The sequence below is a fragment of the Streptomyces sp. NPDC107562 genome, from assembly GCF_055657325.1.
This window is the reverse complement of the sequence record NZ_JBVKBE010000016.1, coordinates 1-113,159: the sequence shown is the minus strand read 5'-3', so window position 1 is coordinate 113,159 and position 113,159 is coordinate 1. Positions and strand designations below refer to the sequence as shown.

General features: G+C 72.0%; 99 protein-coding genes, 1 tRNA gene, 1 pseudogene and 1 riboswitch (1 of these 102 running past the window's edge). Of the genes and pseudogenes, 60 read left to right on the top strand and 41 right to left on the bottom strand.

Annotated elements, in window-relative coordinates; translation table 11 throughout:
- Positions 1–560 carry the beginning of a tyrosine-type recombinase/integrase gene (locus ACZ7LV_RS32905; RefSeq protein WP_471944795.1) on the bottom strand. 580 nt of this gene lie to the left of the window's left edge, so the window shows 560 of its 1,140 coding nt (coding positions 1–560); its start codon is at positions 558–560; its stop codon lies beyond the left edge, outside the window.
- 123 nt (positions 561–683) lie between these two features.
- On the opposite strand from ACZ7LV_RS32905, the pseudogene ACZ7LV_RS32900 reads away from it, so the two are divergent.
- The 13 genes and pseudogenes from ACZ7LV_RS32900 to ACZ7LV_RS32840 form a co-directional block, all read left to right on the top strand.
- A pseudogene (locus ACZ7LV_RS32900) lies at positions 684–1,169 on the top strand (HNH endonuclease family protein); the annotation flags it as partial.
- A 65-nt stretch (positions 1,170–1,234) separates the two neighbouring features.
- Positions 1,235–1,978: a GNAT family N-acetyltransferase gene (locus ACZ7LV_RS32895; RefSeq protein ID WP_471944793.1), complete on the top strand. Its 744-nt coding sequence runs from the start codon at positions 1,235–1,237 to the stop codon at positions 1,976–1,978.
- Positions 1,979–2,155: 177 nt separating this feature from the next.
- Positions 2,156–2,785, top strand: a complete 630-nt coding sequence (locus tag ACZ7LV_RS32890; RefSeq protein ID WP_471944791.1) for a hypothetical protein — start codon at positions 2,156–2,158, stop codon at positions 2,783–2,785.
- A 38-nt stretch (positions 2,786–2,823) separates the two neighbouring features.
- Positions 2,824–4,308, top strand: a complete 1,485-nt coding sequence (locus ACZ7LV_RS32885) for a serine/threonine-protein kinase (RefSeq protein WP_471944931.1) — start codon at positions 2,824–2,826, stop codon at positions 4,306–4,308.
- Between the two features lie 143 nt (positions 4,309–4,451).
- The gene (locus tag ACZ7LV_RS32880; protein WP_471944789.1) at positions 4,452–5,093 is read left to right on the top strand and encodes a SurA N-terminal domain-containing protein; all 642 of its coding nucleotides are present in this window, start codon (positions 4,452–4,454) and stop codon (positions 5,091–5,093) included.
- Between the two features lie 63 nt (positions 5,094–5,156).
- Positions 5,157–6,140, top strand: coding sequence for a nucleoside triphosphate pyrophosphohydrolase (locus tag ACZ7LV_RS32875; protein WP_471944787.1), 984 nt, complete (start codon positions 5,157–5,159; stop codon positions 6,138–6,140).
- A gap of 484 nt (positions 6,141–6,624) precedes the next feature.
- Positions 6,625–7,914: a cytochrome P450 family protein gene (locus tag ACZ7LV_RS32870; RefSeq protein ID WP_471944785.1), complete on the top strand. Its 1,290-nt coding sequence runs from the start codon at positions 6,625–6,627 to the stop codon at positions 7,912–7,914.
- Positions 7,915–8,059: 145 nt separating this feature from the next.
- A complete protein-coding gene (locus ACZ7LV_RS32865; RefSeq protein WP_471944783.1) occupies positions 8,060–9,136 on the top strand; it encodes a transglycosylase family protein in 1,077 nt (358 codons plus the stop codon).
- Positions 9,137–9,341: 205 nt separating this feature from the next.
- A riboswitch (cyclic di-AMP (ydaO/yuaA leader) is annotated at positions 9,342–9,521 on the top strand.
- Between the two features lie 3 nt (positions 9,522–9,524).
- A complete protein-coding gene (locus ACZ7LV_RS32860; RefSeq protein WP_471944782.1) occupies positions 9,525–10,208 on the top strand; it encodes a transglycosylase family protein in 684 nt (227 codons plus the stop codon).
- A 294-nt stretch (positions 10,209–10,502) separates the two neighbouring features.
- On the top strand, positions 10,503–11,783 hold the full coding sequence (eno, locus tag ACZ7LV_RS32855; protein WP_401681480.1) for a phosphopyruvate hydratase: 1,281 nt from the start codon (positions 10,503–10,505) through the stop codon (positions 11,781–11,783).
- A 110-nt stretch (positions 11,784–11,893) separates the two neighbouring features.
- Entirely contained in the window at positions 11,894–12,391 is a 498-nt protein-coding gene (locus ACZ7LV_RS32850) for an FtsB family cell division protein (protein ID WP_471944780.1), read from the top strand.
- Positions 12,392–12,409: 18 nt separating this feature from the next.
- A complete protein-coding gene (locus ACZ7LV_RS32845) occupies positions 12,410–12,943 on the top strand; it encodes a DUF501 domain-containing protein (protein WP_471944779.1) in 534 nt (177 codons plus the stop codon).
- Positions 12,940–13,893, top strand: a complete 954-nt coding sequence (locus tag ACZ7LV_RS32840) for a Ppx/GppA phosphatase family protein (protein ID WP_471944777.1) — start codon at positions 12,940–12,942, stop codon at positions 13,891–13,893. Before ACZ7LV_RS32845 ends, ACZ7LV_RS32840 begins: the two co-directional genes overlap by 4 nt.
- 84 nt (positions 13,894–13,977) lie before the next feature.
- Here ACZ7LV_RS32840 and ACZ7LV_RS32835 read toward each other — a convergent pair whose 3' ends face one another.
- Entirely contained in the window at positions 13,978–14,208 is a 231-nt protein-coding gene (locus ACZ7LV_RS32835) for a hypothetical protein (protein WP_401681469.1), read from the bottom strand.
- A gap of 524 nt (positions 14,209–14,732) precedes the next feature.
- On the opposite strand from ACZ7LV_RS32835, the gene ACZ7LV_RS32830 reads away from it, so the two are divergent.
- The gene (locus tag ACZ7LV_RS32830) at positions 14,733–16,115 is read left to right on the top strand and encodes an NAD(P)/FAD-dependent oxidoreductase (protein ID WP_471944775.1); all 1,383 of its coding nucleotides are present in this window, start codon (positions 14,733–14,735) and stop codon (positions 16,113–16,115) included.
- A gap of 182 nt (positions 16,116–16,297) precedes the next feature.
- Positions 16,298–17,590, top strand: coding sequence for a class I SAM-dependent methyltransferase (locus ACZ7LV_RS32825; RefSeq protein ID WP_471944773.1), 1,293 nt, complete (start codon positions 16,298–16,300; stop codon positions 17,588–17,590).
- A gap of 69 nt (positions 17,591–17,659) precedes the next feature.
- Here the strand turns inward: ACZ7LV_RS32825 and ACZ7LV_RS32820 are convergent, their stop codons facing one another.
- Both ACZ7LV_RS32820 and ACZ7LV_RS32815 read right to left on the bottom strand, forming a co-directional pair.
- The gene (locus ACZ7LV_RS32820) at positions 17,660–20,194 is read right to left on the bottom strand and encodes an ABC transporter permease (RefSeq protein ID WP_471944772.1); all 2,535 of its coding nucleotides are present in this window, start codon (positions 20,192–20,194) and stop codon (positions 17,660–17,662) included.
- Positions 20,194–20,964 (bottom strand): ABC transporter ATP-binding protein, encoded by a 771-nt coding sequence (locus ACZ7LV_RS32815; protein WP_471944770.1) that lies wholly within the window; start codon positions 20,962–20,964, stop codon positions 20,194–20,196. The genes ACZ7LV_RS32820 and ACZ7LV_RS32815 overlap by 1 nt, the downstream gene beginning before the upstream one ends.
- 406 nt (positions 20,965–21,370) lie before the next feature.
- Between ACZ7LV_RS32815 and ACZ7LV_RS32810 the strand changes: the two genes are divergently transcribed.
- The 4 genes from ACZ7LV_RS32810 (at position 21,371) to ACZ7LV_RS32795 (ending at position 25,323) form a co-directional block, all read left to right on the top strand.
- Positions 21,371–21,456 (top strand) — tRNA-Leu (locus ACZ7LV_RS32810).
- A 220-nt stretch (positions 21,457–21,676) separates the two neighbouring features.
- On the top strand, positions 21,677–22,882 hold the full coding sequence (locus ACZ7LV_RS32805) for a hypothetical protein (RefSeq protein ID WP_471944768.1): 1,206 nt from the start codon (positions 21,677–21,679) through the stop codon (positions 22,880–22,882).
- 165 nt (positions 22,883–23,047) lie between these two features.
- Positions 23,048–24,223, top strand: coding sequence for a 4-hydroxybenzoate 3-monooxygenase (locus tag ACZ7LV_RS32800; RefSeq protein WP_471944766.1), 1,176 nt, complete (start codon positions 23,048–23,050; stop codon positions 24,221–24,223).
- A gap of 215 nt (positions 24,224–24,438) precedes the next feature.
- On the top strand, positions 24,439–25,323 hold the full coding sequence (locus ACZ7LV_RS32795) for a Bax inhibitor-1/YccA family protein (RefSeq protein WP_471944764.1): 885 nt from the start codon (positions 24,439–24,441) through the stop codon (positions 25,321–25,323).
- A gap of 96 nt (positions 25,324–25,419) precedes the next feature.
- Here the strand turns inward: ACZ7LV_RS32795 and ACZ7LV_RS32790 are convergent, their stop codons facing one another.
- On the bottom strand, positions 25,420–25,647 hold the full coding sequence (locus ACZ7LV_RS32790; RefSeq protein WP_401681447.1) for a DUF4287 domain-containing protein: 228 nt from the start codon (positions 25,645–25,647) through the stop codon (positions 25,420–25,422).
- A gap of 94 nt (positions 25,648–25,741) precedes the next feature.
- Here ACZ7LV_RS32790 and ACZ7LV_RS32785 point away from each other — a divergent pair, with 94 nt between their 5' ends.
- Complete coding sequence (locus ACZ7LV_RS32785) at positions 25,742–26,053, top strand: hypothetical protein (RefSeq protein WP_471944762.1); 312 nt, start codon at positions 25,742–25,744, stop codon at positions 26,051–26,053.
- A gap of 60 nt (positions 26,054–26,113) precedes the next feature.
- Here the strand turns inward: ACZ7LV_RS32785 and ACZ7LV_RS32780 are convergent, their stop codons facing one another.
- From ACZ7LV_RS32780 to ACZ7LV_RS32765, 4 genes are all read right to left on the bottom strand, one after another.
- Positions 26,114–26,902, bottom strand: coding sequence for a hypothetical protein (locus ACZ7LV_RS32780; protein ID WP_471944760.1), 789 nt, complete (start codon positions 26,900–26,902; stop codon positions 26,114–26,116).
- Positions 26,903–27,181: 279 nt separating this feature from the next.
- The gene (locus ACZ7LV_RS32775) at positions 27,182–28,402 is read right to left on the bottom strand and encodes an acetyl-CoA C-acetyltransferase (protein ID WP_471944758.1); all 1,221 of its coding nucleotides are present in this window, start codon (positions 28,400–28,402) and stop codon (positions 27,182–27,184) included.
- A gap of 38 nt (positions 28,403–28,440) precedes the next feature.
- Positions 28,441–29,577, bottom strand: a complete 1,137-nt coding sequence (locus ACZ7LV_RS32770; protein ID WP_471944756.1) for an acyltransferase family protein — start codon at positions 29,575–29,577, stop codon at positions 28,441–28,443.
- A 159-nt stretch (positions 29,578–29,736) separates the two neighbouring features.
- Entirely contained in the window at positions 29,737–30,768 is a 1,032-nt protein-coding gene (locus ACZ7LV_RS32765) for an SGNH/GDSL hydrolase family protein (protein ID WP_471944754.1), read from the bottom strand.
- Positions 30,769–31,032: 264 nt separating this feature from the next.
- On the opposite strand from ACZ7LV_RS32765, the gene ACZ7LV_RS32760 reads away from it, so the two are divergent.
- Positions 31,033–32,421, top strand: a complete 1,389-nt coding sequence (locus tag ACZ7LV_RS32760) for a cystathionine beta-synthase (RefSeq protein ID WP_401681430.1) — start codon at positions 31,033–31,035, stop codon at positions 32,419–32,421.
- Positions 32,422–32,758: 337 nt separating this feature from the next.
- On the opposite strand, the gene ACZ7LV_RS32755 is transcribed toward ACZ7LV_RS32760, so the two are convergent.
- The 5 genes from ACZ7LV_RS32755 to ACZ7LV_RS32735 form a co-directional block, all read right to left on the bottom strand.
- Positions 32,759–33,196, bottom strand: a complete 438-nt coding sequence (locus ACZ7LV_RS32755) for a hypothetical protein (protein ID WP_471944752.1) — start codon at positions 33,194–33,196, stop codon at positions 32,759–32,761.
- Positions 33,197–33,261: 65 nt separating this feature from the next.
- Positions 33,262–34,203 (bottom strand): ABC transporter substrate-binding protein, encoded by a 942-nt coding sequence (locus tag ACZ7LV_RS32750; RefSeq protein ID WP_471944750.1) that lies wholly within the window; start codon positions 34,201–34,203, stop codon positions 33,262–33,264.
- A gap of 11 nt (positions 34,204–34,214) precedes the next feature.
- Entirely contained in the window at positions 34,215–34,877 is a 663-nt protein-coding gene (locus ACZ7LV_RS32745) for an ABC transporter permease (protein ID WP_471944929.1), read from the bottom strand.
- Positions 34,878–34,879: 2 nt separating this feature from the next.
- Positions 34,880–35,521 (bottom strand): ABC transporter permease, encoded by a 642-nt coding sequence (locus ACZ7LV_RS32740; protein WP_471944748.1) that lies wholly within the window; start codon positions 35,519–35,521, stop codon positions 34,880–34,882.
- Positions 35,518–36,549, bottom strand: a complete 1,032-nt coding sequence (locus tag ACZ7LV_RS32735) for an ABC transporter ATP-binding protein (RefSeq protein WP_471944746.1) — start codon at positions 36,547–36,549, stop codon at positions 35,518–35,520. The genes ACZ7LV_RS32740 and ACZ7LV_RS32735 overlap by 4 nt, the downstream gene beginning before the upstream one ends.
- A 142-nt stretch (positions 36,550–36,691) precedes the next feature.
- Between ACZ7LV_RS32735 and ACZ7LV_RS32730 the strand changes: the two genes are divergently transcribed.
- From ACZ7LV_RS32730 to ACZ7LV_RS32720, 3 genes are all read left to right on the top strand, one after another.
- Positions 36,692–38,203, top strand: coding sequence for an aromatic amino acid ammonia-lyase (locus tag ACZ7LV_RS32730; protein WP_471944744.1), 1,512 nt, complete (start codon positions 36,692–36,694; stop codon positions 38,201–38,203).
- Positions 38,200–39,060: a MurR/RpiR family transcriptional regulator gene (locus ACZ7LV_RS32725; protein WP_471944742.1), complete on the top strand. Its 861-nt coding sequence runs from the start codon at positions 38,200–38,202 to the stop codon at positions 39,058–39,060. Before ACZ7LV_RS32730 ends, ACZ7LV_RS32725 begins: the two co-directional genes overlap by 4 nt.
- A 118-nt stretch (positions 39,061–39,178) precedes the next feature.
- On the top strand, positions 39,179–39,796 hold the full coding sequence (locus ACZ7LV_RS32720; RefSeq protein ID WP_471944740.1) for a hypothetical protein: 618 nt from the start codon (positions 39,179–39,181) through the stop codon (positions 39,794–39,796).
- An 8-nt stretch (positions 39,797–39,804) separates the two neighbouring features.
- On the opposite strand, the gene ACZ7LV_RS32715 is transcribed toward ACZ7LV_RS32720, so the two are convergent.
- From ACZ7LV_RS32715 to ACZ7LV_RS32695, 5 genes are all read right to left on the bottom strand, one after another.
- Entirely contained in the window at positions 39,805–40,179 is a 375-nt protein-coding gene (locus tag ACZ7LV_RS32715; protein WP_365450446.1) for a roadblock/LC7 domain-containing protein, read from the bottom strand.
- Positions 40,180–40,196: 17 nt separating this feature from the next.
- Entirely contained in the window at positions 40,197–40,682 is a 486-nt protein-coding gene (locus ACZ7LV_RS32710) for a roadblock/LC7 domain-containing protein (RefSeq protein ID WP_471944738.1), read from the bottom strand.
- A 127-nt stretch (positions 40,683–40,809) separates the two neighbouring features.
- Positions 40,810–41,820, bottom strand: coding sequence for a transcriptional regulator (locus ACZ7LV_RS32705; protein ID WP_471944736.1), 1,011 nt, complete (start codon positions 41,818–41,820; stop codon positions 40,810–40,812).
- Positions 41,817–42,227, bottom strand: coding sequence for a hypothetical protein (locus ACZ7LV_RS32700; RefSeq protein ID WP_471944735.1), 411 nt, complete (start codon positions 42,225–42,227; stop codon positions 41,817–41,819). The genes ACZ7LV_RS32705 and ACZ7LV_RS32700 overlap by 4 nt, the downstream gene beginning before the upstream one ends.
- A gap of 147 nt (positions 42,228–42,374) precedes the next feature.
- On the bottom strand, positions 42,375–43,751 hold the full coding sequence (locus ACZ7LV_RS32695) for a type III PLP-dependent enzyme domain-containing protein (RefSeq protein ID WP_471944927.1): 1,377 nt from the start codon (positions 43,749–43,751) through the stop codon (positions 42,375–42,377).
- Positions 43,752–43,944: 193 nt separating this feature from the next.
- Between ACZ7LV_RS32695 and hutU the strand changes: the two genes are divergently transcribed.
- The 4 genes from hutU (at position 43,945) to hutI (ending at position 49,488) form a co-directional block, all read left to right on the top strand.
- Positions 43,945–45,609, top strand: a complete 1,665-nt coding sequence (hutU, locus tag ACZ7LV_RS32690; RefSeq protein WP_471944733.1) for a urocanate hydratase — start codon at positions 43,945–43,947, stop codon at positions 45,607–45,609.
- A gap of 65 nt (positions 45,610–45,674) precedes the next feature.
- The gene (locus tag ACZ7LV_RS32685) at positions 45,675–46,877 is read left to right on the top strand and encodes an allantoate amidohydrolase (protein WP_471944925.1); all 1,203 of its coding nucleotides are present in this window, start codon (positions 45,675–45,677) and stop codon (positions 46,875–46,877) included.
- Complete coding sequence (locus tag ACZ7LV_RS32680) at positions 46,874–48,208, top strand: formimidoylglutamate deiminase (RefSeq protein ID WP_471944731.1); 1,335 nt, start codon at positions 46,874–46,876, stop codon at positions 48,206–48,208. The genes ACZ7LV_RS32685 and ACZ7LV_RS32680 overlap by 4 nt, the downstream gene beginning before the upstream one ends.
- 32 nt (positions 48,209–48,240) lie before the next feature.
- Positions 48,241–49,488 carry an imidazolonepropionase gene (gene hutI, locus ACZ7LV_RS32675; protein ID WP_471944729.1) on the top strand — a complete coding sequence of 416 codons (1,248 nt, stop codon included), beginning with the start codon at positions 48,241–48,243 and terminating at the stop codon, positions 49,486–49,488.
- Between the two features lie 7 nt (positions 49,489–49,495).
- On the opposite strand, the gene ACZ7LV_RS32670 is transcribed toward hutI, so the two are convergent.
- Together ACZ7LV_RS32670 and ACZ7LV_RS32665 are read right to left on the bottom strand one after the other, a co-directional pair.
- On the bottom strand, positions 49,496–51,103 hold the full coding sequence (locus tag ACZ7LV_RS32670; protein WP_471944727.1) for a ricin-type beta-trefoil lectin domain protein: 1,608 nt from the start codon (positions 51,101–51,103) through the stop codon (positions 49,496–49,498).
- Between the two features lie 199 nt (positions 51,104–51,302).
- Positions 51,303–52,241 carry an RNA polymerase sigma factor SigF gene (locus ACZ7LV_RS32665; protein ID WP_471944725.1) on the bottom strand — a complete coding sequence of 313 codons (939 nt, stop codon included), beginning with the start codon at positions 52,239–52,241 and terminating at the stop codon, positions 51,303–51,305.
- Positions 52,242–52,494: 253 nt separating this feature from the next.
- Here ACZ7LV_RS32665 and ACZ7LV_RS32660 point away from each other — a divergent pair, with 253 nt between their 5' ends.
- The 6 genes from ACZ7LV_RS32660 to ACZ7LV_RS32635 all read left to right on the top strand — a co-directional run bounded on the left by ACZ7LV_RS32660 (position 52,495) and on the right by ACZ7LV_RS32635 (position 57,688).
- Complete coding sequence (locus ACZ7LV_RS32660) at positions 52,495–52,878, top strand: STAS domain-containing protein (protein WP_471944723.1); 384 nt, start codon at positions 52,495–52,497, stop codon at positions 52,876–52,878.
- A 176-nt stretch (positions 52,879–53,054) separates the two neighbouring features.
- Complete coding sequence (locus ACZ7LV_RS32655) at positions 53,055–53,591, top strand: ATP-binding protein (protein WP_471944721.1); 537 nt, start codon at positions 53,055–53,057, stop codon at positions 53,589–53,591.
- A gap of 120 nt (positions 53,592–53,711) precedes the next feature.
- Entirely contained in the window at positions 53,712–54,401 is a 690-nt protein-coding gene (locus ACZ7LV_RS32650) for an LPXTG cell wall anchor domain-containing protein (RefSeq protein ID WP_471944923.1), read from the top strand.
- Positions 54,402–54,459: 58 nt separating this feature from the next.
- Positions 54,460–55,317 (top strand): COG1470 family protein, encoded by an 858-nt coding sequence (locus ACZ7LV_RS32645; RefSeq protein ID WP_471944719.1) that lies wholly within the window; start codon positions 54,460–54,462, stop codon positions 55,315–55,317.
- Positions 55,314–56,369, top strand: coding sequence for a hypothetical protein (locus ACZ7LV_RS32640; protein WP_471944717.1), 1,056 nt, complete (start codon positions 55,314–55,316; stop codon positions 56,367–56,369). Before ACZ7LV_RS32645 ends, ACZ7LV_RS32640 begins: the two co-directional genes overlap by 4 nt.
- Before the next feature lie 35 nt (positions 56,370–56,404).
- Complete coding sequence (locus ACZ7LV_RS32635) at positions 56,405–57,688, top strand: hypothetical protein (protein WP_471944921.1); 1,284 nt, start codon at positions 56,405–56,407, stop codon at positions 57,686–57,688.
- 56 nt (positions 57,689–57,744) lie between these two features.
- Here ACZ7LV_RS32635 and ACZ7LV_RS32630 read toward each other — a convergent pair whose 3' ends face one another.
- Complete coding sequence (locus tag ACZ7LV_RS32630; protein ID WP_471944715.1) at positions 57,745–59,256, bottom strand: peptide MFS transporter; 1,512 nt, start codon at positions 59,254–59,256, stop codon at positions 57,745–57,747.
- A gap of 489 nt (positions 59,257–59,745) precedes the next feature.
- Here ACZ7LV_RS32630 and ACZ7LV_RS32625 point away from each other — a divergent pair, with 489 nt between their 5' ends.
- Complete coding sequence (locus ACZ7LV_RS32625) at positions 59,746–60,423, top strand: response regulator transcription factor (protein ID WP_141311399.1); 678 nt, start codon at positions 59,746–59,748, stop codon at positions 60,421–60,423.
- Positions 60,424–60,477: 54 nt separating this feature from the next.
- On the top strand, positions 60,478–61,746 hold the full coding sequence (locus tag ACZ7LV_RS32620) for an ATP-binding protein (RefSeq protein WP_471944713.1): 1,269 nt from the start codon (positions 60,478–60,480) through the stop codon (positions 61,744–61,746).
- 27 nt (positions 61,747–61,773) lie between these two features.
- Here the strand turns inward: ACZ7LV_RS32620 and ACZ7LV_RS32615 are convergent, their stop codons facing one another.
- Positions 61,774–62,286: a GtrA family protein gene (locus tag ACZ7LV_RS32615; protein ID WP_471944711.1), complete on the bottom strand. Its 513-nt coding sequence runs from the start codon at positions 62,284–62,286 to the stop codon at positions 61,774–61,776.
- 140 nt (positions 62,287–62,426) lie between these two features.
- On the opposite strand from ACZ7LV_RS32615, the gene ACZ7LV_RS32610 reads away from it, so the two are divergent.
- From ACZ7LV_RS32610 to ACZ7LV_RS32595, 4 genes are all read left to right on the top strand, one after another.
- On the top strand, positions 62,427–63,566 hold the full coding sequence (locus ACZ7LV_RS32610) for a 5-(carboxyamino)imidazole ribonucleotide synthase (protein WP_471944709.1): 1,140 nt from the start codon (positions 62,427–62,429) through the stop codon (positions 63,564–63,566).
- On the top strand, positions 63,563–64,087 hold the full coding sequence (gene purE, locus ACZ7LV_RS32605) for a 5-(carboxyamino)imidazole ribonucleotide mutase (protein WP_471944707.1): 525 nt from the start codon (positions 63,563–63,565) through the stop codon (positions 64,085–64,087). The genes ACZ7LV_RS32610 and purE overlap by 4 nt, the downstream gene beginning before the upstream one ends.
- A gap of 75 nt (positions 64,088–64,162) precedes the next feature.
- Positions 64,163–65,341, top strand: coding sequence for a dipeptidase (locus ACZ7LV_RS32600; protein ID WP_471944705.1), 1,179 nt, complete (start codon positions 64,163–64,165; stop codon positions 65,339–65,341).
- A gap of 160 nt (positions 65,342–65,501) precedes the next feature.
- Positions 65,502–66,623, top strand: coding sequence for a dipeptidase (locus ACZ7LV_RS32595; protein WP_471944703.1), 1,122 nt, complete (start codon positions 65,502–65,504; stop codon positions 66,621–66,623).
- Between the two features lie 59 nt (positions 66,624–66,682).
- On the opposite strand, the gene ACZ7LV_RS32590 is transcribed toward ACZ7LV_RS32595, so the two are convergent.
- Together ACZ7LV_RS32590 and ACZ7LV_RS32585 are read right to left on the bottom strand one after the other, a co-directional pair.
- Complete coding sequence (locus ACZ7LV_RS32590; RefSeq protein WP_471944702.1) at positions 66,683–67,075, bottom strand: VOC family protein; 393 nt, start codon at positions 67,073–67,075, stop codon at positions 66,683–66,685.
- A gap of 16 nt (positions 67,076–67,091) precedes the next feature.
- The gene (locus ACZ7LV_RS32585) at positions 67,092–67,451 is read right to left on the bottom strand and encodes a VOC family protein (RefSeq protein ID WP_471944700.1); all 360 of its coding nucleotides are present in this window, start codon (positions 67,449–67,451) and stop codon (positions 67,092–67,094) included.
- Positions 67,452–67,535: 84 nt separating this feature from the next.
- Between ACZ7LV_RS32585 and ACZ7LV_RS32580 the strand changes: the two genes are divergently transcribed.
- Positions 67,536–68,042: a CGNR zinc finger domain-containing protein gene (locus ACZ7LV_RS32580; protein WP_471944698.1), complete on the top strand. Its 507-nt coding sequence runs from the start codon at positions 67,536–67,538 to the stop codon at positions 68,040–68,042.
- Between the two features lie 323 nt (positions 68,043–68,365).
- Here the strand turns inward: ACZ7LV_RS32580 and ACZ7LV_RS32575 are convergent, their stop codons facing one another.
- Positions 68,366–69,709 carry a UDP-glucose dehydrogenase family protein gene (locus tag ACZ7LV_RS32575; RefSeq protein WP_471944696.1) on the bottom strand — a complete coding sequence of 448 codons (1,344 nt, stop codon included), beginning with the start codon at positions 69,707–69,709 and terminating at the stop codon, positions 68,366–68,368.
- A 185-nt stretch (positions 69,710–69,894) separates the two neighbouring features.
- Here ACZ7LV_RS32575 and ACZ7LV_RS32570 point away from each other — a divergent pair, with 185 nt between their 5' ends.
- The gene (locus ACZ7LV_RS32570; protein ID WP_471944694.1) at positions 69,895–71,052 is read left to right on the top strand and encodes an acyl-CoA dehydrogenase; all 1,158 of its coding nucleotides are present in this window, start codon (positions 69,895–69,897) and stop codon (positions 71,050–71,052) included.
- Positions 71,053–71,283: 231 nt separating this feature from the next.
- Positions 71,284–71,634, top strand: coding sequence for a four-helix bundle copper-binding protein (locus tag ACZ7LV_RS32565; RefSeq protein WP_471944692.1), 351 nt, complete (start codon positions 71,284–71,286; stop codon positions 71,632–71,634).
- Positions 71,635–71,660: 26 nt separating this feature from the next.
- Here ACZ7LV_RS32565 and ACZ7LV_RS32560 read toward each other — a convergent pair whose 3' ends face one another.
- Positions 71,661–72,284: an HAD family hydrolase gene (locus ACZ7LV_RS32560; RefSeq protein WP_471944690.1), complete on the bottom strand. Its 624-nt coding sequence runs from the start codon at positions 72,282–72,284 to the stop codon at positions 71,661–71,663.
- On the bottom strand, positions 72,277–73,575 hold the full coding sequence (locus tag ACZ7LV_RS32555; RefSeq protein ID WP_471944688.1) for an LCP family protein: 1,299 nt from the start codon (positions 73,573–73,575) through the stop codon (positions 72,277–72,279). Before ACZ7LV_RS32555 ends, ACZ7LV_RS32560 begins: the two co-directional genes overlap by 8 nt.
- A 119-nt stretch (positions 73,576–73,694) precedes the next feature.
- On the opposite strand from ACZ7LV_RS32555, the gene ACZ7LV_RS32550 reads away from it, so the two are divergent.
- Positions 73,695–74,261 (top strand): acyl-CoA thioesterase, encoded by a 567-nt coding sequence (locus tag ACZ7LV_RS32550; RefSeq protein WP_471944687.1) that lies wholly within the window; start codon positions 73,695–73,697, stop codon positions 74,259–74,261.
- A 238-nt stretch (positions 74,262–74,499) separates the two neighbouring features.
- Here the strand turns inward: ACZ7LV_RS32550 and ACZ7LV_RS32545 are convergent, their stop codons facing one another.
- Complete coding sequence (locus ACZ7LV_RS32545) at positions 74,500–75,963, bottom strand: LCP family protein (RefSeq protein ID WP_471944685.1); 1,464 nt, start codon at positions 75,961–75,963, stop codon at positions 74,500–74,502.
- A 138-nt stretch (positions 75,964–76,101) separates the two neighbouring features.
- Between ACZ7LV_RS32545 and ACZ7LV_RS32540 the strand changes: the two genes are divergently transcribed.
- The gene (locus tag ACZ7LV_RS32540) at positions 76,102–77,136 is read left to right on the top strand and encodes a glycosyltransferase family 2 protein (RefSeq protein WP_471944683.1); all 1,035 of its coding nucleotides are present in this window, start codon (positions 76,102–76,104) and stop codon (positions 77,134–77,136) included.
- Between the two features lie 42 nt (positions 77,137–77,178).
- On the opposite strand, the gene ACZ7LV_RS32535 is transcribed toward ACZ7LV_RS32540, so the two are convergent.
- From ACZ7LV_RS32535 to ACZ7LV_RS32520, 4 genes are all read right to left on the bottom strand, one after another.
- On the bottom strand, positions 77,179–78,855 hold the full coding sequence (locus ACZ7LV_RS32535; protein ID WP_471944681.1) for an LCP family protein: 1,677 nt from the start codon (positions 78,853–78,855) through the stop codon (positions 77,179–77,181).
- A 94-nt stretch (positions 78,856–78,949) separates the two neighbouring features.
- Entirely contained in the window at positions 78,950–80,719 is a 1,770-nt protein-coding gene (locus ACZ7LV_RS32530; protein WP_471944679.1) for an LCP family protein, read from the bottom strand.
- Positions 80,720–80,963: 244 nt separating this feature from the next.
- Positions 80,964–82,211: an LCP family protein gene (locus ACZ7LV_RS32525; RefSeq protein ID WP_471944920.1), complete on the bottom strand. Its 1,248-nt coding sequence runs from the start codon at positions 82,209–82,211 to the stop codon at positions 80,964–80,966.
- Between the two features lie 231 nt (positions 82,212–82,442).
- On the bottom strand, positions 82,443–83,210 hold the full coding sequence (locus tag ACZ7LV_RS32520; protein WP_471944677.1) for a TIGR03089 family protein: 768 nt from the start codon (positions 83,208–83,210) through the stop codon (positions 82,443–82,445).
- A 129-nt stretch (positions 83,211–83,339) separates the two neighbouring features.
- On the opposite strand from ACZ7LV_RS32520, the gene ACZ7LV_RS32515 reads away from it, so the two are divergent.
- A complete protein-coding gene (locus ACZ7LV_RS32515; protein WP_471944675.1) occupies positions 83,340–84,716 on the top strand; it encodes a peptidoglycan recognition protein family protein in 1,377 nt (458 codons plus the stop codon).
- 198 nt (positions 84,717–84,914) lie between these two features.
- Positions 84,915–85,997, top strand: a complete 1,083-nt coding sequence (gene manB, locus ACZ7LV_RS32510; protein WP_401681317.1) for a mannose-1-phosphate guanylyltransferase — start codon at positions 84,915–84,917, stop codon at positions 85,995–85,997.
- A 157-nt stretch (positions 85,998–86,154) separates the two neighbouring features.
- Here the strand turns inward: manB and ACZ7LV_RS32505 are convergent, their stop codons facing one another.
- From ACZ7LV_RS32505 to ACZ7LV_RS32490, 4 genes are all read right to left on the bottom strand, one after another.
- Positions 86,155–87,159, bottom strand: coding sequence for a DNA-3-methyladenine glycosylase family protein (locus ACZ7LV_RS32505; protein ID WP_471944673.1), 1,005 nt, complete (start codon positions 87,157–87,159; stop codon positions 86,155–86,157).
- A 61-nt stretch (positions 87,160–87,220) separates the two neighbouring features.
- Positions 87,221–88,516: a coenzyme F420-0:L-glutamate ligase gene (locus tag ACZ7LV_RS32500; RefSeq protein WP_471944671.1), complete on the bottom strand. Its 1,296-nt coding sequence runs from the start codon at positions 88,514–88,516 to the stop codon at positions 87,221–87,223.
- Positions 88,513–89,472 (bottom strand): 2-phospho-L-lactate transferase, encoded by a 960-nt coding sequence (gene cofD / locus ACZ7LV_RS32495; protein WP_471944669.1) that lies wholly within the window; start codon positions 89,470–89,472, stop codon positions 88,513–88,515. The genes ACZ7LV_RS32500 and cofD overlap by 4 nt, the downstream gene beginning before the upstream one ends.
- 41 nt (positions 89,473–89,513) lie before the next feature.
- On the bottom strand, positions 89,514–90,005 hold the full coding sequence (locus tag ACZ7LV_RS32490; protein WP_471944668.1) for a cysteine dioxygenase: 492 nt from the start codon (positions 90,003–90,005) through the stop codon (positions 89,514–89,516).
- A 714-nt stretch (positions 90,006–90,719) separates the two neighbouring features.
- On the opposite strand from ACZ7LV_RS32490, the gene ACZ7LV_RS32485 reads away from it, so the two are divergent.
- The 3 genes from ACZ7LV_RS32485 to ACZ7LV_RS32475 all read left to right on the top strand — a co-directional run bounded on the left by ACZ7LV_RS32485 (position 90,720) and on the right by ACZ7LV_RS32475 (position 96,371).
- On the top strand, positions 90,720–90,983 hold the full coding sequence (locus tag ACZ7LV_RS32485) for a WhiB family transcriptional regulator (protein ID WP_003975777.1): 264 nt from the start codon (positions 90,720–90,722) through the stop codon (positions 90,981–90,983).
- 181 nt (positions 90,984–91,164) lie between these two features.
- Positions 91,165–94,914, top strand: a complete 3,750-nt coding sequence (locus tag ACZ7LV_RS32480; protein WP_471944666.1) for a glycosyltransferase family 2 protein — start codon at positions 91,165–91,167, stop codon at positions 94,912–94,914.
- Entirely contained in the window at positions 94,911–96,371 is a 1,461-nt protein-coding gene (locus ACZ7LV_RS32475) for a DUF5719 family protein (RefSeq protein WP_471944664.1), read from the top strand. Before ACZ7LV_RS32480 ends, ACZ7LV_RS32475 begins: the two co-directional genes overlap by 4 nt.
- Positions 96,372–96,419: 48 nt before the next feature.
- Here the strand turns inward: ACZ7LV_RS32475 and ACZ7LV_RS32470 are convergent, their stop codons facing one another.
- Positions 96,420–96,869 carry a metallopeptidase family protein gene (locus tag ACZ7LV_RS32470; RefSeq protein ID WP_401681298.1) on the bottom strand — a complete coding sequence of 150 codons (450 nt, stop codon included), beginning with the start codon at positions 96,867–96,869 and terminating at the stop codon, positions 96,420–96,422.
- A 294-nt stretch (positions 96,870–97,163) separates the two neighbouring features.
- Between ACZ7LV_RS32470 and ACZ7LV_RS32465 the strand changes: the two genes are divergently transcribed.
- The 7 genes from ACZ7LV_RS32465 to ACZ7LV_RS32435 all read left to right on the top strand — a co-directional run bounded on the left by ACZ7LV_RS32465 (position 97,164) and on the right by ACZ7LV_RS32435 (position 105,605).
- The gene (locus ACZ7LV_RS32465; RefSeq protein WP_053760356.1) at positions 97,164–97,586 is read left to right on the top strand and encodes a DUF3499 domain-containing protein; all 423 of its coding nucleotides are present in this window, start codon (positions 97,164–97,166) and stop codon (positions 97,584–97,586) included.
- Positions 97,587–97,751: 165 nt separating this feature from the next.
- On the top strand, positions 97,752–99,368 hold the full coding sequence (locus ACZ7LV_RS32460) for an L-lactate permease (RefSeq protein ID WP_471944662.1): 1,617 nt from the start codon (positions 97,752–97,754) through the stop codon (positions 99,366–99,368).
- 102 nt (positions 99,369–99,470) lie between these two features.
- Positions 99,471–100,835 carry a phosphomannomutase/phosphoglucomutase gene (locus ACZ7LV_RS32455; RefSeq protein ID WP_401681290.1) on the top strand — a complete coding sequence of 455 codons (1,365 nt, stop codon included), beginning with the start codon at positions 99,471–99,473 and terminating at the stop codon, positions 100,833–100,835.
- Between the two features lie 960 nt (positions 100,836–101,795).
- Positions 101,796–101,966: a Trm112 family protein gene (locus ACZ7LV_RS32450; RefSeq protein WP_401681287.1), complete on the top strand. Its 171-nt coding sequence runs from the start codon at positions 101,796–101,798 to the stop codon at positions 101,964–101,966.
- Positions 101,967–102,056: 90 nt separating this feature from the next.
- Positions 102,057–103,187: an SIS domain-containing protein gene (locus tag ACZ7LV_RS32445; RefSeq protein WP_471944660.1), complete on the top strand. Its 1,131-nt coding sequence runs from the start codon at positions 102,057–102,059 to the stop codon at positions 103,185–103,187.
- Positions 103,188–103,343: 156 nt separating this feature from the next.
- Complete coding sequence (manA, locus tag ACZ7LV_RS32440; RefSeq protein ID WP_471944658.1) at positions 103,344–104,495, top strand: mannose-6-phosphate isomerase, class I; 1,152 nt, start codon at positions 103,344–103,346, stop codon at positions 104,493–104,495.
- Between the two features lie 132 nt (positions 104,496–104,627).
- Positions 104,628–105,605, top strand: coding sequence for a cation diffusion facilitator family transporter (locus ACZ7LV_RS32435; protein WP_471944656.1), 978 nt, complete (start codon positions 104,628–104,630; stop codon positions 105,603–105,605).
- A 90-nt stretch (positions 105,606–105,695) separates the two neighbouring features.
- On the opposite strand, the gene ACZ7LV_RS32430 is transcribed toward ACZ7LV_RS32435, so the two are convergent.
- A complete protein-coding gene (locus ACZ7LV_RS32430; protein WP_471944654.1) occupies positions 105,696–107,894 on the bottom strand; it encodes a fructose-specific PTS transporter subunit EIIC in 2,199 nt (732 codons plus the stop codon).
- Between the two features lie 483 nt (positions 107,895–108,377).
- Here ACZ7LV_RS32430 and ahcY point away from each other — a divergent pair, with 483 nt between their 5' ends.
- Together ahcY and ACZ7LV_RS32420 are read left to right on the top strand one after the other, a co-directional pair.
- Positions 108,378–109,835, top strand: a complete 1,458-nt coding sequence (gene ahcY / locus ACZ7LV_RS32425; protein ID WP_471944652.1) for an adenosylhomocysteinase — start codon at positions 108,378–108,380, stop codon at positions 109,833–109,835.
- 174 nt (positions 109,836–110,009) lie between these two features.
- Positions 110,010–110,624 carry a hypothetical protein gene (locus ACZ7LV_RS32420; protein WP_471944650.1) on the top strand — a complete coding sequence of 205 codons (615 nt, stop codon included), beginning with the start codon at positions 110,010–110,012 and terminating at the stop codon, positions 110,622–110,624.
- Between the two features lie 50 nt (positions 110,625–110,674).
- Here ACZ7LV_RS32420 and ACZ7LV_RS32415 read toward each other — a convergent pair whose 3' ends face one another.
- Positions 110,675–111,637: an RDD family protein gene (locus ACZ7LV_RS32415; protein WP_471944648.1), complete on the bottom strand. Its 963-nt coding sequence runs from the start codon at positions 111,635–111,637 to the stop codon at positions 110,675–110,677.
- Between the two features lie 131 nt (positions 111,638–111,768).
- Between ACZ7LV_RS32415 and ACZ7LV_RS32410 the strand changes: the two genes are divergently transcribed.
- Entirely contained in the window at positions 111,769–112,776 is a 1,008-nt protein-coding gene (locus tag ACZ7LV_RS32410; protein WP_471944646.1) for a stage II sporulation protein M, read from the top strand.
- Positions 112,777–112,905: 129 nt separating this feature from the next.
- On the opposite strand, the gene ACZ7LV_RS32405 is transcribed toward ACZ7LV_RS32410, so the two are convergent.
- The coding region (locus ACZ7LV_RS32405; protein WP_471944644.1) for a hypothetical protein at positions 112,906–113,159 on the bottom strand (254 nt) is incomplete at its 5' end.

Genomic DNA, 113,159 nt, shown 5'->3' with positions numbered 1-113,159 from the left:
TCACGCGCGGTGCGAGCGGCGTCGAGGATCCGATCCGTCTGGGTGCGGGTGAGCGTCTGTGGTGCCCGCTCGATCTCCGGCGCCTTCAGGACGCGGGCTTTGACCATCAGGTGCTGGCCGCCCTCACCGGGGTCGAAACCGGCTGGGGCGTGGGTGAGGAAGCGCGGTTCGCTGAGACGCGCCGCGACCTCGTGATCCACATGGCCCTGGACTGCGCAGAAGCGGAGGAACTCACACACCGCGGTAAGGGTGGCGTTGACCGTCTTGCCGACCGGAAGCCGTCCGTACCGGGTCGGTGTCCGCTCGATGTGGAACTTGAACAAGCTCACGTCCCCGAGTCGGACGGCCTTCCAGTCGGCGCCCCGCTCTGTGCACCAGTTGAGGAAGCGGCCGATCCGGGGGATGTATGCCCGCTGTGTCTGCGGTGACCGCCCGGCTCCGCGCAGGTACAGGGAGAACTCCCGAGCCTCAGGGTGAGGGGCGTAAGTCTCCTCGTCGACCAGGAGCCAGGTGATCTCGCCGGTAGCAGGCGACACGGCCTTCTCTGCACGTAACGTCACGGGATCTGCTTCCTGTCTCCTATGTCACTCATGTGCCTCATGGCATGACTGATAACTGCAAGGGACAAGAAGGGGTCACGGCTGTGCCTCATGTGCATCGAGGTCAGGAGGGAGATAGAGATAACCCGCGACGACATACTCAAACGCGACCTCGACGACGTGGAGTTCGGTGACGGCGGTTGCGAGGTGTCCTCCGGGACGCTGGACCCCGACCCCTACACCGGCGAGGACGTCGCCTTCGTACGCGGCCGCAGCCAGGTGGACATCGACCATGTGGTCGCCCTCTCGGACGCCTGGCAGAAGGGCGCCCAGCAGTGGGAGCCCGGCAAGCGCATCGCCTTCGCCAACGACCCGCTGAACCTGGTCGCGGTCGACGCCGGCACCAACCGCGCCAAGGGCGACGGTGACACGGCGACCTGGCTGCCGCCCAACCGGTCCTACCGCTGCGCCTACGTCGCCGCGCAGGTCGCGGTGAAGAGGAAGTACGGGCTGTGGGTGACGACCGCCGAGAAGGCGGCGATGACCGGCGTCCTCGACGACTGCCCCGGGCAGCGGCTGCCCACCGGGGGCAATCCCACCGAGGCGCCGGCCCGCTTCCACGCCGACTGAGGGAGGGGAGCGAGGTCCCGGAAAACCCGTACCGCCCGGCGGGGCCCGCCGCCTAGCGTGACCCCATGGAGCTGAAGACATGGAGCCTCGCCGACCGGCCCGACAGGGCAAAAGGGGTGCTCGCCATGGCCGACAGCTGGCCCGAGTTCGTCGTCAACGACCTCGTCGGCAACGCCCACTACCCGCGGATCGCCGCCGAACTGCCGCAGTTCGTGCAGTTCGCCGAGGACGAGCACGGTGAGATCCTCGCGCACGCCCACAGCGTGCCGTTCGCGCTGCACACCGAAGGCCGGGGCGAACTGCCGGCCCGCGGCTGGGACGAGATGCTCGGGTGGGCCTTCTCCGACCTGCGCCACGGAGTCGACCCCGACACGGTCGGCGCCGTCTCCGTGGTGGTCGCCCCGCACGCCCAGGGCCACGGTCTGTCCGGCCTGATGCTCGCGGCGATGCGCGCGAACGCCGGCCGCCTTGGCTTCCGTGAGGTCGTCGCCCCCGTCCGCCCCAGCGCCAAGCACCTCGAACCCCGTACGCCCATGGCGCAGTACGCCCGTCGGCTCCGCCCCGACGGGCTGCCGCACGACCCCTGGTTGCGCGTGCACGCGCGCGCGGGAGCCACGTTCCACTCCGTGGCCCCGGCCTCGATGACGGTGGTGGCCCCGCCGGCGGACTGGCGCCGCTGGACCGGACTGCCCTTCGACACGGCGGGCGAGATCGAGGTTCCCGGAGCACTGGTACCGGTGCGGTGCGAGCCGGAGCGCGGCTACGCGGTGTACGTCGAGCCCAACGTGTGGATGCGGCACTCCCTTTGAGCCACGCGCGCCCGCGGAGGCGTGCGTGGCCCGCGAAGTGATCAGTGTGACAACGGTTCGGTACAACCCGTGACGGGTTGTCGGTCTCGGGCTATACGCTCGAAGCGACCCTCGAACGACCGGTGTCGCCCGACGCCGGCCGACTCCGTCACCGCACTTCAGGCACCAGGAGCAGCCATGCATGGCCACGGCTACACGCAGCCGGTGAAGCAACCGCCCCCGACGGCGTGGCTCGTGCTCGTGCGTGTGCTGTTCGTCGCGATCTCCGTCCTCAGTCTCGGCTTCCTGACCTGGACGATGCTGCTGCGCCTGGCCATCGTCACCCGCAGGTCGCTGGACTGGGGTCTGTTCGTGGCCGTGCTGGCCGTCGACATCCTCGCGGTGGTCCTCCTCGGTACCGAACCCGGCGACGAGATCCACACGCCGGGCGGCTGGACCGGCCTCTTCCTGCTCCTGGGCACGCTGGTGGCGGTGCTGGCGTACTACCTCGCCGCCGAGGCACGCCACTTCCAGCAGCTCCGCCTCGGCGGCGGGCACACACCCCCGCCCGGCTACGGCTACCCGCAGCCGCCGTACACCCATGCGACGACGGTGCCGCAGACGCAGGGCCGGACCACGCCGCCCCGCCCCTCGCACGGCCCGAACCCCTCGCACACCCCGCCCACCCCGCCTCCGATACCCACCACGCCCCCGCAGCGCCCGGCGCCCGCGCGCATCGACCAGGTCCGGGCCGAGCTGGACGAGCTCAGCGACTACCTCCGCAAGCAGGACGGCCGGCGCGACGGTGAGCACGAGGGCGGCAGGTGACCGTGACGACAGGACGTGTCGTCGCCGACCGCTACGAACTGGCCACGCTCATCGGTCAGGGCGGCATGGGCCAGGTCTGGACGGCGTACGACCGGCGGCTGGACCGGCGCGTGGCGGTGAAGCTGCTGCGCCCCGACAAGGTGGCCGGACAGGAGGCCGACGAGCTGCGCCGGCGGTTCGTGCGGGAGTGCCGGGTGACCGCGCAGGTCGACCACCCCGGCCTGGTCACGGTGCACGACGCGGGCAGCGAGGCCGAGGAGCTGTTCCTCGTCATGCAGTACGTCGACGGCGTCGACCTCTCCGGCCACCTCGCCGGACGCGACCCGTACCCCTGGCAGTGGGCGGTGGCGGTCGCCGCGCAACTGTGCGCGGTGCTGAGCGCCGTGCACGCGGTGCCGATCGTGCACCGCGACCTCAAGCCGCGCAACGTGATGGTGAAGCAGGACGGCACCGTCACGGTCCTCGACCTGGGCGTCGCCTCGGTCATGGACACCGACACCACCCGCCTGACGCACACCGGCTCGCCGATCGGCTCGCCCGCCTACATGGCGCCCGAACAGGCGATGAGCGGCGCGGTCGGGCCGTACACGGACCTGTACGCGCTCGGCGTGGTGCTGCACGAACTCCTCAGCGGCGAGGTCCCCTTCGCGGGCTCCACGGCGCTCGGGGTGCTCCACCGCCACCTGTACGAGCCCCCGGTGCCCGTGCGCCGGCTCCGCCCCGAGGTCCCCGAGGCCCTCGAAGCCCTGGTGCTGCGCCTGCTCGCCAAGGACCCGCAGCACCGGCCGGACTCCGCGCAGGAGGTGTACGAGGACCTGTCCCCGCTGCTGCCCGCGCGCGGCACCCCCAGCGGGGCGGCCCTCGACCCGACGCGCCCCTTCGTCCGCCCGCACGCCCCGTGGCCGGACCGCGCCCGCACGCCCGCCCCGCAGCCCGCCCCCGTGCCGCCGGCCACCGGGAGAACGGACGTCGCGCGCGCCGTCGACGAGGTCAAGCAGCTGCTCGGCGAGGGCCGCATCACCCAGGCCGTCGACATCCTCGGGGCGATCCTGCCGACCGCGGCCGAGCAGCACGGCGAGCACTCGCCGGTGGTGCGCACCCTGCGCAAGCAGTACGCGGCGACGCTCATGGACGACGGCCAGTACCGGCGCGCCCTGCCCGAGCTGCGCCGCCTCGCCGACGAACGCGCCGCCGAGGCCGGCCAGGCCGACCCGCAGTCCCTGCGGTTCCGCTACGAGGCCGCCCAGTGCCTCGAACAGCTCGGTGACCCGGCGGCGGCGCTCGCCGCGTACCGGGCCCTGCTGCCGTACTACGAGAACCAGTACGTCTCCGGCGACCCCCAGCTCGCGCACGACGTCCGCCGCCGCATCGGCCACCTGCTGCTGGCCCTCGGCGACCGCGCGGCCGCGCACGACACCCTGGCGCGGCTGCTGCACGACGTCGAACGGACGAGCGGAGTCGGACACCCGTTGGCGGCGGAGGTGCGCCGGACGCTGCAGTGGCTGGGACAGGTGCGCGGATAGTCCCCCGGGAGCCGGATGGCGCGGCGGTGCCCGAAGTCCTGGTGAATCGTTGGTCGAATGGGTTGGCCAAAGCCGGACTGCTGCCTACCATCGATCACCGCAAGACTTTGTGCACCGCCGCACAATCTCCTCGGGAGGTTTCCTTGCACCGCCGTCGTCGCCGCACCGCGCTTCTCCTCTCCGTCGCGATCGCCTCGGCGCCCGCCCTCACCGCCTGCGGGAACGACGCGCATCCCGGCGCGGCCGCCGTCGTCGGCGGTCAGCGGATCACCGTGTCCCAGCTGGAGACCCGGGTCCACGAGGTGCGCGAGGCGCAGCGGGCGGCGGTGAGCGACGAGGCGCAGTACGCGCAGGTGATCGCCAAGACCGGCACCCTGACCCGCGACACCCTGCACGGGATGGTCCTCGACCGGGTGCTGCACCGCGCCGCCCAGGACGCCGGCATCTCCGTCAGCCGCAAGGAGGTCCAGGAGATGCGGGGCGGCCTGCAGGAGCAGGTCGGCGGCGCGAAGGCGCTGGAGACGACCTGGCTGCAGCAGTACGGGGTGGCGCCGGAGCGCCTGGAGGAGAACCTCCGCCTCCAGCTGGAGGCCCAGAAACTCGCCGCGAAGCTCGGCACCGACACCAGCCAGCCCGCCTTCTGGAAGGCCCTCTCGGACGCCTCCGAGAAGCTGAACGTCGACCTCAACCCGCGCTACGGCGACTGGGACGTCCAGAAGAGCAGCCGGGTGGACGCGAAGACGCCGTGGGTACGGGAGATCACCACCGGGCAGCAGCCCGCCTAGGGCCTGTCGCCGGGGGGGGCGGCGGACGGCCGCCCTCGGGCGGCCCACGGGCCTGTCGGTGAGGTGGGTTACGTTCGGATCGTGAACGCAACCAGCTCCGGCCGCATCGTCCTGCTCACCACCAGCCACCGCGTGGCCCCGGGTCTGCTCTCCTGGCCCGCGTGGCAGGCGCTGCACGCCGCGGACCGCGTGCTGTGCGCCGACGGGGCGCATCCGCAGCTGCCGTATCTGCGGGAGGCGGGCATACCGGTGGAGGAGGCGGCCCCGACCGCCGAGGAACTGGTCGACGCGTGCGCCGGCGGGCGGACCGTGGTCGTCGTCGCCACCGGCGAGGGCGAGCCGGCCCTCACGGACGGTCTGGCGCGGCTCGCCGGCAGCGGACGCTTCCACATGCCCGAGCTGGAACTGCTCCCCGCCTCCTACGACCTGCCGGGCGCCCGCCTGCTCGACCTCGTCCAGGTCATGGACCGGATCCGCGGCGAGTGCCCCTGGTCGTCGCGGCAGACCCACAAGGGCCTGGTGAAGTACGGCATCGAGGAGGCGTACGAACTCGTCGAGGCGATCGAGGAGGGCGACCGCGACGAGCTGCGGGAGGAGCTCGGCGACGTGCTTCTGCAGGTGGTCTTCCACGCCCGGATCGCGGAGGAGGACCCCGAGGCCCCGTTCTCCGTCGACGACGTCGCGGGCACCCTCGTGGACAAGCTGGTCCACCGCCACCCGCACGTCTTCGGCGAGGAGAGCGCGGCCACTCCCGAGGAGGTCAAGGCGCACTGGCTGCGCACCAAGGCCGAGGAGAAGCGGCGGACCTCGGTGACCGAGGGCATCCCGCTGCACCAGCCCGGCCTGGCCCTCGCGGCGAAGCTGGCGTCCCGGGTGCGCACGGCAAGGCTGGACGTGCCCCCGCCGGCGGGCGAGGGCGTCGGGTACGAGCTGCTGGCGCTTGCGATCCGCGCCGAGGCCGAGGGCACGGACCCGGAGACGGCCCTGCGCGCGGCGGCCCGCGCCTACCGCGACGCGGTACGCGCCACCGAAGGCGCCGACGCGTAGAGCCTGTCCGGGACCCCTGCCCGTGGCGCGACGCCGTGTCCGCCGTGCGACGCCGTGTCCGCCGTGTCCGCCGCGCGACGCCGTGTCCGCCGCGCGACGCCGTGTCCGCCGCGCGACGCCGTGCTCGCCGTGCCCCCCGCGTGACGCCGTGCTCGCCGCGCGACGCCGTGCCCGCGGTGCGACGCCGTGTCCGCCGCGCGTCGCCGTGTCCGCCGTGCGACGCCGTGTCCGCCGCGCGACGCCGTGTCCGCCGTGCGACGCCGTGTCCGCCGCGCGACGCCGTGCTCGCCGTGCCCCCCCCCCCGCGCGACGCCGCTCGCCGTGCCCCCCGCGCGACGCCGTGCCCCCCGTGCGACGCCGTGCCCGTGGCGCGACGCCGTGCCCGCCGCGCGACGCCGTGCGACGTGCTCGCCGGGGCTGCTGGGGGCGGGCGCGGCGGACGCCTGTGCGGTGTGTGGTCCGGTGGGGCGGATACCGTCGGGGAGTGACCGACCAGCACCACCCCGACGCGCCCGCGCCCGCCCCGGCGCCCGAACTCTTCACCTGGGAGTTCGCGACCGACCCCTACCCCGCGTACGCCTGGCTGCGGGAGCACGCCCCCGTGCACCGCACGACGTTGCCCAGCGGGGTGGAGGCGTGGCTGGTCACCCGGTACGCGGACGCCAAGCAGGCCCTCGCCGACCAGCGGCTGTCCAAGAACCCGGCGCACCACGACGAGCCCGCGCACGCCAAGGGGAAGACCGGTATCCCCGGTGAGCGCAAGGCCGAGCTGATGACACATCTGCTCAACATCGACCCGCCGGACCACACCCGGCTGCGGCGGCTCGTCGCGAAGGCGTTCACCCCGCGCCGCGTCGCCGAGTTCGCCCCGCGCGTGCAGCGGCTCACCGACGACCTCATCGACCGGTTCGCCGGCAACGGCTCCGCCGACCTCATCCACGAGTTCGCCTTCCCGCTCCCCATCTACGCCATCTGCGACCTGCTCGGCGTCCCGCCCGAGGACCAGGACGACTTCCGGGACTGGGCGGGCATGATGATCCGGCACGGCAAGGGCCCCCGCGGCGGGGTGGCGCGGTCGGTGAAGAGGATGCGCGGCTACCTCGCCGAGCTGATCCACCGCAAGCGCGAGTCCCTCCCCGCCGAGCCCGCCCCCGGCGAGGACCTCATCTCGGGCCTCATCCGCGCCTCCGACCACGGCGAGCACCTCACCGAGAACGAGGCCGCGGCGATGGCCTTCATCCTCCTGTTCGCCGGCTTCGAGACCACCGTGAACCTCATCGGCAACGGCACCTTCGCCCTCCTCACCCACCCCGCCCAACGCGCCCTGCTCCAGGAGTCGTTGGCCCGTGGTGAACAGGCCCTGCTGGAGACCGGTGTCGAGGAACTCCTGCGCTACGACGGCCCCGTCGAACTCGCCACCTGGCGGTTCGCCACCCAGCCGCTCACCCTCGGCGGCCAGGACATCGCACCCGGCGACCCGGTGCTCGTCGTCCTCGCCGCCGCCGACCGGGATCCGGAGCGGTTCGCGAACCCGGACACGCTCGATCTCTCCCGCCGTGACAACCAGCACCTCGGTTACGGCCACGGCCTCCACTACTGCCTCGGGGCGCCGCTGGCCCGTCTGGAGGGCCGGACCGCGCTGGCCACCCTCCTGACCCGCCTCCCTGACCTGCGGCTCGCCGCGGATCCCGCCGAACTGCGCTGGCGGGGCGGGCTCATCATGCGAGGTCTGCGGACGCTGCCGGTGGAGTTCACGCCTGTGCGGGAAAAGTGACGGGCTTTCAACTATGTGATCTTCACGTGATCTGCGCGGCATGAACTTGTGACAAGTGATCGTCTGCCTATACCTTCACCCCTCAGCACGGCCTTTCGGTTTCACCGGCCGCGCAGGTCCCCGCTGTCACGCGAAAGGTCCCCGCATGCTCTCCGGGAACGGTCGTCACCGTCGCCCCCGTCAGGCGCCCGCACTCGTCGTCGCGGCCGGCGTGACCGGCTCCGCCATCGCCCTCCCCCTCCTCGCCGCCACCGGCGCGAGCGCGGCCAGTGGGACGACCTGGGACCGGGTCGCCGAGTGCGAGACCGGCGGCTCCTGGAGCGCCGACACGGGCAACGGCTCCTACGGCGGACTCCAACTCTCCCAGCGGGACTGGGAGAAGCACGGCGGCCTCACCTATGCCGCGAGCGCGGACCTGGCCAGCCGTTCGCAGCAGATCGCCGTCGCCGAGAAGGTCCTCGCGGACCAGGGCGTCGGCGCCTGGGCGACCTGCGGCCCGCTGGTGGGGCTGGAAGCGGACTCCGAGTCGGCCACGGTCGACACGGGTGTGGTCGGTGACGCGTCCAGTACGCCGCTCTACACGAGAAGCGGCGATACGGGCGGTCTGTCCAACTCGCTCGGATTGTCCCACTCGTCCGGTCGCGCCTCCTCCGGCGCCTCCGACCGGGACGGCGATGCCAAGGGGTCCGGCAGCTCCCGCGGTGCCGGGGAGTCCCGCACACCCGCGAACTCCGCGAACCCTTCGGAATCCGGCGAATCCACCCCGTCCGGCGGCTCCAGCTCCCCGGGTGCCGAGGGCTCGACCTCGCCCGGCTCCGGCGAGTCCACCGGTTCCAGCGAATCCCCCGAATCGGGCGAATCTCCCTCAAGTTCCTCGCCCTCGGGCGTGCCTTCGAGCACCCCGAGCGCCTCGAACCTCACCGGCACGGGCCTCCTCGGCTCCGGCAAGCACCGGGGAGGCAGTGCGGACGAGGACGGCGAGCGCGCCGGCGGCTCCTCGGGGCGGCACGCCTCGCGGGACGGTGCCGCCGGGCGTCCGGGCCTCGACGACGCGTACACGGTCCAGGACGGCGACACCCTCTGGGGCATCGCCGACTCCCTTGGCGTGCAGGGTGGATGGGCCTCGCTGTACGTCGTCAACCAGGACGCCCTCGGTGGCGACCCGGACCACATCGTCCCCGGTCAGTCGCTGGATGTCGGCGCGGAGTCGGTCGGCAGGTAGGGCGGGAAACGGCCCGGGAACAGCGGGAGTTCACGTCACACTTCGAGCCGAATGTCCGATTTGGTGAAAGTGTGGGATGAGTCTCAGAAGCCCTGATCGTCTTTGAAATTCCGTCGATCGCCTGTCTACGGTCGTGACCGCTCGTCACCACGAGCCCCGGGTGCCGCAACGCCGAATCCTGCCAGCGGCCCTCCGGGAACAGTCGTCGCGTCAAGCGCCGTAGGCAGGAGCGGGGGACCCAAGGTAGGTGCCGGACCCGGCAGTTGAGGAGACTCAGCGCCGGAACCGGCTTGGGGTGAAGCCACGCCTCCCAGGGAGGTGTGGCCGGGCAACTCAACCGGCCCGAACCCGACAGCTCACCTCGCAGGCGTCGGTGAGGGGATCAACCATGCTGTTTTCCAGCAAGGGCAAGCACCGTCGTGCGTCCAAGACCGTTCGCGCCATCGCCGCCGTCGGCGTCACCGGCGCCGCCGCCGTCGCCGCCCCGCTGATGGCGGCCGGCAGCGCCTCCGCCGCCACGGCCTCCGAGTGGGACGCCGTCGCCCAGTGCGAGTCCGGTGGCAACTGGTCCATCAACACCGGCAACGGTTACTACGGCGGTCTGCAGTTCTCCGCCTCCACCTGGGCCGCGTACGGCGGCACGCAGTTCGCCGGCACGGCCGACCAGGCCTCCAAGGAGCAGCAGATCCAGATCGCCGAGAAGGTGCTCGCGGGTCAGGGCAAGGGCGCCTGGCCGGTCTGCGGCACCGGCCTGTCGAACGCCACCTACACCGGCGGCGGAGCCGCCGCCGACGAGTCGCAGAGCACCGGCACCGAGACGCGCGCGACCGAGGAGCAGCCGGCTTCGCGTTCCGCGGAGCGTCCGGCCGCGAAGGAGACCGTCACCACGCCGACCGGCGACAAGGTGAAGAAGGGCGACGGCGAGTACAAGGTCGTCGAGGGTGACACCCTCAGCACCATCGCCGCCGACCACGACGTCAAGGGTGGCTGGGAGAAGCTGTTCCAGCTGAACAAGGACATCGTCGAGGACGCCGACCTCATCTTCCCGGGTCAGCAGCTGCACCTGAAGTAGAACGGTCCGCCGCCGACCCGCCGGAGGCCCCCCGGGCTCCCGTGAGGGTCACCCCCCGTCCCCACGGGCTCCCCGCCCCGGTGCGTCTTCCCCCGTACGCACCGGGGCGGGGCTTTTTCGTGCGCCGCTCGCCGTGCGGTGCACCCCCGTCTTTGTTTCGTTCGGAAACAATTTACTCTCGGTTCGGTCCTCTAGAGGGGCGACCGGCTGGCCGATCGCACGGAGCCGGTTAGGCTCGTCTCGCAGAGCCGCCGCGGTCCTGCCCATCGCGTCACATCCACGAAGGAGATGCTCGTGCCGTCCATCGACGTCGTCGTAGCCCGGGAAATCCTGGACTCCCGAGGCAACCCCACGGTCGAGGTCGAGGTCGGCCTCGACGACGGCAGCACGGGTCGTGCCGCCGTTCCGTCCGGCGCTTCCACCGGCGCCTTCGAGGCCATCGAACTCCGCGACGGCGACCCCAACCGCTACCTCGGCAAGGGCGTCGAGAAGGCCGTCCTGGCCGTCATCGAGCAGATCGGCCCGGAGCTCGTCGGCTACGACGCCACCGAGCAGCGCCTGATCGACCAGGCGATGTTCGACCTGGACGCCACCGACAACAAGGGCTCCCTCGGCGCCAACGCCATCCTCGGCGTCTCGCTCGCCGTCGCGCACGCCGCCTCCGAGGCCAGCGACCTGCCGCTCTTCCGCTACCTGGGCGGCCCCAACGCGCACCTGCTGCCGGTGCCGATGATGAACATCCTGAACGGCGGCTCGCACGCCGACTCCAACGTGGACATCCAGGAGTTCATGATCGCCCCGATCGGCGCGGAGTCCTTCTCCGAGGCCCTGCGCTGGGGCACCGAGGTCTACCACACCCTCAAGAAGGTGCTGAAGGGCAAGGGCCTGGCCACCGGCCTCGGCGACGAGGGCGGCTTCGCCCCGAACCTCGGCTCCAACCGTGAGGCCCTCGACCTCATCCTCGAGGCCATCAAGGAGGCCGGCTACACCCCCGGCGAGCAGATCGCCCTCGCCCTCGACGTCGCCGCCTCCGAGTTCTACAAGGACGGCGTCTACACCTTCGAGGGCAAGGACCGCTCGGCCGCCGAGATGACCGAGTACTACGCGGAGCTCGTCGACGCGTACCCGCTGGTCTCCATCGAGGACCCGCTGTTCGAGGACGACTGGGAGGGCTGGAAGACCATCACCGAGAAGCTCGGTGACAAGGTCCAGCTCGTCGGCGACGACCTGTTCGTCACCAACCCGGAGCGCCTGGCCCGCGGCATCGAGGACGGGGCCGCCAACGCCCTGCTCGTCAAGGTCAACCAGATCGGCTCCCTGACCGAGACCCTGGACGCCGTCGAGCTGGCCCAGCGCAGCGGCTTCAAGTGCATGATGTCCCACCGCTCCGGCGAGACCGAGGACGTCACCATCGCCGACCTCGCCGTCGCCACCAACTGCGGCCAGATCAAGACCGGCGCCCCGGCCCGCTCCGAGCGCGTGGCCAAGTACAACCAGCTGCTGCGCATCGAGGAGATCCTCGACGACGCCGCGGTGTACGCCGGCCGCAGCGCCTTCCCCCGCTTCAAGGGCTGAGCGACGCCCTCGTAGGAAGCGTCGTCCGTACGTCCCCGCACCCGGTCCCGTACCGTGTGCGGGGACGTACGCGCGTGTGCACCACGCAGGCATGGGGAGGCGAGAGCCAGATGGCCGTGAAGGAACGGGACCGTTTCTCCACCGCGACCAGGCTCAGGTTGCTGGGCGAGCAGACCGCGGCCCGTGTCTACCGGTCGCAGACCCGCCGCCAGGCCCGCCGCTCCCGGCTCACCGGCCGCGCCGCCCTGCTCGCCCTCGTCGTCTGCTCCCTCGTCGTCGCGCTCGCCTACCCGATAAGGCAGTACGTCGCCCAGCGGGCCGAGATCGCCGACCTGCGGGAGCAGCGGCAGCAGGCCGAGGCGCGGGTCGAGGAACTGCGCGACCTCAAGGCACGCTGGCAGGACGACGCGTACGCGGAGCAGCAGATCCGGCAGCGGCTGCACTACGTGATGCCGGGCGAGACCGGCTACGTCGTGATCGACCCGGACGCCGCCCGGCAGTCGCGCACCGACCAGGGCACGACCGACCGCCCCTGGTACGCGAACGTCTGGGACGGGGTCGACAAGGCCGACGCCGCCCACCACCGGCCGGACGCCTCCGGCCGGTGAACGCACAGAGAGACAGGTATGGAAACGCCCCCGCCGCCCACCCCGCGCACCGAGCCCACCGACGCCGACGTCGAGGCCTTCAAGCAGCAGCTCGGGCGGCCGCCGCGCGGACTGCGCGCGATCGCGCACCGGTGCCCGTGCGGGCAGCCGGACGTCGTGGAGACGGCCCCCCGGCTGCCCGACGGCACGCCCTTCCCGACGCTGTACTACCTGACGTGCCCGCGGGCCTCGTCGGCCATCGGCACGCTGGAGGCCGAGGGCGTGATGAAGAAGATGACGGCCCGGCTGGAGACCGACCCGGAGCTGGCCGCCGCGTACCGTGCCGCGCACGAGGACTACGTCCGGCGCCGGGACGAGATCGAGGAGCTGAGGAACTTCCCGAGCGCGGGCGGCATGCCTGACCGGGTGAAGTGCCTGCACGTGCTCGTCGCGCACAGCCTGGCCGCCGGGCCGGGCGTCAACCCGCTCGGTGACGAGGCCCTGGCGCTGCTGCCGCAGTGGTGGCGCAAGGGCGCGTGCGTGACCCCGGCGCACGAGGAGGACGTCAAGTGACGCGCGTGGCCGCCGTGGACTGCGGTACGAACTCGATCCGGCTCCTCGTGGCCGACGTGGACGCGGCGAGCGGTGAACTGGCCGAGCTGGACCGGCGGATGACCATCGTGCGGCTCGGCCAGGGCGTCGACCGCACCGGACGGCTGGCCCCCGAGGCGCTGGAGCGCACCTTCGCGGCCTGCCGTGACTACGCCCGGATCATCAAGGAGCACGGCGCCGAGCGGGTCCGTTTCGTCGCCACCTCCGCCACCCGGGACGCCGAGAACCGGGACGACTTCGTGCGCGGGGTGGTGGACATCCTCGGCGTCGAGCCCGAGGTCGTCACCGGCGACGAGGAGGCCGAGTTCTCCTTCGTCGGGGCGACGAGGGAACTGGCGGGGCGCACGGATGTGCGCCGGCCCTACCTCGTGGTGGACATCGGCGGCGGCTCGACCGAGTTCGTGGTCGGCGAGGACCACGTCCGCGCGGCCCGCTCGGTCGACGTCGGCTGCGTCCGGATGACGGAGCGGCACCTGGTCGTCGACGGGGTCGTCTCCGACCCGCCGGCCGAGGAGCAGATCGCGGCGATGCGGGCGGACATCGAGGCCGCCCTCGACCTGGCCGAGGAGACGGTGCCGCTGCGCGAGGCCAGGACGCTGGTGGGGCTGGCGGGGTCGGTCACCACGGTGGCGGCGATCGCCCTCGACCTGCCCGAGTACGACTCGGCGCGCATCCACCACGCCAGGATCGCCCGGGACCGGGTCCGCGAGATCACCGCGTGGCTGCTGCGCTCCACCCACGCCGAGCGCGCGGCCGTCGCGTCCATGCACCCCGGGCGTGTCGACGTGATCGCCGCGGGCGCCCTCGTACTGTTGTCGATCATGGAGCGGTCCGGCGCCGAGGAGGTCGTGGTCAGCGAGCACGACATCCTCGACGGCATCGCCTTCCACACGGCGGGCGAGAAGTTCTAGGCGGCGGCAGCGACGTGGAACGGCCCCGGTTCCTCTTGGCCAGGAACCGGGGCCGTTCGTGTGCGGCCCGCGGGGGCCGGGTGTTCAGTTGCAGAGCAGGACGATGACTCCGCTGCACTCCTCGTCGCCGCCCCCGCCGTAGCGGTGGTGGGCCGAGGCCGGCTGGACGGCCGAGGCCTCGGTGGCGACGTGGTGGGCGGGCGTGGCGGCCGCGGCGGAGCCGGCCGTCACCGCCCCCAGGGCGATACCCAGGGCAGCGCCGACCGGGATTATGCGCGAGGCGGCCCGCATGAGGGCCCTCTGTGAAGTGATCATGCTTGCACGCTATGTGCAGTTCCAGGCGATTTCTCTTGGAGTGTGGCCGACCGGGTGACGGGCTTCCGGGCACCCGCGCACTACCGTCCGGTAGTCGCCGCTTGAGCAGGTCGACCGGCGTTTGAGCGGGGTGTGAGGGGTCCCTCGCCCCCGTGCCGACGCCTGCGGGGCACCCGCCCGGGAAAGTTCGTGAAGTTCTTCACAAGGAATTCGGCCCGGTGGGGGTGCGGACGGGGGCCGACTGAGCCTTCCGAGGGGTGGACAGGGTCTTGAACACGTTCAGACGGGCCGTGTAAGGAGGGGCGTGAAGGCTCTCCGCACAGGGGTTCCGGGTCGCCTCGTGAAGGGCTCCAGCGGGAAGAGAGGCAGCTCACGCGGCATTGACAACGGGAGGTAAGGCCGACCGGTTCCCGATCGTGACCATGATCTGGCTCACGTGGGCCGGGGAGTGTAGCACGGGCCCTGTTAGTGCTTGTGAAGGGGCGCACGAGCTCCCCCTCCGGACTGGGTGGATACTCGATGGCATGAGCACCACGGAGCGTCCCAGGATCCTCGTAGTAGGCGGTGGGTACGTAGGCCTGTACGCGGCTCGGCGCATCCTCAAGAAGATGCGCTACGGCGAGGCGACCGTCACGGTCGTCGACCCCCGGTCGTACATGACCTACCAGCCCTTCCTCCCCGAAACCGCCGCCGGCAACATCTCCCCGCGCCATGTCGTCGTCCCGCTGCGACGCGTGCTGCCCAAGGCGGAGGTCCTCACCGGCCGGGTCACCACCATCGACCAGGACCGCAAGGTCGCCACGATCGCGCCGCTGGTCGGCGAGGCGTACGAGCTGCCGTTCGACTACCTGGTCGTCGCGCTCGGCGCGGTCTCCCGCACCTTCCCGATCCCCGGCCTCGCCGAGCAGGGCATCGGCATGAAGGGCGTCGAGGAGGCCATCGGCCTGCGCAACCACGTCCTGGAGCAGCTCGACAAGGCCGACTCCACCACCGACGAGGAGATCCGCCGCAAGGCGCTCACCTTCGTCTTCGTCGGCGGCGGCTTCGCCGGCGCCGAGACCATCGGTGAGGTCGAGGACATGGCCCGGGACGCGGCCAAGTACTACAACAACGTGTCCCGTGAGGACATGCGCTTCATCCTCGTCGACGCCGCCGACAAGATCCTTCCCGAGGTCGGGCCGAAGCTCGGCACGTACGGCAAGGAGCACCTGGAGAGCCGTGGCGTGGAGGTCTACCTCTCGACGTCCATGGACTCCTGCGTCGACGGTCACGTGGTGCTGAAGAACGGCCTCGAGGTCGACGCCAACACCATCGTCTGGACGGCCGGCGTCAAGCCCAACCCGGCCCTGGCCCGCTACGGCCTCCCGCTCGGCCCGCGCGGTCACATCGACTGCGAGCCCTCCCTCCAGGTCAAGGGCACCGACTACATCTGGGCCGCGGGCGACAACGCCCAGGTGCCCGACCTCGCCGCCCGCAAGGCCGGCGTGGAGAACGCCTGGTGCCCGCCGAACGCCCAGCACGCGCTGCGCCAGGCCAAGGTCCTCGGCGACAACGTGGTCTCCGGCATGCGGGGCTTCCCGCAGCAGGACTACAGCCACGCCAACAAGGGCGCGGTGGCGGGTCTCGGCCTGCACAAGGGCGTGGCCATGATCGTCATGGGCAAGATGAAGATCAAGGTCAAGGGCCGCCTCGCCTGGTACATGCACCGTGGCTACCACGGCATGGCGATGCCGACCTGGAACCGCAAGATCCGCGTCTTCGCCGACTGGACGCTCGGCATGTTCCTCAAGCGTGAGGTCGTCGCCCTCGGCGCGCTGGAGTCCCCGCGCGAGGAGTTCTACGAGGCCGCGAAGCCCGCGCCGGTCGCCGCGGCCCCCAAGACCGAGGAAAAGGCCAAGGCTTCCTGACGCCTGAGCCCGGCCGAATCCGCTGAGGACCCCCTGCCATCCGTGGTGCAGGGGGTCCTTCGCCGTTCCCGCACGACGGGACCGGGCGAGGGTTTTGCCCAGACATAACGCGAACAGGGGACTGCGTTCCAGGCCCTCAGGTGTTTACGTGGTGTTGGATCACCGTCACGGAGGTGTGCGCCATGGCTGACGCCGCGTCGCGGCTGAAGGGGCTGCTCGAGCAGGTGGTGGGGAGTCCGCTCCCGGTGCGAATTCGCGCCTGGGACGGTTCGCAGGCGGGTCCGCCGGACACGCCGATCGTCGTCGTACGCAATCGGCGTGCCCTGCGCCGGCTGCTGTGGAAGCCCGGCGAACTGGGCCTCGCCCGCGCCTGGGTGGCCGGGGACCTGGAGATCGAGGGCGATCTGTACGCGGTCCTCGGTCTGCTCGCCGGCCTGATCTGGGAGCGCGGCGAGGACGCCCGCGGCCTCACCGAGGCACTGCGCGACCCCGAGGTACGCGCCGGCGTCCGCGGTCTGGTGAGGCTCGCCGGTCTCGCGCCGCCGCCCGCCCCGCCCCGCGAGGAGGTGCGCAGGCCCCGCCGGAACCTGCACACCAGGCGCAGCGACAAGCGCGCCATCAGCCACCACTACGACGTCGGCAACGACTTCTACGCGCTCGTCCTCGGGCCGTCCATGGTGTACTCCTGCGCCTACTGGCCCAGCCCGGACAGCACCCTGGAGACCGCCCAGCACGACAAGCTCGAACTCATCTGCCGCAAGCTCGCCCTGACTCCCGGTCAGCGGCTCCTGGACGTGGGCTGCGGCTGGGGGTCCATGGCGATCCACGCCGCCCGGGAGCACGGCGTGAGCGTCGTGGGGATCACGCTCTCCCAGGAACAGGCCGCCCATGCCCGTAAGCGCGTCGCGGACGAGGGTCTGACCGACCGGGTCGAGATCAGGGTGCAGGACTACCGCGACGTCACCGACGGGCCGTACGACGCGATCTCGTCGATCGGGATGGCCGAGCACGTGGGCGCCGAGCGCTACCGCGAGTACGCCGAGGACCTGCACGCCCTGCTGCGACCGGGCGGGCGGCTGCTCAACCACCAGATCGCCCGGCGACCGCAGCGGGACGAGTCCGCCTACCAGGTGGACGGCTTCATCGACGCCTACGTCTTCCCCGACGGCGAGCTCGCCCCCCTCGGCACCACCGTCACCCAGCTGGAGCGGGCCGGCTTCGAGGTGCGGGACGTGGAGTCGATCCGTGAGCACTACGCCCTCACCCTGCGCCGCTGGGTCGCCAACCTGGAGGCCGACTGGACCGAGGCGGTCAAGCTGACCGGTCCCGGCAGGGCCCGTGTCTGGCGGCTGTACATGGCCGCCTCGGCGCTGGCCTTCGAGCGCAACCGCATCGGCGTCAACCAGGTACTGGCGGTGCGGACCCCCGACTCCGGCGCCTCCGGTGTGCCGCTGCGCGCCCGTACCTGGGGCTGAGAGGCCGAGCCGCCGCAGCACGACGGGCCCCGCTCCCTCCCGGGAACGGGGCCCGCCTGCTCGTTACGGCTACTCCGCCTTGATCGCGTTCAGCATGTTCAGCCTCGCGGCGTTGCGGGCCGGCCACAGCGCGGCCAGCACGCCCACCAGTCCGGCCAGGACCAGGAAGATGCCGATCCGGTCCCAGGGGATGACCAGCACGTAGCCCGGGATCTGCTCCGCGACGGTCTCGCCGATCGCCCAGCCGAGGAACGAGCCGAGGCCGATGCCGACCACCGCGCCGAACACCGAGATGACCACGGCCTCCAGCCGGACCATCCGCTTCACCCGGCGCCGGTCGAGACCGATCGCCCGCAGCATGCCGATCTCCTGCTGCCGCTCGAAGACCGACATCGCGAGGGTGTTGACGACGCCCAGCACCGCGATGATCAGGGCCATCGCCAGCAGGCCGTACATGATGTTCAGCAGGGTGTTGATGGCGCCGCCGAACTCGTCGCGGATGTCCTGCCGGTCCATGACGGTGATGGCGGGGTTGTCGCCCAGCGCGTCGATGAGGACCTTCTCGTTCGCCGCGGACTGGCCGCCGTCCACCTTCACGAAGATCTGCCGGATGGACGGATTCACCTCGTGCGCGTCCACGATCTTCTTGTCGACGAGGACGGGCGAGAGGAACTCGCTGTCCTTGTAGACCGCGCCGACCGTCAGCGTGGCCTTCTTCTCGTCGGCGAAGGTGACCGGGACGGTGTCGCCGGGCTTCCAGCCCTTGCTCCTGGCCGTCTTGTCGGCGACCGCGATCCGGCCCTGGGCGAGCGAGCCGATGTCGCCGCTGACGACGTCGACGTCGAGGACCTTCTCGATGGCGCCCGGGGTGACCGCCGAGGCCGACACGTAGTCGTCCTTGCCGGTCATGAAGTAGGCGTCCTGCTGCGGGGAGACGGCCGACACACCCTTGGCCTTCTCCAGCGCGGTGAGCGCCGACTGGTCGAGATCCCCGCCGTTCGCCATCGAGACCATGTAGTCGGCCTTGATGTTGTCCGTGGTCATCTTGTCGATCGCCGTGCCGACCGTGATGCCGAGCACCGACAGGCCGGTCACCAGCGTCAGTCCGATGGCCAGTGCCGAGGCGGTGGCTCCGGTACGGCGCGGGTTGCGGACCGCGTTCTGGCCGGCCAGCTTGCCGGCCACCCCGAACGGGCCGACGAGCAGCGGACGGACGAGCGCGATCACCGGCCGGGACAGCAGCGGGATCAGGATGATCACGCCGATCAGCGCGAAGAACGCGCCCGCCCCGATGTACATCCGGCCGTCGTCGCCGCCGGTCGAGGCGCCGGCGACGATGCCGGCCGCGCCGATGGCGGTGATGGCCGCGCCGATGGAGTTGCGTACCACCAGCGACTTGGTGGTCGCCGCCGCGTGGACGCTGTTCATGGCGGCCACCGGCGGGATCTTCGCGGCCCGGCGGCCGGGCAGCCAGGCGGCGAACATCGTGATCAGCACACCGACGCCGACCGCGGCGAGTACCGGGGTGGCGGACAGCACCAGCGGGCCGTCCGGGATCTTCATCTCGAACGCGGCCATGCCGGAGCGCAGTCCGACCGCGAGACCGATGCCGAGGACGAAGCCGATCACCGAGGCGACCAGGCCCACCACCGCGGCTTCGGCGAGCACCGAGCGGGTGATCTGCTTGCGCGACGCACCGACGGCCCGCATCAGGGCGATCTCCTTGGTGCGCTGGGCGACCAGCATGGTGAAGGTGTTGGAGATCAGGAAGATGCCGACGAACAGCGCGATGCCCGCGAAGCCGAGCAGGACCTGCTTGAGGTTGCCCATGCCCTGCTCGATCTGCTTGGCCTGCTCGTCCGCGAGCGCCTTGCCCGTCTGGGCCTCCGCGGACTTCGGCAGCAGCGGCTTGACCGCGTCCAGGATCTTCGCGTCGTCCGCGCCGGAGGCGGCGGTGACGGTGGCGCTTTCGAAGTAGCCCGGCTTGAGGTACTGCTTCTGGGCGACCGCGGTGTCGAAGAGGACGAGGCTGCCGCCGGCGTTGACGGCGCCGTCCTCGGTGGTGAAGACGCCGCTGAGGGTGAACTCCTTCACCGGTCCGTTCGTCGCGACCCGGACCCGGTCGCCGACCCGGTACTCGCCCTTGGCCGCGGACTCCTCGTCCAGGGCGATCTGATCGCCCTTCAGCGGGCCGGCGCCGTCGGTGAACGTGTAGGCGGGGTCCTTGCCGTCCTCGCCGGGGGCGAAGTTGGAGCCCTTGTTGGACCAGCCGACGCCGATCAGCTTCCCGTCGGGGTCGGCGACCCCGGCGAAGCCGTTGACGCGGCCGTGGACGGCGGCGACGCCGTCCACCGCGGAGATCTTGTCGAGGGTCTTCCCGGTGAGACCGGGCTCCTCCTTCGGGTCGTCCGGGTCGGCGTAGGAGGTGACCGAGACGGCGACGTCGTCGTAGCTCTTCGCCGACTGGTTGCGGAAGGCGTTGGAGAGGGTGTCGGCGAAGACCAGGGTGCCGGAGACGAACGCGACGCCGAGCATCACGGCGAGCACGGTCATCAGCAGCCGGGCCTTGTGCGCGAGTACGTTGCGCAGGGCGGTGCGGAACATCAGCTGGTGCGGCCCTTCGCGTCGAACTGCTTCATGAAGTCGAGCACGTTGTCCGCGGTCGGGCCGTACATCTCGTCGACGATCCGGCCGTCCGCCAGGAACACCACGCGGTCCGCGTAGGCCGCGGCCACCGGGTCGTGGGTCACCATCACCACGGTCTGCCCCAACTCCCGTACGGAGTTGCGCAGGAAGCCCAGCACCTCGGCGCCGGAGCGCGAGTCGAGGTTTCCGGTCGGCTCGTCGCCGAAGATGATCTCGGGCTTGGAGGCCAGCGCGCGGGCCACGGCGACGCGCTGCTGCTGGCCGCCGGAGAGCTGGGCGGGGCGGTGGCCGAGCCGGTCGGCGAGGCCGACCATCCCAATGACCGAATCCACCCACTGCTTGTCGGCCTTGCGGCCCGCGATGTCCATCGGGAGCGTGATGTTCTCCAGGGCGGTCAGGGTCGGCAGCAGGTTGAACGCCTGGAAGATGAAGCCGATCTTGTCGCGGCGCAACTTGGTGAGCTGCTTGTCCTTCAGGGAGCCCAGCTCGGTCTCGCCGATGCGCACCGAGCCGGAGGAGAAGGTGTCCAGGCCGGCGACGCAGTGCATCAGTGTGGACTTGCCGGAGCCGGAGGGACCCATGATCGCGGTGAACTCGGCCTGCCGGAACTCGACGGAGACCCGGTCCAGGGCGACCACCTGGGTCTCGCCCTGTCCGTAGATCTTCGACAGATCCGTGGCGCGCGCGGCCACGGCGGTGGTCCGGCCGGCGACGGGTGTGGTGGTCACGGGGTGGCGCTCCTGTGGGACGACGGGGGTGGTTCTCGGGACGTGCTCCATCGTCCCGGCCGAACGGCGCCGTGTAGTCAGCCGCTGTTCCGGTTCCTGGGGCAGTCTCCAGTCGCACTACGGGTGCCCGTCTCATACCTGGGGATGACGGCCGGGCCCTACGGGATCCGTCGGGGGGACCATCTGTCAGGAACAGGTGGGGCGCCCTCGTCCGGGCGGTGAAATTCCGTCATTCCGCATACGCGGCCGAGACTCGCACGCAAGGCTGTTGGCAAGTGCGGACGGCCTGTTCCGAGTGCTGATGCACCCTCAGACATCAATAAAATAAGACAACATGGGGCCGACCTGCCGCTGTCCGGGGGACGCGTCCCGATAGGCTCGGGCCTCGACGCGGAGCCCACGGCCTGCCCGGATGGTGGAATGCAGACACGGCGAGCTTAAACCTCGCTGCCCCTCGCGGGCGTACCGGTTCAAGTCCGGTTCCGGGCACCACCCCGCCCGCCCGACCCCCGTCCCCTCCGCTGGGGAGCCGGGGGTCCGTTCATTTACCTCTGCTGCGCGGCGCTGTCAAGCCCCGAATTCCCGGAACGTGACCCCACGGGGCGATTCCGGCGTACTTGAAGTGCGGGCCTCACCGGGACCACCCGGAATTACGGCCGACATTCCCCACCGATATCTCCCACCGATATCCCGATCGCGCAGGAGCAGAGAAATGACTCGGAACACCAGCAGCCACGAGAAGGCGACCCGCAAGCGCCGGATGATCATCGGCACGACGGTCGTGTCGGCCGCGGCGGTCGCCGGGGGCGTCTTCCTGCCCGCCGCGGCGGCGTCGGCCGCGCCCCTGCACGAGACCGCGGCGGTGTCCCTGGTGGACGGCGACCACAGGGACAAGCACAAGGGCAAGCACAAGAAGAAGGGCAAGAACAAGGTCAAGGTGTACTGCTGGAAGAAGAAGAGCAAGCGCGCCTGGGACAAGAAGCACAAGCAGTGGTACTGCTGGGGCAAGTACAAGGTCAAGTTCTATTGGGACGAGCGTTTCGAGGTCTATTACGTCTGGAAGGAGCACAAGCGGTACTTCTGCTGGGAGACGCGTAACGACTACTACTTCTGGGAGCGCCACCGCGTGTCGGACAAGGTCTGGCACCCCGACAACCACGACCACTGGAAGCCGGGCAAGCACGAGTGGCCGGAGCACCCGGACGACCCGAAGCACCCGGACGAGGACAAGCACGAGGGCAAGCACCCGGAGGAGGGCAAGCCCGAGGAGGGCAAGACCGAGGAGGGCAAGACCGAGGAGGGCAAGACCGAGGAGGGCAAGCAGGAGGAAGGCAAGGCCGAGGAGGGCAAGCAGGAGGAAGGCAAGGCCGAGGAGGGCAAGCAGGAGGAAGGCAAGGCTGAGGAAGGCAAGCAGGAGGAAGGCAAGGCCGAGGAGGGCAAGCAGGAGGAAGGCAAGGCTGAGGAAGGCAAGCAGGAGGAAGGCAAGCAGGAGGAAGGCCAGCAGGAGGAAGGCAAGGCTGAGGAGGGCAAGCAGGAGGAAGGCAAGGCCGAGGATGAGCCGGCGGGCGGAGGCAAGCTCGCTGAGGAGGAGCCCGCTGACGAGGCCCCGGACAAGGAGGCCCGGCCGCAGGAGGAGCCCGCGCAGGAGGCGCCGGCCGAGGAGGCCCCCGCCGAAGAGGCTCCGGCCGAGGAGACCGAGCCGCAAGGTGTCCAGCCTGAGGAGGGCCCGGCGCAGGAGGCTCCCGCCGAGGAAGCCCCCGCCGAGGAGACCCAGCCTGAGGAAGCCCCGGCCGAAGAGGCGCAGCCGGAGGAGGCTCCCGCTGAGGAGGCCCAGCCTGAAGAGGTCCAGCCCGAGGAGGTCCAGCCGCAGGAGGCCCCCGCCGACGAGGCGGCGTCGGACGAGGCCATGGTCGAATGAGGGACCTGCGAGGCCCCGCCACCGAGAGGTGGCGGGGCCTCGTGCCGGGCGTGCACGGCCGTTGACACCGCCGACTCCGCGGAAGCAGACTGACGGTCGGTCGATATGTGAAAGAATCTTCACCTGGCGAACGACCTCGTGCCGCCCACCCGAAGGGACCGCCCGATGCGTACCACCGTCGGCATCATCGGAGCCGGCCCTGCCGGCCTGCTCCTCGCGCGACTGCTGCACCGGGCCGGCATCGAATCGGTCGTCCTGGAGAGCCGCGACCGGGCCTACGTCGAACGCCGGCAGCGGGCCGGGATCCTGGAGCAGGGGACGGTGGACGTGCTGCGCGCGGCCGGGGCCGGCGAGCGGATGGACCGGGAGGGGCTGCGGCACGACGGCGTCGAGCTGCGCTTCGACCGGCGCCGTCACCGGGTCGACTTCCCCGCCCTGACCGGTGGCCGCTCCGTGATGGTGTACGCGCAGACCGAGGTGTGCAAGGACCTCATCGCACTCCAGTTGAAGGACGGCGGCCCCCTGCTGTTCGAGGCCGAGGCGCTCGCGGTCGAGGACCCCGCGGGCGCGCGTCCCCGGGTGCGCTTCCGGCACGAGGGGGACGAGGCCGTGCTGGAGTGCGACTACGTCGTCGGCTGCGACGGCTACTGGGGCGTGGCCCGCACGGCGGTGCCGGCGTCCCTCTCCCGCACGTTCGAGCGGACGTACCCGTTCGGGTGGCTCGGCATCCTCGCCGACGTGCCGCCCTCGCACGACGAGCTGGTCTACGCCCGGCACGACCGCGGCTTCGCCCTGCTGTCCATGCGGTCGCGGTCGGTCTCGCGCCTCTACCTCCAGGTGCCGGACGGCACGGACGCCGACGCGTGGGACGACGAGGAGATCTGGGCGGAGCTGGAACGCCGCACGGAGACCGCCGACGGCCGGCGGCTGCGCCGCGGGCCCGTCACCCAGAAGTCGGTGACGCCGATGCGTTCCTTCGTGCACGAGCCGATGCGCCACGGGCGGCTCTTCCTGGCCGGTGACGCCGCGCACATCGTGCCGCCGACCGGCGCCAAGGGCCTCAACCTCGCCGTCGGCGACGTCGTGACCTTCGCGCGGGCCCTGGTGCACCAGCGGGAGTCGGGCTCCGCACACCTGCTCGACACCTACTCGCAGACCTGCCTGCGCCGCGTCTGGCAGGCCGAGCGGTTCTCGTACGACATGACGACGCTGCTGCACCGGGCCCCCGGCGCCACGCCCTTCGAGGACCGGCTCCAGCTGGCCCGGCTGGAACGCATCGCCTCCTCGCGGTCCGCGGAGACCGACCTCGCCGAGGCGTACACGGGCCTCCCCTTCGCGTGACCGTGCGCACCACCCGGCCGGGCGTATCACCGGCCGGTCCCGGCGAGGTACCGAGTTCGTCAGGAACACCGCCCCGCGCGGACGGGAATCACGCACCCGGATAGCGTGTTGCGCAGCACGTGGGGGGAAAGATCCTCCCCAAGCACTAGGGTCATTCCTTTGCCTGTCTATTACCCTTGAGCCAAGGCTGCGCAGGGTGGCCATGGAGGAGTGAAATGAGGAGCAGCAACCCGGTCTTCTCGCGACGGGGGTTCAGCCGCGACAACGGCTACGCGGGCTTCAACACCGCGCCGCAGGCCGGGGGCGCACCTGTGGGCACCCAGGGCAACCCGTACGCCCAGCCCGGCGCCGGTAACCCGTACGCCCAGAACCCGTACGCGCAGCAGGACCTTCAGTACGGCGCGCCGCCGCAGGCCCCCGCCGGCACCGGCCGGATGACGATGGACGACGTCGTCATGCGCTCGGCGATGACGCTCGGCACGGTCGTCGTCGGCGCCGTCCTCGCCTGGGCGCTGCTGCCGGTGTCGTCCAGCAGCTACGGCCTGGCCATCGGCGCGGCGCTCATCGCCTTCGTCCTGGCGATGGTCCAGTCGTTCAAGCGCAAGGCCTCGCCCGCACTGATCCTTTCGTACGCGGCGTTCGAGGGTGTCTTCCTCGGCGTGTTCAGCGAGATGTTCAACGCCCGGTGGTCCGGCGCGCCCTTCCAGGCGGTGCTCGGCACGATGGCGGTCGCGGGCGCGACGCTGCTCATCTACAAGGCCGGCTGGATCCGTGTCACGGCCCGCTACGCCCGGATCGGCATGGCGATCGCCATCGCCTTCGTCCTGGTCATGGCGGTCAACCTGCTGCTGGTCGCCTTCGGTGTCGCCGAGGACGGCGGTCTGCGCAGCATGGGTCCGCTCGGTGCGATCGTCGGCATCTTCGCGATCGTGCTCGGCGCGTTCTTCCTGACCCTCGACTTCAAGCAGATCCAGGACGGCATCGCCTACGGCGCGCCGCGCGAGGAGTCGTGGCTGGCCGCGTTCGGCCTGACCATGACGCTGGTGTGGATCTACGTCGAGATGCTGCGTCTGGTCGCCATCTTCAGCGGCGACGACTAGTCGCCGCGCGGCACCGCGCGGCTGACGCCGACGGGTGACGACGCATGAAGGGGCCCCGGGTTCTCCCGGGGCCCCTTTCGCTGTCCTCGTGCGCGCTCACACCAGTTTGCGCGCGGCCCTCCTCAGGTCGTACTCATGGATGATCGCTTTGGCGTGGCCGTACGCGAGGTCGTATTCGTGACGCAGCCAGCTGACCTTCTCCTCGAAGCGGAGAGCAGGGCCTTCTTCGACGGTCCGCAGCCAGTCGGCGACTTCACGACCGGTGCAATGGGGGATGCGGGCGAGCAGATTGCGATGGGTCTCCTCGGAGAAGACTTGGGACATCGGCGCCTCCGGGTGCAATCGGGTGTAAGCCGGTCCTTCAGGTCACCGTGCCTGAGCGTTCGTCTGTTGGCAACAGTGCGGGTAGCCTGCCGCCGTGGTGGATACGACGTGTCTGATCAGTGCGGTTGATCAATTTGCCGATCGATTGAGGGCGGCACCGCAGAGCCGGTTGCAGCGTGGGGCCGCGGCCGAGGCGTTGGCGCTGGCCAGGGAGCTGGCCCGCTGGACGCAGTCGGTGGAGGAGCCGGGCAGCGAGCCTCGGGAGATGCCGGACGCCGGGATGTTCGCGGCGGCCGATCAGATCAGCGTCGCGGCGCGCGATCTGGCCGTCGTACTGACGACCGAGGCCGAGGTCGAGGAGGCCGTACGGGTGGTGGGGGAGGCGCAGAAACGGGCCGGGGTGTGACCCGGAGGACAGCGCACCCCTCGACCCGGCACCGTCCCGCGGAGCCGGGTCGCCGTGCGTCTAGAGCGACGCGATGACCCGGTCCGCCAGGATGTACACCGTCTCCTCGCCGCAGGTGAACGTCAGCGTGTAGGCGCCCGAGATGCCCGAGCCGCCGAGGAGGGTCGGGGTCTCGCCGGAGCGCAGCGCGGCGGCGAGGCGCTCGGCCGTCTCGCGGTGACCGGGGGTCATGCACAGCGTGGTGCCGTCGGCGAAGACGTAGACGTCGAGGGTGCCCAGGGGGCCGGGGCGGACGTCGGTCAGCTCCACGTGGGAGTCGGCCAGCTCCTCCAGCACGGACACCGTGCGCTCGTGGTCGCCGACGACCGGAGACGGGTTCGGGGTGAAGTCCGGGTGGGACGGGTGACGGCGGCGGGCGGCGGCCAGTTCGGGCGAGTCGCCGGCGAACTCCTCGGGCTCCGCGCCGGGCTCGGACACCGGTTCCAGCGGCTCCAGGCCCGCGAAATCGGCCTGCCGCGGCAGGAACAGGTCGTTCTCGGTCAGGCCCAGCAGCGACGGCGCGTCGGAGACGTCACGGGCTTCCTGGGCGGCCCAGAAGGCGCGCGCCTCGGCCAGCTCCCGCTCCCGCTCCTCGGCCAGCGCCTCGGCGACGGCGCTCCGTATCTCCTCGGCGTCGGCCGCGGTGCGGGCCGCCGGCACCAGGGCAGGGGCGGCGGTGCGGCCTGCGGCAAGCTCGCGGTGCAGGGCCGCGACCTGGCGGCGCAACTGCATCAGGGTGCGCAGGACGGCGACGCCCACGGCGCCTGTGGCGGCCGTGGTGACCAGCAGGGCGATCGGCATGGCGCTCACTGACGTACTCCCGGTTCAAGGTCGACCCCCGACTTCCTACATCAGCTTGATGGGTGAACTAACCAGCTGTCAGTGCGTAACGTCACGAAACGGACAGGTCTTTGGGTCAAATGTTTCGCCTGGAACTGCCCTGACCTGCGGTTCTCCCTGTGGCGAGGGAGATAGGTCACATCCTGGGGGAGATTGGGTCACAAAACGGCCCAGAACCCCGCTGGTCGCGGGGTTCTGGGCCAATGCATGACGCCGGGTGCCGTGCCCGTCACGCAGGGGGTTCGAGGATCAGCTGAGGCGCTCGATCACCATCGCCATGCCCTGGCCGCCGCCGACGCACATCGTCTCCAGGCCGAACTGCTTGTCGTGCCACTGGAGGGAGTTGATCAGCGTGCCGGTGATCCGGGCGCCGGTCATGCCGAAGGGGTGGCCGACGGCGATGGCGCCACCGTTGACGTTCAGCTTCTCCAGCGGGATGTCCAGGTCGCGGTAGGAGGGGATCACCTGGGCGGCGAACGCCTCGTTGATCTCGACCAGGTCGATGTCGCCGATCGTCAGGCCGGCACGGGACAGGGCCTGCCGCGACGCCTCGACGGGGCCGTATCCCATGATCTCGGGGGACAGGCCCGAGACCCCCGTGGAGACGATGCGGGCCAGCGGGGTCAGGCCGAGCTCGCGGGCCTTGGTGTCCGACATGATGACCAGGGCCGCGGCGCCGTCGTTGAGCGGGCAGCAGTTGCCGGCGGTGATCATGCCGTCGGGGCGGAAGACCGGCTTCAGGCCGGCGACGCCCTCCATGGTGACGCCGGCGCGCGGGCCGTCGTCCTTGCTGACGACCGTGCCGTCGGGGAGCGTCACGGGCGTGATCTCGCGCTCCCAGAAGCCGTTCTTGATGGCTTCCTCGGCGAGGTTCTGCGAGCGGACGCCGAACTCGTCCATGTCCTGGCGGGTCACGCCCCACTGCCGGGCGAGGTTCTCGGCGGTCTGGCCCATCGCGATGTACGGGTCGGGGACCAGGCCGTCCTCGCGCGGGTCGTGCCAGGTCGAGCCCTCGCTCTGGGCGACGGCGGCGGTGCGGGCCTCGGCCTCGGCGAACAGCGGGTTGTGCGTGTCGGGCAGGCTGTCGGAGTTGCCCTTGGTGAAGCGGGAGACCATCTCGACGCCGGCCGAGATGAAGACGTCGCCCTCGCCGGCCTTGATGGCGTGCAGGGCCATGCGGGAGGTCTGCAGCGACGAGGAGCAGTAGCGGGTGATCGTGCAGCCGGGCAGATGGTCCATGCCCATCTGCACGGCGACGATCCGGCCGAGGTTGTTGCCCTGCTCGCCGCCGGGCAGACCGCAGCCGAGCATCAGGTCGTCGATGTCCTTCGGGTCCAGCTCGGGGACCTTGGCGAGGGCGGCCTGGATGATCGTGGCGGTGAGGTCGTCGGGGCGCAGGTCCTTGAGGGAGCCCTTGAAGGCGCGGCCGATGGGGGAGCGGGCGGCAGAGACGATCACGGCTTCGGGCATCACGGCTCCAGACGACGAGGGAAGGGCTACGGGGGAAGTTACCCGTACGTAGGCTGCCGGTCACCGGCATCGTCGTGTGACGCGGACCTCTTTTCCAAGCGCTTGCTTAGCGTAGCGGACGCGTCAGTCGCCGTCTGCTGGGCGGGCTGCCGGGCGAAGAGCCACTTCACCGGCGGCCGGGTCAGCGGCTGCGCCAGCCGCCGTACGAACGGGGAACCCAGTACCGCCGCGAGCAGCACGCCGCCCAGCATCAGGGCGGCCAGCTCGAGGCGGGTGTCGGCGCGCTGGATCCAGCCCATCTCCCGCACCGGCAGGATGACCAGCGGGTGCAGCAGGTAGATGGTGAAGCCGCCGGCGCCGAGCGCGGAGATCAGGGGGAGCCGCTTCCTCGGCATGATGCGCAGCAGGCACAGGGCGAGACCCAGGGCGGTGGCCAGGATCGCCAGCCGGATCAGCCAGGCGCCTTCGAGGCCCAGCCGGGTGTCGGCGACGTAGGGGTGGCGCATCGACGTCCAGTTGCCCTTGACGTCGGCGTGCCACAGCCAGGACACCACGCCCCAGGTGAGAATTCCGGCGACGGCCACCGGCAGGCTCCAGCGGCTGTCGAACCACTCCCGCAGCGCGCCCTGGCCGAGCCGCCAGCCGACGTAGAACAGCGGCATGTACACGAGGGTCCGGCTGGCCGAGTACATCAGGCCGAACTCCTCCAGGTACCCCACCCCCAGCGACACGAGCGTGGTGATCAGCAGCGGGTGGCGCAGCTGGACCACCAGGGGCAGGAGCAGCCGCCAGAAGAACAGTGACATCAGGAACCACAGCGTCCACGGCAGCTGGGCGATGTGCAGCTTGAAGGGGCTGCCGAGCGCGTACGCCTCCAGGGAGAACAGCAGACTGCACAGGAGGGCGGGTATCGCGATGTTGCGTATGAGCGTGCGCAGATGGCGTGAGCCGAGCGGCCCCGCGCTGCTGAAGACGCCGGCCAGCACGACGAACATCGGCACGCGGAAGGCCCAGGTCGCCACGTTGAAGACGTGCAGCGAGTCATGACGGCTCATGATGCTGCCGATGGTGTGCAGGACCACGATCAGGGCGGCGGAGACGAACCGGGTGTTGTCCCACCAGGGGTCTCGGGACCGGCTCTGGGAGCCTTCGGTTCTCGGAAGCGGCTTTTCCATCGCGGCGTTGTGCTCCTGACAGGCGCATGACGGTGAAGGGGGAGTGAAAACGTCACCTTCGCCCCGTCCGGAAGTGCTGAGGTTACGTCAGGAGACTCGTGTGGTGAACGCTGCGTGTACGGAAGGGGGTGCGGCCGCGGGTGGCCGCACCCCCTTCCGTCAGGGCCCTGAGGTGTGGCTCGTCGGGGCCGTCTCCGGCTCCTGCACCCGGCGCCGGCGGCGGCGCTTCAGCAGGGCCCACGGTCCCCGGGGTCCCGTCGGCAGCGCCGCCGTGACCTCCGTGCCCGCCTCGGAGGCCGCTTCGGCGGCGGCCCGGGCCACGGGCAGGAAGCCCTCGCGGCGGGAGACGTCCGGGCGCTCCTCCTCCTCCGGCCACAGGCCGAGCGCCGCGCAGAGCGTGGGCAGCACGGCCATCGCGGCCGTGGCGTAACCCTCGGCGGAGGGGTGGTAGTTGTCGGGCCCGAACAGCTCACGCGGGTTGGCCGCGAACTCGGGGCCCAGCAGGTCGCCCAGCGACACGGTGCGGCCGCCCTGCTCGACGACTCCGATCGTCTGGGCGGCCGCCAGCTGGCGGGAGGCGCGTCTGGCCAGCCAGCGCAGCGGCTGCTGCACCGGCTCGATCGTGCCGAGGTCCGGGCAGGTGCCGACGACCACCTCGGCGCCGGCGGTGCGCAGGCGCCGTACCGCCGACGAGAGGTGGCGCACCGAGCGGGTGGCCGGGATGCGGTGGGTGACGTCGTTCGCGCCGACCATGATCACGCAGATGTCCGGGATCCGGCCGTGGTCCGCGAGGGCCAGCGTCACCTGGCGGTCCAGGTCGTCGGACATCGCGCCGGGCAGCGCGACGTTGCGCAGGTCGACCGGGCGTTCGGCGACCGCCGCGAGGCCCGAGGCGAGCAGCGCGCCCGGGGTCTGGCCGGCCCGGTGGACGCCCTGGCCGGCGGCGGTGGAGTCGCCCAGTATCGTCAGCCGCACGGGCGGGCCGCCCGGGTTGTCGTACGTCTGTCCGTACCGCCCTTCCGCGTTCGGCACGTACGGCGTGGAGCCGTTGCCCACCTGGCGCCGGGCCAACTGCACCTCCGCCAGCACCAGGCCGACGGCCGCCGCGCCGGCCAGGCCGATGCCACCACCGCCGTATGCCGCACCGGCCGCGATGCGCCGGGCCACCCTCGCCCTAGACATCCTGGTCATCCGTCGCCGCCACCTCCTCGCACCCGTACATCCACTCCTTGCCCCGAAGCGAGCCCCCGCCAATCTCAACGAGGAGTGAACGCCGGTGACGGACCGCGGCCGGCGCCGGCGCGGGTGCGGCCGTCGCACCCGCGTTCCGGCCCGCCGGACGCCGCTCACCTGCGTGATCACCGGCTCCGCCGTTCCTGAGGCCCGATCAGCCGGGCAGGCCCTAGGCTGGCCGCATCACCCAGACCATTACTTCTGCGGCATCCGGAGACAACGGTGCAGTTCCACGACTCGATGATCAGTCTCGTCGGCAACACCCCGCTGGTGAGGCTCAACAACGTGACCAAGGGCATCAGGGCGACCGTCCTGGCCAAGGTCGAGTACTTCAACCCCGGCGGCTCCGTGAAGGACCGCATCGCGCTGCGCATGATCGAGGCCGCCGAGGACAGCGGCGCGCTCAAGCCCGGCGGCACGATCGTGGAGCCGACCAGCGGCAACACCGGGGTGGGGCTGGCGATCGTGGCGCAGCAGAAGGGGTACAAGTGCATCTTCGTCTGCCCGGACAAGGTGTCCACGGACAAGATCAACGTGCTGCGGGCGTACGGCGCCGAGGTCGTGGTCTGCCCGACGGCCGTCGCTCCCGAGCACCCCGACTCGTACTACAACGTCTCCGACCGGCTGGTGCGTGAGACGCCGGGCGCCTGGAAGCCGGACCAGTACTCCAACCCGCACAACCCGCTGTCCCACTACCACTCGACCGGCCCCGAGCTGTGGGAGCAGACCGAGGGGCGGATCACCCACTTCGTGGCCGGCGTCGGCACCGGTGGCACCATCTCCGGGACCGGCCGCTACCTGAAGGAGATCAGCGACGGCGCGGTCAAGGTGGTCGGCGCCGACCCCGAGGGCTCGGTGTACTCCGGCGGGTCCGGGCGGCCGTACCTCGTCGAGGGTGTCGGCGAGGACTTCTGGCCGACGGCCTACGACCGCACCGTCGCCGACGAGATCGTCGCCGTGTCCGACAAGGACTCCTTCCAGATGACCCGGCGCCTCGCCAAGGAGGAGGGCCTGCTGGTGGGCGGCTCCTGCGGCATGGCCGTGGTCGCGGCGCTGCGGGTGGCCGAGCGGCTCGGCGAGGACGACGTGGTGGTGGTGCTGCTCCCGGACAGCGGCCGCGGCTACCTCAGCAAGATCTTCAACGACGAGTGGATGGCCGACTACGGCTTCCTGGAGGACGCCGGCCCGAGCGCCCGCGTGGGCGACGTGCTCAGCGACAAGGCGGGCGGCGCCATCCCCTCCCTGGTCCACATGCACCCGGACGAGACGGTCGGACAGGCCATCGACGTGCTGCGCGAGTACGGCGTCTCGCAGATGCCGATCGTCAAGCCGGGCGCCGGGCACCCGGACGTCATGGCCGCCGAGGTCGTCGGCTCGGTCGTGGAACGGGAGCTGCTGGACGCGCTGTTCACCAAGAGCGCCTCGCTCGACGACCCGCTGGAGAAGCACATGTCGGCGCCGCTGCCGCAGGTCGGCTCCGGCGAGCCGGTCGCGGACCTGATGTCCGTGCTGGGATCGGCGGACGCGGCGATCGTCCTCGTCGAGGGCAAGCCGACCGGTGTGGTCAGCCGGCAGGACCTGCTCGCCTTCCTCGCCAAGGGCGCGAAGTAGCGGCGAACCGGCGGTGAACGGGCCGTGTCGGCGGCGAACGCGCGGTGACGTGCGCGTTTGTGGTCTTCTCGGAAGTGGTACGAGCGCGTCACGTCGTCGCAGCACCCGCTTAACACGGCTCCGGCACATTGGTGGGTGTCGGCAGGGCGGGAGCGGCTCCCCGCCCGGCCGGCCCGAACGGCGCCAGGGAACCTCCGGAGCGGCTCCCGGACCTCCATGGACGCCACGGACGCGCAGGTCCGGCCCTGACCGGCCCGCGTCCCTCGCGGGGACCGCCGTCGTCCCGCCCCCCGGCAACGGGGGTGCGGCGGTCCCCGCGCACTCCCTTCCCCGGAGGTCAGTCCTCCCAGTCGCCGTCCTGCCCGGACCTGCGGCGCCGCCATCCGAACAGCCCCGGGTTGACCCGGGACGCCTGGAAGGCGTTGACGCCGACGATGCCGGCCCAGGCGACCAGCAGGCCGGGCAGGTCGGCCACGCCGCCGCCGATCGCGGACAGAGGCACCGCGAGCACCAGCGAGACGATGCCGAAGCCGAAGCGCTCGCCCCAGGAGTCCGTCGGCCTCGGGGACCGTGAGTCCCGGGCCGCGACCATCTGCTGCTCGGCCAGCTGGCGCCGCACCCGGCGGTCCACGGCCCCGTCGATGCGCTGCTCGACCTTCTCCAGGAACGAGTCGACCAGCGCGGAGTCGTACTCCTCGCCCAGTTCCCTGCGCGCCTGCAGGGTGGCGTCGAGTTCCTTCTTCAGCTCGGTGTCCCGCGCGTCCATTCCGCTCATGCGCCTCACGGTAGGGAGCGCGGACGACGGCCGCACTGGGGGTAGCCCCCCTGTCGCGGGCGGGGTCAGCCGGTGGCCGCGAGGCCCTTGCGTGCCGCGTAGTCGTCGGCCACGTCCTGGGGGTCCTTCTTGTCCTTGTCGACCAGGCGGTTGAGCTCGGTGAGGTCGGCCGTCGTGAGGACGTTGCCGAGTTCGGCGAGCGCCTTGCGGACCGTGGCGTCGGCCTTGCGGTCGGCGACGAGGGGGACGACGTGCTGGCCGGGTATCAGATTCTCGGGGTCGGTGAGCACCACCCAGCCGTTCTCCTTGATGTCCGTGTCGGTGGTGAAGAGGTTCGCCACGTCGACGTCACCCTTCTTCAGGGCGCCCTTGACCAGCGGCCCGGAGGAGTCGAGCGACTTGAACTCCTTGAACTCGACGCCGTAGACGTCCTTGAGGCCGACGGCCCCGACCTGCCGCTTCTTCACCTCCGGTGCGGCGCCGATGACCAGCTTGCCGTTGTGCCTGCGCAGGTCGGCCAGGGAGGCCAGCCCGTACTTCTGCGCCGTCTCCCGGGTGACCGCGAAGGCGTCGGAGTCCTCCGCCCTGCCGTACGGCAGCACCTGGAGGCCGGCCGGGAGGGCCATGGTGAGGGCGTTCTGCATCTCGCCCTCCTCGGTCGCCGTCGCCTTGGGGTCGACGTAGTGCAGGAGGGCGCCCTGGTACTCGGGGAGCAGGTCGATGTCGCCGCCGCGCAGGGCGGGGATGAGGATCTCGCGGGTGCCCAGGTTGGGGCGGACGGTGACCTTGACGCCGGCCGCCGAGAGCACCGCCGCGTACAGGTACCCGAGCACCTGGTTCTCGGTGAAGTTGGCGGTGCCGATGGTGAGGCCGCCCTTGCTGGAGCCGCCGCCCGGGCCCGCGGCGCCGCCCTCGCCTTCGAGGGAGGTGATGCCGCTGGAGCAGGCGGAGAGCGCGGTGACGGAGCCTGCTGCGAACAGGCCGCCGAGAAGGGTACGACGGTTCATGTCAGGGGTCCCTAAGCGGTGCGGTGTCGGAAGAGGGCGCGCTGGAGGGCGGACAGGGCGAGGTCGAGGGCGACGGCGACCAGGGCGACCAGCACGGCGCCGCCGAGCACCTGCACGAGGTCGCGCTGGGCGAGGCCGTCGAAGACGTACCGGCCGAGGCCGCCGAAGGAGACGTACGCGGCGATGGTCGCCGTGGCCACGACCTGGATGAGGGCCAGGCGCAGGCCGGTCATGATCAGCGGCAGGGCCAGCGGCAGCTCGACCTGGAGCAGCACCTGGTGTCCGCGCATGCCCTGGCCGCGTGCGGCGTCGCGGACGTCCGGATCCACCGCCGTCATCCCGGCGTAGGTGTTGGTGACGATCGCCGGGACCGCGAGGGCGACCAGGGCGACGTAGACCGGCCACATCGACAGGCCGCTGGCCAGGAAGACCAGCACGACCAGGCCGACCGTGGGCAGGGCGCGGCCGAAGGAGGCGAGGTTGATGGCGAGGAAGGCGCCCCGTCCGGTGTGGCCGATGAGCAGGCCCAGCGGGAGACCGATCGCCGCGGCGATCAGGGTGGCCAGGAGCGAGTACTGGAGGTGCTCGGCCAGGCGGTGGGCGATGCCGTCCGGGCCGGACCACTGCTCGCCGCTGGTCAGCCAGGAGCCGAGGTCGGTGAGGAGTTCGTACATCGTCAGGCTCGCCGCCTCGTCCATGGGGTGAGTACGTACTGGACGGCGACCAGCAGCGCGTCCGCGACGACCGCGAGCAGCAGCGTGAGGACCACGCCGGCGATCACCGGGGTCGGGAAGTTGCGCTGGAAGCCGTCGGTGAAGAGCTGGCCGAGGCCGCCGTCGCCGATGTAGGTGGCGACCGAGACCAGGGAGATCGACATGACCGTGGCGATGCGGACGCCCGCCATGATCACGGGCAGGGCCAGCGGGAGCTCGACCGTGAGCAGGGTGCGCAGCGGGCGGGTGCCCATCGCCCGCGCCGCCTCCTTGGTCTTCACCGGGACCGAGTCCAGGCCCTCGACCGTGTTCCGTAGCAGCACGACCAGGGTGTAGATCGTCAGGCCGATGACGGTGGTGGTCCGGGTGAGGCCGCTGACCGGGAGCAGCAGCACGAACACCGCGATCGAGGGGATGGTGAACAGGACGTTCGACATCCCGAGCAGGAGGCCGCGCAGCGGCCGTACCCGGTGCGCCACGACGGCCAGCGGGAGCGAGATCAGCAGGCCGAACAGGACTGCCGACAGGGCCGCCTGGAGGTGGGAGACGGTCAGGGCGGTGAGGTCGTCGGTGTGGTCGGATATCCACGACCAGTCGATGGTCATGCCGCCCGCACCTCGCCGTGGGCCCGGTTCGCGTGCTCGTGGATGTCGTCGCGGGACGTGACGCCGGTGAGGACGCCGTCCGCGTCGACGCGGGCGACGAGGCCGGTGGGGGAGGCGACCGACTCGTTGAGCGCGGACAGCAGCGAGTCGTCGTCCTTGAGCGGCCGCACGGGCAGGGTCGTGTCGTCCGCGGCCCAGTGCAGCGGCCGGCGCGCCGCGTCGAGGGCGAGGGTCCAGGTGCCGCCCTCGGGGGCCCGGCCCTGCGGGACGGCCGCGAGGGTCCTGAGCGAGAGCAGCTTCAGGCCGCGCTCGGCGCCGAGGAAGTCCGCCACGAAGTCGTCGGCGGGACGGGCGAGGAGTTCGGCGGGCGGGGCGCACTGCACGAGGTGGCCGCCGGTGCGGAAGATCGCGATCCGGTCGCCCAGGCGGACGGCCTCGTCGATGTCGTGGGTGACGAAGACGATGGTCTTGTTCAGCTCCCGCTGCAGGCGCAGCAGTTCCTGCTGGAGCTGGTTGCGGACCACCGGGTCGACCGCGCCGAACGGTTCGTCCATCAGCAGCACCGGCGGATCCGCGGCGAGCGCGCGGGCGACGCCGACGCGCTGCTGCTGGCCGCCGGAGAGCTGGTGGGGGTAGCGGCGGCCGGTCTCGGCGGGCAGGCCGACGGTCTCCAGCAGTTCGGCCGCCTTCGTCCGGGCCTTGCGCCGGCCCCAGCCGAGCAGCAGCGGGACGGTGGCGATGTTGTCCAGCACCGTGCGGTGCGGGAAGAGCCCCGACTGCTGGATGACGTAGCCGATGGAGCGGCGCAGTTCGGCGGCGTCCTGCTGCTGGACGTCCTTGCCGCCGACCCGGATGGTGCCGGCGGTCGGTTCGACCATCCGGTTGATCATCCTCAGGGTGGTCGTCTTGCCGCAACCGGAGGATCCGACGAGAACGGTCACGCCGCCTTCCGGCATCCGGAGGGTGAGGTCGTGGACTGCGGTGGTGCCGTTGGGGAAGCGCTTGTGGACCGCGTCGAACTGGATCATGAGATGTCCCTTGCCCGGCCTGTATAACGTCATGCAGAGTTCTTGGTGTCTGAATAGGTTGTCAATGCTCCGGCGGTAATCCGCGGTGGCGGATGACTGCTAGGCAAGACCGACTGTCCGGTTTGAGGAGGGTTTGCGCGTGATGTCGTCTCGGATCGTGGACGCCCCGGAGGGTGCGATGACCGCCCTCGTGGTGCTGGACGGACGCGGGATGGGCGTCGCCGACGTCGTCCGGCTGGCCGACGGGGCCGCGCGGCCGGTGCCGGGGACCGAGGCGATGAAGCGCGCGGAGGAGTCCTGGGACGCCGCCCGCATGATCGCCGCGACCGGGCGGGTCTACGGCCGCTCCACCGGGGTCGGCGCCAACCGGAACGAGGACGTCCCCACCGAGGCCGCCGCCGCGCACGGGTTGCGGCTGCTGCGCAGTCACGCCGGCGCCATCGGCGAGGAACTGCCCGCGCGCCAGGTGCGGGCGATGCTCGCCGTGCGGGCCAACCAGTTGCTCGCGGGCGGCGCCGGGCTGCGTCCCTCCGTTGTCACCGCCCTGTGCGAGGCACTGGAGGCCGGGGCCCACCCGCAGGTCAACGAGTTCGGCTCGGTCGGCACCGGCGACATCGCCGCGCTGGCCCAGATGGGACTCGCGCTGGCCGGCGAACACCCCTGGCGGGGCACGGGCGGCGCCCCTCGGCCGCAGCCGCTGGACAACAACGACGCCCTCGCGCTGATCAGCAGCAACGCCCTCACCCTCGGCCAGGCGGCGCTCGCCCTGCACGAACTGCGCGGCCTGCTCGCCGCCACCCAGGTCGTCGCCGCGCTGTCCCTGCTGGCCGTCGACGGCTCGCACGAGGCGTACGCCGCCCCCGTGCACACCGCCCGCCCGCACCGGGGCTCGGCCGACGTCGCCCGCCGGATGCGGCAGCTGATCGGCGCCGCCGACCGGCCGCACCCGCCGCTCGGCAGGCTCCAGGACCCCTATGGCTTCCGCTGCCTGCCCCAGATCCACGGCCCCGCCCAGGACGCCGCCGACGCCCTGGAGGACGTCCTCACCGTCGAGATCAACGCGGCCGCCGAGAACCCGCTGATCTCCCCCGAGGACATGGCCGCCTACCACCACGGCGGCTTCTACCAGGCCCAACTCGCCCTCGCCCTGGACCACTTCCGGCTGGCCATAACCCAGGTGGCGCGCCTGTCCACGTCCCGGCTCTCGACGCTCAACGAGCCCGCCTACACCCGGCTGCGCCCCTTCCTCGCCGACCACGAGGCCGCCTCCTCCGGCGTCATGATCCTGGAGTACGCCGCCGGGGCGGCCCTCGGCGATCTGCGGGCCTTCTCCGCGCCCGCCTCGCTCGGCCACGCCGTGCTCTCCCGGGGCGTCGAGGAACAGGCCAGTTTCGCCTCGCTCGCCGCACGTCAGACACTGCGCCTCGGCGACGCGTACCGTCTGGTCGTCGGCTGCGAACTCGTCGCCGCCGTCCGGGCGTTGCGCCAGCGCGGACTGCGCCCCGAACCGGACCTGCCGGCCGGCCGGGCACTGGAGCTCGCCGAGTCGGTGCTGGACGCGGACCCGGCCGACCGGCCGCTCACACACGACGTGACGGCGGCGGCCGGACTGCTGAGCCGGTTCACGGACATCTGGAGGGGGAGCACGTCATGACCGGCGACACGAACACGGGAGTGCCGGACAGCCCGGCCGCACGGCTTCAGGCGCTGTTCGAGGGGCACCGGCTGACGCCGACCCAGCGGCGCATCGCGCACAGCATGGTGCGGCGCGCCGCCGACGTGCCGTTCCTGTCCAGCGTGGAGCTGGCCGAACTCGCCGGGGTCAGCCAGCCCTCGGTCACCCGCTTCGCCGTCGCCCTCGGTTTCGACGGCTACCCCGCGCTGCGCCGGCACCTGCGCGAGGTCGCGCCCGCCGAACAACCGGCCGACGCGGCCTCGTACAACGAGTACCAGCAGGCCGTCGAGGCCGAGATCGAGAACCTCAGGCACCTCGCCGAACTGCTCGCCGATCCCCGGCCCGTGCACGAGGCCGGGCGGCTGCTCGCCGCCTCCCGTCCGCTGCCCGTGCTGGGACTGCGCGCGGCGGCCTCCCAGGCGTACGGCTTCGCCTACTTCGCCGCCAAGGTCCATCCCGACGTCCGGCTGCTCCACGAGGGCGGCACGATGATCCACGACCGGATCGACGGGACCGTACGGGCGGGCGCCTCGGCGCTGCTCTGCTTCGCCCTGCCCCGGCATCCACGGGAGGTCGTGGACACGCTGGCGTACGCCAGGGAGGCGGGGCTGACCGTGGTGACCGTCGCCGACTCGGCCTTCGCGCCCGTCGCCAAGGTGTCCGATCTGCTGCTGCCCGCCGCCGTCGGCACGGGGCTCGCCTTCGACACGGCGTGCGCGCCCATGCTGCTGGGGCGGGTGCTGCTGGAGGCGATGTGCGACGACCTCCCGGACGCGCAGGCGCGCCTGGAGGAGTTCGACGCGCGGGCGGTGGCGCGGGGGCTGTTCGTGGAGTGAGCGGGCGGCCCCGCCCGCCGACGCTCACGGCCTCTCAGACTCGTCTCAGCTTCCCCCGCTAGCCTGCCCGTTCCCGGAACGGGGCAGGACAGGGGACAGGCGGGACGGGAGGCCGGACATGGTGCGCGCAGAACGCGGAGCACGCGGAGGACGGGGCGAACGCGGAGGGGTGGGTCTGGCCCGGGTGGCCTGCGTCGTGCGGGCGGGGGCCGCGCCCCTGTGGTGGCTCGGCGTGGTCGCGGCCGGAATCGGCGTGCTGGTACCGGGACTGACGGGGCGCCGGATCGGCGTCCTGGCCGGGGCCGTGCTCTTCGTCCTCGCCGTGGCCTTCGTGGCCGGCACCCGCCACGCGCGGTACACCGCCCTCGCCCGCGACGCCGCCCGCGCCGCCCAGCACGACGTCCTCCAGGACCGCGCCGTGACCATGCGCAACTGGCGCCGCGCCCGCCGCTGGTGGCTGCTGCTCGCCTTCCTGGCCGCGCTGGGCGGCTCGTTCGCCGCGCCCGCCGCCGGCGGCATGCTGCTCGCCGGGTGCGGTGCGGGCCTGTGGTGGAAGGCGGCCTGGCTCGGGCGGCGCGAACACGCCGGCGAGACGCTGCTGTGGGTCCCCGTCGACCGGCTGCGCGGCGGCGGCCGCCCGGCCGGCAAGGCGGTCGAGGCGTACCGCGGTACGGGTGTCGCGGCGGGCGACGCGGCACCTGGTGGCTCGCGTCGCCGTACCGCCACGCCGGTCTGAGCCGCCGCTCAGACCTCGAGGTCCTCCTCGATCCGCCGCAGTTGGTGGCGGGCCATCGCCAGGTTGGAGCGCTTGGCGTCCAGCACGAGGTAGAGGAAGAGCCCGTTGCCGCTGCGGCCGCTCAGCAGGCGGATCAGGTGGTACTGGTCCGACAGCGTGATCAGGATGTCCTCGATCTGGCCCTTGAGCCCGAGGTGCTCCATGGTGCGCATCTTGGCGCGGACCACGTCCGTGTTGCCGGCGGCGGCGACGTTCAGGTCGAAGGTCTTGCTGCCGCCCATCGTGCCCAGCGCCATGCCGGTGGTGTAGTCGACGAGGGCGACTCCGGTGGCGCCCTCGATCGAGGCGAGGGCTTCCTTCAGGGTGGTCTCGGTGTTCGCCATGGTGGTGGTGTTTCCTCTCAACTTTCCGTGGTGGTGGATGTGTTCGTGGGGGTGCGGGGAGTCCGGCGGACGGGCTTCTGGCGCGTCGTGGGGGCCGTCTCCGGTTTCACGGGGAGTACGGGCGGGGCCGGTGGCAGGGCGTCGACGAGCTCGCCGATGCGCGCTCCGGTGCGGCGGCCCTCCAGGTGCAGCCGGCCGACGTTGACACGGTCCTCGGCGAGCAGCGTCAGTACGGCGGTGTCGCCCGCGGCGTACGTCGCCACATAGCCGCGCATGCCGCGCACCAGCAGCTCACGCAGTTCGCCCCGGCCGGTCGCGTCCGTGACCCGCACCGCGACGCCGAGCGCGGCGGCGGTCAGCGCGGCGAGGCCCTCCGGCTCGACGCCGGGGGTGTCGTGCGCGATGACCAGGCCGTCCACGCTGGCGGCGAGGGCGCCGGTCAGCTGGGGGACGCGGGCTCTGAGCCGGTGCAGTTCGTCGAGGATCGGGGGTTCCACCGCCATCAGGGCTCTCCTCTCGGCGGGCGGGCGAGGCGGTTGCCGCGGCGTCGCTTGTCGTGGTGCGAGCTGTCCCGGTGCGGGCTGTCCCGGTGCGGACTGTGCCTGCGCGGACTGTCGCGGTTGCTGCCGTTCAAAGGGCCTCCAGCGCATCCCTGACCCTTTTCAGCAGTGCGATGTCGGGGTGGTCGAGGGGGCCCGGCCCGAGCGAGGTGCCGGGCAGCGTGCCGCCGGGGGTGCGAGGCGTGAGCGCGTCGGCCGGTGCGGGGCCGACGGGGGGAGCGGGAACGGCGTGGCCGAGAGCGACGGGGTCGTCGGCGGGCGGATGTCCGAGGGCGCCCGGGTCGTCGGGGACCGGGTGACCTGTGCCGGTGGGGGCGGCCGGGGCCGCGTGCGCGGGCCGGGGACGGCCTTCCGCGCCCGGAGGGCGCGTGCGCGGTGCCACCAGACCGGCCGCCGCCAGCCGGCGTAGGGACACCAGGGTGTGGAAGGCCGGTCTGCCCAGGTCGCGGGCTATGTCCGTGGCCGTGCGCAGACCGTCCACCCGGGACAGCACCGCGCTCTGCCGGGGCGGGACCGCCGGGGCGGCGGCGGTGTCGAGGCGTTCCAGGGGCGCGCTGTCGGTCGCCGGGTCCGGCCAGATGCGGTGCAGCAGGGCGCGGCGGCGCAGCGTCTCCTGCTCCACGGAGCCGACCGGCACCGGGTGCACCGAACCGAGCCAGTGCGTGGGGCCGTACCGGAAACGCCCCGGGGTGCTGCTGGGCGCGAGGGCGAAGTACGCGGCGTCGTACAGCGCGCTCAGATGGCACAGCTCCAGCGCGCCCGGCGCGAGCCGCCCGCCGTCCAGGAGGGTGCGGTCGGCGCCCCGCGGCTCGTCGGCCCGCTCGACGGCGTCCTGCCAGTCCCGGGCGTCAAGGGTGCCGTGCGCCGTGAGGAGGATGTCGAGGCCCGGCGCGAACGGGCTCTCGGCGTGCACCACCCGGCCCTCGGCCAGGTACAGCGTGCCGCTCGCGCGGACCAGGACGCCGGTGGCGCGCTCGGCGGCCAGCCGGGTCAGCATCGGGGAGACGCCACCGGCCCGGTGCCGGGCCACCTTGTCCCGTATCGGCAGTCCGGGAGGCGGTGTGGTGCCGACCATCGTCATCCCAGCACCAGCCGTCCGGCCATCTCGCCCAGCCGGATCCGGGCCAGCGCGAGGTTGCCGTCCGCCCGGCCCAGCCACAGATGCAGGAAGACGCTGCTGTCGAACGACGTCCGCACGAACCGCAGCACGTGGTAGCTGTCCCGGTTGCTGAGGATCAGGTCCTCGACCGGGGGGTCGGCGGCGTCCGGCGCGTCCTCGCCGACGCCGCCGCCGACCGGTGCGAACGCCCGCTGCTCGGCGGCCAGCCGGGCCAGCTCCGCGGCCTCCGCGGCCGCCGCCTCGTGGTCACCGCCCGGCGCCTCGCCGACGGTGCCCAGTGCCAGTCCGCTCGTCCAGTCGACCAGCGCGGCCCCCCGGGCGCCGGGCAGCCGCATGGCCTCCAGTAAGCACTCGTCGATTCCGGGCACCCTGGACTCCCCTCCTGCCTGGGTTCGGCTGAGTGACCCAGAGACTACGCAACGTGTGTGCGGCAGGTGAGCGTTCTGGCATTTTCCGGTGGAACATGCGACGAGTGGCTAGTGTGGGTCAACTGTCGCCGTTTCCGGGCAAGTTGATCACTCCTTCGCGGGCGCCGGAAGCGCGCTCAGCGTGCCCGCGTGCGCCCCGCCCGACTCGGCCACGATCTCGTCGAGCGGCTGGGGAGTGCGCACGGTCGCGAAGGACACGCCCCCCGCGCCGTCCGGCACGAAACCGTAGACGCCCGGCCGGGCCAGGGAGTTGTACGCGTAGTGGTGGGCGAAGTAGTACGCGCCCGTGTCCAGCGCCGCCGCGTAGTCCCCTTGCTCCAGCAGCGGCAGCTCGCGGCCCTCGGCCAGCAGGTCGCCCGCGAAGCACGCCGGCCCCGCCACGTCCTGCGGCACGGCCGTCCCCTCCTTGGGGCGCCCCTTGCCGTCGTACGCGGCGATCCGCAGCGGCCACAGCTCCGGCGCGTACACCGTCCGCGTGGCCACCTGCACGCCCGCGTGCGTCACCGCCACCGGCCGGCCGCCCGCGCTCTTGGCGTACTCCACCCGCGCCACCACCGTGCCGTGCTTGGCCAGCAGTGACCGCCCGAACTCCGTGACCAGCCCGTACCGGCCGTCGAACAGCCCCGGCACCGCCTCCTTCAGCGTCCGCGCGTACTGCGCGTACGTCGGAGTCGTGACCTCCGAGGCGAAGTTCACCGGCAGTCCGCCGCCGATGTCGAGCGTGTCGACCTGGGGCCGCCCGATCCGCCGGTTGATCTCCTCCGCCAGCGCGTACGTCGCCGCCACGCCCTCGGCCATCCGGGACAGCGCGATGCCCTGCGACCCGGTGTGCGCGTGCAGCCGGGTCAGCCAGGGACGCTCGGCGTACGCCCGTATCACCCACTCACGGGCCCCCTCGTCCCGCAGCGCGACGCCGAACTTGGAGGTCGCCGTGGCGGTGGAGAGCGCCTCGATCGAGCCGCCGCCGACCTGCGGGTTCACCCGGAGCCCGAGAGGGGAGCGGCTCGGCGCGGACCGCATCAGGGCGTCGAGGCGGTCCAGCTCCTGCGGGTTGTCCGCGTTGACGGCGACGCCCAGGGCCAGCGCCTCCCGCAGTTCCGTCGGGGTCTTGGCGGGCGAGTCCAGCACCGTCCGCTCCGGCGTCACCCCGGCGGCCCGGGCCAGCGCCAGCTCACCGGGGCTCGCCACCTCCGCGCCGATGCCCTCGTCGCGGAGCAGCCGCAACACCGGGACCAGCGGGGAGGCCTTCACCGCGAAGGCGTGCAGCACGGGCGTGCCGGGTGCCACCACGGCGTCGAACGCCGCGCGCAGCTCCGCCGCCGACTCCCGGATGCCGGTGACGTCGAGCAGTCCGGCGAGAGGGGCGTCGGGCCCCAGCAGTCCCTGCTCCACGGCGGCCCGTACCGCCTCGTCGCGTCGCACCGACCGCTCCCGGCCTGCCCGGGCCTCCTGGGCGTCGTCCATGTGCTCCCCCGTCTCCTCGGTCGTCCTGTCGCTTCGCCGCTGCGCGTGGTCCATACATCCAGCCAAACATCCGTCCCGGCGCCGTGTCGGACCACCCCCCTATTGACTAGCTCTATTCATGTCGCCAGGATGTGAATAACGGCAGCAACATCCCGCAGGGAGCTCCGAGCGAGCAGCCACCAGGAGGCAGACCATGTCAGGACCCCGCCCCGTCCGAGCGCCGCGCGGTACGCAGCCGAGCGCCCTGGGCTGGCAGCAGGAAGCCGCCCTGCGGATGCTGCAGAACAACCTCGACCCGGAGGTCGCCGAGCACCCCGACAAGCTCGTCGTCTACGGCGGCACCGGCAAGGCGGCCCGGGACTGGCGGTCCTTCGACGCGATGGTCCGCACCCTCCAGGGGCTGAAGCAGGACGAGACGATGCTGGTCCAGTCCGGCCGCCCCGTCGGTGTCATGCAGACCCACGAGTGGGCGCCCCGGGTCCTCATCGCCAACTCCAACCTCGTCGGCGACTGGGCCAACTGGGAGGAGTTCCGCCGCCTGGAGGCCCTCGGCCTGACCATGTACGGGCAGATGACCGCCGGTTCCTGGATCTACATCGGCACCCAGGGCATCCTCCAGGGCACCTACGAGACCTTCGCCGCCGTCGCCGCGAAGAAGTTCGGCGGCACGCTCGCCGGGACGATCACCCTCACCGCCGGGCTCGGCGGCATGGGCGGCGCCCAGCCGCTCGCCGTGACCATGAACGACGGCGTCGCGATCTGCATCGACTGCGACCCGCGGGCGATCGACCGGCGCATCGAGCACCGCTACCTCGACGTCCGGGCCGACTCCCTCGACCACGCCCTCCAGCTCGCCACCGAGGCCCGCGACGCCCGCCGCCCGCTGTCCGTCGGCGTCCTCGGCAACGCCGCCGAACTCGTCCCGCAACTGCTCGCCATGGGCGCCCCGATCGACATCGTCACCGACCAGACCTCGGCGCACGACCCGCTGGCGTACCTGCCGGTCGGCGTCGGCTTCGACGAGATGGCGGCCTACGCGGCCAAGGACCCGGCGGGCTTCACGACGCGGGCCCGCGAGTCCATGGCCCGGCACGTCGAGGCGATGGTGGGCTTCATGGACGCCGGCGCCGAGGTGTTCGACTACGGCAACTCCATCCGCGGCGAGGCCCGGCTCGCCGGATACGACCGGGCCTTCGCCTTCCCCGGCTTCGTCCCCGCCTACATCCGCCCGCTGTTCTGCGAGGGCAAGGGCCCCTTCCGCTGGGCGGCCCTGTCCGGCGACCCGGCCGACATCGCCAGGACCGACAAGGCGATCCTCGACCTCTTCCCCGAGAACGAGTCCCTCGCCCGCTGGATCAAGATGGCCGGCGAGCGTGTCCACTTCCAGGGCCTGCCCGCCCGGATCTGCTGGCTCGGCTACGGGGAGCGGGACAAGGCCGGAGAGCGGTTCAACGACATGGTGGCGAGCGGGGAGCTGGCCGCGCCGATCGTCATCGGGCGCGACCACCTCGACTGCGGCTCCGTCGCCTCGCCCTACCGCGAGACCGAGGCCATGCTCGACGGCTCCGACGCGATCGCCGACTGGCCGCTGCTGAACGCCATGGTGAACGTGGCGTCGGGCGCCTCCTGGGTCTCCCTCCACCACGGCGGCGGCGTCGGCATGGGCCGCTCGATCCACGCCGGCCAGGTGACGGTGGCGGACGGCACGGCGCTGGCCGGCGAGAAGATCCGGCGCGTCCTCACCAACGACCCCGGGATGGGCGTCATCCGGCACGTCGACGCGGGCTACGACATCGCCGAGTCGGTGGCCTCGGACCGCGGCGTGCGGGTCCCGATGCGCGAGGGTGACCAGGCGTGACGCACACCGAGGACGGCCAGGCGCCCGGCACGGCAGCCGCCCGGCAGGGCGCCTCCTTCCACGAGATGTGGCGGGACCTGCTCCCCGTCGGACGGCACCCCGGCACCCGCGGCTACCGCCGCTACGCCTGGACCGGGGCCGACGCCGAGTGCCGGGACTGGTTCCGGGCGCAGGCCGAGGCGCGGGGGCTGCGCTACGAGCTGGACCGCAACGGCAACCAGTGGGCCTGGCTCGGGGACCCCGCCCGAGGGGACGCCGTCGTCACCGGGTCGCACCTCGACTCCGTGCCCGACGGCGGGGCCTTCGACGGGCCGCTCGGGGTCGTGTCGTCGTTCGCCGCGCTCGACGAACTCCGCGGCCGCGGGGTGCGCTTGGCCAGGCCCCTGGCCGTCGTCAACTTCGGCGACGAGGAGGGCGCCCGCTTCGGGCTGGCCTGCGTCGGCTCCCGGCTCGCCGCCGGACAGCTCACCGTCGAGCAGGCGCACCGTCTGACCGACGGCGAGGGGACCACGCTGCCGCGGGCCATGGAGGCCGCCGGGTACGACCCCGACGCCATCGGACCGGACCCGGAACGGCTCGCCCGCATCGGTGCCTTCGTCGAACTGCACGTCGAACAGGGCCGCGCCCTGGACCTGTCCGGCGACCGGGTGGGCATCGCCAGCGCCATCTGGCCGCACGGCCGCTGGCGGTTCGACTTCCGGGGCGAGGCCAACCACGCCGGCACCACCCGGCTCGTGGACCGGCGCGACCCGATGCTGCCGTACGCCGAGACCGTCCTCGCCGCCCGCCGCGAGGCCCACCTCGCACAGGCCGTCGCCACCTTCGGCAAGATCGCCGTCGAGCCCAACGGTGTCAACGCCGTCCCGTCCTTGGTGCGCGGCTGGCTCGACTCCCGCGCCGCCGAGCAGGAGACCCTCGACACCGTCGTCACCGGCATCGAGCGGGCGGCCCGCGAGTACGCCGAGGCGCACGGCGTCGACCTGGACGTCGTACGCGAGTCGTTCACCCCGGTCGTCGAGTTCGACCACGCCCTGCGCGACGAACTCGCCCGCATCCTCGGCAAGGACGCCGGCCTCACGGTGCCGGTCCTCGGCACCGGCGCCGGACACGACGCCGGAATCCTGTCCGGGACGATCCCGACCGCCATGCTGTTCGTGCGCAACCCCACCGGTGTCTCGCACTCCCCGGCCGAGTTCGCCACCGAGGACGACTGCGTGGCCGGAGTGAGCGCACTCGCCGACGCACTGGAAGGGCTGGCCCGCGCGTGACACGGACGTACTGGCTGGAGCACGCCTGGCTCGGCACCCACGTCGAGCCCGGCGTCGCCGTCGACATCGTGGACGGCCGGATCACGGCCGTCCACCAGGACGCCGGGACCCCGCCGCCCGGCGCGGAGATCCTGCGCGGGCTCACCCTCCCCGGCCTCGCCAACGCCCACAGCCACGCCTTCCACCGTGCCCTGCGCGGCGCCGTGCAGGTCGGCTCCGGGACCTTCTGGACCTGGCGCGAGGTCATGTACGCCACCGCCGACCGGCTCACCCCGGACACCTACCACGCGCTGGCCAGGGCGGCGTACGCCGAGATGGCCCTCGCGGGGATCACGGCCGTCGGCGAGTTCCACTACGTCCACCACGCCCACGGCGGCACCCCCTACGCCGACCCCAACGCCATGGGGGAGGCGCTCGTCGCGGCGGCCGCCGAGGCCGGGATCCGCATCACCCTCCTCGACACCTGCTACCTCTCCTCCGGCTTCGGGCAGCCGCCCGACGCGCACCAGCTCCGCTTCTCCGACCGGACGGCGCAGGAGTGGGCCGAACGCTGTGCACTTCTCAAGGAACGGGATCACGCACGGATCGGCGCGGCGATCCACTCCGTACGGGCCGTGCCCGCCGACCAGTTGGCGACCGTCGCCCGGTGGGCCGAGGAGCGGCGGGCCCCGCTGCATGTGCACCTGTCGGAACAGACCGCCGAGAACGACGCCTGCCGGAGGGCGCACGGCCGCACCCCCACCCGGCTCCTCGCCGACCACGGCGTGCTCGGCCCCCGCACCACCGGCGTCCACAACACCCACCTCACCGACGAGGACATCGCCCTGATCGGCGGCAGCGGCACCGGCACCTGCATGTGCCCCACCACCGAGCGCGATCTCGCCGACGGCATCGGCCCGGCCGTGGCCCTCCAGAGGGCGGGCTCCCCCCTCAGCCTCGGCTCCGACAGCCACGCCGTCGTCGACCTGCTCGAAGAGGCGCGCGCGATGGAGCTGAACGAGCGGCTGCGCACCCGCACCCGCGGCCACTGGACGGCCGCCGCCCTGCTGCGGGCCGCGTCGGCGGACGGGCATGCCGCGCTCGGCTGGGCGGACGCGGGCACCCTGGAGCCCGGCGCGCTCGCCGACTTCACGACGGTCGCGCTCGACTCGGTCAGAACCGCGGGGCCGCTGCCCAGGCTCGGCGCCGAGACGGCCGTATTCGCCGCGACCGCGGCGGACGTGCGCCATACCGTCGTGGGCGGGCGGCATGTCGTACGCGACGGGGCGCACACCCTCGTACCCGATGTGCCGCAGGCACTCGCGCGGGCCGTCGACGCCCTGCGTGCCTGACGACCGCCGAACCGAGCCCCCACGAGGACGCCATGAACAGCAGCACCAGCGCCACTCCCGGCGCCACCCCCGGCACCGCTTCGCGGACCAGTCCCAGCGCCACCCCCGGCACGACCACCGCCATCACCAACATTGCCGCACTGGTCACCAACGACCCCTCCCTCGGTGACGGTTCCCCCCTGGGCCTGATCCGGGACGCGGCCGTCGTCATCGACGGCGACCGCGTCGCGTGGACCGGTGAATCAAGCAAAGCACCCGCCACTGACAACCGGGTCGACGCCGGCGGCCGCGCGGTGATCCCCGGCTTCGTCGACTCGCACTCCCACCTGGTGTTCGCGGGCGACCGCACCGAGGAGTTCAACGCCCGTATGTCGGGCCGCGCGTACAGCGCGGGCGGCATCAGGACCACGGTCGCCGCGACCCGCGCCGCGACCGACGCCGCGCTGGAGGCCAACCTCACCCGGCACCTGGCCGAGGCCCTCCGCCAGGGCACCACGACCTTCGAGACCAAGTCGGGCTACGGCCTCACTGTCGAGGACGAGTCCCGGGCCCTGCGCATCGCCGCCGCCCACACCGACGAGGTCACCTACCTCGGCGCCCACATCGTCGCCCCCGACTACGCCGAGGACCCGGCGGCCTACGTCGCCCTCGTCACCGGCGAGATGCTGGACGCCTGCGCCCCGTACGCCCGGTGGATCGACGTCTTCTGCGAGAAGGGCGCCTTCGACGGCGACCAGGCCCGCGCGATCCTCACCGCGGGCAAGGCCAAGGGGCTGCACCCGCGCGTCCACGCCAACCAGCTGACCTACGGCCCCGGCGTCCAGCTCGCCGTCGAACTCGACGCCGCCAGCGCCGACCACTGCACCCACCTCACCGACGCGGACGTCGACGCGCTCGCGGGCGGCTCCACCGTCGCCACGCTGCTGCCCGGCGCCGAGTTCTCCACGCGCGCCGAGTGGCCCGACGCCCGCCGGCTCCTCGACGCGGGCGTCACCGTGGCGCTGTCCACGGACTGCAACCCGGGCTCGTCGTACACCTCGTCGGTGCCGTTCTGCGTCGCGCTCGCCGTACGGGACATGGGGATGACCCCGGACGAGGCGCTCTGGTCCGCCACGGCGGGCGGCGCCCGGGCCCTGCGCCGCGACGACGTCGGCCGGCTGAGCCCCGGCGCCCGCGCCGACCTGGCCGTGCTCGAAGCCCCGAGCCATGTGCACCTGGCCTACCGGCCGGGGGTCCCCCTGGTGACCGAGGTGTGGCGGCGCGGCGTACGCGTGGCCTGACGCCCGCTCAGGCCGGCCCCGCCCGCCACCGCTGGGCGGGGGTCCCGTCGGTGTTGTCCAGCCACCGGAACTCCAGGCCGCCCTCGCCGTCCGGCGTCACCGCCGTGCCCGGATCGACGGCGGGCCGGATGAGCCCGGCGTCGTCGACCACGAACATGAGGTTCTCCGCGTTCCTGCCCTCCACGGACGAGCAGGTCCAGATGCCGACACCCCGGTCGGTGGAGCCCCGGCTGTCCAGGCAGAAGTCCGGGTCGGCGGCCGACTGGAGCACGCCCCGCCCGCCGTCCACCCGCCACAGCTGGGTGGCGGCGCCCGAGCAGGGGGCCGTGACGACGTCCACGCCCTTGTCCAGGTCGCCGTCCCGGATGTCCAGGCACAGCCCCGAGGCGACGTTGACGACCTGCGCGTAGGCGCTGCCCGGCGGGTGAAAGGGCGGCGGCGCGGTCACGGACGGCTTCGGGGGGCGGGTGGCGCGGGGCGGGGAGGGACTCGCCGTCGGGGACGGAGACGTGGACGGCTTCGGTGACTTCGCGGGCCTCGACGGCGTGGCCGAGGGGGACGCGGGGGTCCCCGGCACGGTCGCCGTCACCGTCACCGCGGGCGGCGGCGTGGCGCCGACCTGCTGCGAGTCGCCCCCGCCGGGGGAGTCGGCGGGGGAGAGCAGGAAGAACAGCAGCGGTGCGAGGGCCACCCCCAGCCCCGCCGAGGTCAGCGCGACCCGCCGGGACGGCGCCCAGGCCCGCTCCCGCGCCCCGCGGCCGTCCGCGCCCGGTGCGCCCACAGGCCGCGTCGCGGGCCCGGCGTCCGGTGCGCCGCCGGTCCGCGCCACGTAGGCCGCACCCGCCCACGGCATCAGCCCCTCCGCCAGCGCGGTGCGGGGCGTGTCGCGCAGGGCGGTCAGTTCCTCATGGGCGGTCGTGCAGTGCGGGCAGTGCGTCATGTGGGCGGCCAGGTCGGGACTGTGGCGGGGCGACTGCGGCCGTACCGACTCCTCGATCAGCCGCCGGAAGTCCTGGCAGTCCGGGTCGTCGGAGGCGGCGAGCCGGGACCGCAGCAGGGACCTGCCGAGCGCGCCCAGCGCGGGCTCGGTGCCGTACGTCACGTCCTCGCGGGTGATGCCGAGCAGAACGGCGGTCCGCTCGGCGCTCTCCCGCTCCACGAGGCCGTACCAGATCAGGCCGCGGGTGCGCTCGGGCAGCGTCCGGTACGCGGCGAGCATGGGTGGCAGGGGCCCGTCGGGTCCCGCCGTGTTGAGGACCAGCAGCAGTCCCGCGTCGAGTGCCGCCGAGCGGTCGCCCTCGGCCCAGCTCGCGGCCACCCGGCCGGTCAGCAGCAGGAGTTGGTGCCGCCACGGGGCGGACGGATCGGTGCCGCGTGCCGTCCTGCGGGCCGCCAGGGTGAAGGCCTGCGCCGCCAGTTGGCGGGCCGCCGAGTCGCCGGTGGTGCACAGCCGGGCATAGGTGAGGACCGGCGCCTGGTGACGGGCGCGCAGTTCCTGGAGCGCGGGGTAGGCGGCGGCCGTGCCGGCGCGCAGCAGTTCGGTCAGCCGCGCGTCGGAGGCGTCGGAATGCGCCTCGTGCGCCGCGTCGTTGTCGGTCCCCTCGGGCCGAGCCATTCACCCGCCTCCTCGCGTTCCCGCCGGAGCCGGCCAAGTCGCTGACGTACCGGCCAGTTTGGAGGGTGACCATAGTGGTGGAGCGAGGCCGGTGGGAAAAGGGGTTACCGAGGGTAATGAGGCGGCAGTCGCGGTGGAGTCGCACAGGCGCGTCCGGCGCCCGAGGGCGCCGGACGGAAAGCCTGTGGGTGGGCCGGTCTCACTCCTCGACCGTCAGCCCCTTGCGCAGCCGCCCCAGCGTCCGGGACAGCAGCCGCGACACGTGCATCTGCGAGATGCCCAGTTCCTCGCCGATCTCGGACTGGGTCATGTTGGCGACGAAACGCAGGGACAGGATCTTCCGGTCCCGGTGCGGGAGTTCCGCGATCAGCGGCCGCAGGGACTCGACGTACTCGATCCCCTCGATGCCGTGGTCCTCGTACCCGATGCGGTCCGCGAGGGCGCCCTCGCCGTCGTCCTCCTCGGGCTGCGCGTCCAGCGAGGAGGCGGTGTAGGCGTTGGAGGCGGCCATGCCCTCGACGACCTCGTCGCGGGAGAGCCCGAGCCGCTCGGCCAGTTCCGCCACCGTGGGCGCGCGGTCGAGCTGCTGGGCCAGCTCGTCGCCGGCCTTGGCCAGGTCGAGCCGGAGCTCCTGCAGCCGGCGCGGGACGCGCACGGACCACGAGGTGTCACGGAAGAAGCGCTTGATCTCGCCGATGATGGTTGGCATGGCGAAGGTGGGGAACTCGACGCCCCGGCTGAGTTCGAAGCGGTCGATCGCCTTGATCAGGCCGATGGTGCCGACCTGGATGATGTCCTCCATCGGCTCGCTGCGGGAGCGGAACCGGGAGGCGGCGAACTTGACCAGCGCGAGGTTGAGTTCGACGAGCGTGTTGCGCACGTAGGAGTACTCGTGCGTGCCTTCCTCGAGCGATTCCAGCCGCTCGAAGAGGGTCTTGGACAGGGCCCGCGCATCCACGGGACCGACCTCGTCGTACGGGGGGATCTCCGGAAGTCCGGCCAGTACGTCGTCCTGGACGCCGAGGGCGTCCTCCTGGACCGCGAACGTCTCGCTGTCCTGTGCGATGGGATCCAGATGTTCCGAAGGGAGTGTCGACGTCGCCGTCCGGGTATGCGATGCGTCGAGCCGGGGTGACATGATGTCCTCCATCGTTCTCGGCATATGGCTGCCGAAGCCAGTTACGTGCACTGCGGTGTGCGGCGCCTCCAAAGCCGGCCGTGTCGGTTTACGTGTCCCTACTAGCCCTACCCGCTTTGCCGAACGCTTCGCAAGTGCGTTCTGTGTGTATATGTCCGTTTCTGGGCGGATGTTCGGCTGTCGAAGGGCGTAGGGAAGGCGTAGTGTTCGTGGGCGACAGTCAGCAGCCACGACCTCGGGAGAGAGAGACGGCATGGACCACGGGACGGTCGGCAGCGCACAGTCGGGCCGGCTTCTGGTGGAGGTGCGGGAAGAGGGTTCCAGTGCCGTGGTGACACCGGCGGGTGAGCTCGACCACCACACCGCCGACCTGTTGCGCGAACCACTGGACGCGTGCCTCGCCAAGGGTTTCAGCCGTTTGGTCGTCGACTGCTCACGGCTGGAGTTCTGCGACTCCACGGGGCTGAACGTGCTGCTCGGCGCCCGCCTGAAGGCGGAGGACGCCGGGGGCGGAGTGCACCTGGCGGGCATGCAGCCCGTGGTGGCTCGTGTGTTCGAGATCACGGGAGCGGATGCGGTCTTCACCGTGCACGACACGGTCGAGGCGGCCCTGGCCGGCGAGGGCGATGCCGACTGAGCATCCCGGGTCGTCCCGAAGTAGGGGGTGTTCCCCCGGATCGGTCGGGCAGGAGACATCCTGAACATGTCGTCGGCAAACATGATCGAGCGTGCGGACTGTGAGTACTGAGCACCGACCTATTCGTAACTGAAATCTTGAAACGTGAACTGGTGAATCGGTGAGGTGAAGCGCTGATGAGCACCACCCGGCCCTACTCGCCGGGCGACCGCGGCCCGGAGCCCAGCGGCGCTTCCGGGGCGTCCGAGGGGGGCGTGCCAGGGACCGGGGCGTCCGCAGGGGGCGCGACCGTGTCGTCGGGGGCAGGTCAGGTACGCAGGCTGACCTTCGAGGGCGAGAGCGGCGTCGTGCCGCTGGCCCGCGATTTCGCCCGTCAGGCGCTGTACGCGTGGGGCTGGCTGCCGGCCGCCACCGCGGATCAGCGGGCGGCCGCCGAGGACGTACTGCTCGTCGTCTCGGAGCTGGTCACCAACGCGTGCCTGCACGCGGAGGGGCCGGACGAGATGTTCCTCACGTGCGACAACAAGGTGATCCGGATCGAGGTCTCCGACCGCGGGACGGGGCAGCCCGCGCCGCGGACGCCGCACCGGGCCGGACGGCCGGGCGGGCACGGCATGTTCATCGTGCAGCGCCTCTGCCTGGACTGGGGCGTCGTACGGGCCCCCGGCGTCGCCGGCAAGAAGGTGTGGGCGGAGCTGGGAGCGCCCGCCTAGGGCGTCGCGCATCCCCACACTTCCGACACGCCTCACGTCTTCCTTCCTCAACCCCTCCGGCGTACCTTGACGGCCCGATCTGATGTGCCGTCAGGAAATGAGGGGGCGACGATGTCCACTGTGTCGTACCGGAGACGAACCGCGGCGCTCGCGTCCGCCGCGGCCCTGGCCGGCTCCGCCGTGCTGCTCGCCGCCCCGGCGGCCCACGCCGAGGTCGTCGACGTCGACTACCGGTGCAAGACGCCGATCGGCGACAAGAGCGCCGTCTCGCCCATCGACATCAAGGGCGTCAGGAGCGGATCCGGCTACCGGATCACCATGTCCTGGCAGAAGGGCGTCTCCTCCAGCCCCGTCGAACTCGGCAAGGGCGCGATGAACCCGAGCGCCACCGTCGCGCTCGGCGGCGCCGACAGCGGCACGCTGACCGTGACCGGCCCCGCCAACCAGGCCGCCATCCCCGCCGACGCCCCCATCAAGATCAACGACCTGTCGGGCACCTACACGCCGAAGAAGACCGGCAAGGTCACCTTCACGGCGGGCGTCCTCACCATCAAGGCCCTCGGCACGACGACGACCTGCACCCCGAACAACGACCCGGGGCCGTCCCTCACCTTGGACGTCACCGCCCCGGCCGGCGGGGGAGCGCCCCAGCAGGGCGGCGGCGGCGACTCCGGCGCGGAACTCCCGCAGACCGGCCCCGAGGACTCCGCGATCGCCCTCGGCACGCTCGGCGGAACGGTCCTGCTGGCGGGCGCGGCGGGCGCGCTGTGGCTGACCCGGCGAAGCCAGGCGGCACGCGTGCGCCGCTGAGCCGCCGGAACCGGGCGGTACGCCGCCGACCCACCGGAGTACGACCGCTGGAGCCGCCGTGTCGTGTCCCACCCGTGCCGTGCAGGCCGTCTGTCTCTCGCTCCTCGCCCTGCTGGGCGCCGCCCCGGCGGCGGCCGCGGCGGGCGGGGGCTGGTCCGTCGCGCCCGCCGGGGGCGGCCGTCCCTCCTTCTACGCCGAGGGCGCTCCCGGCGCGGTGCTGCGGGACACGGTCTCCGTGACCAACCGCACACGGCACCCGGTCACCGTCCGCCTGACCGGGACCGGGGTGCCCGTCACCTTCGCCGAGGCCGAGATACGCGTGCCCGCCCGGACCCGCGCGGACGTCCCCTTCACCGTGACCGTGCCCGAGGGGGCCGCGCCCGGTGACCGCACCGGGACGCTCCTGGTGCGGGACGGCGACGGCGGGTCGATGTCCGTCCCCGTGCTGCTCCGGATCGGCGGCCCCGAGTTGTCCGCGCTCACCGTCGAGCGGATCGCCGTACGCGGTGACCGCATCAGCTACGACCTCGTCAACCGCGGCACCACCGATCTCGTCCCCACCCTCTCCGTGCGCGCCGAGGGCGTCTTCGGCACCCTTCTCGACCGCGCCCCGCGCACCCTGCCCGTCGAACTCGCCCCCGGCCGCCGTCTGCACCTGAGCGAACCCTGGCCCGGCCGGCCCGCGCTGGACGCGGTCGACGTACGGCTGACGGTGACCGCTGCGGGCGGGGCACGGGACACCGCGACGGCCTCGGCGCGGTTCGTGCCGTGGGGCGGGGTGGCGGCGGGCGGAGCCGCCCTGGCCCTCGGCGCGGCGGCACCGACGGCCGTCCGGCGGCGAAGGCGCCGCGCGGCACCCGGATCCCTGCCCGAACAGGTCTGTGAACCGGTCGAGTTGACGGGAGTGGCGAGGTGAGGACGCGTTTCCTGGTGCCGGCCTTCGCGGCGCTGCTGCTGCTTGTGCCCCCGCCCGCCGCCGTCGCCGCCGACGGGCCCGGCGTGAAACTGTCCACGTCGCAGGCGGGGACCGGGGGTTCGGTCACCGTGACCGGCAGCGGGTGGCGCGGGCGGGCGCTGCTGATGATCCTCATCTGCGGGCAGTCCGTGCCCTCGCGCGGTGTCGTCGGGGGCACCAACTCCTGCGCCAACGCGGACGGACGGGCCGTCACCACCGACGCCGAGGGCCGCTTCCGCAAGGAACTGCCGGTCGCCGAACCGCCTGTGCCCTGTCCGTGCGTCGTGCACGTCGCCACCGTCACCGGGCCCGAGGCACGGGCCGACGTGATCTTCCAGGTGGCCGGGCACAGCGTCGAACCGCTGCCGACGGAACCGGCGGGCGGGCGCCTGTCGGTGCTCGACGACACCCGGCTGGAGGGCTCCGGCTCCCTGCTGACCTGGTTCGGCGCGCCGCCCGCCCGCACCCTCGTCCTCACCGTCGGCAACGTGGGCACCTCCGCCGTCGTCGACCCCGTCTTCCAGGTCGGCACCGCGCACGGCGTGTTCGCGCCCGAGTGGCAGGAACAGCGGTGGCGGGGCACGATCGCGCCGGGCCGCAAGGCGCAGATCCGGCTGCCGGCCGAACTGGCGGCCGGAGCGCACGGCGACTACACCGTCTCCCTCAAGTACGGCGGGAAGGTCCTCGCCGAGCAGCCCTGGGCCGTGGGCCGGCCCTGGGGCGTGACGCTGTTCTGGATCCTGGCCTGCCTGGTGGTGCCGGCGGCGGTGTTCCGCGCCGGGATGGCCGTGGTGGACCGGGTCGGGCCGCGCAGGCCGGGCGGCGTACGCCGGCGCGGACTCCCCTTGTGGCTGCCCGCCCCGAGCACCCGCCGATCCCCCCGGCCCTCCTCCGACTCGACCCTGCCGTGGTTCACCCCGGACGCGGATCCGGGCACGGCCGGTCGGCTCTCCGCACCGCACGACGACAGCCCGCCGAGTCGTACGACTCCGCTCAGAAAGGGACCCACGTGAGAACGCGAAGGAGAGTCACACCGGCCGCCCTGGCGATGCTGGTGGGTGGTGCCGGGGTGCTGCTCGGCGTGACCGCGGTGCCCGCGCAGGCCGCCGAGGTGTCGTACCGCACGGAGTGCGTCCCGCCGCCCATCTCGGGGCTGCCGCCCGTGCAGGGCACCACGACGGTGGCGGTGACCGCGCCGGCGGCGGCGAAGGTGGGGGAGGAGGTGGAGGTGGTCTGGACGTTCGTGCAGGCGGCCTCCAAGAACCCCGACCTCATCGATCTGCCCGCCGACTCGGTGCAGCCGAGCGGCACCCTGAAGGCGGCCGGGGCCCAGGCCGCGGACATCGCGATGCGGGGGCCGCGGGAGAACCCGCCGATCCCCAAGGGCGGCGCCATGGTGCTGTCCGCGATGAAGGGCACGCTGAAGCTGACGACCCCCGGCGCGGTGACGCTCACGCCCGGCGCGTACGCCATCAACGCGATGTCGACGGACACGAAGTGCGCCCCGCAGGAGGCCGTGCAGGCGGCGGCGACCATCAATGTGACGCCGGCCGACGGCGGTTCGGGGACGGGCAGCCCCACACCGGGGCCCACGGGCAGCGGATCGCCGTCCCCGTCGCCGACCGGCGGTCCGGGGCCCTCGGGCAGTCCTGCGCCCTCCGGTAGCCCCGCTCCCACGACGAGCGGGCAGACCGACTTCACCGGCAAGGAGGTCCAGGTCCCCTACCAGTGCAGGACACCCATCGGTGACAAGGAGGCCACCTCGCCGGTGCAGATCGATGCCCGCAGGAACGGCGGGAGCTTCGACCTGACCGTGCGGTTCAAGAAGTCGGTGATGGACAGCCCGGCCGAGATCCCCGAGGACTCGGTGAAGCCGTCGATGGAGGTGGTGCTCGGCGGGGCCGACACGGGCACGGTCCATGTCGAGGGGCCCACCAACGCCGAGCCGATCAAGGCGGGGGACCCGATCGAGATCCCCGATCTGACCGGGACCTACAAGCCGGGCGCGAGCGGTGAGTCGACCCTGTCGCCGGGTGTGCTGACGGTGGAGGCCCTGGGCACGACCACGACGTGCACCCCGGCGAAGACCGAGGTGTCGCTCACCCTGGACACCACCGAGCAGCCGGGCGGCGCGGCGGGTGGTTCCTCCTCGGGCGGTTCGTCCTCGGGTGGCTCCGCGGCGGGCGGTTCGGCGGGCGGTTCGGCCTCCGGCGGCGGCCTCGCCGAGACGGGCGCCGAGGACGACGCCACGCTCAAGGCCCTCGCCCTGGTCGCCGGCACGGCGGTCCTCCTGGGCGGCGCGGTCTTCACGTTCCTGCCCCGCAGGCCCTGACACACGAGAGGGCCGCCGCACCCGGGAAGGATGCGGCGGCCCTCAAGCCCGCAGGACTACTTCACGTCGCCCATCAGGGCGCGGATCTTGCGGCCGGCCATCATGAAGGCCAGTCCGGCGGCGACGGCGACGACGGCCCACATCGTGTAGTAGGCCGCGTCGCCCAGCGGCGCGTTGAGCTTGGTGGTCCAGCCGTTGAGGGCGTTGCCCGTCGCGGTGGCCAGGAACCACAGACCCATGATCTGGCCCACGAACTGCTTCGGCGCGAGCTTCGTCGACAGGGACAGGCCCACCGGCGACAGGCACATCTCGCCGAGGGTCTGCACCAGGTAGACGCTCAGCAGCCAGAAGACGGTGACCTTGCCCGTCTCGCTGTTCGCGGCGGCGGCGCCGGCCAGGCCCATGATGCCGAAGGAACCACCGATGAGGAGCATCGCCAGGGCGAACTTCATCGGCGTGCTGGGCTCACGGTCGCGCTTGGCCAGCTTCACCCAGAGCGCGGCGAAGATCGGGGCGAGCACGATGACCATGGCCGGGTTCACGGACTGGTACCAGGAGGCCGGGAACTCCCAGCCGCCGATCGTGCGGTCGGTCTTGCCGTCGGCGAAGATCGTCAGCAGCGAGCCGGACTGGTCGTAGATCATCCAGAACAGCACGGCGGTGGCGAAGAACCAGGCGAAGGCCTTGATCTTGGGCTTGTCCTGGCTGCTCAGGGCCGGGTTCCGGTACATCGTCACGAAGTAGACGATCGGCACGACGATGCCGAGGACCGCGAGCACGTTGACGATGTGCTCTATGTCGTACGTGCCCAGCGCGATGTCCAGGACCAGTGCGGCCAGGGCGGCACCGCTCCACAGCACGACCTTGCGCAGCGCGGACCGCTTCTCCTCCGGGGAGGCCGGGGTGCCGGGGTACTTGCCGATGTCACCCAGGTGACGGCCGCCGAGGACGTACTGGATCACGGCGAGGGTCATGCCGACGCCTGCGACTCCGAAGCCGAGGTGCCAGTTGACGTTCTCACCGAGGTAGCCGACGACCAGCGGGGCGAGCATGCCGCCGATGTTGATCGCCATGTAGAAGAGCGTGAAGCCGGCGTCCCGGCGGGCGCTGGACTGACCCTCGTAGAGGCCACCGACCATCGCGGAGATGTTCGGCTTGAGCAGACCGGTGCCGATCGCGATCAGACCGAGACCGCAGAAGAAGGCGATGTCGGAGGGGATCGCCAGGGTGAAGTGACCGAGGGCGATGACGATGCCGCCCACCAGCACGGCCTTGCGGGCGCCCCAGAGGCGGTCGGCGACCCAGCCGCCGGGCATGGCGGCCATGTACACGACCGCGTTGTACACGCCGTAGATCGAGGCGGCCAGGGCCTCGCGACCCTCCAGGGGGCCGTCGAGGACGCCCGCGATCAGATAGAGAACGAGGATGCCGCGCATTCCGTACCAGGAGAAGCGCTCCCACATCTCCGTCAGGAAAAGCGTGGCCATACCGCGGGGGTGGCCGAAGAAGGTCTTCTCGGAGCCGGGGGTGCCCGGGGAGGCCGAGTCCTTCGTCAGGCTGGACGCCATGGTCGATCCTTGCTGGTCGGGACGCGCTCATACAGCGATGCGCGCCCGGTGGGGGTACGGCCGGCACCGGCGGATCGGTCGTCCACCCCACGCCCACGGGGAGTCCGCCCCGGATCACGGAGCGGTGGACGACGCCCACCGGGATCCACGCCGCGGGTGCCTCGATGCGCACGCGGCCCGGCCACAGGTCATTCCTTTCGCGGCCGGCGGGAAGCCGGCCCGCACACAAAAGTGACCTTTGGCGACAGACGTCCGCCAAAGGTCCCCGCGGTGCTACAGGCGTTCAATCACCATACGACAGGACACTGCCGGAAATGGAAGGACTTGAGACACGGATCACAGGTGTCGCGGGAACCGCGATCGCCCTTTCGAAGGTCTTCAGCCGATCTCACGCTACAGACCCAGGTTCGTACCAAAGCACGGCCGGGTAAGAATCCCGGCCTCGCCGTCGCGCCCCGGCCCAGGCCACGGGCGGACTACCATCAGCTCATGACCCGTGTACTGCTCGCCGAGGACGACGCGTCCATCTCGGAGCCGCTGGCGCGCGCACTGCGCCGGGAGGGTTACGAGGTCGAGGTGCGTGAGGACGGACCCACCGCGCTCGACGCGGGCATCCAGGGCGGCGTCGACCTGGTCGTCCTGGACCTCGGGCTGCCCGGCATGGACGGTCTGGAGGTGGCCCGCCGACTGCGTGCCGAAGGCCACACCGTGCCGATCCTGATCCTCACGGCGCGCGCCGACGAGGTGGACACCGTCGTCGGACTCGACGCCGGCGCCGACGACTACGTCACCAAGCCCTTCCGGCTCGCCGAGCTGCTCGCCCGGGTCCGGGCCCTGCTCCGGCGCGGCGCGGCCGAGCCCCAGCAGCCGCCCGCCACCCACGGGGTGCGGATCGACGTCGAGTCGCACCGCGCCTGGATGGGCGACGAGGAGCTCCAGCTCACCGCGAAGGAGTTCGACCTGCTGCGGGTCCTGGTGCGCGACGCCGGCCGGGTCGTCACCCGCGACCAGCTGATGCGCGAGGTCTGGGACACCACCTGGTGGTCGTCCACGAAGACCCTCGACATGCACATCTCCTGGCTGCGCAAGAAGCTGGGCGACGACGCGGCGAACCCCCGCTACATCGCGACCGTACGCGGCGTGGGCTTCCGCTTCGAGAAGAGCTGATCCCGCGCCGGGCTCCCCGGGGTAAGCCGCGGGTAACACACGGGTAAGAGGGACATGCGCCGCCGACTGATCCAGTCCACGCTCGCCGTGGTGCTCGTCGTGATCGCCGTCTTCGGCGTCTCCCTCGTCGTGGTGGAGACCCGCACGATCAGCACCAGCGCCCAGGAGCGGGTCGAGTCCGAGGCGGTACGGCTGACCGGCATCGTCGACAGCCGGATCCTCGGCGACGAGCAGATCACCTCCGAGATCCTCGTCGACCAGGTCGGCGACGAGCGGTACGCGGTGGTCCACATCCCCGGGCAGCCGCCGATCGAGATCGGCCAGAAGCCGTCCGGCGACGTCATCGAGTCGACCCGGCAGGGCGAGGAGGGCGAGACGGTCACCGTCCAGGAGCCGCGCTCCGCGGTGACCCGGGAGGTCGGCCGCACCCTGCTGATGATCGGCGCGGTGGCCCTGCTGGCCGTCATCGCCGCGGTGCTGCTCGCACTGCGGCAGGCCAACCGCCTCGCCTCCCCGCTCACCGACCTCGCGGAGACCGCCGAGCGGCTCGGCTCAGGGGACCCCCGCCCCCGCCGCAAGCGCTACGGCGTCCCCGAGCTGGACCGCGTCGCCGACGTCCTGGACGCCTCCGCCGAACGCATCGCCCGGATGCTCACCGCCGAGCGCCGCCTCGCCGCCGACGCCTCCCACCAGCTGCGCACCCCGCTGACCGCGCTCTCCATGCGGCTGGAGGAGATCACCCTCACCGACGACCCGGCCACCGTGAAGGAGGAGGCGACCATCGCGCTCACGCAGGTGGAACGCCTCACGGACGTCGTCGAGCGGCTGCTCACCAACAGCCGCGACCCGCGCACCGGCTCCGCGGTCACGTTCGACCTCGACGAGGTGATCCAGCAGCAGCTCGCCGAGTGGCGCCCGGCCTACCGCAGCGTGGGCCGCGCGATCGTCAGTTCCGGCAAGCGGCATCTGGAGGCGGTGGGCACACCGGGGGCGGTCGCGCAGGTGCTGGCGGCGCTGATCGAGAACTCCCTGATGCACGGGGGAGGCACGGTGGCCCTGCGCACCCGTGTCACCGGCAACCAGGCCGTGATCGAGGTCACGGACGAGGGCACCGGCGTCCCGGCCGACCTCGGCGCCCGCATCTTCGAGCGTGCGATCAGCGGCCGCAACTCCACCGGCATCGGCCTGGCCGTCGCCCGTGACCTGGCGGAGGCCGACGGGGGCCGCCTGGAGATGCTCCAGACCCAGCCGCCCGTCTTCGGCCTGTTCCTGTCCCGTACGCCGCTGGCCAAGTCGTCGGGCGAGGAGCGGACGGTCCGCTGAGGCGGGCGTGGTCCGCGGCCCCGGAGGTCACACCCGGGCGCGCTGCGGCGGCCGTACCGGCTCGGGGGTCTCCAGGAACGATTCGGCGTCGGCAAGGGCCTCCACCGGCTCCCGTGCGGGCAGCGCCCGGAACACCCAGGAGCGGTAGGACCAGAACCGGAAGAGCGTGGCGACGCCGATGCCGAGGAACTTGAAGACGTTGCTCTGCAGCGGGCTGTCCCAGCCGAAGCCGTACGTCGCGGCGTAGAGCACACCGTTCTCGATCACCAGGCCGACCGCGCTGAACAGCAGGAACAGCGTCAGTTCCCTGGTACGGCCGCTCTTGTCGCGGTCGCGGTAGGCGAAGTAGCGAAAGCCCACGTAGTTGAAGGCGATCGCGACCACCGTCGCGATCACACTGGCGCGCACCACCTGGAGGTCGGTCGCATGCCGTACCAGGTTGAACACGAGGAGGTTGACGAGGAGGCCCGCGCCGCCCACCGCCCCGAATCTCGCGACCTCCCGTACGAGCCTGCGCAGCCCTGCGGAACCACGTCCCATGGTCGTACAGGCCCCCAGTCGGTCGGTTTCGTGAACTCCGCCATGCTAACCACCGCCTTCCCGTGATCGCCTGTGTATGTCCTCACGCCCGCCGAAGAGGCGGAAACCGGCCGACCTGGCGTGGCCGATACCCTAGGGGCGTGACGTTCCCGGTAGTCGGCATGGTCGGCGGGGGTCAGCTCGCGCGTATGACGCACGAAGCAGGCATCCCGTTGGGCATCAGGTTCAAGCTCCTCAGTGACACCCCTCAGGATTCCGCGGCGCAGGTGGTGAGCGATGTCGTGATCGGCGACTATCGCGACCTCGACACGCTGCGTGACTTCGCACGCGGGTGCGACGTGATCACGTTCGATCACGAGCACGTACCCACTGAGCATCTCCGGGCCCTGGAGGCGGACGGCATCCCCGTGCGCCCCGGCCCCGAGGCGCTCCAGCACGCCCAGGACAAGGGCGTGATGCGGGCGAGGCTCGAAGCGATCGGCGTGCCGTGCCCGCGCCACCGCCTCGTGAGCGACCCGCAGGACGTGGCCGCCTTCGCGGCCGAGGGCGAGGGCTTTCCCGTCGTCCTCAAGACCGTCCGCGGCGGCTACGACGGCAAGGGCGTGTGGGTCGTGGACTCCGTCGAGGAGGCCGCCCAGCCCTTCCGCGCCGGTGTGCCCGTGCTCGCCGAGGAGAAGGTCGACTTCGTACGGGAACTCGCGGCGAACGTCGTCCGCTCCCCGCACGGCCAGGCCGTCGCCTACCCGGTGGTCGAGTCCCAGCAGGTCGGCGGCGTCTGCGACACGGTGATCGCACCCGCCCCCGGCCTCGACGAGGCGCTCGCCCTGCGCGCCGAGGAGATGGCGCTGACCATCGCCAAGGAACTCGGCGTCGTCGGTCACCTCGCCGTCGAGCTCTTCCAGACCCGCGACGGGCGGATCCTGGTCAACGAACTGGCGATGCGCCCGCACAACTCCGGCCACTGGTCGATGGACGGCGCCGTCACCTCCCAGTTCGCCAACCATCTGCGGGCCGTCCTCGACCTCCCGCTCGGCGACCCGCGCCCGCGCGCGAAGTGGACCGTGATGGTCAACGTCCTCGGCGGCGACTACCCCGACATGTACTCCGCGTTCCTGCACTGCATGGCCCGGGACCCCAAGCTGAAGATCCACATGTACGGCAAGGACGTGAAGCCCGGCCGCAAGGTCGGTCATGTCAACACCTACGGCGACGACCTCGACGACGTGCTGGACCGCGCCCGTCACGCTGCCGGCTACCTGAGAGGCACGATCACCGAATGAGCCCTGTTGTAGGCATCGTCATGGGGTCGGACTCCGACTGGCCCGTCATGGAGGCCGCCGCCAAGGCGCTCGACGAGTTCGAGATCGCCTACGAGGTCGACGTCGTCTCCGCGCACCGGATGCCGCGCGAGATGGTCACGTACGGCGAGCGGGCCGCGGACCGGGGCCTGAAGGTGATCATCGCCGGTGCGGGCGGCGCCGCCCACCTGCCGGGCATGCTCGCGTCCGTGACGCCGCTGCCGGTGATCGGTGTCCCGGTGCCGCTGAAGTACCTGGACGGCATGGACAGCCTCCTGTCCATCGTCCAGATGCCGGCCGGCGTGCCGGTCGCGACGGTCTCGGTCGCCGGTGCCCGCAACGCCGGACTGCTCGCGGCCCGCATCCTCGCCACCCACGACGAGGACCTCCTCGGCCGGATGCGGGACTTCCAGCAGGAGCTGAACGACCAGGCCACCGAGAAGGGCAAGCGGCTGCGCACCAAGGTCGAGGGCGCGGGCGGCGGCTTCGGTTTCGGCACCTGACGGCGAAGGCCCGTTCGGCACCTCACGCGAAGGACCTTTCGGCAACTGATGGCGACAGACGACAGGGGGGCGGCCATGACCGCACTGGACGAGGCTCGGGAACTGCTGCGCGAGTTCCCGGTGGCCGACGGGCACAACGACCTGCCCTGGGCGCTGCGTGAGCAGGTCCGCTACGACCTCGACGCCCGGGACATCGCCGCTCCCCAGGGCGCCCATCTCCACACCGACCTGCCGCGGCTGCGCGAGGGCGGGGTCGGGGCGCAGTTCTGGTCGGTCTACGTCCGCTCGGACCTGCCCGACGCGGTGCCCGCGACCCTGGAACAGATCGACTGCGTACGGCAGTTGCTCGCGCGCTACCCCAAGGTGCTCGCGCCCGCGCTGACGGCCGGCGACATGGAGGCGGCGCGCGCCCAGGGCCGTATCGCCTCCCTCATGGGGGCCGAGGGCGGCCACTCCATCGCCGACTCCCTCGCGACACTGCGCTCGTTGTACGCGCTCGGCGTCCGCTATCTGACCCTCACCCACAACGACAACGTGGCCTGGGCGGACTCCGCGACCGACGAGCCCGGCGTCGGCGGCCTGTCGGCCTTCGGCCGCGAGGTGGTGCGGGAGATGAACCGCGAGGGCATGCTGGTGGACCTCTCGCATGTCGCCGCCACCACCATGCGGGACGCGCTGGAGACCACCGCCGCGCCGGTGATCTTCTCGCACTCCTCCGCCCGTGCCGTCTGCGACCATCCGCGCAACATCCCCGACGACGTCCTGGAGCGCCTGCCCGCCAACGGGGGCGTCGCGATGGTGACGTTCGTGCCGAAGTTCGTGCTCCAGGCGGCCGTCGACTGGACGGCCGAGGCGGACGCCAACATGCGCGCGCACGGCTTCCACCCTCTCGACGGCACCGCCGAGGCGATGCGGGTGCACCGGGAGTTCGAGGAGCGCACCCCGCGCCCGGTGGCGACCGTGGCCACCGTCGCCGACCACCTGGACCACATGCGGGAGGTGGCCGGCGTCGACCACCTGGGCATCGGCGGCGACTACGACGGCACCCCGTTCACCCCCGAGGGCCTCGACGACGTCTCCGGTTACCCGAACCTCGTCGCGGAACTCCTCCAGCGCGGCTGGTCCCGGTCCGACCTGGCCAAGCTGACCTGGCGGAACGCCGTACGGGTCCTCGGCGCGGCGGAGGACGTGGCCCGCGACCTCCAGTCCACGCGAGGCCCGTCGAACGCGACGATCGAGTCCCTGGACGGCTGAACCGCGAGGCGGGGGAGCGGCAGCGGCCGGGACCGGTCCCATCGGGGGCGCCCGGCGGCTGCCGCCCGGCTCCCCCGAACGCCGCGCCCACCAGGAGCCCCCCGGTGGCCCGTGCGACGGTGGCCGTACAGCGATCGCCCGCGCACGTACGGAGCCCGCCATGGCCGATCTCCAGAACGACCTGCACACCACCGCTGAGATCGGCGACCTCGACGCCCTGACCCTGGACCCCCCGTTCCCGCCGGATCCGTACACCGGCGCGGACGAGCCGGACGCCGACCTGCTGGGCCGGGCGCACGCCCTGCTCGCCGCCCACCCCGTCGCCGACGGCTACAGCGGACTGCCGTGGGCGCTGCGCCATCTGCCCTGGTACGACCTGGAGCTGGGCGAGGCCGCCGTCGACACCGACGTCCCGCGGATGCGGCGGGGCCATGTCGGCGCGCTGCTCTGCTCGCTGCACCTGCCGGAGGGCCTGGCCGCCGACCGGGCCGTCGCCGCCACCCTGGAGCAGCTGGACCTGGTCCGCACGGTGATCGGCAACCACCCCGAGGGGCTGCGCCTGGCCCGCACCGTGGGACAGGTCATCGACGCCCGCCACTGCGGACGCACCGCCGTGCTGCTCGGTCCGGCCACCGCCGCCGCGCTGGACGACTCCGTGAGTCTGCTGCGCGTGCTGCACACCCTCGGCCTGCGCATCGTCACCCTCACCGGCACCTCCTGGGCGAGCGAGGCGGGGCTGACCCGGTTCGGCGAGGAGGTCGTGCGCGAGATGAACCGCCTCGGTGTGCTCGCCGATCTCTCCGGCGCCTCCGAGCGGACCGTCGAACGCGTCCTCGCCGCCTCCAAGTCGCCCGTCCTGTGCACCCGCTCAGGTGCCCGCGCCCTGCGCCCCCACCCCGCCAACCTCCCCGACGAACTGCTCGCCGCGCTGGGCGGGGCGAAGGGCCTGTGCATGGTGCCGCTGACGGCGGAGCAGACCGGGCCGACCATCCGGGACGTCGCCGACCACCTCGACCACGTCCGTGCGGTCGCCGGGCCCGGCAGCGTGGGCCTGTCCGGCACCTACGACGCCGGCTGCGCCCATCCGCGGGAGCTGTCCGACGCCTCCTGCTACCCGCACCTCGTCGCCGAGCTGCTGCGCCGTGGCTGGCCGGAGACCGATCTGGCCCTGCTCACCTGGGGAAATCTCCAGAGGGTGCTGCGTACGGCCGAATCCACCGCCCGCGCGGCCCAGGAGCGACGCGCGCCCTCGACCGCCCGGATCGCGGAGCTGGACGCCTGAGCGGGCGAGGGAAGGGACCGCCGATGTCAGGGTCGCTCGCCGGAAACCGGCTCCCGCCGTCAGTCGTGCTCGATCCGGCAGAGACAGAACGGGTGCCCCGCCGGGTCGGCGTAGACCCGGAAGTCCTTGGTCTCGTAGTTCTGCGCGTCCAGCACCCGGGCGCCCAGCTCCAGCACCCGCTTCTCGGCCTCGTCCACCTCTTCCCAGGTCGACCCGGCGTCGAAGTCGATGTGGAACTGCTGCGGATTGCGGTCCGCGCGCGGCCACTCCGGCGGCGTGTAGTCGTCCACGCGCTGGAAGGCCAGTCCCGGGCCGCCGGGGACCCGCAGGACGACCCACTCGTCGTCCTGCTGCTGCGGGGTGCCACCCAGGAGCCCGGCGTAAAAGCGCGCGAGCGGGAGGGGTTCGGGACAGTCGAGGACGACGAAGCGGAAACGGATTCCGGGTGCCATGGGGTTGCCTTCCGGGTCAGCAGGCGCAGAGGCAGAACGGGTGCCCCGCCGGGTCCGCGTACACACGCCACGTGCGTGAACGGTCCTCGGCGTCCAGCACCCGGGCGCCCAGCGCCAGCACGCCCGCCTCGGCCGCGTCCAGGTCCTCGACCGTGAGGTCCAGATGGAACTGCTGGGAGTCCTCGGCCGACGGCCACTTCGGTGCCGTGAAGCCGGGCGCGGCCTGGAAGGCCAGGTGCGCTCCGCCGGGGACCTTCAGATCCGTCCATTCCCCGTCGCCCTCGACGGTGCCGCCGAGCAGTTCGGCGTAGAAGCCCGCCAGTGCGCGGGGGTCGGGACAGTCCAGGACGACGACGCCGAGCTGTGCGAGAGCCATGACCACTCCTCATGGGTTACCCGTAGGCGGATTCAAGCGGTAACGGTTACCTCATGGTCCCGCAATGGCGGTAACGTCGCAAGCATGAATGCCAGATCGCCCGCGCCCGGCGGCCTCGCCCTGGTGGAGGCCCTGGTCAACAGCGTCGACCTGGAGTCGGGCGACGACGCCCTCGACTCGGCCGAGGGACGGGCCCCGTTCGGGATCGGCGAGCGGGACCTGCCGGAGGTGCGCGCACTGCGCGAGTCGCTGCGTGCCACCTGTCTCGCGCACGCCGGGCACCCGCCGCACCGCGCGGTGACACCCCTCGGCGAACTGCTGGCGCGGGCGCCGCTGTACGTCGCGGTCGACGAGCGGGACGGGTCGGCGCGCCTCGCGCCCCTCGACGGGGGACCGCTGCTGTCACGGGTGGCGGCGGCGGTGGCGCAGGCGCTGACCGAGGGCACCTGGCAGCGGCTCAAGGCCTGTGAACTGCCCGACTGCCACTGGGCGTACTACGACCGCAGCCCGGCCGGCCGGGGTCGCTGGTGCTCCATGTCGGTGTGCGGGGCGCGCGCGAAGATGCGGCGGTACCGGGCGAAGGGCGCCTGAGCGACGGGGCTGTGGTGCAGAATGCGTGAAGGCGCCGGTTCGGCCGACTGAGCCTCGGCCGAACCGGCGTCGCCTTCCGACCCGGCCCGCGCACAGCCGGCCCCCGCGTCACCGCAAGCATCCGGCTGGCGCGGAGCCCGACCTCGCGTCGCCGTGGGGATGCGGCGCGTGCGGGCCCGCTTCGCTTTCCGGTTGGGCTCGCGCGGGGGCAGCTCCCGCGTCGCCGTCAGGGTCCGGCTCGCGCGGGCCCGCGTCGCTTTCCGGTTGGGCTCGCGCAAAGCCCGACCCCGCGTCGTCGGCAGGGTTCGGTTCGCGTGGTGTGCTCAGGCCGTCGGTCGGCCCATCGCTCGGTATGTCCAGCCCGCCCGCCGCCACAGCTCGGGGTCGAGGGCGTTGCGGCCGTCCAGGATGACGCGTGACGTCACGGTCTCGCCCAGCGCCGCCGGGTCCAGCTCGCGGAACTCGCGCCACTCGGTCAGGTGCAGCACCACGTCGGCCCCCTGCACCGCTGCCTGCGCGGAGTCGGCGTACCCCAGCGTCGGGAAGAGCCGGCGGGCGTTGGCCATGCCCTTCGGGTCGTACACCGTCACCTGGCCGCCCTGGAGGTGGATCTGCCCGGCGACGTTCAGCGCGGGAGAGTCACGGACGTCGTCGGAGTCGGGCTTGAACGCGGCGCCGAGCACGGCCACCCGCCTGCCCAGGAAGGAGCCACCGCCGAGCGCCTCCCGCGCCATCTCGACCATCTGTCCGCGCCGGCGCATGTTGATGGAGTCGATCTCGCGCAGGAAGGTCAGCGCCTGGTCGGCCCCCAGCTCACCGGCGCGTGCCATGAACGCCCTGATGTCCTTGGGCAGACAGCCGCCGCCGAAGCCGATCCCGGCCCGCAGGAACTTCCTTCCGATCCGGTCGTCGTACCCGATCGCCTCCGCCAGCTTCAGCACGTCGCCGCCCGCGGCCTCGCACACCTCCGCCATCGCGTTGATGAAGGAGATCTTGGTGGCCAGAAAGGAGTTCGCGGAGGTCTTCACCAGCTCGGCGGTCGGGAAGTCGGTCACCACGAACGGCGATCCCGCGGCGACCGGCGAGGCGTACACCTCGCGCAGCAGCTTCTCGGCCCGGTCGCTGCGCACCCCGACCACGATGCGGTCCGGGTGCAGGGTGTCCTCGACGGCGAAGCCCTCGCGCAGGAACTCCGGGTTCCAGGCCAGCTCGGCGTCCCCGCCGGCCGGGGCGTGCTCGGCGAGGTAGGCGGCGAGGCGGTCGGCGGAGCCCACGGGCACGGTGGACTTGCCGACGACCAGGGCCGGACCGGTCAGATGCGGTGCGAGGGAGGCGAAGGCGGAGTCGACGTAGCTCATGTCGCAGGCGTACTCGCCGTGCTTCTGCGGGGTGTTCACACAGACGAAGTGGACGTCGCCGAACGCCGCCACCTCGGCGTAGTCCGTGGTGAACCGCAGCCGTCCGCTGGATCCCTCGATCCCGTCGACGTGCCTGCGCAGCAGCTCCTCGAGGCCGGGCTCGTACATCGGGACCTCGCCCCGACGGAGCATCTCGATCTTCTCGGGGACCACGTCGAGCCCCAGCACCTCGAACCCGAGCTCGGCCATCGCCGCGGCGTGGGTGGCGCCGAGGTAACCGGTACCGATCACGGTGATCTTGAGGGCCATGGGGGACTCCACTGGGTAGCGTCGGTAGTGCGGGGCCGAGCATAGCTGTCGGTGTCGACGGGCAGTTTTCCCGCTGTCGTCAAGCTCACGTACCCCTGGGCGTGGGCGGACCTCTAAAATTTGGGTTACTTAACGGTAATTAGCGCCAGCAGCATCACAGCGTCTTCCTTGGAGCGTGAGAGACCTTGGCCGGATCGGCTGACTTCGACCTGTACCGCCCGTCCGAGGAGCACGAGATGCTCCGCGACACCGTTCGTGCGCTGGCCGAGGCGAAGATCGCGCCCCACGCCGCCGCGGTCGACGAGGACGCCCGCTTCCCGCAGGAGGCCCTCGACGCGCTGGTGTCGAGCGACCTGCACGCGGTCCACGTGCCCGAGTCGTACGGCGGCGCGGGCGCGGACGCGCTCGCCACGGTGATCGTCATCGAGGAGGTGGCGCGGGTCTGCGCCTCGTCCTCCCTGATCCCCGCGGTGAACAAGCTGGGCTCCCTGCCGGTCATCCTGTCCGGCTCCGAGGCGCTGAAGAAGAAGTACATGACGCCGCTCGCCAAGGGCGACGGGATGTTCTCGTACTGCCTCTCCGAGCCGGACGCCGGCTCCGATGCGGCCGGCATGAAGACGCGCGCGGTCCGCGACGGCGACTTCTACGTCCTCAACGGCGTGAAGCGCTGGATCACCAACGCCGGCGTCTCCGACTTCTACACGGTGATGGCCGTGACGGACCCCGAGAAGCGCTCCAGGGGCATTTCGGCCTTCGTCGTCGAGAAGTCGGACGAGGGCGTCTCCTTCGGCGCCCCCGAGAAGAAGCTCGGCATCAAGGGCTCCCCGACCCGCGAGGTCTACCTCGACAACGTGCGCATCCCCGCCGACCGCATGATCGGCGAGGAGGGCACCGGCTTCGCGACGGCGATGAAGACCCTGGACCACACCCGGATCACCATCGCCGCGCAGGCCCTCGGCATCGCCCAGGGCGCCCTCGACTACGCCAAGGGCTACGTCAAGGAGCGCAAGCAGTTCGGCAAGCCGATCGCCGACTTCCAGGGCATCCAGTTCATGCTCGCCGACATGGCCATGAAGATCTCGGCCGCCCGCGCCCTGACCTACCAGGCGGCCGCCGCCTCCGAGCGCGGCGACGCCGACCTGACCTACCTGGGCGCAGCCGCCAAGTGCTTCGCCTCCGACGTGGCCATGGAGGTCACCACGGACGCCGTGCAGCTCCTCGGCGGCTACGGCTACACCCGTGACTACCCGGTGGAGCGCATGATGCGCGACGCCAAGATCACCCAGATCTACGAGGGCACCAACCAGGTCCAGCGCATCGTCATGGCGCGCAACCTGCCGTAGCCCCGCTTGTGACCGCGGCGTCGGTCGTTCGGCGTATCGGCAGACGAGCCCCCGGAGCGAATCCGGGGGCTTTTGTCGCTTTGCGGGGGCTTCATCCTGTTCCGGCAGCGTCGTATTCGTGGCGAATTGGTGCCGTTCGCCCGATGGCGCGCGCTGGCCGGGAGGCGTACGACGGAAGGGCACGGGGTCCCTCCGGGACCCCTCCCGCCCCCACCCACCCCAGGAGGAGCCATGACCCAGCCCGGAACCATGACGGCGATGAGCAAGGCGATGCAGGACTGCGTGGACGCGTGCATGTCCTGCCACTCGGTGTGCGAGGAGACCATGAGCTCCTGCATGCAGAAGGGCGGTCAGGCGCAGATGCAGATCATGCGCCCGCTGATCGACTGCTCCGAGATGACCCGCATGTGCGCCGACATGATGATGCGCCGCTCACCGCTGTCGGCCGAGATGTGCGCGATGTGCGCCAAGGCCTGCGACATGTGCGCCGAGGCGTGCATGTCCATGCCCGACGACCCGCAGATGATGCGCTGCGCCGAGTCCTGTCGTCGCTGTGCCGACATGTGCCGCGCGATGGCGTAGGCCGCAGCGGCGGGCCCGGGCGCCGCTCAGAGCAGCGGCGCCAGGGCCCGTTCCAGATCGGCCGATTCCCGGAAGTGCACGGGCGTCATGCCGAGGGCGGCCGCCGCCTCCACGTTCTCCAGGCCGTCGTCCACGAAGAGGCACCGCTCCGGCGGTACGCCCGCCAGGTCGGCCGCGATGCGGTAGATCCGCGGGTCCGGCTTGACCAGCCCGACCCTGGCGCTGCTGACGACGTGGTCGGCGAGATCGGACAGGCCGAGCGTGTCCAGGTCCGCCTCCAGGGTCACCGAGGCGTTGCTGACCAGGACCAGCGGCATGTGGGCCCGGACCCGGCGCAGCAGCGAGACCACGGTCGCGTCGGCGTGGAAGGGCGCCTCGGCGAGCGCCTGGGCGAGGCCGTACGCCTCCGGACCCGGCGCGATCCCGGCGAAGCCGGCCACGATCTGCTCGACCCACTCGCACATGTCGATCCGGCCCAGCATCAGGGGCAGGTCGGTCTCCGGAGCGAACGCCACCTTCATCGTGATGCCCTCGGAGAGCCCCGCGGCGCGCTCCAGCGCGGTCACCCGGGAGGCGTCGTAGAAGCGGATCACGTTGTCGACGTCGCAGAGCACCGCGTCGAAGGGTCGCCGCCCACGGGTGTCAGTCACCGGAGACAGTGACCTTCTCGTCGTTCTTCAGCTGCTCCACCAGCGTCTTCACCTTGTCCTTGTCCCACAGCAGGTTGCCGCCGGAGCTGCCCGCGAGGGGCATGTTCATCGACTTGCCGTCGCCGCCGCTGACGCCCTTCATCGCCCAGAACATGTCGGCGAGGTCGAACAGGCCCGTCTCCTTGTCGACGATGAGCGAGTCGAGGCCGGCGCCCAGGGTCGGGTACAGCGCGAAGGGGTTGAGGACGGTGCTCGGGGTGGCCACCTGGTTGGCGAGCGCGGAGAGGAACTTCTGCTGGTTCTTGGTGCGGTCCAGGTCGGAGCCGGCCAGCGCGTAACGGGTGCGGACGAAGGCGAGGGCCTGCTGGCCGTCGAGGACCTGCTTGCCCTTCTTCAGGTCCGCGCCGGACTTGCTGTCCTTGATGTCCTGCGGGATGTCGATCTCGACACCGCCGACCGCGTCCACGATGTTCGCGAAGCCGGCGAAACCGATCTCGACGTAGTGGTCGATGTGCAGCCCGGTGTTGAACTCGACGGTGCGCACGAGCAGTTCGGGGCCGTCCTCGGCGTACGCCGCGTTCAGCTTCACGTGCCGCCCGGTGCCCTGGTACGTCTTGCCGGACTCGGAGCCGACGAAGGTCGGGATCTCCACGTCCGAGTCACGCGGCAGTGAGATCAGCGTCGGGGCGCCGCCACCGGTGTGCAGGATCATCATCGAGTCCGTGCGCTTGCCCTCGGCGGAACCGGTGTGCAGGTTCTTCTTCTGCTCGCTGGTCATGCCCGCACGGCTGTCGGAGCCGACGATGAGGTAGTTCGTGCCCTCGCCCGCCTCCGGCCGGTCGATCACCTTGGAGAGGTCGACCTCGCGGTTGAGCTTGGAGTCGGCCCAGAAGTAGGTGCCGACCAGGGTGACGACCAGCACGGTGACCAGGGTGATCGATGTCACCTTGATGCGGCGCCGCCAGTTCGGCGCGGGCCGCGGCGCACCGCCGCCGTAACCGTCGCCGGGGTCGCCGGGGCCCCGGCCGCCCGGAGTGCCGTAGACCTGGCCGGTGTTGTAGCCGCTGTCGTAACCGTTGCCGTAGGGGTCCTGGGGGTCGTGCCCCTGCCCGTCGACGTACGACGGCTGCTGCGGGACTCCGTAGGGCGGTGCCTGGCCGCCGGGCGGTGCCGCCGGGCCACGCCGGACCTGGCGCATCACGCGGGCGCTCTCAGGCTGCGCGCCTGCGCTGCCGCGTCCGTACCGGTTGCCGCGGGCGTCGTCGGACCATCCTTGGGGCCAGTCATTCATGCGCCCCAGTGTGCAGGGCAGGGACATGTGCCTTACAAGGTTCGGCGGAAAATCACAGCGGTGCTGTTGCCAAGCTGACACAAATTCCGCGCCTCCGACCTCGGCATAAGGTGGAGGCCATGACAGACCAGGCCAGCGCCCCGGAGCCGGAGACCCCGGACACTCCGGACATCCCGGGCAAGCCCACCTCGGCGTCCCGGACCACTCTCAGCCACATCATGACCCACAGCGACACCAACCTGCTGGGTACGGTGCACGGCGGTGTGATCATGAAACTCGTGGACGACGCGGCGGGCGCGGTGGCCGGCCGGCACAGCGGCGGTCCCGCCGTCACCGCGTCCATGGACGAGATGGCCTTCCTGGAGCCGGTCCGCGTCGGCGACCTGGTCCACGTCAAGGCCCAGGTGAACTGGACCGGCCGGACCTCGATGGAGGTCGGCGTCCGGGTCCTCGCCGAACGCTGGAACGAGTCCGCGCCGGCCACGCAGGTGGGCTCCGCCTACCTCGTCTTCGCCGCCGTCGACGCCGACGGAAAGCCCCGCCGGGTGCCGCCGGTCCTGCCGGAGACCGAGCGCGACAAGCGCCGTTACCAGGAGGCCCAGATCCGCCGCACCCACCGGCTGGCCCGCCGCCGGGCCATCACGGACCTGCGCGCCAAGCGCGCCGCGGAGGGCATCGAGGACTGACGGGCCCACAGGCCCGACGGGACACCGCCCCGGACGACGACGCGAAGCGCCGGACGGGCCCGCAGTGCCCGCCGCGAAGTGGCCTCTACCGCGCGACGCCCGGCACGCGCCTCTCGCCGCAGTGCCTGCCGCGAAGTGGCGTCTGCCGCGTCGGCGCCCGGCACGGCAGACGCACGAAAGGGCGCGCCGGACGCCGCGTTGCCGTCCCCCCGGACGACGACGGCGCGTTCGCAACGCCCTAGGAGCACTTCACCTCGTCGCCGCGCACCACTCCGAACTCCCCCTCGCGTACGTCCGCCGCCTTCACCTTCCGCACCTGCCGGTAGTCCGTTCCGACGATCACCTTGAGCGTGGCCCCCTGCCCCTTGACCGCCCGCAGTTCGCTGCCCGGCAGGGCCGCCGCGAGCGACTTCGCGGAGCGGTCCCAGCGGGGGTCGTAGGCGACGATCGTCCGGCGTACCGACTGCGTGGCGGAGTTGGTCGGTCGGCGGGTGGTGCCGAAGCCCGTCGCGGCGAGCGCGGCGTCGGCGCGGCGGCCGAGGCCGGGGGTGCTGGTGCCGTTCTCCACCTGGACCCGGATCTGCTGGGGTGCCACGTCCACGCGCAGCGTGGTGTCCCTGGGCCGGTCCGCGGCGAGCGGCTTGTCGTCGCGCAGGGCGGTGAAGAGGCGGCCGGACTTCACCGGGTCCCACTTCAGCGTCGAGCCGATGCCCTTCACCGCGTATCCCATCCTGCCGAGGGGGACCGTCGTGAACTCCGAGGAGGACGGGGAGAAGTTGCGCATCGCCCGCCCCAGGTCGAGCAGTTCGTCCGTGCCGAAGCCCTTGTCCGCGCGCACCGAGCCCAGCACCGCCCGGGTCACGTCCCGGAACTTCATCGGGTTCAGCAGCACCCCCGAGGACGTCGACTGGTCGATCAGCCCGGCCAGGAAGTGCTGCTGGCGCTGCATCCGGCCGAGGTCGGAGGCCCCGTCGACGTAGCGGGCGCGGACGTACTGCAGGGCCTCGCCGCCCGAGAGCCGGTGCGTGCCGGCCGTGAGGTCCAGGCCGGTGTGGGAGTCCTTCAGCGGGCGGGCGGTGCAGACCTTCACCCCGCCCAGGACGTCCACGGTCCGCATGAAGGTGGTGAAGTCGATCTCCAGATAGTGGTCGATCTTCAGCCGCGTCATGTGCTCGACCGTCCGCACGGTCAGCTGCGGCCCGCCCTCCGCGTAGGCCGCGTTCAGCTTCACCGGGTGCGCCGCGTGCGGTTTGCCGCTGTTGCGGTCGGTGTGCGGGGGCAGTTCGGCGTACGAGTCGCGCGGCAGGCTCACCACGCTGGCCCGCTCCCGGTCCTCCGAGATGTGCACGATCATGATCGTGTCCGTGCAGTGGCAGGGCGCCCCGCCGAGGCGGTATCTGCGCCGCTCGGCCTCGGAGATCTTGTCCCGGCCGTCGGTGCCGACCAGCAGCACGTTCATCCCGTGCCCGGCACGCGGCCGGTTCTTCATGTCCTTGAACGGGTCGACCCGGGCGATCCCCGCGTCCAGGCTGCTGACCACCGCGTGCCCGATCCCGGCCGAGGCGAGAATCACCACCGAGAGCGTGGTCACCGCCCGCATGGCCCAACGCGGCTTCCTGCGCCGTACGGGTGGCCGCACCGCGCGGCGCGGCTGCGGACGGTGCTGCGGGCGGGCAGGGGACCGAGGCGGCGAGGCGGGCATGGGAAAACCTCCGCTGGAGCGGGCGCTACGGCCGTACGTGGGATCATCAGCACCGTAGGCCCATACGATCTGTGGACCGGTGCACCGCCACGGGCGGGGCGGCTCGCTGTCCCCCGTTCGCGGTAACGTGAGCCCCCTATGAACGCGAAGCCCGACGTGCAGCTCCCCGCCGTGTCCGTGATCATGCCCGTCCTCAACGAGGAGCGGCATCTGCGCGGCGCCGTCCACGCGATCCTCGCCCAGGAGTACGCCGGCGAGATGGAGGTCGTGATCGCCCTCGGTCCCTCCGCGGACCGCACGGACGAGATCGCCGCCGAACTGGTCGCCGAGGACCCCCGCGTGCACACGGTCCCGAACCCGACCGGCCGGACCCCCGCCGCGCTGAACGCCGCGATCAAGGCCTCCCGGCACCCGGTCGTGGTCCGCGTCGACGGCCACGGCATCCTCTCCCCGAACTACATCGCGACCGCCGTACGGCTCCTGGAGGAGACCGGCGCGCAGAACGTCGGCGGCATCATGCACGCCGAGGGCGAGAACGACTGGGAGCACGCCGTCGCCGCCGCGATGACCTCGAAGATCGGCGTCGGCAACGCCGCGTTCCACACCGGCGGGCAGGCGGGCCCCGCCGAGACGGTGTACCTCGGCGTCTTCCGCCGTGCGGCCCTCGAACAGCAGGGCGGGTACAACGAGGAGTTCATCCGCGCCCAGGACTGGGAGCTCAACTTCCGGATACGCGAGGCCGGCGGGCTGATCTGGTTCTCGCCCGAGCTCAAGGTGTCCTACCGGCCGCGGCCCAGCGTCCGGGCACTGGCCAAGCAGTACAAGGACTACGGCCGCTGGCGGCACGTCGTCGCCCGCTACCACTCCGGCTCCATCAACCTGCGCTACCTCGCGCCGCCGACCGCCGTCTGCGCGATCGCCGCGGGCCTGGTCGTGGGCGCCGCCCTGACGCCGTGGGCGTTCCTGATCCCCGGCGGCTACGTCGCGGCGATCGCGCTGGGATCCGTACCGGCGGGCAAGGCCCTGCCCCTGAAGGCCCGGCTCCAGATCCCCCTCGCCCTCGCCACGATGCACATGTCGTGGGGGTACGGCTTCCTGACCAGCCCCAGGTCCCTGGCGAAGCGGGTCATCGCGTCCCGCCGCCCGGCCGTGCGGGACTCCGCCACCGCGTGACCGTCGGGGGGCGTGCCCGCGGGCCCGCCCCCGGCGCGCCTGCTACCAGCGGTAGGGCGCGTAGACGTCCATGCACTTGCTGCGGTCCGACCCGTTGAGCGCGTCCGCCGACTCGGGCAGGTCCCCTGCCTCGGGCTTGCGCTGCTTCGGGTACGTCGTGCCCTCGCGCCAGTCGGCGCCCACGACGAGCGTGACCCCGCTGACGTCGGTCGACTTCTGCACCGAACTCAGGGGGATGCCGAGGGACTCGGCGACCCGCGCGGCGTCACCCTCCAACTCGGCGCTCGGATAACGCACGACGGTCTTCTCCACGGACAGCCCGCCGGTCATGTCCGCCGACGCCCGGGTGAAGCCCTTGGCGACCAGCGCCCCCGCGAGCGTGCCGGCCCGCCCGTCGACCGCGCCCTCGGACGTGGACCGGGTCGCGTTCTGCACCAGGACGCCGATCTCGGCGTCGTCGGCGGCCGGGTCGCCGGACGGCGCGGCGGGGCTCCCGCCCTTGTCCGCGGGCTTCTTCGAGGTCCGCTTGCCGTTCTTGTCGAAGGGCACGTCGTCGCGGACCATCGACCAGATCTGCTCGGCGTCCGCCCCGGCCGGCACCAGATGATTGGCGTCCTGCGGGTCGGCGACGGTCGGCATGGTCGTCATGGTGATGCGGTTGGTCGGCACCGTCTTCAGTTGCATGCCGAGGTCGTACAAGTCCTTGACCGTGCCGATCTCCTCGGAGACCTTGAGCGCCTTCGTGGCCGTCTCGGCGAGGTTCATCAGCCGGCCCGTGTCCGTGAAGACGTTCTGCTGCTTCAGGGTGCGGATCATCGAGTTCATGTACATGTGCTGGGCCTTGGAGCGGCCCAGGTCGCTGTAGAAGGCGTGCCGGGTGCGCAGCCACTGCAGTGCCTGCTTGCCCTGCACCTTCTGCGTGCCGGCCTCCAGCTTCAGTCCGGAGCCGCCGGGCACGCCCGGCAACGGGCGGTCCCACACGTTCTGCTCCACGCAGACCTCGACGCCGCCGACCGCGTCGGCCATGTCCACCACACCCGCGAAGTCGATCGTCATCCAGTGGTCGATGTAGACCCCGGTGAGGTTCTCCCAGGTGGTCAGCGTGCAGCCGGGGCCACCGCGGGCGAGGGACTCGTTGATGATCCGGTTGGTCGCCTGGTAGGTCTCGCCGGTCTCCGGGTCCGTGCACGCGGGGATGTCGACCCGGGTGTCACGCGGAATGCTCACGACCGACGCGTTCTCGCGGTCCGCCGAGAGGTGCACCAGCATCTGCACGTCCGCGCGCGGCTTGCCCCCGACGCTGCTCTTCGAACCGCCGAGCTTCAGGTTCTCCGCGCTGTTCCGGCTGTCGGAGCCGATCAGCAGGATGTTCAGCGGCGTCTGTCCGGCCGCGTTCGGCCGGGGCCGCTCGGCCTTCGAGTCGCCGCCGCTGCGCCGGCCGGTCTCCAGGTTGTCGTTGAGATGCCGGTAGTAGAGATAGCCCGCGCCGGCGGTCCCGAGTATGACCACCGACAGCACGGTCGCCGACCAGCGCAGGACGCGCCGTCTGCGAGGCCGTCGCGGGGCGCCGCGGCGCCCCCCGCGCCGCCCGCCCCCGCCACGCCGCCCGTGGACGTCCGCCCCCGGCGCGGCCGTCGTCTCCTCGTCCCGTGTGGTGAGGGTCCCCGTGCCCGTGCCCTCCACCGCCGGCACGTCCTTGCGCACACTGCTCTGCGCCACCTGCCTGCCCTCCCACCCCTGCGCCCATCAAGAACGGGTCCGCCCCGCGCCAAGTCAGACGCACGACGGACCCGTTGGGTTACCCCTCAATTTCCTATTCGGCGCACTTGACCTTGTCCGCCGTGGACTTCTCGACGTCCGGCGCCTTGGCCGGACCGGAGACGGGGGTGCCCGCACCCTTGAAGTCCTTGCCGAGCGTCAGCGTCATCGTCGGCAGGCCCTGGGCGTTGGTCACGCTCTCACCGGGCTTCATCGCCGAGCCGGACAGCCCCAGGATCTCGGCCAGCCTGCGTGCCTGGTCGGCCTGGTCCGGCGCGTACTCCAGCGTGGTCCTGCCCAGCTCCTGCTCGGCGTTCCCGGCGTTCTCGGACTTGGACACGCCCTCCTCCAGCTGCAACCAGCTGAGGGTCTCCGAGGCGCTGCCCGAGGGGGCGCCGCCGTTGAGGATGCGCACGCGCACCTCGGACGGTTCGGACTTGCTGCCCTTGAGCCGGGCCGCCACGGCGGCCTTCTCCTTGGCCTTCTGCTGCTTGACCGCGGTGAAGGAGACGTCGTTGTTGATGGCGTCGAAGACGGCGGGCGCCTTCGACTCGTCCACCACGACGGTCGCCTTCACCGTCTCGGCCGGGTTGTCGACGACCGGCACCGTGGTGAACGTCAGGTTCTTGGTGTCGAGCTTGCCCAGCTCCAGACCGAGGTCCTTGAGCTTGCCGATGCTGTCCAGCTGGGAGTCGACGGTCAGCGCCTTGGTGCCCGTCTCGGCCAGCTTCAGCATCTTCGACGGATCGGTGAGCGTGTCGTTGGACTTCAGCTTGCGCATCAGCGCGCTGAGGAACTGCTGCTGGAGGTTGATGCGGCTCAGGTCGCCGCCGGTGCCGACGGAGTGCCGGGTGCGGACGAAGGCGAGTGCCTGCTCGCCCTGGATCGTGTGATTGCCTTCCGACAGCTTGAGCTTGGAGTCCGGGTCGTCGATGTCCTTGGCCAGACACACCTCGACGCCGTCGACCGCCGTCGTCAGCGTCTTGACCGCGTTGAAGTCGGCGACCATGAAGTTGTCCGGCGTGATCCCGGTCAGCTCGGTCACCGTGCGCATGGTGCAGGACGGCGTACGACCGCTCTGGCCGAGGCTCGTGTTGAAGCGGACGCCCGGGGTGCCCGGGATCACCTCGGAGCTGCCGTCCTCCTGGGTGGTCGGACAGTCCGGCACGTCCACGATCAGGTCACGGGGGATGCTCAGCGCGGTGGCGTTCGAGCGGTCCTTGGAGACGTGCAGCAGGATCGTGGTGTCCGCGTGGCCGGGGCTGCCCGAGTCGCCGTAGGCCTCGTTGCCCGCGCCGGTGCGCTTGTCGGTTCCGATCAACAGGATGTTGATGGCCTTGTCCTTCTGGAAGCCACCGGTGCTGGCACCGTCGTCGGCGACGGAGGTGATGTTGCCGTTGAGGTGCTCGATGTAGAGGTATCCGGCACCTGCCCCCGCGACGAGCAGGAAGGCCAGGACGCCGCCGGTCCACAGCACTGCCTTCCTCGCCTTGGTCTTCTTCGCGGGCCGGCGCCCGCGCCGCCCGGCGGCCGGCTCGGGAGCCGGGGTGCGGCGTCTGCGCTGCCCCGGCACCTCACCGCGGTCCGGCGCGTTCTGCTTCTCGGCGCCGGCCTGCTCCCGCGCGCTCTTCTCCCGCCCGGCGGGCGATGTCCGGGCGCGGGGTGCTGCGCCGGAACCGCGGTTGCCTGCTCGGCGCGGGCCGGGAACCGTTGACTGCGGTGCGGAAGGGCCCAGTCGCAGTTCGTATTCGCCGGTGTTCGGATTGAGTACCCACTGGTCTGCGGGATCGATGTTCTCCGCCCGCCCACGGCCTTGCGCGTCCACGGTTGCCTGAATCCTCCGTCGGGGCCACGCGGCGCCTTCCCCCTTGAGGCGCTCGGTCTCGTACAAACCTCGTACACAGTGCGCGACCCCGGAATGACTGCGTGGCCGGGGGCCGGGTGCACCGAAGCGCTCACACTATCCGCCCAGTTCAACGTCGAGCGACGACGGTGACAAATTCCACGTTCCTACAACTGGGCAATCCGCCCATTTCCCGGAACTAATGTCCTACGGCACCGCACTCGCCTTACCGGCAGTCGTCCTCGGCGGCGGTCTTCCCGCTGAACGTGGGTGCCGGAGAAACAGGAGAAAGGACGGAATCGGCGTACGCACCGTAACCGTTCGACTGCGAAACCGTACCGCCGTTCCCCTCGTACGCGCTTCCGGCGAAATCCAGGACGGTTTTTCCGGAGACCTCCACCGGCGCGTCGGAACGGAGCCGCTCGAAGAGGCGCTCGGCCGCGGGCTCCATCAACTGGTCGCGATTGGCATTGCCCTCGTACGACTCCCGCGGCACCGTGAGGAACTGCACCTGTTCCGTGGGGATGTCGCGCAGACCCCGGACAAGGTCGTACAAACCACGCAGACTTGCCAGGCCCGGGTCCGTGGTGAGCGCCGACGTGGCCGCGTCCAGGACGGGATACAGCTTCACGGGGTTCAGCAGCACGTCGTTGCCGCGCAGCTTCTGCACCAGGGCCGCGAGGAATTGCTGCTGGCGCTCCATCCGGTCGGTGTCGCTGCCGTTGCCGAGGGACTTGCGCACCCGGACGTAACCGAGGGCCTGCTCGCCGTCGAGCGTCACGAGGCCGGCCGGCAGCCGCAGCTTGGCCTCCTTGTCGACGATCGGCTCGGCCACACAGATCCGTACGCCGCCCACGGCGTCGACCAGCTTCTTGAACCCGCTGAAGTCGACGACCACGTGGTGATCGATGCGGATGTCCGTCATCTGCTCGACGGTGCGGATGGTGCAGGCCGACCCGCCCGTCTCGAAGGCGTAGTTGAACATCGCGAACATCGGCTCGCTGCGCTTGCCGTCCGGACGCCGGCAGCCGGGCACGTCCACCATCAGGTCGCGGGGGATGGACACCGCGGTGGCGCTGCTCCGCCCGGCCGACAGGTGCAGCAGGATGGTGGTGTCCGAGCGCTCGGTCCCGGTGTCCCGGCCGTACGCGCCGTTCTCCTCGCCCGCCCGCGAGTCCGATCCGATGAGCAGGATGTTCTGCGCGCCCCGCACCAGCGCGGTCGGCCGCTCCCGCTCGTAGCGCGCGAGCTCGGCGGCCGCGGCCTCGTCGGGTGTGATGTTGCCGTCGAGCTTCGTGTAGACGATCCATCCGGCGACCAGCGCGCCGGTCAGGATCCCCACCATCCCCACCGTCCCCCCGCAGGTCCAGCGCCGTCGGCGCCGGCGTATGAGCCCGTCGCCGCTCGCGGAGGCCCCGGCGCCCGGCCCCAGGGACACCGCCGGCGTGTTGTCGTCCGGGCCCCCGGATGGCATGCCTGCGGTGTCCCTCACGACGGAATCCACCCCTCATGGAGTACGAGCGTGTACGAACGGTCCAGCGTGTCGTGCTGCCCTTACTGCTCCTACGACCATGACCCGGATGGGGTGGGGGCGCGGGTGGTGGTGGGCCGATCGAGTGACGCCCGGGTACCTGGGGAGAGCGCCGCGAGGAGGTGGGGGAGGGGTCGTTCCCGCAGGTGGCGTGAGGGGTGCGCGCCCGGCCCGCTAGGGCTTGTCCTGGCGGGCGGTCGCCGTGACGCGTTCGGCCTCGATGCGCTTGGCCAGGGACTCGCCGTCCAGCCGGTCGAGATTCCGGCAGAGCACCAGGGACCCCCCGGCCGCGAGCGGGGCGTACAGCCCGGCGCTCAGTCCCTCCCAGGTGTCGTACGGCAGGGCGGACAGGATCCGCGAACCGGGCCCCGTCAGATCCAGCCCGGGTGCGTCGGCGGACGCCCGCTCCACGACCTCGGCCCCGGTGTACTCCGCCCCGGCCACGATCAGCGCGGGCGCCTCCGGGTCGACCGGCGCGTACGGCGCGAACCGGTCGCCGTGGCTCGGCACGTCCACGGCATAGTCGGCGTATCCCTCGGGCGGCGAGGGGAAGCGCCGGCCCAGCGGGGCCAGCGACAGCGCGTACCGCTCGCCGCGGCAGGCGAGACCGTCCTCGAACCGGCCGGGGCCGGCCACCACGAAGTCCGCCCGCGACGGATCGCCGTCCATGTCCGCGAGCACGCCCGCCGACGAACACGCCAGCAGCCACACGGCCGTCTGCCAGTGCGCGGGCAGCAGCAGCGCGATCCGGTCGCCGGGCTCGGCCGACAGCCCGTCCTGGATGAGGTTCGCCGTCTTGGCCACCCAATTGGCGAAGGTGGCCACGGACAATTCGACCCGTTCTCCGGTGGCGTCGTCGTAGAACGTGACCAGGGGGCGCGCGGGGTCCGCGGCGAGCGCGGAACGCAGCAGGTCGGCAGGGGTGCGATCGGTGGCGTTCACCCGCGCAAGCGTACGCGCGCGGCCGGGCGGGCATCGAGTGGCGGGGCCACCGGATCGGGCGAACGGCGTCCGACGGCGTGTCAATTCCGCGATGGACAGATTTGTACGGCTATGTCCAGGATCAGGAGCATGCGTGGACTCCTTGCTTCCTCCATCGGCGTGACGTGTGCCGCCGCCCTCTCCCTTCCTCTGACCCTGCCCGCCACCGCCGTTGCGGCGCCGGGCACCGAGCCCGGCCGACTCGTCGGCCGGTCCGTGCAGCCCGGAGCGCCGGGCAGCACCCAGTCCCTGCCCCTCGCCCCCCTGACCGATGAGCGTGCCCCCGGCGCGCCCGCCGCGCAGGGCCTGCCCCGCCAGGACGTACGGCGGTTCTCCCTCGTCGGCGTCGTCTGGGACGACCCGGGCGCCGCCCTCCAGGGCCGCGTCCAGGTCCGTACGCGGGCGGCCGGAACCGGCGCCTGGTCCGGCTGGCAGGACGTCGAGACCCACACCGGCGAGCACGCCCCCGACCCGGGCAGCCCCGAGGCCACCTCCGGCCGCCTCCGCGGCGCCACGGCACCGCTGTGGGTCGGCGACTCCGACGGTGTCGAGGTGCGCGTCCGGCCCGAGGCCCCGGCCGGGCGCACGGCCGTCGCGCTCCCCACCGGCCTGCGCCTCGAACTCGTCGACCCCGGCCGGGCGGAGAGCACCGGCACAACGGCCCCGCGCACCGACGCCGACGACGACCCCCCGCTCACCGGGCCCCTCAGCGCGGAGACCGCCGCGTCCGCGGAGCCCAACGCCCTGCTCGCCCCGCTCGGCGCCACCGAGATCCCGGCGCTCGGCCGGGCGGACACCGAGGACGAGCTGTTCGTGCTGCGCGCCAACGAGATGACGCAGGAACAGCTCGCGCAGCCCCACATCGGCCCGCGTCCGCGCATCACCACCCGGCACGGCTGGGGCGCGGACGAGAAGGTGCGCGAGAAGGGGTTCCTCTACACCAAGACGGTCAAGGCGGCCTTCGTGCACCACACGGCCACCGGGAACAACTACACCTGCGCACAGGCCCCGTCCGTCATTCGCGGTATCTACCGCTACCACGTCGTGAGCATGGGCTGGCGCGACCTCGGCTACAACTTCCTCGTCGACAAGTGCGGAAACATCTACGAGGGACGCGCCGGGGGCGTGGCGAAGGCGGTCATGGGAGCTCACACCCTCGGGTTCAACAACGACAGCACGGGCATCGCCGTTCTCGGCACGTTCAACACCGCTTCACCGTCTGCGACGACGGTGAAGGCCGTGGGGCAGTTGGCGGCCTGGAAGCTCGGGCTCTTCGGAGCCAATCCCGGAGGGAAGACATCTCTGAAGTCCGGGGGTGGCAACCTCTACAAAAAAGGTACGAACGTACGACTGAACGTCATCTCAGGGCACAGGGACGGTTTCGCGACGGACTGCCCTGGAGGGGTTCTGTACGGCAAGCTCGGATCCATCCGTGAGCAGGCGTCACGTCTCCAGGGGCGGCCGTGAGGGTCGGGAGGCGTTTCGCGGGGTTTCACGGATCTTACGGATCGCACGGATCCAAGGGACCAAGACATGGGGCGGACGTGTTCTCAGGGGGGCTTTCGGTGAGGGCGTACGGCCGTCGAAGGCACCGGACATCGGTCTGCATACACTGGCCGGCCGAAAGACAGTTCGGCCGGTCCCGGCAGGAAGCAGAGACGACAGGTGACAGAAGCGATCCTCCTGGTAGGCGGCAAGGGCACCCGGTTGCGCCCGCTCACGGTGCACACGCCCAAGCCCATGGTCAGGGCGGCGGGGGTGCCGTTCCTCACGCACCAGCTGGCGCGGGCGAGGGCGGCGGGCGTGGAGCACATCGTGCTCGCCACGTCCTATCTGGCGGAGGTCTTCGAACCGCACTTCGGGGACGGCTCGTCGCTGGGGCTGCACATCGAGTACGTCACGGAGGACGAGCCGCTCGGCACGGGCGGCGCGATCCGGAACGTGGCGTCGCGGCTGCACTCCGGTCCTGACGATCCGGTCCTCGTCTTCAACGGCGACATCCTGACCGGGCTGAACATCAGGGCGCTGGTGCGCACGCACGAGACGACCGGCGCGGACGTGTCCCTGCACCTGACGCAGGTGACGGACCCGCGGGCCTACGGGCTGGTGCCGACGGACGAGACGGGGCGGGTGACGGCGTTCCTGGAGAAGCCGCAGACGCCGGAGGAGATCGTCACCGACCAGATCAACGCGGGCGCGTACGTCTTCCGCCGGTCGGTCATCGACACGATCCCGGCGGGCCGGCCGGTGTCGGTGGAACGGGAGACCTTCCCCGGCCTGTTGTCGGCGGGCGCGCATCTGCAGGGGATGGTCGACTCCACGTACTGGCTCGACCTCGGCACGCCGGCGGCGTTCGTACGGGGCTCGGCGGACCTGGTGCTGGGGCGGGCGCCCTCGCCGGCGGTGCCCGGGCGCTGCGGCGACCGTCTCGTCCTGCCCACGGCGCGGGTGGCGCCGGACGCGAAGCTGGCCGGCGGGACGGTGGTGGGCGAGGGGGCGTTCGTCGCGGAGGGCGCGCGCGTCTTCGGCAGCACGATCCTGCCGGGCGCGGTGATCGAGCCCGGCGCCGTCATCACCGACTCGCTCATCGGGAACCGCGCCCGCGTCGGCCGCCGCTCCGTCCTGACCGGCGCGGTCATCGGCGACGGCGCGGTGGTCGGCCCCGACAACGAACTCCGCGAGGGCGCACGCGTGTGGTGCGACGTGCGGATCCCGCGGGGGGCGGTGCGCTTCTCGTCGGACCAGTAGGCACGCGGGGGCCGGGCGTGTGCGACGGTGCGTGATCTGCGGGCAGTCGTGCCGCCTGGGGCGGCACGGGTGGGCGCGGGCGGCACCCCGTCGCGCCGGGCTGCGCGACGCCCCGGCCTCCGCACCGGTATCGGGTCACGCCTCGGGTCCGCGACCGCTACAACCGGCCGATGTCGACGCGAGGCATCTTCGGTGCCCGCCTCGGAGGCACCCTGCCGCTCAGCAGGATGAGCCGTGCGGCCCGGTGCCGTTGCCCGGCGTAGGGTTCCAGCAGGGACAGCATCACGGAGTCGTCGGCGTCCCGGTCACCCGCCAGTGCCCAGCCGACGATCCCCGGCAGGTGCAGATCCCCGACGGTCACCTCGTCCGGCGCTCCATGGCTGCGCTGCACGGTCTCCGCCGACGTCCACGGCCCCACTCCGGGGACGACCTCCAGACGGGCCCGCGCGGCCGCGGGTTCCATGCCCGTCGCCTGTTCCAGCCGCGCGGCGACCCGTACCGACCGCAGGATCGTGGACGCCCGCTTGTCGTCGACACCCGCCCGGTGCCACTCCCAGGAGGGGATCAGCGCCCACGTCCGCGGCGCCGGCATCACCCGCATGCCCCCGGGCACCGGCCCCGGCGCGGGCTCGCCGAACTTGCGGACGAGCAACCGCCACGCCCGGTACGCCTCGTCGGTCGTGACCTTCTGTTCCAGGATCGACGGGATCAACGACTCCAGCACCAGCCCGCTCCGCCCCAGCCGCAGCCCGGGCCGCCGGTGCCGCGCCACGGCCACGATCCGGTGCCGTGGCGCGAAGAGGGACGGGTCGTCCGAGGCGCCGAGGAGGTCGGGCAACTGGTCGAGGAGCCAGTCCGCACCGGGGCCCCACGCCTCGCCCCGCACCTGGCCGTCGCACGCCGACACCCGCAGTGTCCCCGGCCCGGCCGGCGTGCGGCACGCCCGCCACACCGACCCGTCGGGCGTCGTGCGGAACGTCGGGTCGCCGGGGCCCCGCCGCAGCGGTCCCAGGGCCAGCCCCGGTTCCAGCGGGCCGTCGGGCGTCCAGGTCCGGACCCGGGCGCTCGCCCGCGCCGCCTGCCGCGGCACGCCCGCGGGCACGGCGACCTCCCCGCCGCGCACTGTCGTACGCGTGGGACGAGGAGCGAAGCGGCCGGCCACGGATGATCCCAGGGGAGAGAGGACAAGGTGCCCTATGAGGGTAGGCGCCCGAGGGGCATGGTCACCGCACCTCGATGAACGCGCCCGCGTCCCGGTCCGGTCGCGGGCGCGGCTCCTCCGCCGGATGGCCGACCGCCACCGCACCCATCGGGTCCCAGTCGCCGGGCAGCCCCAGCACCTCGCGGACCACGTCCCGGCAGAACATCGTCGACGACACCCAGGCCGAGCCCAGCCGCTCCCCGGCCAGCGCCACCAGGAAGTTCTGTACGCCCGCCCCGGCGGCGACGACGAACATCTCCCGCTCGGCGCCGTCCCGCCGCGGATCCCCGTAGGTGTGCGAGCCGTCCATGACCAGACACGGGACCACGAGGTACGGCGCGTTGCGCAGGACGTCCCCACGCTTGACGCGCTTGGCGACGGACTCCTCGCTCTTGCCGTCCCGCCGCAGGTCCGCGATCCAGGCGTCCCGCATCGCGTCCAGCAGTCCGGCCCGCGCCCCGGGGGACTCCAGCAGCACGAAACGCCACGGCGTCGTGTGGTGCGGCGCCGGTGCCGTCACGGCCGCGGCGACCGCCCGGCGTACCGCGCCGGGGTCCACGGGCTCGTCCGTGAACGACCGGACCGTACGCCGCTGGGTCACGGCCTCGCGCACCGCTTCCGAGGTGCCCAGCCGGAACATGTCGTCGCGTGCGGCGCGCACCAGGGCTCGCGCCCCTTCGCCGTCCTCCTCGGACACGGAGTGCGCCAGACCGCGCACGACGGCGACCGGCAGCCCGGCGGCCTTGCCCTTGACCAGGTCGCCCGCGGCGGCGAGTTCGTCCGCGGTGGCGACGACGGTGGCGTTGAGCGGATTGCCGTGCGCGTCCACGCCGCCGCGCAGGTCGTCGAGCACCCGCACACCGGCGGCGCCGATCGCCACGTCCGTGAGCCCCGCGCGCCAGGGCCGCCCGAAGGTGTCGGTGACGACCACGCCGACGTCGACACCGAGCGCGTCCCGCAGGCCCTCGCGGATCGCCCGCGCCGAGGCGTCCGGGTCCTCGGGGAGCAGCAGCACCGTCCCGCCGGGGGTGTTGGAGGCGTCGACGCCGGCGGCCGCCATGACCAGGCCCTGCCGGTTCTCCACGATGCGCAGCGGCCCGCGCCGGGCCACCACCCGCACCGTCTCGGCGTCGATCGCGGCCTCCCGGTCGTCCGCCCGGACGATCCGGCCCTCCGCCTTGGAGACGATCTTCGAGGTGACCAGGAGCACGTCCCCGTCGGCCAGGGCCGGTTCGGCGGCGGCGATCAGCTTGGCGAGGTCGTCGCCCGGCGCCACCTCGGGCAGGCCGGGCACCGCCCAGACCCGGTAGCCGCTCATGAGGTCCGCACCTCCTGCGCCAGCGCCAGCGCGTCCCGCGCCATCTGCGCGGCCGCCTCCTCGTCGGTCATCATCAGCGGTACGGCCCGGCAGCGGATGCCCGCCGTCTCCACCCGCTCCACCACGCCCGCGTCCACGGTGTCCACCAGCCAGCCGTCGAGCAGCCCGGAGCCGTAGTGCTCGGCGACCGCCGCCGCCGTGGCCTCCACGCCGATCGCGGCGAGCACCTTGTCGGCCATCCCGCGCACCGGCGCGTCGCCGACGATGGGGGACAGGCCGACCACCGGCACGCCCGCGTCGGCGATGGCCTCCCGGATGCCGGGCACGGCCAGGATCGTGCCGATCGAGACGACGGGGTTGGACGGCGGGAAGAGGATGACGTCCGCCTCCGCGATCGCCTCCAGCACGCCCGGCGCCGGCTTGGACTGCTCGGCGCCGACGGGCACGACCGCGTGGGCGGGGACCGAGGCCCGCAGCCGGACCCAGTACTCCTGGAAATGGATCGCCTTGCGCTCGCCGTCGAGTTCCACGGCGACGTGCGTCTCGACGCGGTCGTCCGTCATCGGGACGAGCCGCACGCCGGGCTGCCAGCGGTCGCAGAGGGCCTCGGTGACCGCGCTGAGCGGGTATCCGGCGCCGATCATCTGCGTCCGCACGATGTGCGTGGCGAAGTCCCGGTCGCCGAGGCCGAACCACTCCGGCCCCACGCCGTACGCCGCGAGCTCCTCCTTGAGATGGAAGGTCTCGTCGGCCCGCCCCCAGCCCTGCTCCTCGTTCATCCCTCCGCCGAGCGTGTACATCACCGTGTCGAGGTCCGGGCAGACCTTCAGCCCGAAGAGGTGGATGTCGTCACCGGTGTTGCCGATGACGGTGATGTCCGCGTCCGGCACGGCCCGCTTCAGACCGCGCAGGAACCGGGCACCGCCGATGCCGCCTGCCAGAACCACAATCCGCATGGAGCAAGTGTTGCAGGCGGGTACGACAGCGTGGCACGCGGTTACGGGAGCTCCGCGAGGGCCGTGCACTGCGGGGTGTGCATCGGCATCGCGGTGAGGCCCGGGTGATAGACGTGCAGGCTGACCGCCGGTTCGAGGGCGTCGTTCAGCACCTCGTGCACATAGCCGGGCGCGAACACCCGCTGCGCCCCCGGCTCCCACGCGCGCGCGGTGTGCTCGGTCCGCTCGGTGAGGGTGCCCTCCAGGACGGTCAGGACGCCGGAGGAGGAACCGTGGTCGTGCAGTCCGCTGCGCTGGCCGGGCAGCCAGGACAGCAGCCAGACCTCGTACCCCGGGCCGGTGTGCAGCCGGTGGTACCAACGGCTGGTGGCGTCGTACCGGACGAGGTGCTCCCACTGGGCGCGGTCGGCCGCGATGGAACGGGCCAGGCCGACGAAGTCGGCGACGGTGGCCGGGTGCGCGCGCGGGGCCTGGAGCAGGTGCGGGACTTCGAGGATGTCGCCGGCGATCTGGAGGTCGCTGTCGCTGTTCATGGGTGCGGTGGTTCCTCGGCGGGAGAGAGGTGCGGGGGCTGGATGTCACGACCGTCCGCCCGGGTCACGGGCGGGAGGGGGCGCCCGGGTGCGGGCGTGGGGAACAGCAGCCGAGTCGCGGTGGACTCAGGGGCAGCCGGAGCGCGTGGGGCTCAACAGCTGGAACAGCGACAACAGCTACGGCGAGCGTGGGCAGCACCGAGGGACCCGGCGGAGCGGGTCGAGGTGGGCACCAAGTTCGCGAGCATGCCCACTAGGACAGCGGGTCACACCACCACTGTCAACTCGACGCCCGATATGTGGGACATGTTTCACCTCTTCCGGTTCATCGTCCAGATGAAAGGTTTGCTCATGCGTTGACCGGGACACATGGCGCACAACCGGGCGCGCAGGCCTCGTTGCGATCCCGTGATCCGAATGTGATCCGGTTCGCTTCGATGCGCGTGTCGGAACGAGATCGAGCCACTGGGCGTCCTTCTCCGTACAGGGTGCGCGTGAGGCCGACGGCCTCCCGGGCCCCGAAAGCGTGTCAAGGTTTATGGCGATTTGAACACTTTCCGCACGGCCTTGGTTCCGCAGAGTGAATAAGGGGCTCAATAGCAGATCTCGGCTTGACTCGCCCGGAGCAGCACACTTGTAATTTCACTCGTGTCGTTCAGCCGGAATCGGTAACGGCTACATCACGGGGACGCGAAAGACAGACGAGGGGCGCACATGACCGAGCTGGTGCAGCAACTGCTGGTCGACGACGCGGACGAGGAACTCGGCTGGCAGGAGCGCGCGCTGTGCGCCCAGACCGACCCCGAGTCCTTCTTCCCCGAGAAGGGCGGCTCGACCCGCGAGGCCAAGAAGGTCTGTCTCGCCTGCGAGGTCCGCTCCGAATGTCTTGAGTACGCCCTGGCCAACGACGAGAGATTCGGCATCTGGGGCGGTCTGTCCGAGCGTGAGCGCCGCCGACTGAAGAAGGCGGCCGTCTGACACAACGGCACACGTCGTCCTCGTGCACACGGGGCGAACGGCCCGTCGCGGGTGGGTTGTCCACAGGCGGCGGGCCCTCGTCATGGGCAGCCGATAGTGTGGGCGCTCGTCCGAGACACCCAGCCGCCCTCAAACGGCTCAGGTGTCCACCGCAGTCCACCGAACCGGGGCCCGTACCTCGATGTCCGTGCACAGCCACACGGCAGCCCACCACGATGCCGCTGCCACACCAGAGTTCCCGCGTCATGTGGTGACCGCGGTCCTCGTCTCCCACGACGGCGCCCGCTGGCTGCCCGACGCGCTCGCCGGGCTGCTCGGCCAGGAGCGGCCGGTCCAGTTCGCCATGGCCGCCGACACCGGCAGCGCCGACGACTCGGCGCAGCGGGTCGCCGACGCGCTCGGCCCGGACCGGGTGCTGCACCTCGCCCGGCGCACCGGCTTCGGGCAGGCAGTCGAGGAGGTCAACCGCACGGCGCCGCTGCTCACGCCGCAGGAGCTGCCCTACCTGAAGCGGCCGAGCGGCTGGGACCCCGTCACGCGCAGCTGGCGCGACGACGCCTACGACATGCCCGAGCTGCCGCACGGCGAGCCGGTGCAGTGGCTGTGGCTGCTGCACGACGACTGCGCACCCGAACCCGACGCGCTGGCCGAGCTGCTGCGCGTGGTGGAGAACGAACTCGAGCTCGGCCGCGACGACGTGGCCGTGGTGGGCCCGAAGCTGCGCGGCTGGTACGACCGCAGGCAGCTCCTCGAAGTCGGCGTCAGCATCGCCAACTCCGGCCGCCGCTGGACCGGCGTGGACCGCCGTGAGCAGGACCAGGGCCAGCACGACCACGTCCGGACCGTGCTGTCCGTGTCCACCGCCGGGATGCTGATCCGGCGTGACGTCTTCGACGAGCTCGGCGGATTCGACCGCCGGCTGCCGCTGATGCGTGACGACGTCGACCTGTGCTGGCGCGCCCAGGCCGCCGGGCACCGCGTCCTCATCGCCCCCGAGGCGGTCGTACGCCACGCCGAGGCGGCCTCCCGGGAGCGGCGCGCCGTCGACTGCGCGGGCCGCACCACCGCCTCCCCGCACAAGGTCGACAAGGCCGGCGCCGTCTACACCCTTCTCGTCAACGCCCGCTCGGCCACGCTGCCCTGGGTGCTGCTCCGCCTGGTGCTCGGCACCCTGCTGCGTACCGTCGCCTACCTCGTCGGCAAGGTGCCCGGGCAGGCGGTCGACGAGATCCGCGGTCTGATGGGTGTCCTGCTGCGGCCCGAGCGGATCGTCGCCGGCCGGCGCAGGCGCGGCCGGCCCGTGGTCGACAAGGGCGAGCTGCGGCCCCTGTTCCCGCCGCCCGGCGCGACGGTGCGGGCCACCGTCGAACAGGTCGCGGGCAGCTTCCTGAGCAGCTCCGACCCGGAGGTGACCTCCGGCGCCGGACGGCACGGCGGCGCGGTCGAGTCCGGGCCCGGCGGCGACGACGCGGACTTCCTGGAGATCGAGCAGTTCGCCCGCCTGAAGCGCATCGCCCGCAACCCCGCCCCGATGCTCTTCCTGGTCCTGCTGTTCGTCTCGCTGGCCGCCTGCCGCGAACTCCTCGGCGGTGGCTCCCTCGCGGGCGGCGCCCTGCTGCCCGCACCCGCCGACTCCGATCAGCTGTGGTCGCGCTACCTCGACTCCTGGCACCCGGTGGGCGCCGGCGGCGACGGCTCCGCGCCGCCGTACCTCGCCCTGGTGGCGATGCTCGCCTCCACGCTGTTCGGCTCCACGGGCCTCGCGATCACGGTGCTGCTGGTCTGCTCGGTGCCGCTGGCGGGACTCACCGCGTACTTCGCCTCCCGCCCGCTCGTCGAGTCCCGGCTGCTGCGTGCCTGGGCCGCCGTCGCGTACGCCTTCCTGCCCGCCGCCACCGGCGCCCTCGCCGGCGGCCGGCTCGGCACCGCCGTCCTCGCCGTGCTGCTGCCGCTCCTCGCGCGCGCGGCCGTCGCCGCGAGCGGCCTCGCGAACACCTCCGGTGCGCGCGGCAGTTGGCGCGCCACCTGGGCCTACGCCCTGCTGCTGACGGTCACCACCGCCTTCACGCCGATCGTGTGGCCCGTGGCGCTGCTCCTCGGCGCCGGGCTGCTCGTCGTGCGGCGCGGCGACATCGCCGCCTACGGCCTGCGCTTCCTGACCCAGCTGGGCACGCCCCTGCTGGTCCTCGCGCCCTGGTCGCTGTCCCTGCTGCCGTTCGGCTTCTTCCGCGAGGCCGGCCTGGAGTACGGCGACTCGGCCGCCTCCGCCCTCGACCTGCTCGGCGCCAGCCCGGGCGGGCCCGGCACGGTCAGCGGCCTGATACTGATCGGCATCGTGCTGGCCGCGCTGGCCGCCCTGTTGCGCGACGAGCGCCGGCAGGGCATCCGGTCGGCCTGGGTGGTCGCCCTGGTGGGCCTGTTCCTCGCGGTGCTGTCCAACGGCTCCGCCTGGGCCGGCCCCGCGACCCTCGTCTACGGCCTCGCGCTGCTGACGGCCGCCGTGCTCGGCGCCGAGGGGGCACGCACGCGCGTGGCGGAGCAGAGCTTCGGCTGGCGCCAGCCGGTCGCCGCGCTGATCGCCTTCGCCGCCGCCGCGGGCCCGCTGCTCGTCGCCGCCGGCTGGATGCTGCGCGGCGCCGACGGGCCCGTGGAGCGCCGCGACCCGGTGCAGGTGCCCGCGTTCGTCGCCGAGGAGAGCGGCACGCGCGACCAGGCCCGCACCCTCGTCCTCGACAGCGACTCCACCGCCCACGTCGGCTACACCCTGGTCCGCGGCTCCGGCGCCCGCCTGGGCGACGCCGAACTCGCCGCGGCCGACGGCGGCAACGCCACGCTGGACAAGGTCGTCGCCAACCTCGTCGCCGGTTCCGGCGCCGACCAGGCCGACCAGCTCGGCGACTTCGCCGTGCGTTACGTCCTCGTGCACCGGGGCGCGCCCCGCGAGGTCAGCCGGGTCCTCGACGCCACGCCCGGCCTGAGCCGGCTCAGCCAGCAGGACGGCGGCGCCCTGTGGCGGGTCGACCGCCAGGTCGCGCGCGCGGTGGTCGTCCCGGCCTCCGGCTCGGGTGCCCCGCAGCCGGTCGCCGCCGGGCCCGTCGAGATCCACACCGACGTCCCCGCCGGTGCCGACGGCCGGATCCTGCGTCTCGCGGACGCCGCGTCCGACGGCTGGACGGCCACCCTCGACGGCGCGCCGCTGACCCGGACCACCGTCGACGGCTGGGCCCAGGGCTTCGAACTCCCCGCCGGCGGCGGCACCCTCGACGTCACCTACGACGACCCGATCAGCCACACCGCCTGGCTCTGGGCGCAGGGCTTCCTCGCCGTCGTCCTCGTGGTGCTCGCCCTGCCCGGGCGCCGCCGCGACGTCGACGACGACCTGCCCGAGGAGCCCGTGATCCCCGCGCAGGCGATGGAGGGCGAGGGCCGCCGTGCCCGCCGTCTGCGCGCGCAGGCCGAGGCCGAAGAGGCCGCCCGGGACGAGGAGTTCCCGCCTCCCGCCGAGGAGGAGACCCCGGTGCCGGTGCCCCGGCAGCAGTCCTACGACATGGGGGTCCCCCCGGACGAGGACGTTCGCGCCTGGGGCGGTGACACCACGAGCCACGCGGGCGCCGAGTACGGCACGTACGGCGGCGAGCAGCACCAGGACGCCGGCCACCAGTACCCCGCCGACGGCTACGGGCAGCCGTACCAGAACGAGCAGTACCAGAACGAGCAGTACCCGAACGAGCAGTACCAGAACGACCAGTACCAGGCGGACCCCTACCAGGGCGGGCAGTACGACCCGTACGCGTACGGGCAGCAGCAGCCCGGGACGTACGAGCAGCCCTACGACCAGTACCCGCAGGGCTACGACCCGGCGTACGACCCGGCGCAGCAGCAACACCCGCATGGCAGCGGCAACGAGCGCCCCGACGGGAGTCAGCAGTGAACCGCACCACCCTGTCCCTGATCGCCGGCGTCGGCGCGCTCGCGGCCCTCACCGGGTTCGCCACGCTCGTCGCTCCGGAGGCGACCGGGAAGGACACCGCCAAGGCGGCGGCCCAGCTGCCCGTGGAGCGGTCGAGCCTGGCCTGCCCCGCGCCGAGCACCTCCGACCTCGCCGAGACGACGTACTCGTCCTTCACCCCGGTCACCGAGGGCACGGGAGCCGAGGGGGCGGGCGAGCTGCTGCCCGCCACCGACGGCAAGGCCGCGAAGCCCGTGCTGAAGCCCAAGGAGCCGGGCTCGCCGGTGTCCGGGGACAGTTCGGGGGGCGAGGCGCCCGCGCTGATCGGCACCGCGGAGGGGAAGTTCGCGCCCGGCTGGACCGTGCAGCAGACGACCGAGGTCACGGCCGGCGCGGGACGCGGTCTGCTCGGGGTCAACTGCTCCGCGCCGGACACCGACTTCTGGTTCCCGGGGGCCAGTACGGCCGCCGGGCGGACCGACTACGCGCACCTGACCAACCCGGACGACTCCGCCGCCGTGGTGGACATCGAGCTGTACGGCAAGGACGGGGAGCTCCAGTCCACCGTGGGTGAGGGCATCACCGTCGCCCCCCGCTCCAGCGAGCCGATCCTGCTGTCGACGCTGACCGACGCCGAGGAGGCCGACCTCACGGTCCACGTGAACGTGCGCAGCGGGCGGGTCGGCGCGGCGGTGCAGGCGCTGGACGACGAGGCGGGCGGCGACTGGCTCGCGGCGGCCGCGGATCCGGCGGGGAGCCTGGTCGTCCCGGGTATCCCCAAGGACGCGACGTCGGTGCGGCTGATCGCGTTCACGCCGGGGGACAGCGACGCGGACCTCAAGGTGCGCCTCGCCTCGCCGAACGGGCTGATCACACCGGCCGGCAGCGAGACGCTGCACGTGAAGTCGGGCGCGACAACCTCCGTCGACCTCGGCGACGTCACGCGCGGCGAGGCCGGTTCCCTGGTCCTGACCCCCTCGGACCAGGCGGTTCCCGTGGTGGCCGCCGTGCAGGTGGTGCGCGGGAAGGGCGCCTCCCAGGAGACGGCGTTCATCCCCGCCGCACGGGCCGTGGGCACGCGCGCCACCTCGGTCGGCAACACCGCGAAGGGCGTGACACTCTCGCTGGTCGCGCCGGGGGAGTCGGCCCAGGTCAAGGTCACGGCGTCGGCGGGCACCGAGGGCGGCGAACCGGTCTCGAAGACGTACGCGGTCAAGGCGGGTACGACGCAGGACGTCGAGGTGCCCGTGCCGAGCGGCCTGAAGGGTACGTACGCGCTCACCGTGGAGCCGGTCTCGGGCGGTCCGGTCCACGCCTCGCGGACCCTCACCGCGACGCAGGACGGCGTCCCGGCCTTCACGGTCCAGACCCTGCCCGACGACCGGGGGACGGTGGCCGTCCCGGAGGCCGAGCAGGATCTGTCGGTGCTCCAGAAGTGACGAGCAGGGCGCCGCGCGGGCCGTCCGCCGGCCGCCGTACCGGGCTGGTCAGTCCTCCCCGTAACGCGGGTCCACCGTCTCCGGCGTGAGGCCGAGCAGCTCGGCGACCTGTTCGACGACGACCTCGTGGACCAGGGCCGCTCGCTCGTCGCGGCCCTTGGTGCGGATCTCGACGGGACGCCGGTAGACGACCACCCGCGCGGGCCGTCCCTCACGTGCCGCTACGGTACCGCCGAGGGGTACCGCCTCGTCGTTCCAGGACTGCCCCGGCCCGTCCAGCCGGGGCACTTCGAGGACGAGGAAGTCGATGTCGGCGAGCTGCGGCCAGCGCCGTTCCAGGCGCTCCACGGAGTCCTGCACCAGATCGGCGAACGCCTCGGCACGGCTCGCCGCGAGCGGCACCTGAGGGGGCGCGATCGGCCCACGCATGCCTCGGCCGTGACGATCGCGGCGACGGGGCCCGGGGCCCGTCGGCCGGGGCGGTACTCGGTTGTCCATCACTGGTGAAGCGTAGTCCTCGCACCCGGCGCGTGCCGGGTGTCCACGCCCCGTTCCGGCCTCGCGGTCGCCACCGCGCGGCATGTCGCCGGATGACCATTCCAGCCAAGATTGGGCTCGATTCCGTATCTCTCCGAGACCGGCGATCACGAGGCAATTGACGCCGTTTATGTGGAGTGTTGACCGCTTTCATGGTCGTACGGGACCCCGGCCGGGCATGTCCACGCAGGTCAGCGACGTGTGTCGGGAGGGGCCTGTGGGGCGTCTCACACCACGACACGGTGGAGTGACCTGGTGGAGAGTCGTCGCGGCCCGCTCAAGAGTGCGGTACCGTCCAACGTCGTGAGCCCTGTACGTCGCTGTTCGCGCACCGCTTGCGGCCGTCCCGCCGTAGCGACGCTGACGTACGTCTACGCCGACTCGACGGCGGTTCTCGGCCCGCTCGCCACCTACGCGGAACCCCACTGCTACGACCTGTGCGCCGAGCACTCCGAGCGCCTGACCGCCCCCCGTGGCTGGGAGGTCGTCCGTCTCCTCGACGGTTCCGCTCCGGCCCGTCCCAGCGGCGACGACCTGGAAGCGCTCGCCAACGCGGTGCGCGAGGCGGCCCGGCCCCAGGAGCGCGCGGCCCAGGCCGGCGGCGGTGGCCGTGCGGCGGACCCGATGGAGGTCGCGCGCCGCGGCCATCTGCGGGTTCTGCGCTCCCCCGACAACTGAGCGGTCGGTCAGTTCCCCGCAGGCCCCAGGACCGGTTCCCTCTGGTTCCAGGGGCCTCATTTCGTTGAATGCTGCACACCCATTGACGCGCGCTTGTCGCGGACACGATCATTCCGGAACCCGTGAGAAATCGCTTTCCGCATCGCGGAATCCGGGGAGGCGCTCGTGTACGTCCAGGAACTGGCCCCCGTTGCCGGCTCGCTCGGTCTGTCCGCCCTGGTGGCGGCCCTGCCCTTGGTGATCGTCCTGATCCTGCTCGGCGTGGTGCGCATGAAGGCCCATCTGGCGGGCCTGACAGGCCTGCTGGCGGCCGTCCTGGTCGCCGCGCTCGCCTACGGCATGCCGCTCGACCAGACGCTTTCCAGCGCCGTCCACGGGGCGGTGTTCGGGATCTTCCCCATCCTGTGGATCGTCGTCAACGCCCTGTGGGTGTACCGGATGACGGTACGGACCCAGCACTTCGACATCCTGCGCAGATCGTTCGGGAGGCTCTCGGACGACCCCCGCATCCAGGCGCTCGTCGTCGCCTTCTGCTTCGGCGCCCTGCTGGAAGCGCTTGCCGGCTTCGGCGCCCCCGTCGCGATCAGCGCGGTGATGCTCGTCGCCCTGGGCTTCGACCCGGTGAAGGCGGCCATCGTGGCACTCGTCGCCAACACGGCTCCGGTGGCGTTCGGCGCCATGGGCACACCCGTGGTGACGCTGGCCCAGGTCACGGGGCTGCCCCTGGAAGACGTGGCGTCCGTGGTGGGGCGTCAGACCCCGCTGCTCGCCCTCGTGGTGCCGCTGGTGCTGGTCGGGCTCGTGGACGGGAAACGCGGCCTGCGCGAGACCTGGGTGCCTGCCATGGCGTGCGGAGTCGCCTTCGCCGTCGCCCAGTTCGCCGCCTCGAACTACTTCTCCGCCCAACTCGCCGACATCGCGGCTGCCTTGGCGGGCGCGGGCGCCCTGGTCGCCGTACCGCAGTCGCGCAGGCCAGCCGCCGAGGTCGTGCGCGCCTCCGTGCTGACCGGCGCCCGCAGCGAGGAGCTCGACGAGCGGGACCCGCGCGCGGAGGTCGTACGGGCGTACGCGCCCTACGCGCTGATCGTGGCCGTCTTCTCGGTGGCGCAGATCCCGGCGGTCAAGGACTGGCTGGCCGGTGCCACCCAGATGTACGACTGGCCCTTCCTGGACGTCCTCGACCCGGAGGGGGAGCGGGTCGGCGGCAACGTGTTCAGCTGGCCGATCGTGTCCACCGGCGGCACGCTCGTGCTGCTCGCGGGCATGCTCACGGCGGTCGTGATCGGGGTGCACGCGCGCGTGGCGGTCAAGGAGTGGCTCGCGACCGTGTACGAACTGCGGTTCGCCATCCTCACGGTGACCTCCGTGCTGGCCCTCGCGTACGTCATGAACCTCTCCGGACAGGCGGCCACCATCGGTCACTTCGTGGCGGCGGCCGGCGCCGGGCTCGCGTTCCTGTCGCCGGTGCTCGGCTGGTTCGGGGTCGCCGTGTCCGGCTCGGACACCTCTGCCAACGCCCTCTTCGGGGCGCTCCAGGTGACCGCCGCGCGGGAGTCGGGACTGTCGCCGGAACTGCTGGCCGCCGCCAACAGCTCCGGCGGCGTCCTCGGCAAGATGATCTCTCCGCAGAACCTCACCATCGCCTGCGCCGCGGTCGGCCTCGCGGGCCGGGAGGGGGACCTGCTGCGCAAGGTGCTGCCGTGGAGCCTGGCGCTGTTGCTCGTGATGTGTCTGATTGTGGTCGGCCAGAGTTCACCGGTGCTCGGCTGGATGCTGCCCTGACCTCCGGGTTACGGCTGGGGGACCAGTTTCGGTCCACGCCGTGCGTAGTCGGCCCAGGCGGGTAGTTTGGGGGTTCCGACAGTACTTCCAGGAGGGTTGGCCGTGGCTGCTGATCTGTCGCAGATCGTGAAGGCTTACGACGTGCGCGGCGTCGTCCCCGACCAGTGGGACGAGCCGCTGGCCGAGCTCTTCGGAGCGGCCTTCGCCCAGGTGACCGACGCCGACGCGATCGTCATCGGGCACGACATGCGGCCCTCGTCGCCGGGACTGTCCCGCGCCTTCGCGCGCGGGGCGGCGCTGCGCGGTGTCGACGTCACCGAGATCGGCCTGTGCTCCACCGACCAGCTGTACTACGCCTCGGGCGCGCTGAACCTGCCGGGCGCCATGTTCACGGCCTCGCACAACCCGGCCCGGTACAACGGCATCAAGATGTGCCGCGCCGGCGCCGCCCCGGTGGGCCAGGACACCGGCCTCGCCGAGATCCGCGAACTCGTCGAGCGCTGGAGCGACTCGGGCGCCCCCGAGCCCGCCGCGCGGCGGGGAACGATCACGCAGCGTGACACGTTGGAGGACTACGCGGTCCACCTGCGCTCGCTCGTCGACCTGACCTCCATCCGCCCCCTGAAGGTCGTCGTCGACGCGGGCAACGGCATGGGCGGCCACACGGTTCCCACGGTCTTCGAGGGCCTGCCCCTGGAGCTCGTGCCGATGTACTTCGAGCTGGACGGCACGTTCCCCAACCACGAGGCGAACCCGCTGGATCCGGCCAACATCGTCGACCTCCAGGAGCGCGTGCGCGCCGAGGGCGCCGACCTCGGCATCGCCTTCGACGGCGACGCCGACCGCTGCTTCGTCGTCGACGAGAACGGCGACCCGGTCTCGCCGTCCGCGGTCACCGCCCTGGTCGCCGCGCGCGAGCTGGCCAAGCACGGCGGCGAGGGCATCGTCATCCACAACCTGATCACGTCATGGACGGTCCCGGAGGTCGTGAAGGAGAACGGCGGCACGCCGATCCGCACACGCGTGGGCCACTCCTTCATCAAGGCCGAGATGGCCCGCACCGGCGCGATCTTCGGCGGCGAGCACTCCGCGCACTACTACTTCCGCGACTTCTGGAACGCCGACACGGGCATGCTGGCCGCCCTCCACGTCCTCGCGGCCCTCGGCGGCCAGAAGGGCACGCTCTCCGCGCTGGTCGAGGAGTACGACCGCTACGCGGGCTCGGGCGAGATCAACTCCACCGTCGACGACCAGCAGGGCCGTCTCGCCGCGCTCAAGTCGGCGTTCGAGGGCCGCGAGGGCGTCACCCTCGACGAACTCGACGGCCTCACGGTCACGGCCGCCGACTGGTGGTTCAACGTCCGCCCCTCCAACACGGAGCCGCTCCTGCGCCTGAACGCGGAGGCACGGGACGAGGCGACGATGGTGAAGATCCGCGACGAGGCGCTGGCGATCATCCGGGGGTGAAACCGGGGCGCGGCGGGGTGACCGCCGGGCACGTGGGCGACGTCCTTCGAGCGGCGTGTGCGGGGCCCGGGGTGCGAGTGCACGCCTTGAGCTGGCCACTGGTCGGCTCGGTGTCAGGGCCACGGGCGCTGTACGGAGCGCGGCTGCGGGTCCGGCGTGCCGGAGTCCCGTCCCGCCGCGCACCGGTATCGCCGCCACGCGGGATTCGCAGCTGGTGTCGGCCGGGCCGGGTGCGGACCTCGTCGGCCGCGGGGCTTGGCGCCGGACGGTCCGCACCGGACACCGAGGCTTGGCGTCGGCTGCGGGCCCGGTGCGGCGGCGGATCACTGCCGCCCGGGGCGCCCAGCACGGGAGCCCGGCGTCCCGGGTTCCCGCCCACGGCGCCGGGGCGCGGCGTCGGCTGCGGGACCGGTGCGACGGCGGTTCACTGCCGCCGCGGCGCTCGGATCACGGAATCCCGGCGTCCTGGGCTCCTGCCCACGGTGCCGGGGCTTGGCGTCGGCTGCGGGGCCTGGTGCGGCGGTGGTGCACTGCCGCCCGGGGGCCCGGATCACGGGAGCCCGGCGTCCTGGGCTCCTGCCCACGGTGCCGGGGCGCGGCGTCGGCTGCGGGCCCGGTGCGGTGCGGCGGTGGTTCACTGCCGCCCGGGGGCCCGGAGCACGGGAGCCCGGCGCTCCGGGCTCCCGCCCGCGGCCGCGCGGCGCCGCCCGCCTCCCGGGTCTCGCCGCCGACGGCCGCGCGGCGCGCCCCGGACACGCCGGTGGCCGCGATGCCGCGGGCGACCGTGCGGCGGTTGCCGCGCCGGTCACCGCGGCTTCGGCACGCCCCGGCGCCCAGTCCCTCTCACCATGGCCCCAACCCCCCACAACCCCGCCCGCACGGCGGTACCCTGACCAGGCACATCCGCACCACCGCACGTACCCGAACCGGTACGCACAACCCGCCCCGAAGGGACCGCTCATGCCGCTCGAAGCCGGCCTCCTGGAGATCCTCGCCTGCCCGGCCTGCCACGCCCCCCTCGATGAGCGGGACACCGAGCTGGTCTGCACCGGCCAGGACTGCGGCCTGGCGTACCCCGTCCGCGACGGCATCCCCGTCCTCCTCGTCGACGAGGCCCGCCGCCCGGCGTAACGCCCCGTAGGCGTCCGCGCAGACCGGGCCCGCCGCAAGAGACCCGCCGCCCGCACAACCGCCGACCCCGGCGTTCGGAGGCTGCCGCACATGCTCGACGAAACGCTGCTCGACTCCCCGGAGGGCCTCGCAGAGGCCGACCAGCGCGGCCTGCTGCGCGGCGCCGCCGAGTCCGGTGCCCGCGTCCGCACCGCCGCCCGGCTCGCCGTCGAGGCCGGACTCGGCGAGCTGAAACCCGACGGCCGCCCCCGCGCCGTCCTCATCGCGGGCCCCGGCGCCGCCGCCACCCACGCCGCCGACTTCCTCGGCACGCTGGCGGGCCCCGGCAGCCCGGTCATCCGCCTCGCCCCGACCGGCGTCGCCCCCGTCGCGGGCGCGCTGCGCTGGGAGCTCCCGGGCTGGGCCGGCTCCGTCGACCTGCTCCTGATCGCCACCCCCGACGGCACCGAACCGGGCCTGTCCCTGCTCGCCGAGCAGGCCTACCGGCGCGGCGCCACCGTCGCGGCCGTCTCCCCGGCCGGCACCCCGCTCGCCGAGGCCGTCGCGGGCGCCCACGGGCTCTTCGTACCGATGGCGACCGCCCCGTACGAGCAGGACGAGCAGCCGCTCGCCGCCTCCGCGCCCGGTGTCCTGTGGGCGCTGCTCACCCCGCTGCTGGCGCTGCTGGACCGGATCGGCCTGCTCACCGCGCCGCCGGACGCGCTGGAGAAGGTCGCCGACCGCCTCGACCACATCGCCGAACGGTGCGGGCCCGCCATCGAGGCGTACAGCAACGCCGCCAAGGCCCTGGCCGGCGAGCTGGCCGACGCGCTCCCGGTGATCTGGACGGAGGGCATCTCGGCCGGACCCGCCGGCCGCCGTTTCGCCGCCGCGCTCGCGGAACTGGCCGGCCGCCCCGCCCTCGTGGCCGAACTCCCCGAGGCGCTCGCCGCGCACAGCGCCCTGCTGGCCGGCCGGCTCGCCGCCGGCGCCGACCCCGACGACTTCTTCCGCGACCGCGTGGAGGAGCAGCCCGCGCTGCACGCGCACGTCGTGCTGCTGCGCGACCGCCCGATCGGCGGCCTCACCGCCGCCCCCGCCGCCCGCGAGCTGGCCCTGAGCCATGACACGCCGATCAGCGAGCTGGAGCCGGAGCCCGGCGGCGAGCTGGAGACCCTCTCCGAACTGATCGCCATCGCGGATTTCGCCGCCGTTTACCTGGCGCTCGCCTCAAGGGCCTGATCTGGCACAGGACGCCCGACCTCCCTACGCGAGGAGAGCCGGCGTCCGTACGCGAAGAGAACCGAAGGCGTACGAGGGGTGCGCGGACGACGTACGAGCCAGGTACGCCGTCCGCACGCCCGTCCGCTGCGCAGTTGAACCGGCAGAGAGAGTCGAATGGACCGCCTCGACAACACCGTCCGCCCCTACGCCTGGGGCTCCACCACCGCGATCCCGCAGTTGCTCGGCGTCGAGCCGACCGGCGAACCGCAGGCGGAGATGTGGATGGGTGCCCACCCGGGCGCACCCTCGCGCACCGACCGCGGCACACTCGTCGACCTCATCGCGGCCGGCCCCGAGAAGGAACTGGGCGCGGCCACGGTGGCCAAGTTCGGCCCCGGGCTCCCCTTCCTGCTGAAGCTCCTCGCCGCGGGCGCCCCGCTCTCCCTCCAGGTGCACCCCGACCTGGCCCAGGCGAAGGAGGGTTACGAGGAGGAGGAGCGCCGGGGCGTCCCCGTGGACGCCCCGCACCGCAACTACAAGGACGCCAACCACAAGCCGGAACTGATCTGCGCGCTCACCGAGTTCGACGGCCTGTGCGGCTTCCGTGACCCGAACCGGACCGCCGACCTGCTCGCCGGCCTCGGCGTCGACTCCCTCAAGCCATACGTCGATCTGCTGCGCGCCCACCCCGAGGAGGCGGCGCTGCGCGAGGTCCTCACCGCCGTTCTCACCGCGGACCCCGAGGACATGGCCCGCACGGTCGCGGAGACCACCGCCGCCTGCGCCCGCCTCGGCGGCGACTACGCCCCCTACGCCGGCCTCGCCCACCACTACCCGGGCGACCCCGGCGTGATCGCCGCGATGCTGCTCAACCACGTGCGCCTGCAGCCCGGTGAGGCCCTGTACCTCGGCGCCGGAATCCCGCACGCCTACCTCAGCGGCCTGGGCGTCGAGATCATGGCCAACTCCGACAACGTCCTGCGCTGCGGCCTGACCCCCAAGCACGTCGACGTCCCCGAACTCCTGCGTGTCGTCCGCTTCGAGGCGAGCGACGCGGGTGTCCTGCGACCGGAGGCGTCCCCGGACGGCGAGGAGGTCTACGACACCCCGATCGACGAGTTCCGGCTGTCCCGGTACGTGCTCTCCGCGGGCGGCGCCCCCCGCGACCTCACGCGTCCGACCCCGCAGATCCTGCTCTGCACCGCGGGCACGGTCCGCGCGGGCGAGCTCGAACTGGCGCCGGGCCGCTCCGTGTTCGTACCCGCCGGCGAAAAAGCCGAAGTGTCCGGTACGGGAACGCTCTTCCGGGCGACCGTGGTGGCCTGATTCCCCGGGTGTGCCGACCTGGCGCACCCGTGTCGGACGGGGCTGCAACAATGGCCCACCGGCAAAGGACCGGCAAAGCCCCCGAGCGGGCCGAGCCCCGGTGGACGGCGTACGAAGGGACAACGCGAACACATGAGCGCGTCAGGCGGCACCAAAGCGATCGTGGCGGCACTGCTCGCCAATCTCTCGATCGCGGTAGCGAAGTTCGTGGCGTTCCTCTTCAGTGGCTCGTCGTCGATGCTGGCCGAGTCGGTGCACTCGCTCGCCGACTCCGGCAACCAGGGCCTGCTGCTCCTCGGCGGCAAGAAGGCCCAGCGCGACGCGACCCCGCAACACCCCTTCGGCTACGGCCGCGAGCGCTACATCTACGCGTTCCTCGTCTCGATCGTCCTCTTCTCGGTCGGTGGCATGTTCGCCATCTACGAGGGCTACGAGAAGATCAAGCACCCGCACGAGATCGAGCACTGGTACTGGCCGGTCGGCGTGCTGGTCTTCGCGATCATCGCCGAGACGTTCTCCTTCCGGACGGCCATCAAGGAGTCCAACGTCCTGCGTGGCCGCAGGTCCTGGAAGGAGTTCGTCCGGCACGCCAAGGCGCCCGAGCTTCCCGTCGTGCTCCTGGAGGACCTCGGCGCCCTGGTCGGCCTGATCCTCGCCCTCGGCGGCGTCGGCCTCGCCCTGCTCACCGGCGACGGCATCTGGGACGGCATCGGCACCCTGTGCATCGGCGTCCTGCTCATCCTGATCGCGCTCGTCCTGGCCGCCGAGACCAAGTCGCTGCTGCTCGGCGAGGCGGCCGGCATCGAGGACGTCCGGAAGATCGAGGCCGCCACCGTCGACGGCACCACCGTCACCGGCATCATCCACATGCGCACGCTCCACCTCGGCCCGGAGGAGCTCCTGGTCGCCGCGAAGATCGCGGTGCGCCACGACGAGACCGCCGGCGAGGTCGCCGCCGCCATCGACGCCGCCGAGGCCCGCATCCGCGAGGCGGTCCCGATCGCCCGCGTCATCTATCTGGAGCCCGACATCTACAGGGAGTCGGAAGCGGCCAAGGGCCCGGACCGGGAGGCCTCACCGGGCGGCCCGAGCCAGACCACGGGGCACTGAGCTCCACCGCTCTCCCACGCCTCGGGGGCCCGCCGACTCGTTCGGCGGGCCCCCGAGGCGCGTTGATGAGCCCCCGCCCACCCGGCGCGGCTACTCGCCTCCGCCTACTCGGCGCGGCTGGTCGATTTCGCGCAGGACGCCCAGCGCCGCGCTCTCGTCCGGCGCCGCCAGCAACCGTTCCCGGAACCCGGCGTCCATCAGCTTCCGCGCCAGCAGCGCCAGGATCCGCAGATGCTCGTCACCCGCGGCGGCCTCCGGTACGGCGATCATGAACACGAGCCTCGCCCTCGTACCGTCCGGCGAGTCCCAGTCCACGCCCTCGTCCGACCGTGCGAAACCCACGACCGGCGCCTTCACCGCGTCCGTCTTGGCGTGCGGGATCGCGATCCCCTCGCCGAGACCGGTCGTGCCCTGCTCCTCGCGCCGCAACGCCGTGCGCACCAACGCGTCGACGTCGGTGACCTTCCCGCTGCGCGCCAGCAGTTCGGCCATCTCACGGATGGCAGCGTCCCTGTCCCGGGCCCCGAGCCGGGCCCGCACGGTCTCCCCGGTCAGATAGCCGGAGAGGGCCTCGCCGTGCGCACCACGGTCCGGCTCCGCCTCGGACCGGTCACCGTGCTCTGCCCCGGCGTCGGACCGCGCGTCCTCGGCGGGCTCCGCCTCGGAGCCGCCCGCGGGCCGCACCTCGGAACCGCCGACCACCGCTTTGGCCACCGCCTCTCCCGCCACGGCGGCCCCGGCGACCGGCGCCGCGATCCCCGCCCCGACGAGCGCGGCCTCGGGCCCGGCGACGAACCCGCCACCGATCGGCGCCCCGTGCGCGCCGGCAGCCCCCGTCCGCTTCCGCTCGCCGACCCCGGCGAGCCCGACAGTCGTCACCGCCGTCACCGCCGTGCCCATGAGCACCGCCACGAAGAACATCGGCACGCCGCTGACCGCGCCCAGCACCGCGACGATCGGCCCACCGTGCGGGACGGCGTCCTCGACACCGGCCAGCCCCGCGACCGCGCCGGCCACCGCGCCGCCCATCATGTTCGCCGGGATCACCAGTGCCGGCCGGGCCGCCGCGAAGGGGATCGCGCCCTCGGAGATGCCGAAGCACCCCATGAACAGCGCCGCCAGCCCGGTCTCCCGCTCCTGCTCCGTGTACAGCCGCTTGCGTATGAGCGTGGCGAGGCCCTGCCCGAGCGGCATCACCGGAATCGCCGCCGCGCACATCCCCATCACGGTCTGGTTGCCCGTCGCGATGAGACCGGCACCGAACAGGAACGCCGTCTTGTTCACCGGCCCGCCCATGTCGAACGCGATCATCAGCCCCAGGATCGCGCCGAGCAGGATCGCGCTCGTCCCGGTCATCCCGCCGAGCCAGCCCGTCAGGTGCTCGAACACCCAGGAGATTGGCCGACCGATGACGTAGATGAAGAACAGCCCCAGCGCCGAGGTCGTCACGATCGGAATCACGATGATGGGCATGATCGGCTGCGCGAACCTCGGCACCCGGATCTTCTTGATCCACAACACCAGGTACCCGGCGAGGAACCCGGTCACGATCGCCCCGATGAAGCCCGCCCCCGCCTTGGAGTCGTACAGCTCACCGGTGTTGGCGATCCACCCGCCGATCATGCCGGGCACCAGCGCGGGCCGATCGCCGATCGCGTAGGCGATGTAGCCGGACAGGACGGGCACCATCAGCGTGAAGCCGATGACGCCGATGTTGTTCACGTCCATCCAGAAGGAGTCCTTCGGGATGACCAGACCGCCGGACGGATCCGTGTGCCCGCCCAGCGAGAGCGAGATCGCGATCAGCAGACCGCCGACCACCACGAACGGGATCATGTAACTGACCCCGTTCATGAGCGCCTTGTACGCGACGCTCCGCTCCTTGCCGCCGGCACCGGCGGACGCGGCCGTGGGGGAGCCGCCTTCCGCGTGCACCGGCGCCGACAGCACCTGCTCGATCAGCCGCTCGGGATGCCGGATGCCCTCGGCCACCCCGACCTTCAGAACCCGCTTGCCGGCGAAGCGGCTGAGGTCCACGTCCTTGTCGGCGGCGACGATGACACCGTCCGCCTGGTTGACATCGTTGTCGTCGAGGACGTTCTCGGCCCCGATGGAACCCTGCGTCTCCACCTTCATCTCGATACCGCGGCTCTCGGCCGCCTGCGCGAGCTTCTCCGCCGCCATGTACGTGTGCGCGATCCCGGTAGGGCACGCGGTGACCGCCAGCAGACGTATCCGCCTGCGCTCGTCACCGCCGCCCGTGGGGGGAGGACCGGCCGGACTCGTCACGTCTTTCTCCTCACAGCTTCATCACACGGGAACGCCGCCCTGGACGCCCCGCACATGTGACCGGATGCCCCGATCACCCCCGCATCCTGCAACACCCTTTCCGCCACTCCAAGGCCGCTGCACGAAGCGAAAAGCCCTGATCGCACGGCCATGTCGCGCCATATGCTCTCCCCTCGCCGACGCGGTGCGGCAGCCGTCACGGCGCTCCGTCGCCGACAGCGACCGTGCGCCGCGTTCGGCGTGAATTGTTCGCAGGCGGACTGGGGACGGCTGGGCCGCCCGGTGTAGCTTGGGACGGAGTCAGACGTCGCTGCTGATGGCGGTCGGGCGGTCCCCAGGGGGCCGTCCGAGGGAGAGAGGGCCTCCGACGGACTGCGCTGCGCGCACGCGGGCCTGCCTGTGTGCTCTTCGGGCACCCCTGTGCCCGCCGCCGCGCAGATCAGCCGTACCGACCTCGACCCAAACCACCGAGGAGCAGCCCGCATGACCACTGTCGAGAACCGACAGGACTTCAAGGTCGCCGACCTCTCCCTTGCCGAGTTCGGCCGCAAGGAGATCACCCTCGCCGAGCACGAGATGCCGGGCCTGATGGCGATCCGCAAGGAGTACGCCGAGGCGCAGCCCCTCGCCGGCGCCCGGATCACCGGCTCCCTGCACATGACCGTGCAGACCGCCGTGCTCATCGAGACCCTGGCCGCCCTGGGCGCGCAGGTCCGCTGGGCGTCCTGCAACATCTTCTCCACCCAGGACCACGCGGCCGCCGCCATCGCCGTCGGCCCGAACGGCACGCCCGACAACCCGCAGGGCATCCCGGTCTTCGCCTGGAAGGGCGAGACCCTGGAGGAGTACTGGTGGTGCACGGAGCAGGCCCTGACCTGGCCGAACACCCCCACCGGCGGCCCGAACATGATCCTGGACGACGGCGGTGACGCCACCCTCCTGGTCCACAAGGGCGTCGAGTACGAGAAGGACGGCAAGGTCCCCTCGCCCGACACGGCCGAGTCCGACGAGCACCGCGTCATCCTCGAACTGCTCACCCGCACGGTTGGCGAGACCCCGCAGAAGTGGACCCAGCTGGCGTCCGAGATCCGCGGCGTGACCGAGGAGACCACGACCGGCGTCCACCGTCTCTACGAGATGCACCGCGACGGCACCCTCCTGTTCCCGGCGATCAACGTCAACGACGCGGTCACCAAGTCGAAGTTCGACAACAAGTACGGCTGCCGCCACTCCCTGATCGACGGCATCAACCGCGCCACCGACGTCCTCATCGGCGGCAAGACCGCCGTCGTCTGCGGCTACGGCGACGTGGGCAAGGGCTGCGCGGAGTCCCTGCGCGGCCAGGGCGCCCGCGTGATCATCACCGAGATCGACCCGATTTGCGCCCTGCAGGCGGCGATGGACGGCTACCAGGTCACGACGCTGGACGAGGTCGTCGACAAGGCCGACATCTTCGTCACCACGACGGGCAACAAGGACATCATCATGGCCGCGGACATGGCCAAGATGAAGCACCAGGCGATCGTCGGCAACATCGGCCACTTCGACAACGAGATCGACATGGCCGGCCTCGCCAAGATCCCCGGCGTCGTCAAGGACGAGGTCAAGCCGCAGGTCCACACCTGGACCTTCGCCGACGGCAAGGTCCTCATCGTCCTGTCCGAGGGCCGCCTGCTGAACCTGGGCAACGCCACCGGTCACCCGTCGTTCGTCATGTCCAACTCCTTCGCGGACCAGACCCTGGCCCAGATCGAGCTGTTCACCAAGCCCGACGAGTACCCGACCGACGTCTACGTGCTGCCCAAGCACCTCGACGAGAAGGTCGCCCGTCTCCACCTCGACGCGCTCGGCGTGAAGCTGACCACGCTCCGCCCCGAGCAGGCCGAGTACATCGGCGTCGAGGTCGAAGGCCCCTACAAGCCGGACCACTACCGCTACTGAGTCCGCAGCCGGCCCGCTGAGCCGCCCGTCCGTGCACTGACGGGCAACTCGGCAGCAGGTCCTCCGAGACAGGCCCCCGCACCCCCGTGCCGGGGGCCTGTCCCTTTGGCCGTGCCGGCCTGTCACCGCCTGGTCGCGGCGAACCGGACCAGCCCGTCACACCCCAGGACCCCCATGCCCCGCGGCCGTTATTCGCTCCACGATCCGCACGATCACACCCCCCTCGCAGAAGAACACTTCCACTGCGCCCCCGGCCCGTCCGGCTGGCGCTACGTCTCCCAGCTGACCGCCCCCTCGGGCGATCACCGCGGCTCCGTCGACCTCGCCCTCGACGAACTCGGCCGCCCCATCCGTCTCGAACTCCACGCGGCGGGCTGGCAGGTGCGCGGCGCCGCCCTCGACGGCGTCACCTGGGTCCGGACCGACCCCACCGGAACCGATGCCACGGAAGGCAACGTGGGCGCCCACGCCTTCACCGGCACTTCCCCCGCGTTCCTCATCGCCACCACCCGTCTGCTGCGCCTCACCCCTTCCGCCTCCGCAACCCGCGTACGCCTGGTCGCCTTCACGGATCCGGTCCTCGCTCCGCGCACCGTGGACCAGTCCTGGGCTCTGCTGAAAAGAGAAGCACACGGCACTGACAACGACCCGCTGATCGTGGAGGAGTACCAGGTCACAGCCCTGGACACGGGCGAACAGCACGTCGTGCACATCGCCGGGGACGTGGTCCTCGCGGCCCCTGGCATCGAGCTGGAGGACCTGGAGTCGCCCCCGTCCGTCTTTCCCTGAGGCCGTCCGGCTTCTCCAAGGGGGACGTGGGCGGAGATGCTTGGACGGGCTTACGCGGGCGGCGCGAACCCGGTCGAGGGGCGATCCGCATCCGCCGACCCGGCGGCCGGCCCGCTCTCTCCGGCCTGCCACCCCTGCTGTTCGGGACCAGGCGCGTGCGCGGTGCTCTCGGGAGATGAGGGAGGGGTTGGGTAGGCCTGGTAGGCGGGATAAGTGGGAGAGGCGGGATAAGTGGGATAGGTCGGCTGGGCCGGCTGGGCGGTCCCGTTCGCATGAGCCCGTCGGATTTCCCGTGCCTGCCGCTCCTGCACCACCGCGGCCAGATAGGCGGCCGGGGGTATCCCCTGAGGCACCGGAGCCCCGGTCCGCTCGGCCAGATCGGCGGCGAGCCGTCCCGCCATGGCCCCACTGACCTGGGGATCCAGTTGCTGCATGCGTGTGAGGTACTGCCGTATGGCCAGCCACAGCCCATCGGGGACCGCCGACAGATCCAGTCCCGAGAAGCGCCCGGCGAGCCAGGGAGGCGGCGGCGGAACGAATCGCGCACGGGCGGTGGGAATCCTCTCCCGTACGACCAGGGTCCCGGCGAACACGTCCCCGAGCCGACGGCCGCGTGCCGACACGAGTGACGCGATGCAGGCGATGACCCCGAGCGTCAGCAGAATCTCGACGACACCGATCGCGCCCCGCACCAGTGCGTGCCGGAACCGGATCGGCCCGCCGTCGTCGCGCACCACCCGCAGGCCCAACGCCAGCTTGCCCAACGACCGCCCATGGCTCAGCGTCTCCACGGCGATCGGCGCGCCTACCAGAACGAGCAGGAACGTCGCGATGGAGACAGCGATCCGAGCGGCTTCGTCCAGGGAGGCCGTGGAGATCACCAGGGCCACGCTCACGATCACGTACGCGGCGAAGGCCACGACCAGATCGAGCAGGACGGCCAACGCCCTGCTGGGCAGCCTCGCGGGGCGCAACTCCAGCGCCACCGCCTCACCCGTCACCAGCTCACTCACGCCCGCCGTCCTTCCCCTGACCTGCCCTCGGAACGGCCAGTCTGCCAAGCTGAGGGCATTGAGCATCGCAGTACGACAAGCTGATGCTCACGACGGGCCCGCCGACGAGCAGCCGAGGAGCAGGCACACCGATGGACCTCGACGTCTTCGTCTCCGCCCACCGTGCGGAATGGGACCGCCTGGAGGACCTGCTCCGGCGCCAGCGCCGGCTCTCCGGTGCTGAGACGGACGAACTCGTCGCGCTCTACCAGCGCACTGCCACCCATCTTTCCCTGATCCAGTCCAGCGCACCCGATCCCCAGCTGACGGGTCGCCTCAGCCAACTGGTCGCACGTGCGCGTGGAGCGGTGACCGGCACCCGACGTGCCTCGTGGCGCGACGTCACCCGCTTCCTCACCCACGGCTTTCCCGCCGCCGTCTACCGGGCGCGCCATTGGTGGGTTCCCACCGCACTCCTGTCGACGCTGGTCGCGGCGCTGCTCGGCTGGTGGATCGGCGTGCACCCCGAGGTCCAGGCCACCATCGCGGCCCCCAGCGAACTGCGCGAGCTCACCCGCCCCGGCGGCCAGTACGAGAGCTACTACTCCTCCCATCCGGCAGCGTCCTTCGCGGCCCGCGTCTGGACCAACAACGCGCAGGCCGCCGCCATGTGCCTGGTCTTCGGTGTCTTCCTGGGCCTCCCCGTCCTCTGGATCCTCTTCCAGAACATGCTCAACCTCGGCATCGGCTTCGGCCTGATGTCCTCGGCGGGCCGGCTCGACACGTTCCTCGGCCTGGTCCTCCCGCACGGTCTGCTGGAGCTGACCGCGGTCTTCGTGGCCGCCGGCACGGGACTTCGCCTCGGCTGGACGGTGATCGATCCAGGGGCACGCACGCGGAGGAAGGCTCTTGCCGAGGAGGGCAGAGCCGCCGTCGGCATGGCGATCGGCCTTGCCCTCGTCCTCTTCGTCTCCGGCGCCATCGAAGGTTTCGTCACCCCGTCGGGCCTGCCGACCTGGGCCCGCATCGGCATCGGGATCGTCGCCGAAGTCGCCTTCCTCGCCTACGTCTACGTACTGGGTCGGCGTGCCGCCGAGACCGGCGAAACGGGTGACGTGGAGGCTTCCGAGCGAAGCGCGACGGTGCCGACCGCCGCATGATGTGCGGACAGGCCCTCCGGGCTGCTAGTCTCCTCCTCGCCCCACAGGAGCCGTTGACACGGAGCAGGTGGGGAGGTAGATTCAAACAGTTGCCTGGACTGGAGTTCATCCGGTCGGCACCTTGAGAACCTATTTGCTTCTTGAGACATCAGCTTCGAGAAGCTCCTCCCGATTAATCGGAATGGATGGCCGGTAAGTCCGGCCCGAAACTTCTGATAAAGTCGGAACCGCCGGAAAGGGAAGCGCGGAAGCGTAAACCTGGAAAGCACCGAGGAAATCGGATCGAGGAAAGATCTGATAGAGTCGGAAACGCAAGACCGAAGGGAAGCGCCCGGAGGAAAGCCGCGAGAGAGATTCTCGGGTGAGTACAAAGGAAGCGTCCG

What these genes read in the sequence shown, in the direction of transcription:
- ACZ7LV_RS32540 (WP_471944683.1), top strand. Translation starts at nt 76,102, where the DNA reads ATGAACGCGAAGCCCGACGTGCAGCTCCCCGCCGTGTCCGTGATCATG.
- ACZ7LV_RS32590 (WP_471944702.1), bottom strand. Translation starts at nt 67,075, where the DNA reads ATGGCACCCGGAATCCGTTTCCGCTTCGTCGTCCTCGACTGTCCCGAA.
- ACZ7LV_RS32730 (WP_471944744.1), top strand. Translation starts at nt 36,692, where the DNA reads ATGTCGTCTCGGATCGTGGACGCCCCGGAGGGTGCGATGACCGCCCTC.
- ACZ7LV_RS32470 (WP_401681298.1), bottom strand. Translation starts at nt 96,869, where the DNA reads ATGGACAACCGAGTACCGCCCCGGCCGACGGGCCCCGGGCCCCGTCGC.
- ACZ7LV_RS32450 (WP_401681287.1), top strand. Translation starts at nt 101,796, where the DNA reads ATGCCGCTCGAAGCCGGCCTCCTGGAGATCCTCGCCTGCCCGGCCTGC.
- ACZ7LV_RS32630 (WP_471944715.1), bottom strand. Translation starts at nt 59,256, where the DNA reads ATGGCGTCCAGCCTGACGAAGGACTCGGCCTCCCCGGGCACCCCCGGC.
- ACZ7LV_RS32695 (WP_471944927.1), bottom strand. Translation starts at nt 43,751, where the DNA reads ATGGACGACGCCCAGGAGGCCCGGGCAGGCCGGGAGCGGTCGGTGCGA.
- ACZ7LV_RS32755 (WP_471944752.1), bottom strand. Translation starts at nt 33,196, where the DNA reads ATGAGCGGAATGGACGCGCGGGACACCGAGCTGAAGAAGGAACTCGAC.
- ACZ7LV_RS32805 (WP_471944768.1), top strand. Translation starts at nt 21,677, where the DNA reads ATGACTCGGAACACCAGCAGCCACGAGAAGGCGACCCGCAAGCGCCGG.
- ACZ7LV_RS32420 (WP_471944650.1), top strand. Translation starts at nt 110,010, where the DNA reads ATGCCCCGCGGCCGTTATTCGCTCCACGATCCGCACGATCACACCCCC.
- ACZ7LV_RS32770 (WP_471944756.1), bottom strand. Translation starts at nt 29,577, where the DNA reads ATGGAAAAGCCGCTTCCGAGAACCGAAGGCTCCCAGAGCCGGTCCCGA.
- ACZ7LV_RS32830 (WP_471944775.1), top strand. Translation starts at nt 14,733, where the DNA reads ATGAGCACCACGGAGCGTCCCAGGATCCTCGTAGTAGGCGGTGGGTAC.
- ACZ7LV_RS32740 (WP_471944748.1), bottom strand. Translation starts at nt 35,521, where the DNA reads ATGACCATCGACTGGTCGTGGATATCCGACCACACCGACGACCTCACC.
- ACZ7LV_RS32665 (WP_471944725.1), bottom strand. Translation starts at nt 52,241, where the DNA reads ATGTCACCCCGGCTCGACGCATCGCATACCCGGACGGCGACGTCGACA.
- ACZ7LV_RS32660 (WP_471944723.1), top strand. Translation starts at nt 52,495, where the DNA reads ATGGACCACGGGACGGTCGGCAGCGCACAGTCGGGCCGGCTTCTGGTG.
- ACZ7LV_RS32600 (WP_471944705.1), top strand. Translation starts at nt 64,163, where the DNA reads ATGACCGCACTGGACGAGGCTCGGGAACTGCTGCGCGAGTTCCCGGTG.
- ACZ7LV_RS32515 (WP_471944675.1), top strand. Translation starts at nt 83,340, where the DNA reads ATGCGTGGACTCCTTGCTTCCTCCATCGGCGTGACGTGTGCCGCCGCC.
- ACZ7LV_RS32795 (WP_471944764.1), top strand. Translation starts at nt 24,439, where the DNA reads ATGAGGAGCAGCAACCCGGTCTTCTCGCGACGGGGGTTCAGCCGCGAC.
- hutU (WP_471944733.1), top strand. Translation starts at nt 43,945, where the DNA reads ATGTCAGGACCCCGCCCCGTCCGAGCGCCGCGCGGTACGCAGCCGAGC.
- ACZ7LV_RS32725 (WP_471944742.1), top strand. Translation starts at nt 38,200, where the DNA reads ATGACCGGCGACACGAACACGGGAGTGCCGGACAGCCCGGCCGCACGG.
- ACZ7LV_RS32575 (WP_471944696.1), bottom strand. Translation starts at nt 69,709, where the DNA reads ATGGCCCTCAAGATCACCGTGATCGGTACCGGTTACCTCGGCGCCACC.
- ACZ7LV_RS32895 (WP_471944793.1), top strand. Translation starts at nt 1,235, where the DNA reads ATGGAGCTGAAGACATGGAGCCTCGCCGACCGGCCCGACAGGGCAAAA.
- ACZ7LV_RS32410 (WP_471944646.1), top strand. Translation starts at nt 111,769, where the DNA reads ATGGACCTCGACGTCTTCGTCTCCGCCCACCGTGCGGAATGGGACCGC.
- ACZ7LV_RS32490 (WP_471944668.1), bottom strand. Translation starts at nt 90,005, where the DNA reads ATGAACAGCGACAGCGACCTCCAGATCGCCGGCGACATCCTCGAAGTC.
- ACZ7LV_RS32705 (WP_471944736.1), bottom strand. Translation starts at nt 41,820, where the DNA reads ATGACGATGGTCGGCACCACACCGCCTCCCGGACTGCCGATACGGGAC.
- ACZ7LV_RS32545 (WP_471944685.1), bottom strand. Translation starts at nt 75,963, where the DNA reads ATGCCCGCCTCGCCGCCTCGGTCCCCTGCCCGCCCGCAGCACCGTCCG.
- ACZ7LV_RS32735 (WP_471944746.1), bottom strand. Translation starts at nt 36,549, where the DNA reads ATGATCCAGTTCGACGCGGTCCACAAGCGCTTCCCCAACGGCACCACC.
- ACZ7LV_RS32835 (WP_401681469.1), bottom strand. Translation starts at nt 14,208, where the DNA reads ATGATCACTTCACAGAGGGCCCTCATGCGGGCCGCCTCGCGCATAATC.
- ACZ7LV_RS32800 (WP_471944766.1), top strand. Translation starts at nt 23,048, where the DNA reads ATGCGTACCACCGTCGGCATCATCGGAGCCGGCCCTGCCGGCCTGCTC.
- ahcY (WP_471944652.1), top strand. Translation starts at nt 108,378, where the DNA reads ATGACCACTGTCGAGAACCGACAGGACTTCAAGGTCGCCGACCTCTCC.
- ACZ7LV_RS32500 (WP_471944671.1), bottom strand. Translation starts at nt 88,516, where the DNA reads ATGAGCGGCTACCGGGTCTGGGCGGTGCCCGGCCTGCCCGAGGTGGCG.
- ACZ7LV_RS32745 (WP_471944929.1), bottom strand. Translation starts at nt 34,877, where the DNA reads ATGTACGAACTCCTCACCGACCTCGGCTCCTGGCTGACCAGCGGCGAG.
- ACZ7LV_RS32865 (WP_471944783.1), top strand. Translation starts at nt 8,060, where the DNA reads ATGCTCTCCGGGAACGGTCGTCACCGTCGCCCCCGTCAGGCGCCCGCA.
- ACZ7LV_RS32715 (WP_365450446.1), bottom strand. Translation starts at nt 40,179, where the DNA reads ATGGCGAACACCGAGACCACCCTGAAGGAAGCCCTCGCCTCGATCGAG.
- ACZ7LV_RS32860 (WP_471944782.1), top strand. Translation starts at nt 9,525, where the DNA reads ATGCTGTTTTCCAGCAAGGGCAAGCACCGTCGTGCGTCCAAGACCGTT.
- ACZ7LV_RS32720 (WP_471944740.1), top strand. Translation starts at nt 39,179, where the DNA reads ATGGTGCGCGCAGAACGCGGAGCACGCGGAGGACGGGGCGAACGCGGA.
- ACZ7LV_RS32565 (WP_471944692.1), top strand. Translation starts at nt 71,284, where the DNA reads ATGACCCAGCCCGGAACCATGACGGCGATGAGCAAGGCGATGCAGGAC.
- ACZ7LV_RS32625 (WP_141311399.1), top strand. Translation starts at nt 59,746, where the DNA reads ATGACCCGTGTACTGCTCGCCGAGGACGACGCGTCCATCTCGGAGCCG.
- ACZ7LV_RS32445 (WP_471944660.1), top strand. Translation starts at nt 102,057, where the DNA reads ATGCTCGACGAAACGCTGCTCGACTCCCCGGAGGGCCTCGCAGAGGCC.
- ACZ7LV_RS32525 (WP_471944920.1), bottom strand. Translation starts at nt 82,211, where the DNA reads ATGCCATCCGGGGGCCCGGACGACAACACGCCGGCGGTGTCCCTGGGG.
- ACZ7LV_RS32585 (WP_471944700.1), bottom strand. Translation starts at nt 67,451, where the DNA reads ATGGCTCTCGCACAGCTCGGCGTCGTCGTCCTGGACTGTCCCGACCCC.
- ACZ7LV_RS32845 (WP_471944779.1), top strand. Translation starts at nt 12,410, where the DNA reads ATGGAAACGCCCCCGCCGCCCACCCCGCGCACCGAGCCCACCGACGCC.
- ACZ7LV_RS32825 (WP_471944773.1), top strand. Translation starts at nt 16,298, where the DNA reads ATGGCTGACGCCGCGTCGCGGCTGAAGGGGCTGCTCGAGCAGGTGGTG.
- ACZ7LV_RS32670 (WP_471944727.1), bottom strand. Translation starts at nt 51,103, where the DNA reads ATGGCTCGGCCCGAGGGGACCGACAACGACGCGGCGCACGAGGCGCAT.
- ACZ7LV_RS32890 (WP_471944791.1), top strand. Translation starts at nt 2,156, where the DNA reads ATGCATGGCCACGGCTACACGCAGCCGGTGAAGCAACCGCCCCCGACG.
- ACZ7LV_RS32555 (WP_471944688.1), bottom strand. Translation starts at nt 73,575, where the DNA reads ATGAATGACTGGCCCCAAGGATGGTCCGACGACGCCCGCGGCAACCGG.
- ACZ7LV_RS32635 (WP_471944921.1), top strand. Translation starts at nt 56,405, where the DNA reads ATGCTGGTGGGTGGTGCCGGGGTGCTGCTCGGCGTGACCGCGGTGCCC.
- ACZ7LV_RS32820 (WP_471944772.1), bottom strand. Translation starts at nt 20,194, where the DNA reads ATGTTCCGCACCGCCCTGCGCAACGTACTCGCGCACAAGGCCCGGCTG.
- hutI (WP_471944729.1), top strand. Translation starts at nt 48,241, where the DNA reads ATGAACAGCAGCACCAGCGCCACTCCCGGCGCCACCCCCGGCACCGCT.
- ACZ7LV_RS32790 (WP_401681447.1), bottom strand. Translation starts at nt 25,647, where the DNA reads ATGTCCCAAGTCTTCTCCGAGGAGACCCATCGCAATCTGCTCGCCCGC.
- ACZ7LV_RS32595 (WP_471944703.1), top strand. Translation starts at nt 65,502, where the DNA reads ATGGCCGATCTCCAGAACGACCTGCACACCACCGCTGAGATCGGCGAC.
- ACZ7LV_RS32685 (WP_471944925.1), top strand. Translation starts at nt 45,675, where the DNA reads ATGTGGCGGGACCTGCTCCCCGTCGGACGGCACCCCGGCACCCGCGGC.
- ACZ7LV_RS32620 (WP_471944713.1), top strand. Translation starts at nt 60,478, where the DNA reads ATGCGCCGCCGACTGATCCAGTCCACGCTCGCCGTGGTGCTCGTCGTG.
- ACZ7LV_RS32775 (WP_471944758.1), bottom strand. Translation starts at nt 28,402, where the DNA reads ATGCCCGAAGCCGTGATCGTCTCTGCCGCCCGCTCCCCCATCGGCCGC.
- ACZ7LV_RS32435 (WP_471944656.1), top strand. Translation starts at nt 104,628, where the DNA reads ATGAGCGCGTCAGGCGGCACCAAAGCGATCGTGGCGGCACTGCTCGCC.
- ACZ7LV_RS32485 (WP_003975777.1), top strand. Translation starts at nt 90,720, where the DNA reads ATGACCGAGCTGGTGCAGCAACTGCTGGTCGACGACGCGGACGAGGAA.
- manA (WP_471944658.1), top strand. Translation starts at nt 103,344, where the DNA reads ATGGACCGCCTCGACAACACCGTCCGCCCCTACGCCTGGGGCTCCACC.
- ACZ7LV_RS32765 (WP_471944754.1), bottom strand. Translation starts at nt 30,768, where the DNA reads ATGACCAGGATGTCTAGGGCGAGGGTGGCCCGGCGCATCGCGGCCGGT.
- ACZ7LV_RS32710 (WP_471944738.1), bottom strand. Translation starts at nt 40,682, where the DNA reads ATGGCGGTGGAACCCCCGATCCTCGACGAACTGCACCGGCTCAGAGCC.
- ACZ7LV_RS32750 (WP_471944750.1), bottom strand. Translation starts at nt 34,203, where the DNA reads ATGAACCGTCGTACCCTTCTCGGCGGCCTGTTCGCAGCAGGCTCCGTC.
- ACZ7LV_RS32550 (WP_471944687.1), top strand. Translation starts at nt 73,695, where the DNA reads ATGACAGACCAGGCCAGCGCCCCGGAGCCGGAGACCCCGGACACTCCG.
- ACZ7LV_RS32480 (WP_471944666.1), top strand. Translation starts at nt 91,165, where the DNA reads ATGTCCGTGCACAGCCACACGGCAGCCCACCACGATGCCGCTGCCACA.
- ACZ7LV_RS32655 (WP_471944721.1), top strand. Translation starts at nt 53,055, where the DNA reads ATGAGCACCACCCGGCCCTACTCGCCGGGCGACCGCGGCCCGGAGCCC.
- ACZ7LV_RS32850 (WP_471944780.1), top strand. Translation starts at nt 11,894, where the DNA reads ATGGCCGTGAAGGAACGGGACCGTTTCTCCACCGCGACCAGGCTCAGG.
- ACZ7LV_RS32580 (WP_471944698.1), top strand. Translation starts at nt 67,536, where the DNA reads ATGAATGCCAGATCGCCCGCGCCCGGCGGCCTCGCCCTGGTGGAGGCC.
- cofD (WP_471944669.1), bottom strand. Translation starts at nt 89,472, where the DNA reads ATGCGGATTGTGGTTCTGGCAGGCGGCATCGGCGGTGCCCGGTTCCTG.
- purE (WP_471944707.1), top strand. Translation starts at nt 63,563, where the DNA reads ATGAGCCCTGTTGTAGGCATCGTCATGGGGTCGGACTCCGACTGGCCC.
- ACZ7LV_RS32615 (WP_471944711.1), bottom strand. Translation starts at nt 62,286, where the DNA reads ATGGGACGTGGTTCCGCAGGGCTGCGCAGGCTCGTACGGGAGGTCGCG.